This is a genomic window from Brassicibacter mesophilus, assembly GCF_050433385.1.
Lineage (GTDB): Bacteria > Bacillota > Clostridia > Tissierellales > Proteiniboraceae > Brassicibacter > Brassicibacter mesophilus.
Map to the genome: position 1 here is coordinate 1 of NZ_JBNPXI010000008.1, position 115,343 is coordinate 115,343.

Consider the following 115,343-nt stretch of genomic DNA (forward strand, 5'->3'; position numbering starts at 1 on the left):
ATCACCTTTCCTCTCGTTATTATAGTAGCTTGAACAACTCTATTATAACGAAAAGGTGATTTTTTTGTATAACTTCTGTCGCGCACCCGCATAGCAGGTGGTTTATTGTTTCGCACGCTTCGCGAGCTCAACAGGCTAAAGCCCATAAATAAAAAAACCCCAAAAGGGGTTTAAGTCTACTTAGGCGGTATGGTTGGATTTAAAGGCGTAACTATCTTTCCACTCAATGCATCAATATATATTAACCAATATCCCATGTCTTCTTTATTTTTTTCTTTGTCCCTAAGCCAAGTAGTAAAACCGGTTGCACCATTGTAAGGCTGATCTTCTCTAGTAAATCTACCTGGTACTCCATAAACATAATATTGAACTTCATTTTGTCCCTCTACTACACCAAAAATATAGTGATTATGTCTTTTGATTAAGCTCTGGCATGTAGTAACCTTTGTCATGAACGGATATGGATAGTACATATTTACAAGATAGTTGTAGAATGGTAAAAACCCTCTATAAATATTTTTACTATCATATTCTATCTCCCACCATTTATAGCCTTCTAAAGCTTCTCTAAATGGATTTACTCTATCAAAAAATTTTAATATGTTCATAGCGTAGTTAGCAATTTGCTTGCTATAATTTCTTGCGTTTTCAATATAAGTATTTGATCTATTAATCGAGTGACCATAGGTATTATCATTATACATATTATAGTTATATGTGTTTTTAAGTTCTTTGTTATCATAATATTTATCTTCTTCATACTCTTCATCTAGACCTTCTATTTTATCTGTTACCTCATCTACTACCTGATTTACGTCAAGTAATTGTTCAAGCTCGTAAACTTCATCCTCGACTGCTTCATCCTGTTGTTCTATTTCTTCTTCACCATTAACTTCCTCTGTCTGTTTCATTTCTTGTAGCTCTTCTATTGCCCCTGCTTCTATTATTTCTTCTGCTTCTTGAGTTTTCTGGAATTCTTCTGCCTCCTGAGTTTCTTCTATATCTTGGGCTTCTTCTATATCTTGAGTTTCTTCTATATCTTCTTGTGCTTCCTCAATGTTTATTTCTTCTATTTTATTTTCGTAAAAGTCATCTGATTCTTCAATAGTAGAAGATTCCTTGGTTTCCGAAACCTCAATATATATTGGTTCTTCACTATCCTCAATCCTTTTCTCTTCCTTTTGGTAATGCCTTGGTTCTACTTTATTTTCATTTTTTATATCTTTCTTAAGTTTGTCTAATATCATAGATACACTATCATCTGCATCTTGAATATATCCTGCCAATGGCACAACTAGTTTTTCATCCTGTTGTTTTTTTGAGCATAGCTTGACTAATATAACGTTGAATTTGTCGATAGAAACACCTGTACCTCCAACTGACAACGGATTAAATTGCCATTCAACACTTCCTCTGCCATTACTATTTACAATTATTGAGCCAACATCAACCTTTGTTAACTTTAAATTGTCGTTAAATAGTATAAATCCTTTATAAATATTTTCATCACTAATATTGGCATTTAATCCATCTACATTAAGTGCAAGTTTACCTTTACCGTCACGTACTTCAAGTTTAACATGCCCTTTAGGCCTTTGATTATTTGCTTTTGAATAGTTGATGTTCTGTTCATCAAGTATAACAAATTTTCTCATATATGCTTGTTTTAAAGACAATCCTATTCCCTCCTTTCTACTCCTTATTACTAATATATGTAATAGAAGCTAAATAGTGAACTAATAGTTTGAATTAGGAATAGAATTAGTCTTTAAACTATTTAACTAATCCCGATGAGCATTTGATATTGAATTAGCTAATGTGGCAAATTCATCAATGGATAAAGTTTCTCCTCTTCTTTGAGGATTTATATCACATGAATGCAAAATATCCTGTATTTCTTCTTTATTAATATTCAAAGTACCTGAGCTTAATGCATTTAGAAGTGTTTTTCTCCTCTTTCCGAATGCAGCCTTAACTACTTCAAAAAAAAGCTTTTTATCTATTACTTCCACCATGGGACTATCATATATATCAAGCATTATAACTGCTGAATCAACATTTGGCTTTGGCATAAACACATTTTTAGGTACATTAACAATTATCTCAGGTTGTGAATAGTATTGTACTGCAACTGATAAAGCACCATAATCTTTGTTTCCAGGATCAGCCTGCATCCTCTCAGCGACTTCTTTCTGTATCATTACAACTATTTTGTCAATGTCAAGCCTTTCTTCTAATAGCTTCATTATGATAGGTGTCGTTATGTAATATGGAAGGTTAGCAACTACTTTTATATTTCTGCCCTTCAACTTTTCTTTGATTAGTTGATCTAAGTTAATCTTTAATACATCTCCATAAACTATCTCAACATTGTCATAAGCACTTAATGTATCGTCTAATATAGGAAGTAGATTTTTATCTAATTCTATTGCTACTACCTTTCCAGCTCTTTCACATAGCTGTTGTGTTAATGTCCCTATTCCTGGACCTATTTCAATAATTCCATCATTTTCATTTATATCTGCTCCATCACATATTTTTTCAATGATATTTCCATCTATTAAAAAATTCTGTCCTAGGCTCTTTGAAAATCTAAAACCATGCCTTTCTATGACTTCCTTCGTTACATTTGGTGAATACAGTTTTCTATTGTCCATCTTCCTTATCTATCCTCCCTAGTGCTTCATTAAACTCCAGTCTTGTTATACCATAATTATTGAGTCTTTTTAAAAATTGTTTTGAATTACAATATCCTATACCAAGTATTCTTCCTAAGTAATCTCTTCTTTTTCTTGCATCCTCATTGCCTATCAGTCCATTCTCAAAAAGATCAGTATTAGAGAATTCTCTTCTCATTTCTACTGACTCTACTCTCGCTTTGCTAAGTGCTTCAATTATATCCTCTGGAATAGCATTCTCTATTCCAATATTCCCCTCTTTTGTGGCTTTATCTCTCGGAAGAAAAGCATGCTTACAGTTTTTTACTCCCTTCGATACTATCTTCCTAATCTTTTCACCAGCAAAGTCTGGATCAGTAAATATAATAACACCTCTTCTTTCCCCAGCTAATTTTATACGTTCTAAGGTTGTATCAGTAATGCCAAATCCACCTGTAGCAATAATTTCTGCATCAACTGCTCTTTTTACAGCAGTAATATCATCTTTACCTTCCACTACTATTATCTCTTTAATCATTTTTTCCTCTCCTTACTCTGATGTTTCCAACTTCATTTATTAATTATACCTTTAATTTTAATTATAATAAAGATAACAGCATCCAAAATGAAAATAGAGCAGTTCCCTGCTCTATTTCCCGCTTATAATATATACTCTAACTTTCCTCAGCCCAAAAGCTTTAACATCTTTAGGACTTTCAAAAAATAAATCTATTCTATTTCCTTTTATTGCTCCACCTGTATCTTCCGCTACTGCATATCCATAATCTTTGCTTCCATCTAGGGATTCTATATATAACTTAGTTCCTAATGGTATGACTTTAGGATCTACTGCTACTACTCCTGGTCTTGCTCTTGTTCCAGAAGCAGTCATTCCATAGTATTTATCTCCAGGTCTTTTTCCTGTACTCTCATAGGTTAAGTCATATGCAGTTGCCACCATAACTGCACTTCTTTTACCTGCAAAAGAACCCCTTGATGCGATTTCAAAATCCTTTGTACCTTTTTCAATTATCTCGTTAACAGGTTCCTTAGCTACGCTTTCTTCCATTATTTCACTAGATATAAGCTCTCCATTTTCATATATTTCTTTTATTTTAACTTCCTTTAATCCTCTTTCACCATTTTGTACTTTTACATTTTTTCCTTTTTCTAAATCTTTATTATTCTTTGTTATTGTCTTATATGGAATTTCTTCACTTTTTACTTCGATTTTCTCATCTACTCTTGTTACGTTTATCTCTAGCTTTGAGGTAACTTTCTCATTTAGTGAAGGTTCTATCTTGTCATTTTCATCATATGCTATTTCTAATGAGTCTAGTGCTTCCTTTACAGTATCTTTTGCTGTTTTAACCTCTAGCTTCTTATTTCCAAGGGTTACTGTAATAGGAACTGCTTTTTTTATATCTATTTTAAGTCCATCCTCTAGTTGTCTATCTAATGAAACATTTATATAATCCTCTTTATCTAGATTTATTTTCTTTTCCCCAAGCAGTTCTGAAACGGTGGCTTTACTTGTTTTAAGCATTATCTCATCACCATCGACTGAAATAGCAACATCATGAAATACCAAATCGTATGCTACGAATGATGCGGCTACTATTCCAATTAAAATGACTATAGAGACAAATAAATGCTTATTATTTTTTATTAGCTCTACCATCTTGTACCTCCTATTTTTTTTGCTCCACTGTATTTTATTTCATAACAAATTTTTTGTCAAATTTATACCTATTATATGTCATATATGTAATATATATTATCGATTACCATTCTTAAATAAATTGTATTCGAAGATAGATAGAATGGATAGTATGACATTTAAGACTCTATAATATTTTCAAAAGTTTCACAGTGGTAACGTTCTTCTACTATTTATATTAATCTTTAATCAAAAACAAAGACTAAATGAATTTTCACTTAGTCTTTGTTTTTTTACTATGTTTCTATATTATGTCCAGTTATTTAAATTACATACAATCCATATCCATGTCGTCATCCATCATTGGATACATTGGCATCATTGGATTTGGGTTTGGCATTGGCATAATCGGGTTCGGATTCGGCATTGGCATAATTGGATTCGGATTCGGTATTGGCATAATTGGGTTTGGATTCGGCATTGGCATAATTGGGTTCGGATTCGGCATTGGTGCAATATTTTCTTCTCCACTCATCATAGGATATCCACATTGGTGCATACACATCATCATACATCGTCTCATCATTGGATTCATCATTGGACACATTTCCATTGATGGATAGGTAGGGTATGTTGGATACATTGGATACTGAGGCATCATTGGGTATTCTGGGTTAGATGGACGCTCCTCAGGTTTTTTATTTGGCTCTTGATATCGATCTCTAGGTCTTCTCATTAAATCAACTCCTTTAATGGTATTTATTTACCTAGTATCATTATATGAAGAGGCTAGATAACCGTTACTTTTACTTTACATTTTCTTTTAATTTCATAGAAAACAACAATTTACTTTGATTTCCCGGGAAATACGACAAGTATTATCAATCTAGATTATATGCTTTTGCAAAATTAAAGGACCTAAGGAATTACCCCATAGGTCCTGATTTCAAATAATCATTTAAAGCAATAATTATATATTAAATAACTTTTTTACATTCTGACTTGTTTTTTGTGCTATTTCTTCAAAAGACACTCCTCTTAACTCTGCTATCATTGCAGCTACATATCTTACATTTAATGGCTCATTTCTTTTCCCTCTATTAGGTTCAGGTGTCAAATAAGGAGAGTCTGTTTCAACCAGCATACGCTCTAATGGAATGTTTTTAGCTACTTCCTTAGGAGTTTTTGCATTCTTAAATGTTACTGGCCCAGCAAATGATAAATAAAAGCCCATCTTTAAATATTCTCTAGCCATTTCTAAGCTACCTGAAAAGCAGTGCAATACTCCTTTAAACTTCCCATCTGCATGCTCTTTTAATATGTCATACATGTCCTGCTGTGCTTCTCTCTCATGGATAATTACAGGGAGATCTAATTCCTTTGCAAGCTTTATCTGTTCTATAAACCATTTTTTCTGTACTTCTCTAGGTGAATTGTCATAGTGATAATCTAAACCAATTTCTCCTATTGCAACTACTTTTTCTTTTTTTGATAATGAACGAAGTAGTTCTATAGTTGTTTCATCCATAGTTTTAACTTCATGAGGATGTACTCCTACTGCAGCATATATATTGTCATATTTTTGAGATAAAGATACTGATTTAACTGATGATGCAACATCTGCACCAGGATTTATAACTATCTCTATGCCATCTTTGGTCAAATCTTTTATTACCTTATCTCTGTCCTTATCAAACCTTTCGTCATCAAGATGAGCATGGCTGTCAATCAACATAGTTTCTTCCCCCTTACTTAACCTTTGCTCCACTTCCTATATCTTCTAATGTAGTCACTAATGTAAGCTTTTTTGCTTTATCTGCTGCAAGCACCATACCATGTGATTCAACTCCTCTAAGCTTAATTGGCTTTAAGTTGTAAACTAAGATGACATTTTTTCCTACTAGCTCTTCTGGCTTGTAATACTTAGCTATTCCTGATACTACCTGTCTTTTTTCATCTCCAACTTCAAGCTGAAGTACTAAGAGTTTATCTGCGTTAGGATGCTTTTTAGCATCTACTACCTTTGCTACTCTTAAATCTATCTTATCCACATCATCTATTGTAATATGGCTTTCTTCTTGTACTTTTTCTTGCTGAGAGTCTTCTTTCTTTTTGCCATTTCTCTTTTCTATAAACCTTTCATTAGCTTCATTTAATCTTTCTAGCTCTTGCTTTACATCAAGCCTTGGAAACATTGGATTTTCTTTTCTTACTTTAAGTCCTGTAGAAAGCTTACCCCATTGTGATAAATCATCCCATGATGTTCCTTGACCGTGATCCATTCCAAGCTGTCTCCATATGCTGTCTGAGGTTCTCTCCATGAATGGTCTTATCAATACTGAAACTATTCTAAGTGTCTCAGCAAGATTATAAAGTACAGTATCGAGTCTGTCTTTATTTTCCTCATCTTTGGCTAATATCCAAGGTGTAGTTTCGTCCACGTATTTATTTGCTCTACCTACAAGCTTCCAAATTTCTTCTAATGCATTGCTATAGCTTAATTTATCCATAAATTGTTCTACTTTACCTGCAGTAGAAGTCGCTAGTTCTTTTAGACTTTCGTCAAACTCTCCGTCCTTAGACGGTATTGGAATGATTCCACCATTGTATTTGTCAATCATAGCAACAGTTCTGCTTACTAAATTTCCTAAATCATTAGCTAGGTCTGAATTTATTCTATTTAAGAATTTTTCTTTTGCAAATGAGCCATCCTGTCCGAATGAAAACTCTCTCAGTAAGAAATATTTTAATGCATCTACTCCGTATAACTCAATTAATGGTTCTGGATATATTACATTGCCTTTTGATTTTGACATCTTATCATTCTCAAATAGTATCCATCCATGACCAAATACTTTTTTAGGAAGCTCAAGTCCTAAAGCCATCAGGATTGCTGGCCATATAATTGTATGAAATCTCACTATTTCTTTTCCTACAAGGTGAGTATCCGCTGGCCAATATTTCTTGTATTCTTCATCGTTGTCTGTAAGATAGCCCAATGCAGTTATATAGTTGCTAAGTGCATCTATCCAAACATATATTACATGCTTATCATCAAAAGGTACTTTTATTCCCCAATCAAACGATGATCTCGTTACGCACAAATCCTCAAGTCCCGGTCTTAAGAAGTTGTTTAACATTTCATTTCTTCTTGACTCTGGCTGTAAAAATTCTGTATTTTCTTCTAAAAGCTTAATCAGTCTGTCTTGATATTTAGACAACTTAAAGAAATATGCTTCTTCTTTTGCAAGCTTAACCTCTCTGCCACAGTCTGGGCACTTTCCATCTACTAGCTGACTTTCTGTCCAGAAGGATTCACATGGTGTACAATAATGTCCTTCATAATGACTTTTATATATATCACCTTGATCATACAGCTTTTGGAATATCTTTTGTACTATTTCTTTATGCTGTTCATCTGTAGTTCTAATGAACTTATCATAAGTTATGCCTAGCGTTTTCCAAAGTTCTTTTATATTACTTACTATTCCATCTAGATATTCTTTAGGTGTAACGCCCTTATCTTTAGCTACAGTTTGGATTTTTTGCCCGTGCTCATCTGTACCAGTTAAGAATTTTACGTCATATCCTAAAATTCTCTTAAACCTAGCCATGGTGTCTGCAGCCACAGTACAATAAGTGTGTCCTATATGAAGATTATCACTAGGATAGTATATAGGTGTTGTGATATAAAATGTTTTTTTCATATTAAAACCTCCTGTTATTATTGATAACCAATGATGCAATTTGAATATGAATAAAAAAACGTTCATGCGATGAAAATTTTGAGAAAACTATAGACTCATACAGCGAAGCTTAATTCAGATGGAATCTTTTCTCTATCTGAATTATATTTGAACCAATCTAAGAACTATGCAATTGATGAAGAAGCTAAGTAACTTACAACAAATCGAAGCTTTGTATAATCTACTTATCTTTACTTCCGACAGAAGGAGGAAGTATTAGAATTTTAAGCTATCAGATAAACGAAAAAATCTCATATGCATTCTCTTATCTTTTTTATCCATATTCAAACAATACCTTTTGTTTTAAGTTTAGCTATTCAAAAATTAAAGTAATTACTTAGATGCATATTTCATTTAGTCTCAACATTACTTTAATTTTTAAATAAAAATATAAAACGCCTCCATCTCTACAAGAGACGAAGGCGTATTCTTCGTGTTACCACTCTAATTCATCTAAACCTCACAGTCTAGATCTCACTAGGTTACAAATAATAACCTTGTAATAATAACGGATACAGCTCCGATACAGCCTACTTAGTTTCAGCTATATAGCTTAGGGTCCATGTTCAATTTAACTTCTATCACCAGCTTTCACCCACCCTGGCTCTCTAAAGATAGTTGCTAAACCTACTCTTCCCTTCATTGCTTTTAAATATGTTATGATATATGTTCTACTATTTTAATAAAAACTATACATAAATTGTTCATTTTTGTCAAGAGTTTTTTCAATATTATCCAAACACTAACCCACATATAAATACCGAAGCAACTACTGCAGCCAAATGTGATAAAAGTGCTGCTTTTAATGTATGTCTTGTATCCTTTATTCCAACTGCACCAAAATACACAGCCATTGTGTAAAATATAGTTTCTGCTGAGCCCATCATAGTAGATGCAACTCTACCAATAAATGAATCTGGTCCATATGTAGTAACAATGTCTTTAACAACTCCAAGTGAACCACTGCCTGATATTGGTCTCATAATAACTAGCGGCATTACTTCTTTAGGTATTCCCAGAACCTTGCCAAGTGGATTAAAAACTCTTACCAGTATTTCCATGGCACCTGAACGTTTAAATATTCCTATGGCGATAAATATGGCAATCAAATATGGCATTAATTTTATAGCAGTTTTAAAACCTTCCTTTGCACCTTCTACAAAACAATCATACATGCTTATTCCTTTAATATAGCCATGTATTAATATTATAGACATTATAGCTGGAATAATTGAAATTGAAACTATCCTTAAACCGTCTACCATATGATTCACCCTCTAACCTGCAGTATTTTAGCACTTATTATTCCTACAATAGTAGAAACTGCTGTAGCAATAAGAGAAGTTCCTATTATTTCTGTAGGAGCTGTAGAACCAGCATCTGCTCTTATTTTAAGTACCGTTAGTGGCACAAGCTGTATAGAGGACATATTTACTACAAGAAACATGCACATAGCATTTGTTGCTTTGCTTTTATTATTGTTAATTGCATTCATTTCTTCCATTGCTTTTATTCCTATTGCTGTTGCAGAATTGCCAGCTCCAAACATGTTTGTAACCATATTCATTATGATTGCACTCATAGCAGGATGGTCTTTTGGAACATCTGGAAATAACATCCTCGTAATTGGTCTTAAAAGTCTGCTAAATGACTTTATTAACCCAGATTTCTCTGCTACATTCATAAGTCCTAGCCAAACACCCATTATACCAGTAAGCCCTATTGCAAATTTTACAGCCTCTTCAGCATCTTCTATTATAGCTGTATTTATTACTTCTATATTTCCTGTAAATATAGCTACTATAATACCAATAAGAATTAAGAAAAACCATATATAGTTTATCATCTGAAGCTCACCCTTTTTTATAATCTTATTTTGAGTATATGCCTCATATAGCCCATAGATTACAAAAAGCCTCATCATAATGATGAGGCTAGTTATACTGCTTCCCTATATAGTTTTTTCTGATTCTTTAAATCTAGTAAGATAGTTGTTTGCCAAATATTCTATATGAATCTTGTACTTGCCCATGTCTTCATCTGGCTGAAGTACCTTTCTAGTGGCAATTATATCTGAAAGCGATATTAAAAGCACATCTAAAGTGTTATCTTTAAGATCTGAGAACATTGAATAAAGTGCTTTTCCACTAACATCATTATCCTTATATAGCACTAGAGGTATCATATGCTTCGCAGTGATATCATGAAGTATATCTTTTTCTTTAAGACTAAGTCCCAATCTTTCTGCTATACTTCGTATAGCTTCTGCTCCTATTATTTCATGTCCTTTAAACCTTGTTCTGCCAGCTTCATCAACTTTTTTCGCTTTAGGCTTACCAACGTCATGAAAAAATGCAGCTAGTTTTATTAGCTCTAATCTTGTGTGCTCATATGTTATAGATTCATTACCATGTCTTTCGTATGACTCTCTCACATGCTCTTCAAAGTAAGCATTATGATAAATTATTTCTTCTAGTGTTTTCAATGTAAGTAATGAATGTGTGAATGAATTGACAACATGATATTTACATTGTCCTACATCCTTCATTGGTATTATCTCAGGAAATATTTCTTCTAGTACATTCAAATGCTTATCCATGAAACTAAAGTAATAGTACGTTTTTTTATTCCTTAAGATTTGAAATAGCTCGTCAGTTAATTTTTCGTTCACAATAGTTTTTAAGAAGCATTTATCTGAAAGAATCTTTCTCTTTGTTCTATCATCCATATCAAACCCAAGCTCTGACATCAACCTTACAGCTTTCAATATCCTTACAGGGTCATCTTTAAAAACATCTTCATATACATAAACTATCTTTTCTCTATTTATATCCATTAGTCCACTAGTAGGGTCTATTATCTTTGTTTCATCTAGAACATTGCAGTCAAAGTCTAATACATCAATTGCTAGACTGTTTATAGTAAAATCTCTTTTCATCAGATCATCTTCTATCCTGTTACCGTTCATTTTGCTAAAATTTAGTGTTATATCCCTTGTAATATCTACTACTTTATAAGTTCTATTATTCTCATCTATAGTCACAGCCTTACTTGATATTTCATTAGCAAAAAGTGTAGCAATAATCTCTATTTTATCTTGAACTATGCAATCAATACAATTGCCACGCGTTCCTAGAACAAAGTCTCTAATAAAATTACCTATTATGTATATTTTTGTATTTTGGTTCTTGCTTATTTCCTTAAGTCTTGCTAATAAGAATTCCATTTAATCAGCTCCTTATAATAAGAAGAATATGCACTTTTTCTTAATATACCATAGTTTCACTCATGATAATCAATGTTTTTTATATTTGTAATAAAAATGTGAATAAAATAGCTTAATAATTCTATTTTTAAATATTGAAAATTACCTTATATCTCTGCTTAATTTACTACTATCTTCAATATCTATTGAAAACAGCTAAATTTCAAAGTTGTGCAACTAGCTTATTCTCTGATATATTGTATACATTAAAAAAAATTTGTGAATTTATTTTAAAGTTTTATGTTGACTTTTATTGGAATATATGGTACTATTTAATCTGTAAAAAATAGTCGATTCTTGACACATTACGAATAGGAGGATGAATGAGATGAAATCAACAGGTATTGTAAGAAAAGTAGACGAGCTTGGTAGAGTAGTTATTCCTATAGAGTTGAGAAGAACTCTTGATATAGCTGAAAGAGACTCTTTAGAAATCTATGTAGACGGAGAACAAATTATCCTTAAGAAATATGCTCCAGCTTGTATTTTCTGTGGACAAGCTAAAGATGTGGAAATATTTAAAGGAAAAAATATCTGCCCAGGTTGCCTTGAAGAACTAAAAAAATAAGGCTACATAGTCAGATAAAAAAAGATAAAAAAACAGCCATATGGCTGTTTTTTTATCTTGAAATATATTTTAATCAAATACCTGCCTTAAGTCATATATCAACTTTTCTAAATTAATATTGTTTGCTCTCGCTGCTGTTTCTAAGGTTTCGTTATATACTGCATTGCATGTTCTACACCCCATGCTATATTTTTCAAGTACGTCTAAAACTCTCATGTTTTTCTGGATTACCTCTGCAACTGTCATATCTTTATTGACCTCCATGCCCACTCCCCCTACCATCATATTCTATATATCTATGCTTTCCTTGTACACTTCCTTTTTAGGAATATTCCTTTCTTTTGACACTCTTTTTATTGCTTCTTTCTTGTCAAAGCCTCGTTCCATATATAATATAATATGCTCTTTAATGGTCATATCGTTCCATGATTCATTATCTGTATCCTCATAAAAATCAAGCGTAATACCCTTTACTACAACAACGAACTCTCCTTTAGGACTATTCTTCTTGAATTTATATAAAGCATCACTTATATCCCCTCTGAAGACTTCTTCGTATTTTTTTGTAAGCTCTCTTGCCACTGATATTTCTCTTTCACCTAAAACCTGCAGCATATCTTCAAGTAAATTAATCAATCTATGCGGAGATTCATAAAATATGATAGTTCTTTCTTCAATTTTTAGTTTCTCTAGCCTTTCTTTTCTTTCTTTTTTATTTGATGCCATAAATCCTTCAAACACAAACCTTGAGGTCGGCAATCCTGATGTTACTAAAGCAAGAATAGATGCTGTAGGTCCTGGAAGTGCTATTACATCTATGGCATTTTCTATGGCTAGCTTAATAATATCCTCACCTGGGTCTGATATCCCAGGCATCCCTGCATCTGAAACTATGGCTATATTTTCTCCATGCAAAAGCTTTTGGATTAGAAAGTTCCCTTTTTCCCTTTTATTATGCTCATGATAGCTTGTTAACGGCTTTTTTATTTCAAAATGATTTAATAATTTTATCGTATGCCTTGTATCTTCTGCTGCAATTAAATCAACCTCTGACAAAGTGTTAAGTACTCTTATAGTTATATCATCAAGATTTCCTATCGGGGTAGGACATATATAAAGCTTTCCTACATTATCCAAATTATTTCTCCTCTCTTTCTCCTTAAGTACATAGATACTTAATTAAATATGGATAAAATAGATAAGAGAATACTTATGAGATTTTGTTAAGAAAACTAGGCGAAAGAAACAGAAAAATCTGTTAAGAAATTTGTATGTCTGAGCAAAGCAAGTTTACAAATTTTAAGATTTTTTTGTTTATGAGCCAATAGTTTTCTCAAAATCTTCATCACATAAAAGCACTATTTTATTCATATTTAAATATATTTTATTTAGGTTTACTCATCCCATATATGTCATAGATTTCGTCAGTATATGTTCCATCATCCTTATAAACATAAAGTGGCTTTTCAAATTTCAGTTCAGGTCTTGAAGCTTTTACACTTTTTATTAAGACTAGATTTGGTTTATCATCTATTTTAGGATGAACAAATCTTAATTTTTTCGGTTCAAGCTTATATCGTCTCAATAGACAAAGTATATCTACTATTCTATTTGGTCTATGTACTAAGAAAAAGCTTCCATTATGTCTTAGAAGTCTGCTAGCAGTTTTAATAACATCTTCTAGAGATGTCATTATTTCATGTCTTGATATAGCCTTTTTATCGTTAGGATTTATCAACCCTCCACCAGAATTCATATATGGGGGGTTAGATATTACTGTATCAAATTTATTTACTCCAAGCATATCTGGAGCATCTTTAAGGTCAATATTTAGTATTTCTATGCTATCTTCTAACCTATTCATGTTAATTGATCTACTAGCCATTTCAGCTACTTCTTTTTGTATTTCTAGTCCATATATCTTCTTGATATCATTTTTTGCCCATATTAAAAGTGGTATAATTCCTGTTCCTGTGCCCATATCCAAGATAGTTGATCCTTTTTTGATATCACAAAAATTAGATAACAGAACTGCATCCATCCCAAAACAGAATCCTTCTGTACTCTGAATTATTTTTAAGCCTTTACACTGTAAATCGTCTATTCTCTCATTTTCTTTTAAAAATATTTGCTCCATTAAATGATCGCTCCTGTTAAATTGAGTTTCTTTATACAACTATTATTATACCATTTATCCATAAATATAGGCAGAAAAAAAAGACCCTTAAAGGGTCTTTTTCCATATTTTCCTATTATTATTCTTGTACTGGAGCATCTACTGGGCAAACATTAGCACATGCACCGCACTCGATGCATCCTTCTGGATTAATAACGTATTTATCATCTCCGGCACTGATAACATTTACTGGACATTCAGCTTCACAAGCTCCACAGCTGATGCAAGCATCTGTAATTTTATAAGCCATTATGTTCACCTCCTTAAGGTAATGGTAATAGCTCTACGTATGTAGTTCCTTTAATATTGTATCACTTATTATTAAGCAATAAAAGAGTTTTTATTAATTTTAATTTTTCTTTTTAACATAAATGATTTATTAATAATCAATATTGAATTTTAGGTATTTAATTTCATCTTTCTTACACTATTTTGTCACATAGCTGTCACAATAAGTATCTATAATTAACTTTATCAAAGAAAATAATAAAGGAGTGTTCTTATGAGTAATCTATCTAAAAAAAAGATCTCAGCTCGTCTAGCCGTGCAATTTATATTTTTCGGACTTATAGCATTAATAGCTGTGAATCATACTTTAGTTGAATCAGGAAAAGAGATACCTTTTCTATCCTCTGCATCTCTACATGGTCTATGTCCATTTGGAGGAGTTGTAAGCATTTATCAGCTTGCTACAGTAGGAACTTTTGTTCAAAAAATCCATGAGTCCTCATTCGTTTTAATGTCTATAGTTCTTTTTTTATCTATTCTATTCGGTCCTGTATTTTGCGGATGGATATGTCCTTTAGGTTCTATACAAGAATGGATTGGGAAAATAGGTAGAAAAATATTTAAAAAAAGATTTAATACCTTTATTCCATATAAGTTTGATAAATATTTAAGATATCTAAGATATGGAGTAATGGCTTGGGTAATATATGTAACTGCTCATTCAGGAAAACTATTCTTTTCAAATATAGATCCATATAACGCACTGTTCAATTTCTGGAGCAGTGAAGTTGCCATAGGTGGAGTTATTGTTTTAGTTGTTACTTTGACAGCATCTTTATTTGTTGAAAGACCATGGTGTAAGTATACTTGTCCTTTCGGAGCAATACTAGGTATAACTAATCTATTTAGAGTATTTAAAATTAGGCGCAATTCTTCTACTTGTGTATCCTGTAATGCTTGTAACAAAGCTTGTCCTATGAACATAAATGTCTCTAAGAAAAACGTAATATCAAATCATCAATGTATTAGCTGTATGAAGTGTACTTCTGAAGCAGCTTGTCCTGTAAGTGATACCGTTGAGCTTTCAGTAGGGGGTGTAAAATAGTATGAAAATAAAATCATCAGTTCTAGGAATTGCTATAGTAGTAATTATGTTTGCTGGCATAGGGCTATCTTCATCACTTGGGCTATGGCAAACCACATCATCAAAAGTTCCTGCAACATTTAAAGGGGGTGACTTTAAAGGCGAATATAATCCTGCGGATATTAGAGGCTCTTATTCATTCAATGATGTTAGTACTATTTTCGATATACCTCTAAGTGACTTGGCGAGTGCATTTGGTGTATCTGATGTTGAAAATGTTGGTGATTTTAAAAATAAGGATTTAGAAGTGTTATACAGTGACCTAAAAGAACAAGGATTAGAAATTGGAAATGATTCTGTAAGAGTTTTTGTTGCCATATATAAAGGATTGCCATATGAGTTTAACCCTGATACTTACCTTCTTAAGCAAGCGGCAGATATACTCAAGAATTCAGTTGAACTATCAGAAGAGCAAATTAAATATTTAGAAAATAACAGCATTGATATTTCTTCAGCAAAAGTTCAACAACCTATCGGTACACCAGAAAGTACTGAACATATCGAAGAAACAGAGACAATGATAAAAGGAAAAACAACTTTTAGAGAAGTATTGGACTGGGGAGTTTCAAGGGAAGATATTGAACAGGTTATAGGTACTCAGCTTCCTAATCCATTAGTAAATATTAAAGACTTCTGTGGTGAAAGCGGGTTGGAATTTTCGACTGTTAAGAGTGAATTACAGCAAAAAATAGATAATATACAGCAGTAAACCAGTACTATAATTTATTTAATTTTAATACAAAAAGAACGTTCATCACATAAACGTTCTTTTTATTTACCTTCAAGATATACACATTGAGTACTTTAATATTTTACCTATTATTAAGTTTCATTGTATTCACTAACATACTCATAGATTTGCTCAGATCTCTCAATCTTAATCCATTTTTTACTAAAAGGATAGGATAATGTGCCTGCAATAATGAAAAAACAGTTTATAAATCTCCAAATTAAGATGTCTATTAAAACAGTTGTGGCTATGGATAATTTCGTTTTAGTAGATTTTATTTCCCTAGTTACACTTGACATAGATAAAGCAATTAAGTTATGTGATAAATATATAAGAGTTGAGACAATAGTGTATATTAACAGAGCCATTTTAAATGTATCAGTGAAAAGAAATAAGAATAAAAAAGAGCCAATCGTAAAAAATGTTGCTATAGTTCCTACAAGAAATGCATCCATAAGCATAAAAATAGCTAGTTTACTTACAAATATGTTTTTTAATAGTGTATATCCATATCTTATAATACAGTCCATAAAAGCTTTTTGCCATCTTATTCTTTGTTGATATAAATCTTTGAAGCTTTCAGGACATTCTGTGTAACACTCTGCTTCAGGAATAAATACAACTTTTTTACTACTATCATTCATGATTTTTTGTTGTATCTTTATTGTTATATCTATGTCTTCACCAATAGTATTTCTATATCCATCCACATCCATAAGTATACTTTTTCTAAATATTCCAAACGCTCCTGAGATGACTTGCATTGCGTTTATTCTTGACAAAGATGCCTTTAAAATAAAAAAACCTTTAAGGTATTCTAATGTTTGTAGTTTTATTAGGTTAGTTATTCTTTTTGTTTCAATTCCATCTCCATTATATCCTTGCAAAACTTTTACTAATCCTCCCCCAGCAACAATGCTGCTATCATAAAAAACACTATTTAATATTTCTAAAGAATTAGGGGCCAAAATACTATCAGCATCTAGGGTGATAATTAATTCGTTACTTGAATATGATATACCTGCATTAAGGCTATCTGCCTTTCCTCCGTTATCTTTGTCAATAACATAGATATTATCAAAGAGTAACGATTGGTAAAAGCCCTTAATACTTTTGTACTCTAGCTTGTTAATAGGCTCTTTTTTAGCAGGTATTAAGTTTAAATTTTTCTTTAATAGTTGAAACGTCAGATCACTAGACCCATCATTGATATATATGACTTCATAATTGTTATAGTCTATATGATTAACACCCTTTATTGAGCGCTCTATTATTTTCATTTCATTAAAACAAGGTATTAATATGGTTACTCCAGATTTTAGATGTTTACTTTTGTATATCATATTAGCTTTTGATGACATTATAACATTTAGTAAATGAAATATGGGAAAAATTATGCTTAATACAAGTAAAAAAACAGCAAATATTTTCATCTTTCCACCCTTTTTAAAGATATTTATATATTGTATTAAGATAATATGCTTCCTATGAATATAATGTTAATAACTGATAATTTTGTTACATATGTATAAACAAAATACTTGTATGAAGCTTTGAAATATTATGAAACTAAGATTAAATTTATAAGAAGGTGATTTCATAAAAAAATTTTTGCTCATTACTGGTATAATAAGTATATTATTTGCATTATTAATTCTTTATAAGCTTAATAATATGGATAAACCCATATCAAAATCATTGGAAGCATTAAAAGCTAAAATAGCAGAAACAGAGATAGATAACATGCAAAATACTGAAGACTATATAATAAATTCAGCTGTTATACGCGATAAAATTGAAAATGAACTATATCCTGGGTGGAATTTAGTATGGCACGATGAATTTGACACAGATTTAATCGATAAAGAAAGATGGAATGTCGTCGAGGCACCTTCTTTTAAAAATAATGAACTTCAGTATTATATAAGTGAAAATGTTCTTGTCAAAGACGGACATTTAATACTTACAAGTCATAAACAAAATTATGAAAATAGCTTATATACTTCGGGAGCCGTAAACACTAAAGATAAGCTAGAGATTAAGTATGGTAAAGTAGAGGTAAAAGCTCGTACACCCAGAGGAAAAGGAATATTCCCTGCCATTTGGCTATTATCTTCAGAAAATGATTATCTTCCTGAAATAGATATAATGGAAATGTTAGGCGATGAACCTACTAAGATTTGGATGGTGTATCATTGGCAATCTGACAAGACTATGAGGGAATATTCATTTTTTGAAGGTCCTGATTTTACTCAAGAGTTTCATATATATTCTGTAGAATGGGATGAAACAGGTATCAGATGGATGATAGATAATGATTTAAAGTTTCAAATTGATATTTCTCCTAGCGAAAGCCTATATCTTTATATCAATACTGCAATAGGTGGTAATTGGCCAGGAAATCCTGATCAAAGTGCAGTTTTCCCACAGTATTTTGAAATTGATTATGTAAGGGTATTAGAAAAACAGTTATTTAATCCCCAAAAATAAAGTGAGTAAGTTCTGCCTTATCCATAGATCATACTCACTTTATTTAGGCCTATTTTTTAATAAAACACACAGAGATATGAGTTTCCGCCCGAGAAGGCACTAGTGTTGTTTCACTAGATTTAATTTCTTGCCCATCAATAATCCACTTATCAAAAACATATCCTGGCTTGGTAATAGCTTTTAATTCTATTGGTATACCTATAAAATATTCTCCTTGCCAGCTATTATTTATAAACTCTATGTTTTTTATAGAATTTATAGATATTAGTCCGTGTTCAATGTTATGTCCTATAGTAATAGCAGATGTTCCTTGTAGTTTAAAATAATTTTGAATGTGTTCTTTTACATATTTATTCCTCTCATAGCTAAAGCTATACAAAGTATCAATTTCATCTTTCCAGTCTTCATATCCACCAGCAATAGAATTCCATCTGTTTAAATGTTCTTTCATTTCTAAATCAATTGGATTAACCTTTTCATCTATTTCATTCTTTACACTTTCAGGATGATATCTGGTATTTAACCAGTCTGCCATGGTATTGATAAATTGATTTCTAAATTCTTCGTTATCAAGCAAATTCCTAAGTAGTATTGTTGAATATGGTGGATTTGGCCAATCTACTCCAGAATTTTTTTCTGTTGCCATCGCTAATGTATCATTTTTTATACCTCCAAGAAAATCAGGATACATATTAAATCCAACATCTGTATCGTATAAAAAAAACCTCCATCTGCCATCATGCCCATAAGGCGCGCTTCTATCGTAATGTTCAATTCTCTTTTTCCATAATTTTAGATTGTTTCCTGGCCAGTCGGTATTTCCATAGTAAATTTGACTTACTACATACTCAATGTAATTTGCTAAATCTATTTTAGTTGTAACATGGTCATAACACTCTTTTTGCTTCAAATCATTGTCTTCAACATATTCTAGCAAATTGATGAAATCCTTTTCATCCCCGCTCTTTCCATGTGATAACTTTGTAAAGTTTTCTAAAATTATAGATTCTTTAGGATCTATACCATAATGATTGAATAGATAATACTCATCTATTGATTCCCTTAGATTATAAATTCCCCAGTATTCACCATTAATAAAAAGTATTATTTGCTTAAAAGCTTGCGTATCAATACTTGTATCAGAAACCAATTCTTGCATTAATCCATCTCTAATTAAAGTATCGTTCCAGTCATTTCCGCCTGCTCTAAGTAAGAAAGTTTTAAATGAAGTAATAGGCTTGCCATAACGATCTTTAAGCCATATAAACATATTATACGTTATCGTGTCATTCTTGCTATAGATATCCCTAGAGATTACTTTAAATGATTTCTGAGCATTAGCTCTAGACCATCCTCCAAATATTCTTAACCCTACGTCGCTTCTATATGCTAATTGTCCCCCTGATTCAAAGAATTCTATTGATACTTTTCTTTCCCATCTTCTACCTTTTTGGTTATAATTAGCAGGTATTGAACCTGTTAGTTCAGCATTAGCATTGTCTTTCAAAAATTGCTCAAAAATTCTACCCGTCACATATATGCCAGTATTCATATCAAATAAATTCTTTCTCTCAGTCACTATTGAGATAATCGGTAAGGAAAATCGATTCATTATATTTTCATCTACAAAGTACGTATAAGTTACGATATCACTATACGGATATCCTTCTTTGTAAGCTCTAGCCCTTACGGTAGTAGCCTTAAAAACTTCTCCTTTCGGTTTATACAAAGGACTATTATCTGTAACTTGAAAAGAAGCTTGTTTAATTTCTGAAAGAACATTTGGTTGGCCATTGAGTGAGCTGATCTTAATAGGTTGTTTATACTTTAAAGATCTAATTGTAGGCTCTGAACCGTCTAGCGTATAATAAATATCTGTACTTTCATCTTTTGAAGATATCTCCAATTCAAAAGCCTGTGTATAAAAGCCCCCTTCAGCCGAAAAATCTGGTGTGTTCAGTTCAGACGTTTTATTCTCCTCATAAATGATTTCATTAACATTTTGTTGACTGGGAGTTGGTATAGCTAGAAGACTTAATTCTTTGTCTCTTCCCGATAGTCTGCCATAAGATAAATCTTTGGGACAAGCTTTTATGTAGACTTTATCGATTACAAATTTATCAGGTTGAGTAAGTAATAATGTTTCCCCAGTATTCTCTATCCTAAAATTTGTATGTATTTCATCATTTCTTACAACATTCTTACCACTTGCATACACTATAATATATTCATTGGGCTTTATAACCAGCTCAGGAAAAGTCCATTTTAATAAAGCATCTGATTGATCTGAAAGTCCGTATCCCCTCAAATTTATTTCTACATCTCCATAATTGTAGATTTCTATCCAATCCGTAGAATCTCCATCTTGATCAAAGAGTGTTGCAGCATTGCTTGACATTACTTCTGTTATAATTATTTTTGAGCCTTCATTTCCTGCTAATCCTTTAGTATATAATGATGTAAAAAAAATGATACCTACAATACAGCTTGATAGTAAAAAAATACTAAAAAAGGCAAGTAATTTTTTCATTAGAGCCTCCTCTCATACTTATTTTAATCACTAATTTCTCCATTGTAGGCCACAATGTTAACTGAGTGAATATGTTCTATATATGAAAGCATATTCGTTATAGTTTCTTCTTCATTATTCTTGAGAAAAACCTCAAAAACAAGTTCTTTTTGACCAATAGCCGTGTTTTTCATTTTTAATTTATTTCTTTTCGTACAATCTTTTATAACCTTATAAACATCATCTTCCTTAAAACTATCTCCCTTAATTACTAATAAATATGTTCTATCATTAAATACATTTATATTTAGCAAGATTAAAACAATAGCTATAATCGCTGAACCAATAATCGCTATTAAATGAATCCCTGTTCCAGTAGCTAATCCTACAGCAATACCCCAAAAAAGATATCCGCTGTCTTTTGGATCCTTAATAGCCGATCTAAAACGAATAATAGATAACGCTCCAACCATACCTAATGACAAAGCCAAATTACTTCCAATAACCATAATGACCATTGATGTGACTAAAGTAACTAGAACTAATGTTATATTAAAGCTCTTAGAATATGACACCCCAGAAAATGTTTTCTTATAAATAATAAATATAAATAGAGCAATTATAAGGGCTACTACAAAATTAACTATCACATCAGTCATAAGCACTGTTTCAATGTTTGTATCTAGTATTTGCTTGAATTTTGAAATATTCACATAATTACCCCCTAAAAAGAACTTTCAAAGTACCTTGCAATACAATATTTACTAATTGACGTTCTATTTAACTGGCATGATGATAAAACACCACTTATGAATCTTGGCAAAAATTGATTAAATTTTACTTCGAGAATATATTTGCCTGGATCGATAACTGGAGTAAATAATAAAGCATCATCAAATATGTTGTAATCATAATTATTTGCTCTGATATTTTTATCAAATGTGATCCGGATATTGTTAAATGGCAGTATGTATGCTTCTCTTTCATAATCAATTATCGTAACAGGCTTTATATATTGTTTCTTAAAATATATGTATAGTTTTGCAAGTATTTCATCATTAACTTTCTCTAGAAAATCATATTTTCCTAATAGAATGTTATCTGCTTCATTTCTTTTTAATAAGCCTGTTTCTTTATATATATAATCCTTGTACTTGTTTTTTATTTCTGCTTTTATTACGCTATCACTTGTATCATATAATCTAAGTCGAATTTTCTTCCTGCTAGTAATTCCACTTAATTTATCATTGAAATCATTATTATTTGCCGAATCAAAGTATAAGCTTCTCACTCTATACTCACCTGAGCTTGAGCAATGCAAGTCACGATTCATAAAACTCTGCAACATATTCTTTATATAGTAATACTGCTTTTGGTTTATATAGTATTTATATTCTTGTCTACTAACGGCAATCATTATTGCCCACCTTCTTTTCTTATTTTAATACTATAATTATTTTATTCATTAAGATTCGACTCAGATGAAGTCTACAAACAAAATAAACGCAATACTTTATTAACGGAAATTTCCCATTGCAGGATTAATTAATCTTATTCTAAAAGCTTTTTAATTATGTGCAATTATTACGGACAATTTTTCCGTAGAAGCACAAATAGAAAGTGAAGATTTAAAGCAAAAAAAGAAGACTAAATTTTTAGTCCTCTTTCAGCAATTCATCTAATCCTTCTATATTCTCTATTTCAAAGTTTTTATTCTCATTTCTAGCTTTCTTATTTTTTTCTACCTGTTCTATTTCATCTATAGCAAATGGTATTATTTCGTCAGTATCATCAGGCAGCTTCACTTTAACTTTTGCTATTTCTAGGAGTGTATTCGTTTCTATAACTATTCCTTTTCCCTGTGGAGTCATTACAATAGACCCAATCTCAGGAAGCCTTTCAAGTATCTTCTCATACATCTCATGTTCATATTTTAAACAGCACATCAATCTTCCACATATCCCTGAAATCTTTGTAGGATTTAAAGATAGATTCTGTTCCTTAGCCATCTTAATAGATACTGGCTCAAATTCTCCTAAAAATGTTGAACAGCAAAGAGATTTGCCACAAGGGCCTAATCCACCTATCATTTTGGATTCATCCCTTACTCCAATCTGTCTAAGTTCGATTCTTGTCTTAAAAATTGCAGCAAGATCTTTTACTAGCTCTCTAAAATCTACTCTTCCATCTGCAGTAAAGTAAAATATTACTTTGTTATTATCAAATGTATATTCTACGTCTATTAGCTTCATTTCAAGACCATGCTCTTCTATTTTCTGAAAACAAACTTCAAATGCCTGCTCTTCTTTTGCTTTGTTCTCTTCGTTAAAGGCTATGTCCTCATCAGTTGCTATTCTCAAAACTCTTTTTAATGGAGGAACTATTTCATCCTCTGAAACTTCTTTGGGGCCAACCACTACTTGCCCAAACTCTACACCTCTTGCGGTCTCAACTATGACATAATTCTCTTTTTCTATATATATATTATCAGGGTCAAAATAGTATATCTTCCCTGCTTTCTTAAATCTCACTCCCACAACAGTTACCATCCTACTATACCTCCTGCATTTTTAAAAGCATAACTTCAATAGATAATTGATAGTTCACTTTTGAATATATATTATCTTTGGTGCTTCTTACAACCTCTATTATATCATGTATTTTTTGTTTTGGTAATTTGCTACAGTGACTAGACACGATGTCAATTTTATCCATGTTTATCAGAAACCTGCTATCACCTGTTTCTTTATATATAAGCAGGTCCCTAAACCATATTAAAATAATATCTAATATATCTTCAATAATTTCTTTTTTGTCCTCAAAAAACTCACTTATTGAAAATACTTTAAAACTATCACTATTAATAGTAGAATCTATTATTGATATAACATCATCTCTTAATTTCTTAAACTCATCCGACTGTGAAAGACTTATGGCTCTTCCAATTATTCCATTTGAGAATGAAGCTATAAATCTTGCTTCATGGGATGATTTACCATACATATTTATAAGAGCTTCCTCTATTTTTCTATTTTGCATAGGTGTAAACTTTAGCATTTGACACCTTGATATTATAGTTGGCAGTAGACTATAACTGTTAATAACCGTCATAATAATAACTACATAAGCAGGAGGCTCTTCTAGAGTCTTTAAAAAGCTATTCTGTGCTTCTTGTGTCATTTTATTAACATCATTGAGAATGTATACTTTTCTCTTTCCTTCATAAGGAAGCATTCTCATCGACCTCTGAATTTCCTCTATCTGTTCCTTTTTAAACGAATCCCCCTGTGGCTCCTCTATAAAAAAATCTGGATGATTGTTTGAATCAAACTTTATACATGATGTGCAGGTATTACAAGGTTTGGCTCCACTGGCTTTACATAACAAAGTTTTAGCTAGCACTTTAGCTAGCTTTTCTTTTCCAATAGAGCGAGGACCTTCAAAAAGGTAACTGTGAGTTACACTACTATTTTTTATTGCACTTTGAAGATTTTCTTTAATCTTTTCATGTCCTATTATATCATTAAAATCCATATAATTCCTCCGCTACATGTATATATCTAGAATCAATCCTCTTATATCGTCTATTCTTTTCAATATTTTTATATTATCTTTCTCTTTGGATAGTACGTCCTTAGTAAGTCCTTCTAACTCTTCGTCTACTCTTTCTATTATAGCATAAACCCTATGTCTGCCTCTTCTATCAAGAAAATTATTTTTACTAAATTTCACCATAGAATTAACTGATTCTTTAAGAAATTCCGATATTAGTCTTTTATAGACTAATACTTCCTTTATATCCATGTTTTTCGAAAGTCTATCTGCCTGTTTGTCAAGTTTTTTAAGCAAACCCTCAAGTCTCTGCTTTACATTAAGCTCATCTAGGTTTTTAAGCTCATCATTAAAACTACTTTTAATATATTCTCTTTTTACAGAAGCATGTTTATTGCTCATATCTATCGTTTGAGCAGTATTATTTAGTATATCGTTTATTTTCATTTCAAATCTCTCCTATATTTTTTCAAACCGGTCAATATTTACAACAAAAATTGTCGCTCCTCCAACCTGTACTTCTACTGGATAAGGCATATATACTCCTGATGCCCAAGAGGCAGGTGTAGGTGCAGTAGTAAACTGCTTCCTGGATTTACAAACTTCTTCTATTAGTTTAATTACATCATCTAGTTTTTCTTTGTTTACTCCTGTGAAAAGAGTAGTATTACCGGACTTTAAAAAACCTCCTGTTGACGCTAGCTTTGTTACTCCATAACCTTCTTTCATCAATTTTTCAATTAGCTTAGGAGCATCTTCGTCTTGAACAATGGCTATCACAAGTTTCATAAATTTACCTCCCTTCATTATTTGGTGGCATAACAGTAATTTTAGATTTTAAAATTCTGATCATATTCTTTCATATCTTTCTACATCAAGTATAAATATAGTTGCTCCTCCAATTTTTATTTGATATGGATATGGTACATAAGTATCTTGCGTCATTGGCATTGAAGGCATCGCTGTTGTTATTTCTCTTGTTGTACATATGTCTTCAATAATCCCCATGACATTACTTAATTTACTTTCTTCTACACCAATAAGCAATGTTGTATTACCTGATTTAAGAAAACCTCCCGTGGATGCCAACTTAGTCACTCTAAACTCTTTTGTGGTAAGTTCATCTATAAGCTTTGATACATCTTCATCTTGAACAATGGCTATCACAAGCTTCATAACTATTCCTCCCTTTCTCCTTCTAATAATTTATCGACTATATTTCTAACTTGCTCAAATGTCTCATGTTTAGTCTTTCTCGCATCTATAGTCTTGATCTTGCCACCATATATCTCTTTAAGGCTTAGATAGCCTTCGTACACCTTTTGGTGAAACGTTAAATCTTCTCGTTCTAGTCTATCACCTTTGTTTCTTCTAGTTTTTCTACTCAGTGCTATTTCAGGATCGATGTCAAAAAATAGTATTAAGTCTGGCTCAACGCCCTGTATTGCAAAATCATTAATTTCTTTTACTTTTTCTACCCCTAACCCTCTGCCAATTCCTTGATATACAAGACTTGAAAGTACAAATCTATCACATATTATTATCTTTCCAGCATTTATTGCGGGAATAATTTTTTCGTGTACGTGCTGTGCTCTTGATGCTGCATATAATAATGCCTCTGTTACATATGACATGTCAGTATTTGTATTGTCTAAAATAATCTTTCGTATATCCTCACTTATTTTAGTTCCTCCTGGCTCTCTTGTTAATACTATACTATGGCCTTTATCTATTAGATAACTGGATAAAAGCTTAGTAATAGTACTTTTACCAGAACCATCTGGTCCTTCTATAGTTATAAAGCAGCCTTTCATTGTCAATCATCCTTTCAGTGAGCTTTATCAGATAGTATTTTTCTTCATTCTACTACTTTTATCTTTTCTTTATTATAGTCTAAAAAGCCTAATATTTGTATATTATTTTTCTTCAGGCTATTTATATATTTAACTATTTCTTCTGTTATCTGTTCCCCAGGGCAAACCACTGGTATTCCTGGAGGATAAGGTATAATAAAATCTGCTGAAATTTTTCCTACACTGTCATTTAAGGCTATATCTATCTTATTACTATAAAATGCGTCGTATAAGGACATCTTAATCTCAGGATAAATATATCTTATATCTATATTATTCAGTAACTCATTATCATTGCAATATTTTTTGGTAATTTCTTCTACAGCATTTGCAAGCTTCTGTAAATTCTCTTCATCATCCATTAAAGATGTAAGTGCCACTCCATAGTAACTATCACTCATTTCAAGCTGTATGCTATATTCTTCTCTTAATATTCTTTCAAGATAAAAACCGCTTATTCCTTTAATACTTATAAGGATTTTTGTCATATCAAAATCATAAAAGCTAGCCCCAGATATTTTGTCTTTATCAAAAATCTTTACTCCCTTTATACTTTTCATATACGCACACCATTTTTCTATGCTATAAATTAAAATATCCAATCTTATTTTGCCTTTACCTTCCATATATGCTCTAGCATAGTCTATAGAAGCCATTAGCAAATATGATGGGCTAGTTGTCTGAAAAAAGGATGTCATAATTCTTAATTTTTCTATATCTACCCGATCTGACCCTACGTGAATCATAGAACTCTGAGTAAAAGCAGGCAGAGTTTTATGGGTACTTTGTATTACTATATCTGCTCCTGCTTCCAATGATGATTTAGGAAGCTTGTCATTAAATTTAAGATGACTTCCATGAGCTTCATCAACTATCAATATTTTATTATATTTGTGTACTATCTGTGAAACTTTTTCTATATCACAGCATATCCCATAGTATGATGGATAGGTAATAACTACTGCTTCTATTTCGTCATCTTCCTTAAGTTGCACTTCTATATCTTCTGGTTTTACAGAAGTAATTATTTGGTCTTTATGACTATATTCTGGATATATGTATTTATGTTTTATACGCCCAAGTATTAGTGCATTATATACTGACCTATGGCAGTTTCTTTGTATAAGAATTTTTCCATTAGGAGAAATTGTTGACGTTATGGCAGCATAAATGCCTCCTGTAGTTCCATTTACTGAATAGAATGTCTTTTTTGCCCCAAATGTTTTTGCCGCTAAGTTCATGCTCTCTTGTATTATTGAGCTGGGATTATGAAGGTTATCTGTACCTTCTACCTCAGTTACATCTATTTGTGGTATCATATCAGATATATATCTCATTAGCTCCTTACCTTTATGTCCTGGCATATGGAACCTTACATTGTTTTCTTCTATATATTTTTTAAGCCCATTTATAATAGGTGTATTCATTCATATTTCCTCCCATGTATTATTTCTACTTATATCGCTAATTTTCCTTTATTTTTGATTAGTGCATGAAAAAAGATATAGGATTTTCTCGAGGCTGCTGAAAAATAAGCTAATTTAGTCAGCTATTTAGGTAAAATCTAAAAGGAGCAGTCGGGAAATAGATAGCTAACTTTAGTTCTGCAAAAATAAAATGATAATTGGTAGTGCTTCCAAAAAATAAATATGGCATAAATCCTTAACCTGTGTTAAATAAAAGTTACCACACAAATATATAACGTGGTTTGAGAATTATGCCTTATACAACTACTAATATTGTAAATCCAAACGAAGAACTTTACGACTATATTGAAGATGTAAATTATGGAATGTCTAAACCATAGTTAGACCATTTAAGTAATCTAATGTATGGTCTAATAACCGTAGATGGCAATAAATCAATATATTTAGTTTCTAAAGCTGTTCTATCGGCTAAAGATAGTAGTAGTATTTACAAATTCTTAAGTAATTCACAATGGGATGATAATCTAATTACCCTTTTTTGAATAAATAAATATCCACCAGCTTAGCTGGTGGTATTTCTATCGTCCTATAAGGGCATGTTACCAGCATTGCGCCTTAAGGCGCTTTTTTGTTTCGCCAACCGCATAAAATTCTTTACTTGCTACCCTTAAAAGGGTCCATATATTCTTTTATACTTATTTGATCTGATGCCATATCCTCATTCATCTAGCTTTTTATATACTCTTCTATTGCTTTTTTATTCCTTCCTACTGTATCTACATAATAGCCTCTGCACCAGAAATTTCTATTTCCATACCTATACTTTAAATCTGCAAATTTTTCAAATATCATTAAACTGCTTTTACCTTTTAAATATCCTACAAAGCTTGACACGCTCATCTTTGGTGGAATTGATACTAACATATGTATATGATCTGGACATGCGTTTGCTTCTATTATTTGAACTTCCTTCGACTCACACAACTGTCTTAATATCTTTCCTATCTCTGCTTTTTTCTTTCCATATATATCTTTTCTCCTAAACTTAGGTGCAAAAACTATATGATACTTACAATTCCATTTAGTATGTGATAAACTATTACTATCCATTTAGGATAACCTCCTTTGATTAATAGATTCGGTCGGCGAAACCTATTCTATTATACCAAATGGAGGTTTTTATTTTCTCCTCATCGCTTAAGCTCTTCAGAACTCACCAGCTTAGCTGGTGGTTTTCTTTATACAAAGAAAAAACCTCATCATTTTTCATGATAAGGTTCATTTCTTTTTCTTAGACTTTTTCAGCAGTCTCTTTAAAAGCGATCTTTTTTAGTCTTGTATATAGAAATTACTAATAATAAAAATGTCGGAACTAGAGTAATGGAAATGTTCTTTTCATCAAATAAATTAGACTTTAAATTTATGAGATAAATCATTTTCATATACGGTTGAAAGAAATAAATGTATACATAAACCAGAATTAAATTTATTGTAAAAATTATATAAGAAATAGTAGCGAAATTTTTCATAATTTTCCCCATTCCTTTCGCTTCGCTCAAGGCACAAACAAGTTATGAAAAAATTGTTGCGCCTCTCCTCTTTTTGTTTTAATATCTTCTTATGGAACAGTAATATACTACAGAGCACGGAAGGAGGAGTAGCGAATTTATTTCGACCCCGTATAATTATATGTGCCGTCATCCTTACAAGTACAAGCAAGTGGGACATTGAGCCCGAACACTTATAATTGGTTATTAAGCCATTTAATAAGACTCTGGATGACAGTCAATTTTACTGTTCCTTTTTATAATCTTCAAAGTTGGTGTTTATTATGATGAAGTTAGTTTACCCCATCTGTTGTGGAGTTGACGTCCACAAAAATCTTATTATTGCAACCATCGTATCTACTGATAATATTGGAATTCCCACTTATCAGCAAAAATCTTTCTCAACCATCAATTGCGATATTGAAAAATTTCACAACTGGCTTATAGAAAATAACTGCTATCATGTTTGTATGCAATTTACTGGTAAGTATTGGATTCCTATTTTTAATTACCTTGAAAATGACATTAATGTTTGCCTTACACACCCCAAATATGTCAAGGCTATTAAAGGTAAAAAAACGACAAAAAGGATTCCAAATGGATAGCAGCCCTCTATAAGTTTGATCTGGTCAGGAACTCCTTTATACCTCCTCGTATACTACTCCTGTAGGTTTGTAAACAGTTTTTCTTCTTGTTTTATTATATCTATAGTTCCCCGGAGCTGAAGGATCTAAAATATATTCCTTTTCTGTTATTATAATTTTCTGATATTCTACAAATAATTTCAATGATTTTCCACTTTTTAATTTAAGACTTACTTTTCTAGAAAAGGTATTTTCATAGTCATAGTCAAATCCAAATTCACTTTTGATTGTAGCCTTTCCTTCAGATTCGCAAGCTATGGAACCTGATAGTTTCACATAAGCTTTCTTAGAAAATGTATCGCTTATGTCCATTGTTTCACTAGTTTTATTTGTTATAGTTTCAAAAGGTTGACTAGGAAAATAATATTGTCCTTCATCTGAAGTAGTAATTTCATATTTAAAAGCACCTATAATAATAGGAAGCATCTGAATCTCTACAGAACTATCATCTTCAAGTATACTTCCTGGACTTACTTTCTCAAATAAATTGTTATCAGGTGTTCTTACAGCTTCCTTATCAACCTCATTGATCTCTTCAAAACTGCTAGCCATACCCATTTGTGGTAGCGATGTAAAGATTAACGATAATAAAAGAATAAAAACAAAGCTTTTCTTTCTAAATGTTTTTCTTTGCATACTAATTACCCCCTATTTTTTTAGTAATTGTACTTATCCTACAGTAATTAACTTTCTCCTTTGTAGAAAAATAAATTACAATCGTATTCCCCCCCGAACACTCCTTTTTATTTTTTTACATCTATTTAAAATGATTGTACCATAATTTTCTTTTTCTGTAAATTAAAAGAATAAATATTTGGAGATTTAGCATCAAAATTCCAGTAAAAATTATATTTTTGCTGAAATTATATTTTTTAATATTTATTCATAGATTTGTTAAATACTCAGACCATTAGGTACTCAAAATAGCCATAGCTTCCTCTACTTCAAGGACTCTTAATAAGATAATTCCAGTTTTTTCATAATATAATAGCACAAAAATGCTTCTATAATTTTACAATTGAATAAAATAAAAAACATCTATACAAAATCCTATTATAATTAAGCTCTGACACAAAGAGCAACTATGAGATATACATAAATGTTTCAGAATTTAATTATACCAAATAAACTATTAATATATAGATAAACAAGTTTAAGATTAAAAATTATTTATAATAACTTCTAGCATTAACAAGAGATTTAAATGTCCAATACGATTTCTATTTAAAAGCTTGTCATCCCATTTGGAGGCACTAAGGAACCTGTAAATGCTACTGCTATCTTTAGCAGTTAAGATAGCGTTAGAAACTGAAGATATTGATTTGTTGCCACGTACAGCAACTAGACCACACACTAGGTTGCTTAAATGATTTAATTGTGGTTTAGACATTCCATAATTTACATCTTCAATATAGTTGTAAATATGCTGATTTGGCTTTACAATATTGTAGTTGTATAAGGCATAATTCTTACCCCCTTGTTGAATATTTGTGTGGTAACTTTTATTTAACACAGGTTAAGGATTTATGCCATATTTATTTCTTTGGAAGCATCATCAATTATAATTTTATTTTGCAGAACAAAGTTATTATTCAAAAATTTATATAATATCATTTTCATGTAAATCTTTGACCTCATCTGTTGGATTTAAAACAACGATTTTAGAAGCTCCCCATTTTCGTATTCCTTTACTAAATCTTTGAGGATAAGCTTTCGTGCTGACTCATGTAGTTTCTTTCTTTTAAATATTAGCTGTTAAATTAAAAATACCATAATCTCATTTTCAGAACAAGCCGTTAGACATAAGTGGTACAAAAACTGGCACAACTTGCATAAAAAAAGATATATTGATCTGAGACTGCTAAAAAAATAAGCTAATTTAGTTAGCCATCTAGGTAAAATTTAAAAGCACATCAATATTTTCACGATTAATTTGAAAATATTGATGTGCTTTTTGCTATTATAGCTATTATTTATCTCCTAGGATTGTCAATATCCTCTTGATATTCACTGTAAATATTGATATGTCCCCTTGTAGCTGTATGCCAAAGGGGCCTGATGAGTTCGCAACACCATAACCATGCTAATAAATATTCACTTATTATATTCAACACAAGTCATCTTTTTCCTTTTTGAATAAAGAAAAGAACCTCATCATTTTTTCATAGTAAGGTTTTTTCTTTTTCTTAGACTTTTTCAGCAGTCTCAGTTTTCCCTATATCTTTTTTTATACTTTGTCTGCAATTATATAGTCAAGCCATATTTTTCTTATAACAGACTTGTAGTATTCGTATTTTATATCTTCTATTTCTGTTTCTGATATCGAGTCTATGCATTGTTGGCATATATGTATCCCTAGTATATTTATCCCATCATTTCTTTCTTCATTACATGCCCTACATATTTTGAGATTCAAAACATCAACCCCTTAATTTTAGTCGTAAATTAAGTTTCACTTTTTTGATTATTGCCTCTATAATATATTTTATTCGTATTGCATGACCATTGTTCTTGTTTTTCTAATATATTCCATAAAGAATTTTAACAAATATGAAGGATTTTTAATTATTGGAACAAATAATAATAATATACGTCTAAAATATGAATAAACTATTCAAGGAGTGTGAGTTCTATGAAAAATTTCAAAGCAATAGCATTAGTACTAGCTGTAATTATGGCTACATTTGTATTCTCAGCATGTTCACCCAATAAGAAAACTGAACCTCAAATGGGAAATCTAACTTTTGAAGCAGTAGATACAAATTCTATAGATGACAACAAAGTTAAACAATGGTATGAAAAAAATTGGCAGTCTAAAGGTGTCTTCTCATTTGACTCTGATGAGGATAAATATATACTAATCAGTGCTGGTCAAAAACCCACTGGAGGATATGATGTTGATATAGTATCAATTGAGGGAAAAGAAGATAAAATTGTAGTCAATGCTAAAGTTAATACTCCTAAAGAAGGGCAAATGGTTACTGAAATATTAACTTACCCAAACATACTAGTAAAAATACAAAAAGACGAAAGAGATGTAGCTTTAGGGGATTTTGAAAACCCTACAATAGAAGAAAATAAGAATTCTATCCAAGAGCAAACTGAGAAAACAGGCGTGTATGTAGGCTTGATGGATAGTAATTCTTGCGAAATTATGGTTGATGGCGTCGCTAACGCTTTCAGACTATCAGAGGACGTAAAAGCTGTTATTAATGACATCAAAGCAAATGATAAAGTACAGTTCTCTTATTATGAAAATGAATATGAACAATTAGTCCTTACTCAAATAGAAAAAGCAAATAATACTAATTAAAATAAACCAGCCCTAGGTTCAGCAACCTAGGGTTTTGTTCATTGAGTTTACATTTATAACTTTTGAAGTATATGATAAAATTAAAGTATATTATAAATAACCGATGTTTAAATTTAAATATAAACAAAAAAGAACGTTCATGAGATAAGGTTTTTGAGAGCGCTATAAGATTATCAACGAAAAAATCTTAAAATTTGCAAACTCGCTCCGAAAAACACCCTGTTCAGACATAATGGAGTTACAGAAATCTATGATTTCGTTGCAACTCCTTAGTCAGCATAAGCTGGGTTTGATAAATATAAAAACAGATTTTTTCGTTTCTTTCACCTAGTTTTCTTAACAAAATCTCATAAGCACTTTCTCATCTTTTTTGTTTATATTCAAATAGTAGCTCAGTTTTAAACCTGGTAATCTATAACATAATTATGAAAGGGAGTCTTGATATGAATATAGGTGAGATTAGAAAAATTGCTAGGGAAAAAATGAAAGGATACTGTAGAGTATGCCCTGAATGTAATGGGATCGCTTGTGCTGGTGAAGTTCCTGGAATGGGAGGAACAGGCACTGCATCTTCTTTTAAAATCAATGTTCAAGATTTAAAAAAAATTAAGCTAAGAATGAAAACCATTCATTCCTCAACAAATCCTGATACGTTAGTTGAGATTTTTGGAAATAAACTGCAAATGCCTATTATTACTGCTCCCATTACAGGAAATGCTTTTAATATGGGTGGTGCATTATCTGAGGAAGAGTATGCTGAAGCTGTGGTAAATGGTAGTATAGCTGCTGGAACTATTGCAATGACAGGAGATTCAGCTGATCTCTCTATGTATACCACAGGACTTGAAAAAATAAGCAAGGTAAATGGTAAAGGTATTCCAATAGTAAAACCTAGAGAAAACAATAAAATAATAGAAAACATAAGAATGGCTGAAAAAATTAACCCTATTGGTATTGGTATGGATATTGACGGTGCTGGTCTTGTAACAATGGCTCTTAAGGGACAACCTGTAGGACCAAAAACAAAGGAAGACTTAAAAGAAGTAGTTTCTTCAACAAATTTGCCTTTCATCCTAAAGGGAATAATGACGGTAGAAGAAGCTGAGATGGCTGTTGAAATAGGCGCTAAAGCCATAGTCGTATCAAATCATGGGGGAAGAGTGTTAGACCATACTCAGAGTACAGCTGCAGTTCTTAATGAGATAGCGGAAAAGGTTAAAGACAAAATCACTATTTTAGTAGATAGTGGTATCCGTACAGGAGTTGATGTGTTCAAAATGATTGCACTTGGCGCAGACGCTGTTTTAATCGGTAGACCTGTAATAATTGGAGCATATGGAGACTACGAGAATGGTGTGCGGGTAATACTTGAAAAAATGCAGAGCGAACTAATACAAGCAATGATACTAACTGGCTGTAAAGACCTTAAAGCTATAGATAAAACTAAAATAATAATTGAATAAGAATAATCAAGGGACAGTTATATACTGTCCCTTGATACATTCTCTATACTCTTTTCAATAAGTTCTAATAACCTATCACTAGGTTTAAATATAAATCTATATTTCTTACTATCTCTTTCAAAATCACATATATACATCTTGTCATATTCTCTATCACAAACAAACTTGTAGGTATAAGCAATATTATCATTATTATTAATTTCAGAATAAGTAGATACTTTAGTGATTTCTGCAAGATTTACCGATAAAATAATATTGCTCCTATTACCTAGTAGCCTCTCAAATACAATTTTATCACCATCAAGTATATATGCAAATGATGACAAAAGTCTAATTATAATCAATGTGCATAAGGTCAATGATATAAGCAATATTCCTAAGCTGGCTATACCAGCATATCTTTCCCCTAATAAGTTACATAGAGTTATAAGGTAGTTAATTAGTACAACAGAAGCTAGTATCATAACTATTATTTGCCAAAAAGGCCTTTCTTTTCTCTGTACAACTACTCTTAAAGCATTTTTCATATGGACCTTCCCTTCCTGCTATCTGTTGTTTTCCACGACTCTCTTAACAGCGTCAGCAACAGAGTTCATAACTCTTTTGTCAAAAACATCAGGTATTATATAATCTTCTTTAAGCTCATCTTCACTTATTACGTCTGCTATGGCATGTGCTGCTTCTATTTTCATTTCTTCAGTTATTTCTTTAGCTGCTACGTCTAGAACTCCTCTAAAAATACCAGGGAAAGCTAATACATTATTAACCTGATTACTAAAATCAGATCTTCCAGTCCCTACGACTCTAGCACCATGGTCCTTAGCTATATCAGGCATAATCTCTGGTGTAGGATTTGCTAGCGCAAATATTATAGAGTCTTTGTTCATACTCTGAACCATCTCACCTGTTAAGGCCCCAGCAGCAGACACGCCAATAAATACGTCTCTATCTAATAATACATCTTTTAAGGTTCCTTTTTCAAGGTTTATATTTGTTATTTCTGCTATCTCCTCTTTTATCCAGTTTAAATTTTCTCTTCCTTTGTATATTGCACCTTGTCTATCACAAACTATTATATCCTTTATGCCTACATTATAAAGAAGCTTACATACTGCAATGCCAGCAGCTCCAGATCCGTTTATCACTACCTTTAGCGACTCTAATTTTTTATTAATTAATTTACAGCTGTTTATAAGTCCTGCTAATACTACAACTGCAGTTCCATGCTGATCATCGTGAAATACAGGTATATCAATTTCTCTTTTCAATCTTTCTTCTATTTCAAAGCATCTAGGCGCAGATATATCCTCTAGATTAATACCTCCTAGTGAAGGTTTTATTAACTTTATAGTATTTACTATTGTATCTACATCTTGAGATTCAATACAGATAGGTATGCAGTCAACATCTCCAAACTCTTTAAATAATATGGATTTCCCTTCCATTACTGGTAATGCTGCATATGGTCCTATATCACCTAATCCAAGTACTGCACTTCCATCTGTTACTATGGCAATTGTATTAGCTTTAGATGTATATTTGTATACATCATTTTTATCATTATAAATACGTCTACATGGTTCTGCAACTCCTGGAGTATAAGCTATTGATAAATCCTCTCTATTTTCAACCCTGACCTTTGATCTAATACCTATCTTTCCTTTGTTTTCTTCATGTAATAACAATGATCTTTCGTTTGTATTCATTTTGCCGCCCCTCTTCACTTTTTATATTTTTGATTTTCTATATTATATAAATTATTGCCACTGGAATCAATAGTAACAATGACTGGTAAGTTTTCTACATATAGCCTTCTAATAGCTTCTGTACCTAAATCTGAATAAGCTATTATCTCAGTATCTTTCACACAATTAGCTATCAATGCACCTGCGCCACCTATAGCTGTAAAATACACTGCTTTATTCTTTACCATGCTTTCTATAACCTCTTTTGACCGCAATCCTTTCCCTATCATTCCCTTTAGTCCTTGGTTAAGAAGCTTAGGTGTATAACTATCCATTCTGTAGCTAGTTGTTGGTCCAGCTGAACCTATTATGTCTCCAGGTTTTGGCGGACAAGGTCCAACATAGTATATTATGGCATCCTTTATGTCAAATGGCATACCTTTTCCAGAATCCAGTTCTTCTATCATTCTCTTATGAGCAGCATCACGAGCAGTATAAACTGTACCTGTTATATAAACTCTATCCCCTGCATTAAGCTTTTTTACTGTAGCTTCATTTAGTGGAGTATTTATAAATACATCATTCATTTGCAAATATCTCCTTTACAATTCTATTTCCATATGTCTTGCAACATGACAATTCAGATTAACTGCTACCGGCAGACCAGCTATATGTGTTGGAAAAACTTCAACATTCACTGCTAAAGCAGTAGTTCGCCCTCCTAAACCTTGGGGACCTATACCTAATCTATTTATTCTTTCTAATAATTCAACCTCAAGAGTTTTTATATGATGATACTTACTAAAAGCATTCATTTCTCTAAACAATGCTTTCTTCGCTAATATGCACGCTTTTTCCATTGTACCTCCAATACCAACTCCTACAACAATAGGAGGACATGGATTAGGACCAGCTTTCTTTACAGTTTCTATAACAAACTCTTTGACACCATCTATTCCATCAGAAGGTTTAAGCATTTTTAATCCGCCCATATTCTCGCTTCCAAATCCTTTTGGAGCAAAGCTTATTTTTAGTCTGTCACCTTCAACTATATCATAGTGAATTATGGCTGGAGTATTATCCTTTGTATTTGTCCTCAAAATAGGATCACTCACTACAGACTTTCTTAGAAAGCCCTCACTATATCCTAATCTTACTCCTTCGTTAATAGCTTGCGTAATACTACCGCTCTCTATATAAACTTCTTGCCCTATTTCAACAAAAAACACTGCCATTCCTGTATCCTGACATATGGGCATTCGTTTATTTTTTGCTATCTCTGTATTCAAAATTATTTTATTTAATATATCCTTTCCTATAGGAGACTCTTCTGTCTTCTCTGCTTCAGCTAGTTTAGCTGTTACATCATCACTAAGCTGATAGTTGGCTTCAATACACATACTTTTCACTTTTTCTATAACAAGTTTAACATCTATATTTCTCATTCTACTAACCTCTTATATTTATTTTAATGTCTATATTTTAAACAAATGCTGTGTAAATATCAAATTTATTTGAAAAAAATTTGTATCGACAGCATTCATCAACATTAGTCCAATTTTACTATAGAAAAAAAAAGCTATTCTTGATATAATGTAAAAACAAGTAAGTAGACCGTGATAATTTGTAATTATTTATAAAAAATGGGGATGATGGAATGAAATTAATTATAATGTTGATACTGTTGGTTCCAGTTTTGATTTTTCAGGTATTCATACTTTCTGATTCCATAACCATATTCATGAAAACTAAAAAAGGTGCTACAAAAACTAATAACATTTATTTACGTAATGAGAATTTGTCCAGAAAAACTAATTTCAGAGTAGTAAAATAGCCAGCATTGGGAATGCTGGCTACACTTATTCTTGTAAATCTACGTCTGGAGTATAAAAGCTGTTATATGCATCAGAAGCTTCTTCCTCTTCTTCATCTACGTCTACGTTATTGACAGTTGAAAGTGAAACTATAACTTCTTCTGCATCATTTAACACTGTAAAGTCTTCTCCAAACTCTACATCTGAAACTCTTAACGTTCCTCCTATACCAAGGTCCGATACATCAATTGAAACAAATTTAGGTACATTAGCAGGATAACACTCGATTTCCACTTTCTTTAGCTGCTGCTGCAGTACTCCATCTCTATTAACTTTTTCTTTCCCTGCTAAAAGTACTGGTATTGCTGTATGTATTTTTTCTGTTGCATATACCTGTTGTAAATCAACATGTAGTATTTTTCCTGTCATTACATCTCTTTGTACTTCTTTTATCATTGCAGGATAAGTAATGCCATCAACTACTATCTGCACTACTGCGCTTTCCCCGTGATTCTTAATTATATTATTTAGTTCCTTGCTATCTAGCTGAATAGAATGATTTGTAAAGAAACGACCATACATAACTCCAGGAATACAGCCTGTATTTCTTAACCTGTTACAAGCATTGCTTCCAACATCATTTCTAATATTGCTATTCAATAAGCTCCCTTGCACAAATATCCCTCCTTGTTCTTTCTTATTCAGTATGTCCATTATCCAAGCCTTTTAAACATTAGGGATATATGCATTTAGTTTTTTCAAACTACAAAAAAATCAGTCGGAATAAGCAATTCCAACTGATCCATGCTATACTACTTTAATTGTCTAATATGCTTTTAGTACTCTCATATATAGGCACAGTTCTTTCTTCAACTGGTTCTTCCTCTTTACTTGCCGCAGTCATTGATACTATTACTTCACTAAGCTCAGTTAATACTTCATAGTTTTCATCCTTAGCAATATCTAGATCGTTTATTGTAACGATTTCACCAAACTTTAACTTAGATACATCTACTGTCACAGCTTGTGTTATGTACTTAGGTAAACACTGTATCTCCATCTCCATAAGCTGCTGTTCAACTATGCCAGTTGATCTTTCGACTTTTTCCCTTCCTTGAATAACTATAGGTACACGAAGCTTAACCTTCTTATCTTCCGAAAGCTGTTGCAAATCTAAATGAAGAACCGAGTCTTTAATTACATGTCTCTGAATTTCCTTTATAAGTACAGGTACTGTATTATCCTCAAGTTCTACATTTATTGTGCCTGTACTGCCATATTTGATTAAAACCTTCTGTAATTCATTCTTATTAACTTTTATTGGTTTTGTTTCTTTATTGTGACCGTAGAGCACTCCTGGTATAAATCCTTCATTTCTTAGCTTTATAGAGTTTCTACTGCCTGCACTGTTTCTTATTTCTGCTTTTAGTTTAGGTACTGCCATGTTATTTCCCCCTTTTGTTTTATCCTTATATATATTAAAGCAGAAAATTTAGAAAATTTCAAATTACCAATGGGTGGTTTTTATGTAAATATCCTTGGTTTTCTGTTAGGATATAGATTTTTTAGGACCATATGACAAAAACCACGGTTAAACCGTGGTTTACATAGACATTCCTATAGTTTCTTCTAGCATTCCCATAATTGGTGCAAGTGAAAAAATACCAAGTAAGATCATTATTCCTATTATAGCTATAATTGTTATAGTGGGCAAAAAATATATTAGAGTAGCTTTTCCTCCACTCATTGAGTAAGAATATTTTATTGCTAATATTTTAAGTACTATTACCCATACCATGATACCTAAGCTAAATATTATTGATATTGGTGTAAGATTTAATGCTAGGAGTATCAGATATATAATTGATGAAAGTATTGACGGAAAATTAGCAAATGCTAGACTTGAAAATAGCCCCTTCCCATCTGATTTGTACCCGAAAAATCCTGCTAACAGATGAAATATTGATGTTGACACAAAGTGGAATATTGGTCTAAGTATCATTACTCCAAAAACTGAAAATACCATTATTACTGGCATTAGCATCATCATCTGATTAATCGTATATGGGCTTGAAACCGCTCCTAGATTCTTAATAAACAAATCTTGATTAAAAAGAAAAAGTATGGGAAGAAGTCCTGTTACTACTAAAACTGATATCCCTTGCCAAATTGGTGCAGCTGCTGCAACCTCAGATAATGTGTCCTTTGGCTTGGATATAACTCCAAAAATACGTTTAAAAAAACTCATTATAAACCTCCTCTTTCTGTAAACAAGTACATAATAATTATATAATATCACATATTATCTATCATACAACAATGTAACAAAAGTTTCTAGAAAAAGTAGGAATAATGAGTGTTACATAATGCAATAATTATTTTTCTTTATAAAATGTACTGTAGCACTATAAGTAATATAACTCCAGGTACCCCTAAGAATCCTGCTATAAGCGCCGTTACTGGGTTTATTCCAACATATATGCCTATGAATCCACCTAGAAAATTTACTATCAATAGTAAGACTCCACCTATTATACCATTAACTATTAGCTTAAATAGATATTTTATTGGAATAATCAAAAGCCAGCCTAGAAGGTATAGCAAAATAAGTCCAAAAGCAAATGCAATTATTACGCTAAATTCGATTCCTAGCCCCATATTCATCACCTCTATATATTGATTATAGATATAGGTGCTCTTTTTATCAAGCCATATCTATAATTTAATATATAGCTTATATTCACAAAATATTACAAGCTATTGCTTAGGTTTTCTGCTTTTATTCCTTTTTCTTTTGCCTGTTTTAGTAAATATACATACTTTGTTCTTGCTGCTTCCATCTTGTATATTGCATAATCTATTAAGTCTGGTTCTGTAACACTTTGAAAGTACAGCTCTGCATCTTCCCAATCACTATGAGCTTTATTAAGTATTTTTAGAAAGTCATCCTCTTGGTTGTTATATTCAACAGTAAAATTGCTTTTTAGCTTATTAAAAAAACTTAAGAAGCTCTTATCAGCTTTTGTATTCTCATTAGCTTGTACATTTGCACCCATTACATTACCCCCATTTAATCATATTATTAATATGATTATTAACGGATTATGGGTTATCTATACATCATATACAATAATTATCTTTTTTCTTCTTCCAATGAATTGAATATCTCTTCGATATATTTAAGATCTATTTCTTTATCTACAACAGTAAAAGTTTCGCGAGTATTATTCTGAATTAAGCGTGTTATCTTTCGTTCTTTGTTCTCTTCCTTTATTATGTTACCAGGGCTGATAGTTATACATTTTTCATTCCATAGTGTTATGGCTACATCTTCATATGTACTCTTGCTCTTTAAATGTATACGATAAGCGTCCTGTTCTCCCATAGGAGGCAATTCATCCTGAACCTTTAACTCAAATTTATTTAAGTATTCTACTATCTCTTTTATCTTATCTGTATCATACCCTTTTCTATAAAGATTCTTTCTATCCATTTTTTTTATAATCCTCAATTCATGGAATTCTTGTTCTTTAAGCTTACTTATAGCAAAGCTATCTAATGTATATTTTTTAGAATCAAAGATATTATAATTATCATTATCGCCTAAGTAATTTACAATATTTAGTATACCTAGAGCTATAGCAATAAAAATAAGGATCTTGTGTTTTTTCAAATTATACCCTCCTTAATATCACAGCAAATGCTTCTCTCTCAGTTAATTATATATTAAAATTGACAGGACATATGTCCTTTTTTATTTTCTTGAAAAAACTTATACTTAAGTTAATAGAGGTGATAAGTATGAAACTAATAAATAATACGGACCTTTTAAATCACTATATAAACAAGTTTAGTCTAGATAAAATATTTGAACAAGATATGTCAGAGCATATGAAACTTTTTTTATGTGAAAAAGGTGATTTTGTTTGTCAGATTAACGATAATTTAGAGTGGTTCTATTTTATAGTCAAGGGAAAGTTAAAGGTGTACACTCTGCTTGAAAATGGGAAATCTTTTTTACTAAGATTCTATACTCCTCTATCAATAATAGGAGATCTAGAATTATTTAAACATTATAGAGTTAAGAGTAATGTAGAGGCTTTAAGTGAAGTAGTTGTAATTGGAATTAAAATACATGATATTAAAAAATATGCGTATAGGGACAGTACTTTTTTAAGATTTATATCTGAAAGCCTGAGTCATAAACTTTATACTATTTCAAATACGTCAGCATTAAACCTTTCATATCCTTTTATAAACAGATTTGCAAGCTATCTAGCATCAATTACATCTGACGAAAACAATAATCTGCTAGTGGACGAAATTAAAGCTACTAATTTAACTGAGCTGGCAACATTTTTAGGGGTAAGCTATAGGCATTTGAACAGAGTTATCAAGGACTTAAGTACAAAGGGTATTATAAAAAAAACAAGCGAAGGTATAACAATATTAGATTATAAAAAATTAAAAGCTTTGTCAGGAGAATATTATGAGTAGAAAAATCGCAGTTATATTAATTTCGCTTGGAATGCTCTTAATAATGTCATTGTGAGGTGAATAAAAGTGATGATATTTTTGATAACGATAAGTGTCATAGTAGTTATTTTTCTAATCATCAATAAAGATTTTAAAACAACAAAGCAAGCTATAGCCATTAAGGCTCAAACATGTGGTATATATAGAACAAGATTCTTGCATAACGGAGAGAACTTTCCCTTAACAATTAGAAGCTGTTGGAATTGTGCAAACAGTGTACTCGGAAAGTGTAAAGCAATACCAGATAAATATAATCAAAGTGGACAGTAGGTTGGTTCCCTCTGTCCACATGATTTACCATAGTCCCCATTTAAGTAATACTAGTTTAATATCCATATAGCTTATATTATCAGAAACCAACTTTTTAATAGGGTTCAGTTTTTTTACATCCACCTTTTTATGTGCTTCTAATATTTCATTTTCTTTTTCAGCATTATCAAAAAGTCTTGTCCAATCAATTGTGTTTCCATCGTTTTGACATTTTATGAGGTGGTTTAATATAGTATCTTGAGTTAGCTCCCTTTTCTGTGCGATTTCCTGTAAAGACATATTTTCCTCATACAACCTATATGTTATTTCATGAGTTGGCGATTTTTCTCTGTTCTCTTTTTCTTTTATCTCGCTTGTGTTTTTTGAAGAGTTAAGAATCTCTTTTCGTATTCTCTTAGCATCTATATTTTTTTCATTGCAATGATCTTTTATGGCTTTAAGAAAAGCTTCCCCGTAATTATCATATTTTTTAATACCTACACCACTTATCATCAATAGCTCATCTTTATTCTGTGGATAATAAGCGGCCATTTCTTTCAAAGTAGCGTCGGGAAAAATAACGAATGCAGGTAGACTCTTTTGCTGTGCTTTTTCAAACCTTAGAGCCTTTAGCTTATCAAATAATTCTTGATCTATATTAAGTGATGCTCCTTTAATTTTTTGTTTCTTGTCGTTGGAATTTACTTGAAGCAAGTGCTTCTTGTGATATATTTTAACTTCTCCCTTTAATACTTCCCTAGACTTACCTGTTAATTTTAAAATTGGAAATTTGTCCGGCTGTAAATATAGATATTCTCTTGATACTAAAGTCATTATCATCTCTCTGATAGCACCACTGCTATACTCTTTCATAATTCCATACGTCGACAGTTTATCTAGTCCAAAGTTAAGCACTCTTTTATCATTGGAACCTCTTAGGACTAGTATTATAGTATTCGCTCCATATTTTTCATTTGCTCTATATACACATGATAATATTTTCTGAGCTTCTATAGTTATATCTATCATCTCAGACTTATCTATGCAGTTCCCACAATTGTCACATTTATCATGTTTATCTTCTTCGCCAAAGTAAGCTAATATTTGATTTCTCAAACAATCATTTGTATGGCAATAATCTATGAGGTATTGCAAATTAGTGTACATCATTCTTTCTCTATCTATGGTCATGGTTTCGTTCTGAATAATCAACTTCTGCTTTACAATGTCTGATGGTGAATACAATAAGATACAGTCACTTTTCTCTCCATCTCTTCCTGCTCTTCCTGCTTCCTGATAGTATGCCTCCATATTTTTGGGCATATTGTAATGAAGCACAAACCTTACATCAGGTTTGTCTATACCCATTCCAAAGGCATTCGTAGCTATTATTATTTTAATGTTATCTCTAATAAAGTCATTTTGGTTTCGTTCTCTTTCTTCTGCTGTCATCCCACCATGATATCCAGTAACAGAGTATCCTTCCTTTTGAAGTCTAGTAACTAGTGCCTCAACAGTTTTTCTCGTGGAGCAATATATTATCCCAGAACTATCTTGATAATTATTGTCTAAGTACTCTTTTAAATAAGCAAATTTATCACTAGGCTTAACAACCTTATAAAACAGATTTGATCTATCAAAACCAGTTACTACTTCTAATGGAACTTTGAGCTTAATAAGCTCCTTTATTTCTTCTATAACTCCTTTAGTAGCCGTAGCTGTTAATGCCGCCACAACTGGCCGCTTGGTGAATCTATCAATGAATCTTGGTATCTCAAGATAGCTTGGCCTAAAATCATGTCCCCATTGGCTAATACAATGAGCCTCATCCACTGCAACTAAATCTACCTTTATATCATTTATTAATTTTAAAAATGTATCAGTATTTAATCTCTCGGGAGCAACATATAAAATTTTGTATTTATCATCTCTAATATTATGTAACCTGTACATGAACTCATCATTGTCTAATGTACTATTTATATATGTTGCAGGAATCCCAGTTTCATTTAATGCATCTACTTGGTCCTTCATAAGAGATATCAGAGGAGATATGACAATAGTAACACCTGATAATATTACTGAAGGTAATTGATAGCAAAGTGATTTACCTCCACCTGTTGGCATAATTCCCAGTATATCTGAGCCTTGAAGAATTCCACGTATTAATTTTTCTTGCCCTTTTTTAAAACTATCGTATCCAAAATATATGTTCAAAATATTTCTAATATCCATATTAATATTTCCTCTCATCTTAATTGCTTTTCAAAAACGTATAATCATTCTAGTGGCAATTATATATTGTAACATTACTATATGTTATCTTAAAGCATATTTTTGTTTCTACCATATAAAAAAGTGGCAGCATTAAATACAATGAAAATAACCAAAGGTAAAATTATTGTATAGGGATTATCTTTGACTTCTATTGCTTTTGAAGCAAAATATACTGTTACAAAAGTCCCTGGAATCATTCCTAAAAAACTTCCTATAGCAAAATCTTTGAAAGTTATATGACTCACCCCATAGAGAACATTAATTACAGAGCAAGGAAGGATAGGAATCATCCGCATGTTAGCTAATAATAAAATCTGTTTTCCTTCTGACTTATCAGATATATTAAACTTTAAGCTTTTCTTGTTTTTATTATATCGTCTTATAATGCTTATAATAAAATCTTTTCCTAAAAGTCTAGCAAGTAAAAAGTTAATATTACATGCCACGTTGGAAGACACCATGACAACTAGTATGCCTGGCCAAAAACCAAAGATTATTCCTCCTAGCATTTTGACCCATGATATGGGGATAAATATAAGGGAAGCAACAATAGTTACTAAAAGATATATAAGATAAGCACGGGGATTACTTCTGATATCTATCAGGTACTTAGTAAGTCTTCTTGCATCTGCTGCAGATACATGTGTATATATAATATATAAAGCTATTATGAAAACTAAGAAAATAGAACTTCTTAATATTATTGATTTTCGCTTCATTTTATCTCCTATTCTTTAAGAATTATATATGAAACACTAGTTTTAGTTTATACCATATTAACCCAGTAGTCAATTAAGCAAACTTTGCTCACTATAGATAAAATGCGCTTTTGGTATCTATTACTGGTAATACAATTTATATCTAATAATTTACAATTCCCTTATTAGGAGTTATAATATAACCAAATTTATAACTAGGAGTGGTTGAAAATGATTAATTTTAATTATTCAATACCTACTAAAATCTTCTTTGGAAAAGACCAAATAAATGTACTTGGAGAGCAGATAAAAAACTATGGCTCTAAAATACTTATTGTTTATGGTGGTGGAAGTATAAAGAGAAATGGTCTATACGACAAAGTTGTGAAGATATTAAACGACAATTCTATTAGTTTCTGGGAGCTTTCAGGTGTAGATCCTAATCCTAGAATAACAAGTGTAAGAAGAGGAATTGAACTATGCAGAGAAAATGAAATAGATATGGTACTTGCAGTAGGTGGGGGAAGTTCAATTGACTGTGCAAAAGTTATCGCTGCAGGATATTACTATAAGGGCGATGCATGGGATATAGTAGTTAATCCATCAAAAATCCAAGATGTACTTCCAATTGCATGCATACTAACACTAGCTGCAACAGGATCAGAAATGGACCCTATTGCTGTTATTTCAAATATGGAAACAAACGAGAAAATAGGCACCCGACATCCAAATATGGCACCTAAGTTTTCTATATTAGACCCTACATATACATTTACAGTCCCTGCAAATCAAACAGCTGCTGGTACGGCAGATATAATGAGTCATGTTTTTGAAGTTTATTTCAATAATACAAAGGGAGCATATTTACCAGATAGAATAGCTGAAGCAGTTCTTAAAACTTGCATAAAATATGGTAAAATAGCTTTAAACGATCCCGAAAATTATGAAGCTAGAGCGAACTTAATGTGGTCATCAAGCCTGGCAATAAATGGTCTCTTAAGCTATGGAAAGGCAACAAAATGGAGTGTTCATCCAATAGAACACGAGTTAAGTGCTTTCTATGACATCACTCATGGTATAGGACTTGCTATTTTGACACCACACTGGATGAAATACGTCCTTGATGATAATACAGTTGATAAATTTGTTGAATATGGGGTTAATGTTTGGGGAATTAATCAAGACAAAGATAAGTATGAAATAGCTGAGCTATCAATCGAAAAAACAAAGGATTACTTTATCTCACTAGGAATACCTTCTACACTAAAAGAAGTAGGAATAGGTGAAGAAAAGTTAGAAAAAATGGCTAGCCAAGCTACTAGAAACGGTAAGGTTGGTAACTTCAAGCCTTTAGATGCTCAAGATGTTTTAAATATACTTAAAGCTGCGCTATAGTACACTTTATGCAAATTAGGATTATAGAAATATTTCTATAATCCTAATTGTTTTTTGATCCTTGATTATGTAAATTCTTCACATATAAAACTAATGGTTCTATTGTCTTTATGTCAGGAAAATCAACCTTGTCTCCATATGTATCTAACATCATTTTATCCTGTTCAGATAGCTCCTCTGGCTTTTTCTTAGCCACCATTTTTTTAAGCATTGCCATCATTGACTTGTTCATAAAGTTTAATCGCTTGTAATCAATTCCTCCATGTAAGTGGAAAAACTTTATTTTTTCTCGCATCTCTTCTGTAAAGTCTTTCTCTAAAATTGGTTTAAGAATATCTTTGTCATCTGTGGAAGCAAGGCCTATGGTAAAAATAATCACATTTTTATTTTTTAAAATTTGAAAATATTTAGTAACAGTAGGTACACTATTGTTACTAAATATTAATAATTCCCTATCAAACTGATTATTCCAATTTCTTTTCCAGAGTCTACCTATAACTCATATGCAGTTTTTCTTGCTTGTATTTCAAAGTGTCTTGACAGTTACACCTACATCATGTAATATATAGTTACTTACATGATGTAGGTTAGATTGGAGGTGGTTATATGAAAAAAAATCAACAGGTGTCAGATTCAGAAATGGAAATTATGCAGATTATTTGGGCTAATGAAGGTTCAATAATGTTTGCTGAACTTTTGAGCAAACTCGATGAAAAAGAGAATAACTGGAAGCCAAACACTGTTTTAACTTTCCTTGCACGGCTTACAGAAAAAGGCATACTAACATCTGAAAAACGGGGACGTTTAAATGAGTATATCTCTTTGATTTCAGAAAATGAGTACATGGAGCAGCAGACCAAAGCTTTTTTACATAAGGTTTATGGTGGAGATGCAAAGAATCTTGTTTCCTCTCTATTGAAACAGGACTACCTTACTTCTAAAGACTTTGAGGAATTAAAAGAATTTTGGGATAAAGGTGGCGATGTAGGTGAATGAAATACTGAAATTGTTTTTTTCACTATCTGTTTCTGGTTCAATCGTTGCACTAATTATATTTGCTTTAAAACCTTTATTAAAGGACAGGCTAAGTAAAACATGGCAGTATTATATTTGGCTCATCGTAATAATGAGGATGATAGTACCCTATTCTGTACAAACAAATATTGTAGGACATTTATTTTACAGAATAGACAATTATTTAACAGCTCAAAATAAGGTATTAGAGCCGTTTAGCAGTACTTATGACATAGGAGATTCAAACCCAGAATTACCGCAGATTGTGTATACTGAAGATACTCAAAACAAAGAAACTACATATTATTGGGATGAAATAAAAAATAATTTATGGCTGTTTTGGCTTGGTATTGCAGTTATGCTACTGGTACGTAAGGTTACAAATTCCGCTATATCAAAGCAGGCAGATATGAAGTGATAGATAGTAACACGCTAGAAATTTATAACAAAGTTTGTGTCGCAGCAGGCATCAAAAAACCATTAGCATTGTTTACAAATAAACTTGCTACTTCTCCAATGCTGGTTGGTATCGTTCATCCATTTATCGTTTTGCCGAATACAGAAATTGACGACGAAGAATTATATAATATTTTCCTTCATGAATTAACTCATTATAAGCGATTAGATATTTTATATAAATGGCTCACACAAATTGCTATTTGTATACATTGGTTTAATCCTTTCGCTTATATGATAAGTCATGAAATTAACAAGAATTGCGAATTGTCCTGTGACGAGGCGATAATCAAAAATCTGGATTATAACGGAAAAAGAAAATATGGAGACACGTTGCTTGCTTCATTAAAATTTAGCGGGAACTACAGCGATACAATCGTTTCAATTACTTTATGCGAGGATGCAAAACTATTAAAAGAAAGGCTGGGTCAAATTATGAAATTTACTAAAAAATCAAAAATTATGGTTGCATTGTCAACAGTATTAACAGTACTTATATTCTCTAGTGCAACATTTATTGGAGCCTATGCTACTTCAACTAATATTGCTATTGATACATCAAAGGAGAATTCAAATAAGGCTGATACTTCGGGGGCAAACAACAAAGTATCTTCAAATAACTCAAATGCAGTTACATCAACAATTGCGTCAGAAAATGATATAGACGCACGAGCTTTAGAAACCATGCAAATGACTGGAAGATGGGATTTTGTAAAACCAATGTTTTCATATATGTCAAACAGTGGGATTGATAAAGTAGTTGAGCTATACAACACTGAAAAAAGAGGACAAGATCAACCTCAGAAAATTGCGTCGGACTATTACATTGCAAACGACAAATCAACATCTCAACCTACGGTTAAGGTTGACTACGACACTGTGGCAAAAGAAACTCTCAAAAAAACACAAGATTTAAACAGTCTTGTTGGAATTGCACCATATGTGAGTATAGAAGTTCTTGATGAAATTATAGCTTCACATGTTGGTTCTAATACTAACGAATTTAATAAAACCTATGTATTACAGCAATACATGAGTACAAATGGAATTGATACATTAGTAAAAAATTATGTTGACCAAACAAACGATTATGGTACTGTTGGGGCAATGCTTCAATCCATGAGTAAAGAAGCTAGTAACTCTTTAGCAAAAAAATATTTCGAGGAATCTAAAAATAATGAGTTTGATTGGATTTATAAACCATATTTGATAGATTAGGAGTAATGTAAAAACTTTGTGCTTAAGCGAAAATGGGATGAAAATTATCCATTTGCAATTAAAAATTAGGATGTACTTTCTCTATTTTTTAAAATTTCCTAAGGATAATAGAAGAATTATGTATACGACATCCAGTGGCGATTTCATTATAATTCCAAATAGATCAATTATCGTCATATTAGAATGGATCTTCCTTATTTATATAGTTATTTACAGAATCAAAATAGGATTATAGAAATATTTCTATAATCCTATTTGTTTTTTAATCCCTAACTGTGTAAATTCTTCACATATAAAACTAATGGTTCTATTGTCTTTATGTCAGTAAAATCAACCTTATCTCCATATGTATCTAGCATCATTTTGTCCTCTTCAGTTAATTCCTCTGGTTTTTTCTTAGTCACCATTTTTTTTAGCATTGCCATCATTGACTTATGTATAAAGTTCAATCGCTTGTAATCAATTCCACCACGCAGGTGGAAAAACTTCATTTTTTCTCGCATCTCTTCCGTAAAATTCTTTTCTAGAATTGGTTTAAAAATCTCTTTGTCATCTGTGGAAGAAAGCCCTACAGTAAAAATAATCACATTTTTATTTTTTAAAATTTGAAAATTTTTTGTAATAGTAGATATACCATTAATACCACTTGCATAAAGCCCACCACCAAAAACTATTGTGTCATATTTAGATAGATCCTCAGTTTTAATCTCTGAATATTTAAATAAATCCGCATTTACTTCATTGGCTATCCACTCTGCATATTTTTTTGTACTTCCATGTTCTGATTTAAAAATAACTGCAACTTTGTTCATAAGCATCCCCCTAAAATAGAATCTAAATTACTTAATTTTTTGTTTCACATTGTTGCTTATATCTCAATATTCTTTACCCTAATCTATCACCTTTCTTAACAGGTTGTTCTGGCTGAATCAATACAACCCCTTGTTCCCCATAAACCCCCAATACTAATACTTCTGACATAAAGTCAGCAATCTGCCTTGGTGGGAAGTTTACTACTCCTAATACCTGTTTCCCAATAAGCTCGTCAATTCCATAGCATTCAGTAATTTGAGCACTAGATTTCTTTATCCCAAGTTCTTCTCCAAAATCTACCCATAGCTTATATGCAGGCTTTCTTGCCTTTTCAAACTTTTCACCTTGTATGATTTCTCCGACTCTTATATCTAATTTTAAAAAATCATCAAAAGTTGCCATAATTGTACCTCCAAAATGTTTTTGTTTCCCAGCACCCATGTACAATTTAAACAAATCATGATATTGCTGTTGTAAACAATGTTACTAATACCCTAAATGCTCTCTAACAATGATTATTTTTATCCTTCCTTTATCAAATTGACCCTTAATCGCTACAAAATCATTGCATATCCTGTCTGGACTTTTACAATCCACACAGTAACCCAAAGTGGTGCAAGGAGTATCCTTGTTCAGTCTCTTTGCATCAATTGGAGCAGCATATTGTCTAACTCTTTTTTCTGCGTCCTCAATATCACGAACTATTTTGTTAATGCCTGCAACTATTATAACTTTCTTGGGTCCATATAGCATAGGTGCAACTCTACTGCCGTTTCCATCAATATTATAAAGCTCACCATCTTCGGTTAAGGCATTTGTACTGCACATAAAAATATCGGCAGAAAAATTTCTTATATAAATCTCCTTTTTTTCTTCACTTGTAATCCCATCTGTATATTTATCAAGAAAAGTAAAATCGCCTTCTCGAAGAAAATCAATTACTCCCGTTTCAAAAAGCGTCACGGAATCTCCTACACCTACTAAAGATTTTTGAGGAATAAGCTCTTTCAACAATTCTATTAGTTCTTCTTGATTATCAACAAAATAGCCTTCCATATTACGCTTTTTTAAGTTACCTATGGTTCTTTGTATCCTTTTATCTAAGTACCACGAAACATCTTTACCCATTAACATACTCCTTTATATTTATAGTAAAAAACTAAAGAATAAAAAACAATTATTACTCGCTCTTCACCTTTCAAACTATCTATCTAATCTTTTCATCTCATTTAAGTCATCATCTACATTATCAATATCTGTCTTACATTTTTTATATAATTTTTATAAATAGTTTATAACATCTCATCATACTAATCTAATTTCAGTCTCGCTCTTGAGGTCCGGTTCCAGTAAAATGAAGTTTCTATAAACCCTTTCATTCTCACCATTTTATTTCGATCTATCTAAATTCTCTTAAATTTATAATAGTACAAAAGGTACCTGCTAATCTTTATATCATTATCTACATCATAGTACAATTATATCAAAATTGCATACACTTGTATGTGTCTAAACAAAAAATTCACATTAGAAAATTTTATTGTTCCCATGCGTTATAAAAAAAGAACTAAGAGTTTGATTTCCTAGTTCATTAATCTATCATTTATCCAATTAACTTTTTTTAGAGATTATTAATACCTACAATTCTATTTTTTGTATTATTTCAATTGCTTTTCTATAAGTTCAATTTGTTTTTTTATTAAACTTAATTGCTCATAAACTTGATTATTATTGTCTCCTGTCTGAAGTGTAGACCCTTGAGCACTTATTGTTAAAATTACTTGACCTATTAGCTCAATAAAATTCCCTATAGAGTTTTGTTGATCAAAAGTCAGTCTACTTGCAATAAGAAAACCTATAATTGTAGCCAAACCCGTAAATTGCTGAGGTGGTAATGAAGTTAAGCAATCTCCCTTATTGGATTTGCACGTATATTTATGTAGTTCACAATTTTTACTATCTAATTGGTTTGCTAGCATTTCTAGGAGTCTATTATAATCATTCATACACCTGCTCCTCCATTCATTTCCTATATTTTATAATATGTTTCATTTTAATTTATGTGTTTTTTCTTTGATATTTATGTTACTCCGAAAGCACACTATTTTAGTGTTTTTTTTATGAATAAAAAAATCTCGTAAAAGATTACAGGATTTCTCCTAAAAATCTACCGAGATTTCACCATTGTTTATTATCATTGTGAAGTATTTGCAGTGTAACACAAAATATAGTTCTTCAAAACTACCTCCCTCAACCCCCTATTTTTCAACCTCTCATTTTCCACCCGAAAATAAAGTTCTTCAAAAAAGCAGGAGGTATCATGGAATTAATTCATGGTTTCTCCTGACTTTTGAAGAACTTTATTTTACTTAGACACAGTATAAAAAATGCGTATTAACACTTAATTAAAGCTGCTGTATCATTTTCTACTTTGAAAATTAAGAAATCACTGTCTTCCTCAACACATTCTCTTTCGTATCTAAACTCTTTATCAGTTAACATTTCAAAATAGTTTGTCTCTACATTTAGTTCAAAAACTGGACATTGGTCAAATCTAACATCACCAATATAGATTGCTCTAATTTTCTTCATTAAATATCATCTCCTTTTGCGACATATAATTCTACTGATAAATAATGCTCATAATCCATATTTAAAAGCAATTTCTTTTAACTCTTCCTGTGTAGGTGATTTTATGTCTGGACTCATTTTAGTAGATTCAACATAAAATTTTGCTTTCTCTATAGGTTTATTGGGAGCCGGTGAATTCTTCAAACAAACTTGATTAAAAAACCAAAATCTCTTCTCATACTCTAAATTTTCTTTCTGTGCAGTAATCAATTCTTGAAACCACTCTTCTTGCAACAACTTGGGATGAAAAGCAGATTCACGCCAAAGTATCATTCCTAAATCTTTGAAATAATAAGTACAACTAAGATATTCATCTTCACAATCATAGTCGTAATCACTGAGTTTCTTTAAAGAATCAAAAATATCCTCTGCTTTTGTATGAAATAAATCAATATTATTGAACACAACTTTATAGTTCTCAAAATTGTTGATACATATTTCAAAAACTATATTATCTTTATATGTAATATGGTAATCATCATATCTAACAAGAATATCTTCTCCCTCTGGTTCTTCTTTATAGTGAGTGAAAAAAAGAATTTGCTCAACTTCTTTTCTTGTCATTCCAAATAAAATATTTCCTATTCCTTTATGTGGATAAACAACAATTGTCCCCATGTTATTCTCCTTCTTTAAATATTCTTTATTTTACCTTTTATTGAAGAACTTCATTTTGTTGGGACAAAGTAAAGAATAATATAAATGGAATCATCATTCCTGTACCTAATAAAGAACCTCTTAATCCTGTAATCCCATTATACTTCCAAGGATTAAGAGCTGCCACAATTGATAATGCTAATACACCAATAAATCCTGCTACAAAAAATAGTGCTCCCAAAATCATTTTCTTCATTTCTATTTCCCACTCATAAATATCAATAATGATTCTATATCCCATTAATTATTCCTAAATATTACTTCATTCTACCCCATTTCATTTCCTCACCATGTATATCATATTTTTTCCTTTTAGCTTTAATTTCTTCTATTTCTATTCTATATACATTGGTTCTTTTTAATCCAGCCTTAATAGCCATATTGAAATAATCCATCTTTGTTGGAGTGTATTTTTCACATATAAGCTTCAAGGCTTTAACTTTTTCTTCTTCATCTTCTACTAATCTTATTCTGCCTTTTACAACTGCTGATTCATATTCAGTTGTAAAAACACTACTAATAAGTACTATTACCTTAGATTCATCCTTTATAATTTCATCTAACTCTTCTTTAGCGTAGTTTTCTGGAACCTTTATTTCTCCTACAAAAGCTACACTAACTTTAGGATTTTTCTCAAATATTTTTATTTTTCTTCCATCCATTGCAGAATGAAAATACAAGGTGTTTCCATCTCTTACAATGGAAAGAGGGATTCCATAAGGTTCATTATCTTCATCAATTATAGAAATAACTCCATATCTTGATTTATCTATAACCTCCATACCAAACTCTCTACTCATCTCTCTATCTTTTCGCCTCATAACCTTCACCTACCTTAGTTATATTCTAACTTTATTTTACTCTGTAAACTCATAGTACATATATGTCTCGGGTGTGCCAGCAGAATTCCCAAGTTCTCTTTCTTCAAACGTATATTTCATTTTGTCTATTTCTGATTTAGTGTATTCACCAGTTGGTATGTTTATATAGTAATTAGAAAATCCAAATAAATATGCAACTGGCTTATTGTCTTTCACGAATAAAATATTGACCGTTCCTTCACTTAATCAAGGAATTCAGAAGAAAAAGCAAGAAAAAATCATTAAAAAAGCAGGAGGTATCATGGAATTAGTTCATGGTTTCTCCTGACTTTTGAAGAACTTTATTTTACTTAGACATGCAGTACCAGAAAGTTATATCTCTCTCCTACCCTCAAGAGCTTTAGAAAGCGTCACTTCGTCAGCATACTCTAAATCTCCTCCAACAGGTATTCCATGTGCTAAACGCGTTGTCTTTATTCCCATAGGCTTTAGAAGCTTAGATATATACATCGCTGTAGCTTCTCCTTCAATAGTAGGGTTTGTTGCCAATATAACTTCTTTTACATCTGCACCTTGTATTCTTATTAGTAATTCTTTTATCTTAATATCCTCTGGTCCTATTCCCTCCATTGGAGATATGCTTCCATGAAGCACGTGATAAAGACCGTTAAATTCTTTAGTTCTTTCCATAGCCATTATGTCTCTAGGATCTTCAACTACACATATGGATGACTGATCTCTCTTTTTATTTTCACATATCATACAAGGATCTCTATCAGTAAGATTACTACATATACTACAATATTTAATATTCTTCTTAGCATCTATTATTGCATTTGCTAGTCCTGTAGCATCATTAGTATTCATGCCTAGAACATAAAAAGCCAATCTTTGTGCTGTTTTTTTCCCAATGCCGGGAAGCTTTGAAAACTCTTCTATTAAATTTGCTACCGGTGGTGCAAAATAATCCATTTTTTTCATCCTTTCACAAAAGAGGCCTCTACAGGCCTCTTTTGATCATTTATTATTAAAACAATCCTGGAATATTCATTCCTCCAGTGATTTTTTGCATTTCTTTTGCCATCATTTCTTCTGCACTTCTTAATGCCTCATTCGTTGCGGCTAATATCAGGTCTTGGAGCATTTCAACATCATCTGGATCTACAACATCCTTATCTATAGTTATTGCTAATATCTCTTTTTTCCCACTTACCTTAACTACTACTGCTCCACCACCAGCACTTGCTTCAACTTCTCTTTCTTCAATCTCTTTTTGGAGATCCGCCATTTGTTTTTGCATCTTTTGAACCTGTTTCATCATATTCCCCATGTTACCCATTCCTTGGAATCCACCTCTTGCCATAATATCATCCTCCTAAATATTTATTAATAAATTTACTGTTCAATCTCTACTAGGTCTTCACCAAATATGCTTATAGCTTTATCTACTAAAGCTTGCCCTTCTTTTTCATCTTCTTTTTCAGACACATCTATATCCATTATAAATTTAATCTCTATATTAGCATTTAAATAGCTACTGATTATATTCTGGATAAATCCTTTATTGTCTGGTTTTTCAATAGCATCCTTATGAAATCCAAAACCTTCTCCAAAAGCTATAGATAAAACATTATTTTTAAAACTAGTAGGTTTTCCTTCCATTATCAAAGCATGAAGGCTTATCTTCTCAGACTTTATTCTTTTAAGTATATTTTCCCAATCAGCTTTTATCTTATTTATACTTATGTCTGATAGCACAGATGCTTTATTACTATAATCTGGTACTTCTTTCTTTGGATTATCATTTACTTGAGTAACTATATCCTCTTTTTCTATCCGAATACTTTTATTTTCTGATTTTGTATTGGATATACTTTTTGTTTGCTTTGCAATAACAGCCCCATTTTCTAGTTTCTCCTCAAGCTCATTTATTTTTTGCCACAATACATCTATAGCAGCTACTGAAGGAGTATTCATCATTTTGATAATACTAACTTCCAAAATAATTCTTGGTTGAGATGACCATTTACTCTGATTTTCAGCATCTGAAAGTATACTTAAAAAAGTAATTATGCTATTTAACTCTATCTTTTGTGCTTGCTCTTTAAGCTGTGATATGAGTTCTTCAGAGCCATCTATTATATTTTCTACATAATTTGATGTTTTTACAATCATGAGATTTCTAAAATGAGAAATCAAATCCTTTATAAACTGGTGGATATCTTTGCCATTCTGAACTATTGTGTCAACAAGCTCTAGAGATTTATCTGCCTTATTTCCTATTATGCTGTCTGTTATTTCAAATATCAAGTCATTGTTGACTATCCCAAGAATAGAAAGGACATACTCGTATGTTATTTCATCCTCTGCAAATGATATACACTGGTCAAGAATGCTTAACGCATCTCTCATGGCGCCATCAGAATTTCTTCCTATTAGCTGTAATGCTTTTTCTTCAATATTTATGCCAATTTCATCACATATAGTATTCATATTTTTTACTATATCATTTACTGTTATTCTTTTAAAATCAAATCGTTGGCATCTAGATAATATTGTGGCGGGAAGCTTTTGAGGCTCAGTAGTAGCTAATACAAATATTAAATGCTTAGGTGGCTCTTCTAATGTTTTGAGGAGTGCATTAAATGCTCCTTTGGAAAGCATATGAACCTCGTCTATTATATATACCTTATACCTGCACTTAGACGGAGGATACTTAGCCTTCTCTCTCAGCTCCCTAACATCGTCTACACTGTTGTTTGATGCAGCATCCATTTCAACTACATCCATTATACTATCATCGAGTATCCCTTTGCAGACCTCACATTCATTGCAAGGATTACCATCCTCATTATTTAGACAGTTCACTGCTCTTGATAAAATCTTGGCAGTAGATGTTTTACCAGTGCCTCTTGTTCCAGAAAAAAGGTATGCATGAGCTATGTTATTACTTATGATTTGATTTTTTAGTGTTGTCGTAATATGCTCTTGACCTAATACATAGTCGAACGTTTTAGGCCTAAATCTTCTGTATAAAGCCTGATGTGCCATTTAATCACCTTCAAAATATATAATAAATATATTATATCAAATATGAAAACTATATACCACAATGCATTTGAAATAACACAATACAATCAAAAAGACCAGCTTAGCTGGTCCTAAGATACCATAGTTTCATATGACATTATTTCTTTCAATTTATTTGGATCAGTTTTATATATCTCAGCAATAATGTCAACTATATATGGATGGAACTGAGTTCCTCTATTTTTGATCAGTTCTTCTATTGCATTGTCGACAGTCATAGCCGCTCTATAGGATCTATTTGAAGTCATAGCGTCGAATGCATCTGAAACTCCAACAATACACGCTTCAAGGGGAAGTTCTTCTAACTCTATTTGTTTAGGGTACCCCTTCAAATCATATCTTCTATGATGATATTTTATAGCATTCATTATAGTTTCTGAAAATCCTACGTTTTCAAGTATCTTACTTCCTATCATAGGATGCTTAGTTATCATTGAATACTCATATTCAGTCAACCTACCTGGCTTGGAAAGAATGTCATCGCTTATACCTATTTTACCGATATCGTGCAATATTCCGGCTACTTCTATTTCTTCACAATACTTCTTAGAAAGTCCTAGAGATTCAGCTATCATAATACTATATCTAGAAACTCTGGATGAATGTCCTTGTGTATATTCATCTTTAGCCTCTATAGCTGCTGCTAATGTCTCTATTGTCTTAAAATAGTTATCTTTTAATCCCTCATATAGTTGTATATTTTCTATTTTCATCGCTATTTGATTTGTTATAGATGCTAATATGTTGAATTCACTTTTAGCAAGCTTATTTATTCCACCTACATTTATAACTCCTAAAACTTTCCCTCTTGACTTGATTGGAAGCATACTAGTGAAATATATCTTATTAGATTCTATAACTTTCCTATTGTGTTTATTTTTAGTCTTCGGATCTCTCACATCAGAAATCAATATCTTACCAGTTTTAACTACTTCTCCACTGATATCTTCATCAATAGGTATATCCTGAAATGAAACAAGGTCCGCAAGTTCTCCTGAATGAGCCATAAGCTTTAGAGCATTATGTTCGCTAACTAACCTTATAGTACATACTGATATATTAAGTAGTCTTGCGATATCATCAGCAGCAATTTGTAACAATCTCTCAGCGTTCATTGTAGAACTAATGCTTCTACTTATCTTATTAATAACCGAGAGCTCTTCGTTTCTTTTTAGTATATTCCTTTCCATGCTCTTACGTTCAGTAATGTCTCGCACAACTCCTTGAACTCCAATAAAATTATCATATTCCTGCATTCTCTTGGTTGTAATCTCTGCAACAACTTGTTTTCCATGCTTATCCAACACGGTAATTTCTTTGTTTTTATAGTCTTTTTTCTTCAAATCATCTTCTAGATTTCCATTATATCCTACATATAGATGAGCAAAGTCAATCAACTTCTTACCTAGCACCTCATTTTTTTGCAATTTAAAAATATTATATACTTGATCGTTTATAAAAGTAATATTTAGCTCGTTATCTACTACCCAAACTAAATCATACATGTTTTCGATAAGCAACCTATATTTCGTTTCAGAATCATTTAGTTGATCTGTAGTGGCTTTTAACTGCTCATATGAAGCTTCAAGCTCTAGATTTATTTCTTGAAGCTGCTCGTTATTTCTTGTTAATGCTTCATTTGAATCATTAAGGCTAGCGTATGATTGTTTAAGTCTCAATGCCATATCATTAAAAGCTTGAGCAACATCTCCAAACTCATCTTTATTTTCTACATCTATTCTATATTCATAATTTCCATTACGTATCTCGATTGCTCCATCCTTAAGTTTTTCCAATGGTCTAGAAAATGTTTTTGAGAATAAAATAGACATAATAATGACAATACTTATAGTAATAATAGATATAATTGCAATATATTTACCTATAATCATTAAGCTTAAATAAAAATCGATTTTAGGAACAAATGAAATTATCCTCCAGTTAATAGATGGGAGTGTTGAATAAAATACTAAATATTCTCGTCCAAGTTCAATATTTGTATTACCATTTCTGTTTTTACGGATTTGACTAGAAAGTTTGCCTATTCCTTTTTCAAACTTATCATTGTCTTTTTTTGAAATGGGTAGTTCTTTTCCAAAAACCTTTAGAGGATTGTTAAAGTTGTCTACTATATATGTAACAGAATTTTTATTAATATTAATATCTTTAATTCCATTTAAAATAACACTAAAATCAAAATCAGCCGCTAATACTCCCTCTATTTCTCCTATATCATCAAATAGTGGAACTGAAGCAGTAACTATTAGCTTATCTTCAGATGTGCCACTGTCTAGTACACTCCAGACTATATCTTTACTAAGATAAGCATTTAGGTACCAGTTGCTTAGCCTAGTATCTTCTTCTGAAAGTTTACCAGTAGATGTGTACTCAGTACCATTCTGCATAGTAATATGAATATTCTGAATTTCCTTTGATGAGGTCAGCTGAGAGGAAAGATAAGCAGTAACTTTTTCATTATTATCTGCATATGACACCAGATGAGTTATAAAAGAATAATTGCCTGATATATCCTTAATCTTTTCCTCATTTATTTTAAACCAAATGTCTAATTTTTCAGCTTCGTTTATTACAGAATCCGTTTTTACTGTTATATTATCACTTATTATATGCTTGTTTACTTTATTATTTATGCTTACACCAAATAATAAAATCGGTACCAATGCTATTAATAAAAATAAAACTCCGAGTTTCTTCCTATATGAGTTAAAAAACATCATTATGCACCTACTATCGGATATAATATAATCATAAATCTATCAATTATAATTACCATAAATATAGTTACCATAAAGTTATTTACGATATAATTCTACATTTTTCTTCAAAACCCTTTTTTATGTCAATAATAAATTACATAAAAATAAAGGCTATGGTATTAACCATAGCCTTTATTTTTAAGCCGTGCACCTAGCTTCGACATAATATTACAAGCGTTACCTAAGTAGTTAACTCGGATTAGGCGACCCTACGGCACACGAGAGTGTCCACTTACCGCTGCTTCCTTCCGGACCTGACGGGGTTCATGGATTCTCGTTGCGTAAGACCCAATCGTCAACATCACTTTCTTAGGGCAGACCTCACAATATTAGGCCTAAGCTAGGAATTCAATCCTGCTATAGCGGGTTGCAGGTTACAGGGCACCGCTACCTCCCCATCTAGCACGACAAACTCTATAACTGGCGGAGAGAGCGGGATTCGAACCCGCGAGACGGTTATAGCCGCCTACCCGCTTTCCAGGCGAGCGCCTTCAGCCAGACTCAGCCATCTCTCCACGTTAGTCGTCAATTTTATATACTAATTACAATAGCCCATTTAATTAAGATTTAATTGTATAAGCCAACAGATTTATATTATAACTCAAAAATAATCATATGTCAACCAACTATGAGTATAATAAATTATACCGATTTTTGCCTGTTTCTTGCCCATAGATTAAGACCGTATACTACTGTGAAACTAAAAATTATCACTATAGCCATTAAAATATTAGCAGTTCTTGAATCTCCTCTTTCAACAGCAAAATATATAGCTAGTGGTATGTTCTGAGTTTTGCCTGGAATATTTCCTGCAACCATTAATGTGGCTCCAAATTCACCTAGCGCTCTTGCAAATGTTAGAACTATACCACTTAATATTCCTGGCCATGCAAGGGGAAGAGTTACTTTCCAAAAAACCTTTCTTTTACTAGCTCCTAATGTCCTAGCTGCATTTTCAAGCATAACATCTACATTTAGAAAAGCTCCTTTACAGCTTTGATACATAAGTGGCAGTGAAACTATGGCTGCCGCAACACAAGCAGCCACCCAAGTAAATATCATAGTTACACCAAAAGAATCATATAGAATTTTTCCTATAAATCCCCTTCTTCCTATTAGTACAAGCAATCCATAGCCTGTAACTGATGGAGGTAAAATCATAGGAAGCAGTAAAATGACTTCCAGTATATCTTTTCCTCTAAAATTGTTTTTAGTAATAACTTTAGCTAAAAAAACACCTATTATAAGGACAAAAGCTGTAGATATTAGTGCTACTTTTAGTGATATTAGTATTGGACTTATTATCATAGTATCATCCTATTCTGTATATAGCTGAAACCCGTATTTATTAAATATTTCTTTAACTTCTTCTGTTCTTAAATATTCTAAAAACATTTTACCTGTTTCTTTTTGATTACTTGACTCAATAATTGCCGCTGGATATACTATAGGTCTATGAGTTTCATCTGCAAATTCCTGCTTTACTGTACTACTATCAATTCTTGCTGCATCAGAGCTATATACAATACCCGCTGCAACTTCACCTTTTTCAACGTAGGTCACAACTTGACTTACATCTTTTGCAAAAACAATATTAGAAGATAAGCCATCCCATAATTTTAAGTATTCAAGAGTTTCTTTGGCATATTGCCCAACTGGAACAGTCTCTGGAACTCCTATACTTAATTTAAGTTTCTTGTCAACTAAATCTGATACTTCATTTATTTTATCATTATATTCATTTGCTACAATCATTACAAGTTTATTTTTTAACAGATCTTCTTTACTATCTTTATCAATTAAATTATTTGCTTCTAATGCATCCATTTGCTTCTTTCCTGCAGAAACAAATACATCAACAGGGGCACCCTCCTCTATTTGCTTCTGCAGCTTTCCTGAAGAAGCAAAATTAAATGTTATAGTTATATTTTTTTCTTTCTCAAACTGATATGCTATTTCTGCCATTGCATCAGTTAGACTAGCAGCTGCACTTACTGTTATACTTTGAGTCTCAGAAATATTGTTTTCTTCTACCTTTTTACTACACCCTACAACCCCAAAAACTAAAACCAATGCCATTAAAACTGACAGTCCTCTTTTCATAATGTTCCTCCTAGTTCTTATTCGTTGTGTTATTGCGAATATAACGCAGGTAAAAAATTTTTTAAAATATATCCTCGTATATTTTTAAAATTGCTTCTTCGATTTCTTTTTCAAGTCTATCATATTTTGTAATCAAAGCCTTTCCCTCATCAGTAAGTGAAGAGCTTCCACCATTTGCTCCTCCAGCTTTTTTGTCCAGTATCTTAAAACCTAATGCATTCTCCAAATTAGCTACTAGATTCCAGGCCTTACTATATGACATATTCATGGAAGAAGCCGCCTTGCTTAAGGAACCCATCTGATCAGTTCTAAGTAAAAGCTCCTTTGGTCCCTTGCCAAATATTTTTCCTTCATCTTTTTTTAACCATATTTTCCATCCAATTTCCATATTATCACCTTTTAATAGCAAAAATATAATTTAATTTAGTATATACTTTAATTTCTGAGCTCAATTTGTAATTATACTATATTTTACATTTTGATGCAACATCCTTAAACTATAACAAAATGTTATATCATATCAAAAAACTGATAGAGTGCAATTTTGCTTTTTCTATCAGCTTTTATTCTATAAAACTTCACGTTTAAATTTTTACTTTGATAAAACATTTTTTACAGCTTTTATGACTTCAACCACTATTTTTATATATGTAGCTATATCTTCTGTATTTTCTCTTACAGTCGTAACTGCTTCACTTATTTCATCACCTACTATTTCAACTGTACTGCTAACCTTTTCTACACTATCATTTACATTTCCAGTTATAGAGTTTAAGTTATCCACAAGTTCAGGTACAGTTGGCCCTATTTTATCCACACTTTTCTGTACTTGTGTACTAATTTTGTTTATATTTTCGCTAATTTCAGGCAAATTAGAAATAGTATCAGTAATAGAGTCTTCATTTTTTTCCACTATTTTTTTAACACTATTTATAACATCATTTAAGTTCTTTAAAGCTATAATTAGGTATATTCCAAAGCTCATCCCTATAATAGATAGAACAATAAAGATTAAATCTTTCACAGTAATTGTAGCAGACATGAGTCGCCTCCTATGTTTATTTTATCTTTATCAGCTTTTCAATTAGTGCCTTATTTGTCCTCTTCTTTTTCTTCCTCACAACCACATTCACAGCACTCATTGTCTGTTTCTTCACAGCACTTTTCTGCTTTGTCTTCTCTTTTCTTTTTAGCTTCTTTGATAGCTTCTTTAACGCTTTCTTCTATTTTCTCTTTCTTTTCTTTTAAAGTATCAACTGAATCCTTTAGGGTATCTTTTACATTTTCAGTAGTTTCTTTAGCTTTGTTAGCTATGTCTTCTCTTGTTTCTTTTCCTGACTTAGGCGCAAAAAGTAATCCAGTAGCTGCTCCTATTGCAGTGCCTACAGCTGTACCTATAGCAACTTTTTTTGCAGTCTCTTTTCTAGCTTTTCTCTCTTTTTCTTTTTTTGATTTCTCTAAAAAACCTTTGATTGACATTTTATATTCCCCCTTACTTTGTTTTCTTGATAATATATCATATTTTAACATATTTTACGAGTTAAAAAGTGAACTTTATTCCTCTTCGAATTTCTATGGCTTTAAGCTCATCGTTCATGTACTCTCTGACTGCTATCTCATTTGTCTTGATAATCTCTGTAGATTTGTCTATTATACTTCTGACAAAATTAATTTTCCATAGAGTAAATGAAGGGGTATAGGTCAGTATAAAAGCACACATTCTACCTATATCTTCTTCTTTACAGCCTTCTTTACAATCTTCAAAGTCTATCCCATATATATTGTCTAGCATAATAAAGTTTCTTAGATTAACATCTCCAAATATTAAATCTTCACCTATAGCTGCTTTTGATGCATTATAAAAGTCCAACAGCCATAGGCACAAATTCTCTGCTAGTTTTTCATACCCAGAGCCTTCTTCTTCTAATCTACAAACCATATCTAATAGAGTTGGGCCATTTATGTAGTCAATTATGATATTATCTTTTCCTATACTCAATATATCAGGTACCCTTACTCCATATTCTTTAAGAATCGATAGCATTTGTACTTCTTTATCCTTTATTTTGATATCATTAAATATCTTTACTACCAAGTTTATCTTCTTTTCATTTATACACTTAAATTCAACTTTATAAACATTATTTTTCTTACTATAAAATTTTAGCTTAACTTCGTAGTCTATAACATTATATTTCTTTAGAAAATCACTTTCTACTTGCATTACTATTCCTCTATTTTAACTAATATGCTTTTTCCATTTTTATAACCTTCAAGTTCTTTAACGACTCCTGTTACAGCATTTTTTAAAAGCTTTTGAACAAATGGTACCATCATAATTTCGTTATCATCTATATATAGCTTTACTTTACTATCTGAAATAACACAGTCCTGACTACTCGCTTTCCCTTTTAATATTTTAGCTCCTAACTCTCTGCAGCTACCTCCACATTCTCCACAGCATTCTTCTGGAAAATCAGGTAATCTTTCATATACCTTTTCTTCTATTAAATCAACTAGCTTTTCCACGTTATCAATAGTATTTATTACTGGTATACCATTGAATTCGTCTATTTCGTTGGCAATCCTTCCAGATATAGCAAAAACTAAATCATCCATCCTATCTATTATCTCCTGCTTTGTATGAGCTGTTATAATCTTTGGTACATTTGCATCTGTTACTCCTTCAAGTACTACAATTTCGTGATCATAGAATCTTAGTATTTCATCGACTGACAGCTTCTCTGGGAAAAGTACATCTGTCTCATGATATCCTCTAGCTGTCACTAGCTCCGACCCTGCTTGTCTATGTCTGTATGAATTTGAACCTTCCTGATCAATAGCAAACTGGTCAAAGTGTATTTCCTTAACAGAACCTACAGAATATCTTCTTTTTTTTAATTCTTTAATAATATTCTCTATTGTTGTTGTCTTTCCTGACTGAGTTATCCCAATTACTGAAAAAACCTTCATTTGAATCCTCCTTGGCTAAATAATATTAAAATACTTAACTGCTATAGTTAAAGTAGTTAATATACTTAATGATATAACGATATAATCTACATGGGACATTTTTAGTGTCATATAGCTTGTCCTATCAGGGTATGCTCTAAATGCACGCATCTCCATTGCGACTGACAACTTTTGCGCCTTTATTATAGTACCTGCAACTACAGGCATAAAAATATATGAATAAATCTTTATTTTCTTACCTAATTGTATTTTATCCAAAGGTATGCCCCTTAATTGAATTGCTGTAACAGCATCTTTTATTTCCTCTGTAAGCATTGGCAAAAACCTTATCCCAATAGAAACCATAAATGCTATCTCATATGGTATTTTCCATTGAACAAGTCCTTGGATTATTTCTCTCGAATTAGATGTGGTAATGATAACGGCAGAAAAAACAACTGTGAGCATTCTCAATATAAACTCCAGCCCCTTTATCATACCCCCTGTCGAAAGTATTGTGATGCTTTTTAATGCTACTAAAATCTCTCCTGATGGTGAAAATATACTTTGTACTATAGCTATCATGACAACAACCCATATTATTTTTTTTAACTTTTTCGTAGCAGAAAATAAGTCTCCTCTAAATACCTCTGCAATTATTAGTGTGGCAATAAAAACAGCACTTAAGATATAGATATTTTGAATAACAACAGCTAAAGTTGATATGCAAAGTACTATAACCAACTTTGTTCTAGGATCCATCTTGTGTTGTATCTTCAACAATCTCACCTCTATGCATTCTAATAATTCGGGAGCTTATGCTTTTTACGAATTCTTCATCATGGCTTATTATTGTCATACCTATGTCCTTTTCTTTCAACACTTTTAATACATCCAGTAATATTCTTCTTCTTTCCATATCAAGCCCTGTAGTAGGCTCATCGAGTACTAAGTATACTGGCTCGTTTACAAGAATAGCTGCTAAAGCAAGTCGCTCTTTTTCTCCATGACTTAGTTTAAAAGGAAATGATTTCCTAACTTCATTTAATTGGAATAGCGAAAGCATATCCTCTACCTTTGCTTTTATTTGCTCTTTATCATATCCCTTTAATTCACGCACAAATCCTATTTCATCCTCAACTGTAGCTGCAAATATTTGACGCTCTGGATTCTGAAATAAGTATCCAATCCTTTGACCAATTTCACCTAAGGACATATCACGAGTATCATTATCAAGAACAATAACGCTGCCCTTATTGGGCTTTAATATACCAACTAAAAGTTTTCCTAAGGTAGTCTTTCCACTGCCATTTGAACCTAGTATAGCAGTAACTTCTCTGCTGTTTATTTTAATATTAAATCTGTTTAAAATTGGTTTTTCTTTTATGTACTCAAAGCTTACATCTCTGAATTCTATATACTCCAAGTATTTTCCCCCTCTAAAGATTGCCACAGAACCTTTCTAACTTTCCTTCTTTTAATAGAACTACCTTATCTGCAATATCTAGATTATTGATATCATGCTCAACCATTACAATAGTCTTACCTTCATCTCTTAAACTCTTTATCACCTGTTTTATCCTCTGCTTTCCATCTTTATCAACTTGAGCCATTACTTCATCTAGTATCAAAATATCCGGCTTCAGACAAAGCACAGAAGCAATGGATATAAGCTGCTTCTGTCCTCCTGAAAGCTGGTTTGGGTTATCATATCTGTGATCTTGCATACCTACCAGGTAGAGAGATTCTTCTATTCTTCTACCGATTTCATCTCTATTTAAACAAAGATTCTCCGGACCAAATGCAAGCTCATCCTCTACTGTTGGTGAGAAAAGCTGAGTATCTGGATCCTGAAACACTACCCCTAGCTTTGTAGCTATTTGCGCTACTGACATATCTGTTGTAGAAATACCGTTTATTCTTACCTTACCGAACAAGTTTCCGCTAAATATGTGAGGTATTATACCTGATATACAATAACAAAGTGTACTTTTGCCTTTTCCACTAAGTCCAACTACAGCAACTACCTCACCTTTATCTATACATATATTTATTCCAGATAATATCTCTCTTTCAGAGCCATTATATCTAAAATGCAAATCTTCTATCTCTATCGGGAATGTCATTTTACCTCTATCTCCGTAACAAATTTGCACCATCTTTGGCTGAATTGATCCTTTCTAATTATTACCTGATAAGGGCCTTTTCCTCCATCTTCTTTTTTACCAAAAGACTTTCCATCCATTTCATATGCAAGATAAACATTATCATCATCTAATACTTCGTCTACCATTAATGCTACTGTATAACCGTCTACAGCTTTTACAATAATTTGTTCCTTACCTTCCAAGCTAATATTAGCGTGCCCAAAAACATTTTTCAAAGGAACTCCAGTGTACTTATGTTGTTCTGCTTCTTTTCCACTTGATTTCAGATTAGCTGAAAATTCTTTTTCTCCAAGCTGCTTAATTTCAGTCATATTAAATGTTACTTCATTATCTGATGACTTTAATGCTACTATAGCTTCGTCCTGCATCTTTTTCTTATCACCTAAACTATCTTTATTTAAAAATGCCGTAACAGCAACAATTAAAACTAACGCTATTATAGCTATAAAAACTTTATTTTTCATTACTCAATGCCCCCTTTTGTTAAAATATATGGAACAATAATATCTTCATATCTAAACTCACCATGAGAGCCGCCTTCTGTTGTTGAGTGCATACCATGGTCTGAAGTTATTATCACTCTTCCATTCCACTCAGAGATAAGTTTGCTTATATATTTGTCAGTGTTCTCTATTCTCTCCATAGTTTTTTCAGACAAGTCACCATTAGCATGTCCTGCATCATCTATTCCATGAAAATGAACTAACACAAGATCATGGGCTTCATCAATTGCTTTTAATGCACTTTCAAATACTTCATCATCTGTGGTACCATTCGAATTTTTATCTATATTTAGTATAGGTTCTATTTCTGTGTTTAATATTTTAATATTTCCTTCGATTAATGCAGTACTTTTATTTAACTTAATACATGCACCAAAAACTGATTCAGTCTTTAAGTCTTTTTGCTTTCTTGAATATACTCCGTTTTCTGCTGGACTTTTTCCTGTTATCATTGCAGCAAATCCTGCATTTGTAACTGGCTTATACACAGATGATGCTTTAACTGCATTTCCAATGCCTTTTAGAATAGGAGTTTTATTGTTTTCTATGGCATATTGATACTGGTGGTATCCAAATCCATCAAGATAAATCAATAATACTTTCTCATCATTTTTTAAGAAGTGAAGTGCATCATGGTATGAGTCGGTTATACTTATTGAAGGTGGATTTAGCATTATTCCCTTTACCTTTTCAATTTCTTTTTTCCCGTCTCCGTATATGTAGTTTATGTAGTTGTCCTTTACTTCAAAATATCCATTCACGTCATAATATCCATAACCACTTTCTTCTCCCATTATTAAAGCATTCTGTACATCTTGAACATTAACTACTTCCTCAAGAGTAAATATCTTTTTATGAGTATATATAGAAGTACTATATTCTCCTTTATCTCTATCAACTGTTGATTTTCCTTCAAAATATGGTAGCGTAGTTCTTTTATCTGAATATAACTGACCTACAGTAAAATTGGCTATATTTTCACTGTCTTTTATTATATTGATTCCAATATCTAGTGAATTTTCATTGGAAACAACTACTATTTCCTTAATCCTCTTTATGTTACTGCTTATTGGATGATTAAAGTTTATTGCCTCCCATCCATTCTCATCCGAAAATGTAATATAGCTTTTCTCTAAGTTTTTGTTCTCTATTTTTGCCATAAGCCCATCTTCTCCTAATAATAGTAGCTCACTAGACTCTTTTAATGGAGATGATTTATTAATTATGTCTTGGAGTTTAAAAGCTTTTATCTTATTGTCCTTATTTTCTATAGTAACTTTTCTAAATATATCGTCAAAGCTTTTTAATGTTACAACGTTGTTAACATCACCAACTACTTTTAATGGAGGTATGTATCCTATGTCTTGATTCATTACAGTATCAGACAATTTGCCGATGATAAAACCTAATACTAAAAGAATGGGTATTATAATTATCAGTCGTTTATTCAAATGTTCGCCTCCTTAACTATATACTTTCAGATATATTAAAATCTTTAAATTTATTAATTATCATATATGCTATAACTCCACCTAAGCCTCCTGATAAAGCGGCACTACTAAGACTTAACAGTAAAGGCACTAAGGGAAGCCTAAAAAATACTATATTGACTAGAAATGTTCCACTTATATTTGCAACTATTCCTGAAATAAAAAGACAACCGAGACAACAGCCTCGGTGTCGAGAAATCAATAATACAATATCGACAGCTAGTCCTGGAAGAATATATGTAAAAAAGCTCATTATCCCATGTGTTCCGAATATTCCAAGACTAATTACCATAATCGCTTGAACTACAGCAATAAGCGTAGCTGTCCCTCTTTTTCCAACCAATCCCGCTCCTAGCACTATCCACATCATATAAAAACCTCCTGCTATAGCACCACCAGGTATGTACAGTGGACCTGTTATGATATGTGCAAGTGGAACAACAACCGGCTTAGTTGCTATTCCTAAGGCAGCCATCATAGCTATCACTACGAGATTGAATACGGAAAATCCATTAAAAAACTTTCGACCCCACATGATATTTCCTCCAGCCTATTTGTTTACTTTTATTTTAGCTACATTCTTTATCCACCAGTTAGCTCCTTTGCCATCAACTACAAGCTGTACTGGTCCATCTTCACTGCCAAGCTTTTGTCCATCAACAGTAGTCCCTAATATTGTTTTATCACTGTTTACTAAGTCAGGTGTATATTCCTTAGAGTATCCGTCTGCCGCTTCTACTATAATTGTAGTAAAGCTTTCTACTCCGGTAGTTTCAAGTACTTTAGATAATAGGGTACCTGTCCAGCTTTGCTCTGTCTCACTTCCATCTTTCTTTTTCATCGTTGCTTTAATATCTACTTGTCCAGCTTTATCTGTGTCTAGATTTGTGAATTCAACAGTTTTACCATCAGCAGTTTCTATTGATATCGTCCATTCTGGTTTTTGCTCTGTTTGGGCTGGTTCTCCATTGCTACAAGCAGTAAAAGCTAGAACTGTCATAATAAGCACTAATAAAATTGATAATTTTCTTTTCATTTATATTGCCCCCTTTTATAATATAGCTTAGCATGCAATTTTAAAATCTCTTCTTCTTAAGTGTAAGTTAAACTAAAATTCATCTAAAGTTTAAAACTTCTCTGAATTAAGTTTCACTTTATTTTACAGCTTCTATTGATAGAAGCTTTTTAACTGAAGTACTCTTATCTAATCCTTCAAAATATACTCTTACAACATTATCTTTCTTATATACTACACCTTTATCTATATCTGACGAAGATATTTCGACACTGTATCCATCGTCTGATTTAAACACATACTTATCAAAAGCAGCCATTCCCACTTCATCGAAGATGTCTTTTAAAGCTACTCCTATCTTATCTCCATAAGTTTTGGATTCAAGTGTTTTTAGAGCTTCATCTACACTTAAAAATCCTGTGTTATCACAACCAAACCATAGTATGTGTTTTACATGCATTCCTTTAGGCATATCTGGGGATAGAAATAGTGGAGCTTCTTCTCCAGTTACTTTGATATATCCGGTTTTAAATACTTCTGTTGTTTCATTTTTTTCTAGTCCATCACTTGATTTTATGTATATTCTGTCAAAGTTTTTACTATTAACAAATTGTTCCATAATTTCAGCACTCTTTACTGCTTTATCTACACTTTCATAGTATGTATAATCATACTGGTTAAGTATTTGTGTAGCTGTATCAAACACTATTAACTTCTGCGTCTCATCCTTTTCTATGTTCTTTATGATTTCAATTTCACTTAGATTTCTAACCCAATACATTGCTCTTTCATCTGGCACTACTATTCTTATAGGCTTGCTCTTTTCGTCTAACGGCTTTCCATCTATTTCGTATGCCAATATAACATCTCTGCTTTTTAAAACCTCACTAGGAACATCTATAGAGTATCCATCTCCTGCAACTAGTCTTATTCCAGCTAGGTCCTTCTGAGACTTATTGTATTTTTGAAGTATGGTTTCAAATAATGCTCCTGTAGCCTTATATTTCTTCTCTTCTCCACTTGAACTTATGGAAATGACATCCTTCGTCACTGGTTCTACGCTTTTTATTTCTTCTATGTTTAATACTATGACCTCATCCTGTAATCCTGATATAGCTATTATTTCAACATCTCCAACTACATCAATAGGTTCATTGCTCTTTGCACATGCCGCAATGGACAAAGCAAGTATTAAAGACATAATTAATATAACTAGCTTTTTCAAGCTTTTTACCCCCTTTTTATTTATTCATCTTCATATAGTTTGCTAATGAAAGGTTCACTCCGTTTACAACTGCTTCACTGCTTATTGTAGCTCCTGTAACGGCTACTATTTCATTTGGTCTTTCCGCTATTATTTTCACTGTCTTAAGCTGCCTATCTGCATTTTTGTTGTTAAATCTGTCCAGAAACCATTCCTCTGTTATATACCCTCCATATGCTTCTGTCTCATTATGACTTAGAATCTGTATATCTGTAACTTCATCTAAATCCATATCTATACTGGTTATCAGCTTAATGGTCCCTTTGTAACCCTTTACTCTAACAATCTGCACTATCTCTTCATTTTCATTTATAGTATTTAAAGCTTTATATACTCTTATAATATCTCTATTCTCATATTGCTTTAGCCTTGATACATTCTCATATTTGTCATCTAAATCATATGAAGAATATAACTGTATATAGCCAAAAAACAAAGATATACATAGTATGCCTGCTACAATTATAATTATCTGTCTCTTGCCTTTGAAAAAAATCACCCCCAAAAAACAAAAATAGCTTCCTCCATAGTAGAAGAAGCATATAATTTCATAAGCATAAAAATACAGAATGTTTATTATAACATCTGTTGAAAAATTTATGTCTTATTACTATCTCCTTTCCACAACGGGAGGCATGAAAGTTTCCAATCACACCCTGCCGGCTTGTTTACCATAGACTTAAGAATCAACAGGTACTTCAAGCTCGGAGACTTGTGTTTTCTTTTATATTATATTGTTTAAAATATTTTGTCAATATTGTAACAAGTTAACTACAAATCCACAATAACTAGTTAATACTACTTTTTACTTTTGACTCTTTTTAATCGAAAGAAATCCTCCCTTTCTTTTTCTTCAAGAACCTCTTGAATAAATTTTATTTGTGTTGTATACTTTGGAATCTGTATTTTTTCTAGTGCGTTAGCTCTCTTTTGCGTTTTTTCAATCTCCATTGCTAGTTTAAATACTGAATTCTCTATCTCTGCAAGTTCATATATAAGATATTTTACTTCAGTAAACTTAGCTATAGCTGTATCTAAAACTGGATTAGTCCTAAAAAAACCATATTGAGGATCAAGTTTTTCTTTCTCATATATCACCTTAGGAATTTCTACACCCATGACACTTTTTAACAAAATATCAAATTCTTCTTCTTTTGGTATTGAAAGTGAAATTTCTTCTACATTATTTACTCCAAGAGTTATATTTACAAATTCTAAAGCCCTATATGCCTCTTTAAATGTAATCGAAACTCTGTCTTGAACCTCTTTAGCTTTGTCTATAAGAGACATCATCTCTTTTATAAGAACAGTCCTTTTTTTATCTAGCAGCTCAAAGCCTTTTTTTGAGAACTCTAATGAGTTCTTAGCTTTTATAAGGTTCGATTTTGTTGGAGCAGCATTTATAGCCATATAAATACTTCCTTTCGCTATTTGTTTATATACTTCTCTATCAGCTTCGGATCAATTCTGTCTAGCTCTTCAACAGGAAGAATAGATAGTATCTCCCATGCTAAGTCTAACGTATCTTCTATATTTCTATTTTCATCGAAATCCTGATTAATGAACTTAGCTTCAAAAACTCTTCCGAACTCCATGTATTTTCTATCAGTTTCAGAAAGATCATCTTCTCCTATGATTTGAGATAGAGCTCTTACCTCCTGTACCTTCGAATATGACGAAAATAACTGATTTGCAACCTCAGGATGATCTTCACGTGTAAATCCTTCTCCTATTCCATCCTTCATCAGTCTAGAAAGAGACGGTAGAATATTTACTGGTGGATATACGTTTTTCTGATAAAGCTCTCTTCCTAAAACAATCTGACCCTCTGTTATATATCCAGTAAGGTCTGGAACTGGATGTGTGATATCATCATTAGGCATAGTTAAAATAGGTAACAGCGTTATAGAGCCATCTGTATCTTTTAACATTCCTGCTCGCTCATATAATGATGCTAGATCAGAGTAAAGATATCCTGGATACCCTTTTCTGCTAGGTACTTCCTCTCTTGCTGAAGAAACCTCTCTTAGTGCCTCACTATAGCTTGTTATGTCTGTCATTATGACTAATACATGCATGTTTTTTTCAAAAGCTAAATACTCAGCAGCAGTTAATGCACATCTAGGAGTTGTTATTCTCTCTGCTATAGGATCATTTGCATAGTTGACATACATTACTACCCTGTTTAGTGCTTCAGACTCATCAAAGCTTTTTTTAAAGAAATCGGCATCATCATGTTTAACTCCAATGGCTGCAAAAACTATGGCAAAGTCATTATCTGCATCAGAGCTTATTTTTGCTTGCCTTACAATCTGAGCTGCTAACTCATTATGAGGTAACCCGTTGCCTGAAAATATAGGTAGTTTTTGTCCTCTAATCAAAGTCATTAGTCCATCTATTGATGATATGCCAGTCTGGATATAGTTTCTAGGATATTTTCTAGCTACAGGATTCATCGGTCTTCCATTTATATTATAGGTCTTTTCGCTGTAAATCTCTCCACCATTATCTATTGGATGTCCAATACCATTGAAGACTCTACCTAAAATCTCCTTTGAAAGAGGTATTTTAAAAGGCTGTCCGGTAAAGCTCACTGTAGTATTTTTAGTTGACATTCCTGCTGTTGATTCAAAGACTTGAACGATTACCTTATCTTCTTCAATTTTAATTACTCTTCCCATTCTACTTTTATGACCTTCAACTTTTATCTCAATAATCTCTCCATAAACAGCATTTTGTATGTCTGATAGCTCTATTAAAGGCCCTTCTATCCTATCGAGTGCCATATATTCCTTCTTCATACCACCACATCCCTATTCGTTAGAGTATTTAGCCTCAAGTTTATCATAAAACTCATCTATCTTATTTCTTAAGTCATTTATTCCTTCTAGATTATCGTTAGGAATACTATATTTCATCTTGATTACATCATTAAATATTTCATCATCCTTTACTTGAGAAATTGGAGCTCCTTTTTTTACTAATGCATAGCTTCTATCATAAAGATAGCTTATCAGCTTTAACATCTCATATTGCTTTTTAAGTGGAACATATGTATCTTCCTTATGAAATGCGTTTTGCTGCAAAAAACCTATTCTCAAGACCTTAGATATCTCAAGAATAACTCTCTGATCATCCGGCAAGACATCTTCTCCTACAAGTAACACTATCTCTTGAAGCTTATTTTCTTCATGCAGTATTTCTAACATTTTGGCTCTTAACTTCATCATATCTTCAGCTACATTTTCCTCATACCATGCTTTCAAGGTCTTAACATAACCACTGTAGCTTGTTAACCAGTTTATAGCAGGAAAATGCCTTGCATGCGCAAGCTCTCTGTCTAGTCCTAGAAATACATTGACAAACCTTTTTGTATTTTCAGTTACAGGCTCTGAGAAGTCTCCACCTGCAGGTGACACTGCTCCTATGATAGTAACTGAACCGTCTTTGTTATTTAATGTATTTACATAACCCGCTCTTTCGTAGAATTCTGCAAGTCTAGATGGCAAATATGCTGGATACCCTTCCTCTGCAGGCATCTCTTCAAGTCTTCCAGAAATTTCTCGTAGAGCCTCGGCCCATCTTGATGTTGAATCTGCCATTATAGCCACATGATAACCCATATCTCTAAAATATTCGGCCATAGTTATTCCTGTATATATACTTGCTTCTCTGGCTGCAACAGGCATATTTGAAGTATTAGCTATTAAAATCGTTCTCTCCATTATTGGTTTCCCTGTTTTAGGGTCTATAAGTTCTGGAAAATCCTCTAGTACTTCAGTCATTTCATTTCCACGCTCACCACAGCCTACATAGACAATTATGTCTGCATCTGACCACTTAGCCAACTGATGTTGTGTCATAGTTTTTCCAGTTCCAAAGCCTCCTGGTATAGCTGCCGTACCACCTTTTGCTATCGGAAAAAACATGTCTAGTACCCTCTGACCAGTTATTAGAGGTCTATGAATAGTCATTCTTTCTTTTACAGGTCTTGCATCTCTTACAGGCCATTCTTGGTACATTTTTAAATTATGTTCATTATTTTTATCATCTTTTAATACTACAAGTACTTCTTCTATATTGTATTTACCACTTTTTTTAGCATTTACTACAGTCCCATTAATATTAGGAGGAACCATTATTTTGTGAATAATAAGTGAGGTTTCCTGTACCTCAGCAAATATCTGCCCTCCGCTTAGTTGTTCTCCTTCATTTACAAGCATATTAACTTCCCATTCTTTATCAATATCCAGAGATATAAGACCTATCCCTTCAGGAATGAATCCTTTAGACATATCGTTTATAGTTTTTAGTGGTCTTTCTATACCATCAAACATATTGCCCAGCATCCCTGGTCCGAGCTTCAGAGATAAAGGTCTTCCTGTGGATATAATCTTTTGATTTGTATTAAGCCCTTCAGTTTCCTCATATACTTGTACTGTTCCTATATCACCGTTAATAGTGATAACTTCTCCTATTAGTTTTTTATCTCCTACCATGACCATTTCTCTCATTTTAAAGCCTGCCATTTTCTTCCCCTGAATAACTGGACCATTAATCATTGTAACTATACCATTATTTTCATTCATCTTTGCCACCTGCTTTTTTCAACTCTTCATATAGTATCTGTCCAATTGTGCTTTTATTGTCCTCAATAACTGTTTTAATTGTAGCATCTATACGAATAGTCTTAGTCTTGTTTTCAGCAAATACTCCACCAATGATATCATATGTTGTAGGCATTATTTCAATATCTGATTGGTTAAAACCATTCTGTATAATAATATCTGTGAGTTTCTCGTTAAACCGCTCTGTATCTTTCTGTAAAAGGTACATACTAACTCCTTGTTCACCTTTTAGTGCTGACAAAACTTCTGAAACAGAGTTCATCAAATAAATTTCATATTCTGGCATATCAGTAAACTGTTTAGCTTTATTTTTAATTCCTTCAATAGTTCTATCCAATAATTCCTTTTTCTTAGCCAATATCTTGTTTTTAGCTTCACTTGTTACCTTTGATATTATTGTATTTTTTTCAACATTTGCTTTACTAACTCTGTTATTAATTAAATGTCTAGCCTTTTCTTCAATTTTTTCCTTATGATCCTGTATAATTTTTTCATTGTTTTTTTTCATTTCTTGAAGTTTTGTGTCTGATTCATTTTGCTCTTTTTCTAGTATCAGCTTTGAAAATATATTAAGCTTTTTTTCAACTGTTATCATCTAGAACTCACCTCATATTTTAAGACCTACTGATTCTCTAATATATTTAGTTATGAAATCACCTGCATATTCGAATCCATGTCTATCAGGTATTACAACTATTAGTGGAAAATCAAGCTTTGATTTAAATTCCATTATTTCGTCATTTGCTGTCTTTAGTATCTTTTCAGTTACTATGATGATTCCGATATCTTTATCATTTAATGCATTATTTAAACCATCCATTATCTCATTTTTTTCATGAACAACAACACCATGTATTCCCGCTAACCTCATTCCTAAAGCCGTATCTCTATTGTCACTTATTAAAAAAGATTTCATGGTATCACCTATAATCTACCTAATATCAATATAGAGACTATAAGTCCATATATAGCTATACCTTCTGCAAGTCCTACAAATATCAATGTTTTACCCAATATTTTGGGATCTTCGGAGACTGCTCCTAATGCAGAAGCACCAACTGCACCAACTGCATAACCAGCACCTATCGTTGCTAGTCCAGTGGATATAGCAGCAGCTATAAATCCTAATCCAGATGGATCAGCAGGCTGTGGACCCGATACAATTGCAGAAGCTATTTTAGGCATTAGAGTTATTATAGATGCAATTAATACAGGTATAAAAGTAAATAGGTTAAATCTCAATATTTTCTTAAGCTTACTCTTTGAAGTTTCATACTCTTTATAGAGCAAAAAAACGCCTGAACTAATAGTAAGTAAAACAATAATTATTGTTGAAGCCATAATAAATGTCATTTCAATTCCTCCTGTTTATCTTTATAGTTTTATCGGGTCAAACTCTATTCCTTCACCATTATAATATTTGCTAAAAAGCTCATAATATTCTAGTCTCAAGCCCTGTATAGATACAATAAGCCCCTCAAGGCATATAATTACTACATTTCCAATAATAAGTGTGATTATACTGCCTGTAAATGTGCCTATCAGCTTTGCAATAGTTTGAAAAGCTATAAACAGTCCAACATGCGTTAGAGCAAATGCTCCTACCCTAATGAATGACACTGTGTTACTAAGCATGCTTAGAAGTGTTTCAAGCATATCAAAGCTACTTTCAATATAATATGTCGATATGGATTCACTATAAAGAGGCCTCACCCCTAATATCAGGTTAGAAAGGGGCTCTTTGATTATCATCACTACTATCAGTCCTATTAACGTTAGTATTCCAGCAGTAGTTGGCATAATCTTATATTCTGTAAAGCTTCCTACAACCAAAGCTAATAGAATTATATAGAATAGAAGTCCTGCTATTCCATTTCTCCCAAACAATCCATCTTCAATATTTTTGACTTTTATAGCGTTCGCAATACTGTATATATAGCTTACAAGCAATAAGAATATTCCGATTATTATAGCCCCAATGAGAACTACATTAATATTTTCATAAGGCCGTATAAGAATTGCTGGTATTATTTCTTCAAAACCAAAGATTGATCCATATAATAGTCCAAAAATCATGGAACTTATGCCAAGACGGTTTAGTATAGCCCCAATTAATTTATAGCTTTCCTTTCTATTTAATAATATCCCTGCTAGAAATAATACAAATCCTTGCCCTAGATCTCCAAACATCGTCCCGAACAAAAGCATATATGTAGTACCTAGAAACACAGTAGGATCTAATTCCCTATATGACGGTATTCCATACATCTTTACTAGATATTCAAACGGAGCAAATATGATGTTGTTTTTAAGCTTTGTAGGCGGTTGGAACCCTTCTTTAAATTCATCAGTATCTTTAAATGCTATAATCAAATCATCATGCTTTTCTAAACTTTTCTTTATCTTTTTCTGATCTTTTTCAGGCACCCATCCTGAAAAATAAAAAAAGTTCTTAGTTGAAACCATTTGATTCTTTACTTCTCTTATTTTCTGTTCCATTTTAAGTCTGCTATAGGATGCTTCAATTTTATTGTAATATTTACGTCTTAGCTCCAAGAAGCTTTTATTTAATTTATTAAGTTTATCCTCTAGCTCTTTTCTCTCTAACTCAAGTTTATCAACTATTTCTGCCGGAGTTCCAAATAAGTCATCAGGTATTTCAATCCTATTAAAATTAAGAGATCTGAGTATTCTATTCGTTTCCTGCTCCAATTCCTTTGGAGATATTACTAGATATACTTCCCCTGTTTTACTGCTTCCAGTATGAAGCACGATTGCAGATATATTTTCATAATTTTTCTTAAGTTTTAGTCTATCTTCCTTTGATAGTACCCCAAATGTATAAGAAAAGTGTTCTAGGCTTGATAGCTTTTCAATATTAACATTTAAATCTTTGACGTATACAAAGCTTCTATGAAATTCACCTATTTTTTTTATTTTCTTTTTAACCATATTTATCTCGTTATATGGTTCAGTTAAAGCTGAATAAGCTTCATCAATATCTGTAACTGTATTGTTAAAATCATATGACTTTTGTATATATTGTGTTCTTGCTTTAAATTCACTACCATATATCTCAACTAGCATGTTCATCTTTTTCTCAGTATCAGTATAGCTTTTTTCCTGGTGTATTGGACTTATCATAGACATATCAAGCAGTTCATTAACATTTTCCTCCATAAAACTCAACGTAAAATGACTTTCTTTTATTTCGTTAAACGCATTAACCACATCTATGTTGCCCATTAGTACTATTTCCTTTGACACATGATTGATGTTTTCAACAAGTCCTACAACATTCATCATGGTCATCCTTTCTATAGCCATCTATTCATCACTTCCTTTGATCCGCCTTATAAGATATTTGCTAATTTCATTTTCATTTAATCCATACCTTATGGCCTCAGTTATAGAAATGATATCTCTCATTTCATATTCTAATAAGTGCATATATACTATAGCAGTAATAATGTCCATTTTCCCTTTATGATAATAATCTACAAATTGAAAATAAAGATATCTTTCTATCCTTCTCTCCATAAATAAATCTAAAGTATAAGCATTATCAAATAAAAATCCATATCTTGTATCTATCATTCTATTTATGAGTTCATTTTCATTTTTTGAATAGCATAGCTCCTTTATTGTATTATATTTGAGAGAATAGCCATTCATTATTGTATAGTTAATGAGTTCTTCAGGTGAAAGCTTAAAAAACTTAAGGCCTCTGTATATCCATTCAAGATTAAATAAATCAATATTTTTACCCAATAGGATTTTGAAAGCTTCCTCGTCCTTTCTATCAAGCTTTTCACTTTGGTTATAAAGCATCTTAAAATATAGTTTATCTAGGCTCATCTCAACATAAAATAAAAGCTTGGTTCCACTCTCATTAGTAAAAGGCTTAAGAACATCATAGTATATAGTTTCTTTAAGGTTATTTACAAAATCTTCAATAGTTTTTGAATGTACTAAAACCTCATGATTTACCGTACTATATATTCCCGAATAGACTACTAGCTTACGAACAGCGTCTAAACTCTCATTCCTAGCTACAGCTCTTAAGTAAAGCTTTATGTCTTCTATTTCATATCTAATAAACATAATCCTAAAAAGCTTTCTATATTCTTCGGTAAAATAGTGAATAAGCTTTTCGTATTGAATTATAACGTACTTCTTTAATAGCATCTCCAAATCTCTGCGGTGAATTTCAGCTACGTCTTTATCAGCTAATATCTTATTATAATGTGTGTGCTCTTTTAAGTAGGTTACTACTTCATCTACAGATTTTTTAGACAAAAGATTCTTAAAATCATCTTGTGTAAGCATTTGACCTTTCAAAACTCTTACCTTCGTGTTTATAGCTGCAAAACGTCTGATACTACTCATAACTTGCCACTCCTTATCGTCACCACTAAGTTTAATCAATTACTTGTTTATGTAGGCTTTGAAAAAAGCTTGTTGAATATTTTCCCTTCAAGCTCCTCTTCTATTCGAGAAAATGCATCATCTAATTTGCTATATTTGGCATTTCCCTTTACAGCTATTCTCTCTGCGCTTTCTTTTGCTTCCCTAATAATAGCATTGTACTCTTTTTCAGCCTGTTCACTTGCATCACTCATAATATCTTTTTCTAATTCATCTAAAGCTTTTTTCAGTTCTTTTTCATTGTTTCTAAGTGTTTCTTCAGTTTCTTTTTTAATACTTACGGCTTTTTCATCGATTTCCAGGATTTTATTAATAATATTTTCCAACACAATCACCCCATCTTATTATGCTGCTATTATTAAATAATTAGACATTTGTTTTATTTTTCCTGTATGTTATTTTTATTTATGGAATTATTTTATTTTTGTAGAAATAAATTGATAAGAAAAAAACTAGCTCACTAGTCCATATTATTTAACAGTTCCTTCATATCATATAATCTGACCTTACTTTTTCTCAATAAGCTGAAATATTCGATTATTACAACTATCACACCCTTTTGCTTTCAGCTCTTCAATATTTTTAACTTTTTCAGAAATTCCAACGTATATGTTTTGTCCACAGCTTTTACACTTATAGCATCGAACTGTTTTTTTTAATTCTCCAGTGTAAATTGCTCCCTTATAAAAAGTTTGCATTAAAGCCCTACTCCTACTAGTGGTCTTAAGGACAATCATCTGTCCCGTATTCCCGATTATCCCTGCCCCCTCATAAGTATTAAACGTAGCTAGTATTTTTGAAACTATGAGCCCCATATTCATAAAGCTTTTCTGCATAGTAAATTCAAAATCTGGTGATTTATGCGCATAAGAGAGAAAAATATGAAGACCACGTTCATTTTTTAAAGCTTCAATTCCCCTTGAAAGAAATAAGTTCATTCCATCAAGAGTATAAGGTGGATCAGTAAAAAAACAATCAAACTGATCTTTGAAATCTTTTGATAGTGGTTGCCTGAAGTCTATATATTCACACTTAATGGGAAGCTTTTCTTGTTCGGATATATTTCTTATATAAGTGAGGATTCTCTTGTCAATATCCATTACAAAAATTGTCGTATTACAGTACTTCATATTGATAAATAGCTTCTTCAATAAGAATCCTAAAGCTATACTTACTAAATCGTCATCTCCTATACATAAAATCTTCTTACCTATCAACGTATGATTTTTAAGACACAATATCGCTCTTTTTATTGCTGTATCCAAAGTACATTTTGATTGGTCTATAGAAACATCAGCTTGAGGCCGATTCAGGAATATTTCAATTAACGATTCTTTTATTTCACTAATCTCCTCACACTCATCCCATTGTTCATTAAATAATTTTAAGTATAAATCTTTGTTTAAACCACGAAAGCCTAGCTTATTTTCAATAAAGCGTCTCCCTTCTCCGGTGAGTCTAACACCTCTGTCTTGAACCAATAATTTATGTTTAATGCACTCTTTTTTTATTGCTGTAGCTATAGGAACAGGCAAAAGACTTTTTCTAGCCAACTCTTTAGTAGAAATACCTTCTTTAAAATATATATTGACCAATATATTTTCTATAGACTTTTTCCCATCTTCTATGTTTACATTTTCGTTTATTACCTTTAAATAATCCTCTGTTTCTGCTTTTTTTCTTGTTTTTATTTCATTCATGTTTTCTTGAATATATCTTTTATTCAATTTAGTATTCCTCCATATTATAATTAGTATATTTTTTATATAAACCTATCTGCAATACAATTATGAACTCACTAAGCTGTTTTTTTAATCTATCGCTATTAATTCTCTTAGTTCTAATTGCATTACACTTTATTTGCATCTAATACTAAAATAATCAATGTTGTTTATACTAACCAACTGAAGATCAGTTAAAATATGGATAAAAAAAAGCCATAGTAACACAAAGTCACTACAGCCTTTTATAGCTTACAGTATATTTAAACCTATTATTCTTCAAAAAATATATCTTTATATAATTCTAAATACTATGGATTACAGCTCTTAATAATACCATAATTAATTAAGAATAAATAACTTAATTTTTAAGAAAATGGAATTGAAAGATATTATGAAAAATAAAGAGAAGTCCATTCTGGACATAAAAATACCGTGACAGGCACGGTTTATTAATATACATGTTAACGCTGAATGCTATCCGTGTTCTAACTCATTTCCAAAAAACTTGTCAACAAACAAACCTAAAGCAATTTAGGTTTAAAAGTTTTTTAGAAGCAACTATTCAGTTGGCTAGTTAAGAACACTCTCTAACATACAACTCTCTCCAATATTTTTCTGATTTTATTGCATAAATATATCCAAGCTGTATTATAGCATATCTAAACATAATATGCAATACGTATAACTACTACTAGGATATTAGTAATTTTAATTCTGTATATAAGTAAACACAGCCCTTACATCTTTATTTTGATGTAAGAACTGTGTCCATTACTTTATTTTAATATTTCTATGGTATATCCCTTTTCCTCTAGGTTATGAAGTATAGTATTAGGCTGCGCCAAATGACCTGCTCCTACTACAATAAAGTATGTACCTTTTTCTTCTGATTCTAATAGCTGTGAAATTTTATCAGCCATTTTTTCATCTCTTATACCAAAAAGCATTTTAGTAAGCTCACTTTCATCACCTTCTGTTGCTTTTGTAAAGCTAGCAGAAAAGCCTTCAACGTCTCCTTTTCTCCAAAAATCCAACCATTCATCTAGTTGTTCTGATGAATTCTGAGCTTCCTCTACTGGAGGCGATAAAATATTATCTACAATCATAGTCAAGTACTCTTCTTGAAATTCTTGTGATAATCCATCAAACATGTCGGCTTGATATTGGATTCCCTCTAACTCATCAATTGGCTTTTGAGATAATAGAGCATTTATAATAAAATACATGTCAATTCCTAAGCCTGCAGACTGAGCACCTTGCTCCATATTTTCAGAATTACTCATGCTGATAACATTTAAGTTATTAGCTAAGCTCCAAGGCTTAAGTTTAGAGTATTCTTTTTCATCTATTCCATATTTCTCAAAAACTAGTAATACTTTTTCATAAAGTTCTTCACTTATGACATCTTTTAAAGTTGTATCATCTTGAAACATTGACTTTTGCATAAAATATGCAAGACCTTCTGCTTGATTTAATATATTAGCTTCTACCACCAAAGCATCTGCACTGTTAAAAAGCCCTTTCAGCTTTCTATCTATAGGATATATGTCGCTGCTACCAATATGAATAGATCCTAGAAGATAAACCACATTTCCATCATTTTCAACCTTCCAAACTAGACCCTTTGACCCTGCATTTGCTTGGTTATAAGTGTCCTCGATTAATCTAGTAGCAAATATAACGGCCTGTTCTGTAGTACAAGGTTGATCAAGATGCAAACCTGCTCCCATGCCTAGTACAACATGTTGTTTTTGGAGATAATCAATTGGTGTTCCCTCTAATTGTGGTAGCTTATATTGAGCTACTATATTATAAAAACGTTTTAATACATCTCCTCTAGTACCATCGCCAGTATATTCAGCTGGAGTAAAGTTATCATTCTTCTCCAAATTTAATACTGCAATTTTATTAGATGTAGTAGTCAACAAGCTCTCTAAACGTTCTTTTGAAATAGTATTTCTAAATTCTCCATCATACCACTCTATTGGATATATGCCATATTTCTCGCCTTCATTTAGTGCTTCGACTGCCCATCGGCTAATATTATCCGCAGGATTAGCCATTGCTGGCATAATGGTAGATAGCATCAACATCATTACCATGAAAGAAGTGATTAAAGTCTGCTTCCAGCCACGATTCCATATTCTCTTCATAATATACCCTCTCTTTCACCTTTTAATATTATACTAACGAAATATAGTATATTATGGCTATTACTTGTTGTCAATCAATGGTTGCAGGAATGGATTATTTTTTAGCGCTTACTTTAATGATAGTGCCATCTTTTTCAACATTAGTGTTGATTTCAATAAAATCTACTTTTTCCATATTCGTAATTACTACAGGTGTAACAATTGACTTTCCTTTTTCCTTGATAAATTGGCGATCAAACTTAATAAGCTCATCTCCTACCCTAACTTTATCTCCACTCTGAATAATCCGTTCAAACCCTTTGCCATTAAGTTCCACTGTATCCATACCTATATGAATCAATATTTCAAGACCATTATCTGCAAGTAGCCCTATAGCATGATTTGTTGGGAATATCTGCACTATTTTGCCGTTACAAGGAGATTTAATAATATCTTCTTCTGGAATTATTGCAAACCCATCACCTAGCATTTTTTCAGAAAAAACTTTGTCATCAACCTCTTCTATTGGTATTATTTTTCCTGTGACAGGTGCTTTTATTTCAATAGTTCTATTTTTCTTCATAAAGTTAAGCATTTTCTTCCTCCATCAATTTTTTAAACACTACATCTATTGTTTACAAATTATTTATTTATTTTAAATTCTTCTACACTTTCTCTTGTATTTTTAATGTAATCAGATATAATTTCAAAATCGTTTTTGGTAATACCAACAAATAAAACATCTATAGCAGTTAATTGAGCAATTCTTGAAGCTATAGCTCCAACCCTTATGTTTTGCTCATTACCAGCCACACCTATATTAATATCTGAAATTTCACTTAATGGGTTTTTCCCATATTTAGTTATAGATATAGTAGTAGCACCTTTATCCTTTGCTTTTTTCATAGCTTTATAAACTTCAAGAGTTTTTCCACTATAAGATATTCCTATGGCAACATCGCTATTTTCAATATTTGCTGAAGATGCTAGCTGTGTGTGACTATCAATATATGAAATAACAGTCTTTTTTATTCTCATAAGCTTATATTGAAAATCTTTTGCTACTAATCCTGATGCACCCACACCAAATATATATATTATTTTACCCTTATTAATTGCATTTATAGCTTTTTCTACTTCCTTTTCATCCATAAGGTCTATAGTATTTTGAATAACTTTAGTATTCTCATAGGACAACTTTTGCATCATTTCACCTATTGTATCATGAGTAGTGATGTCTTCATACACTTTTTCTGTATTATTTCTTTGGCTCATGTCCTTCACTAAGTCTAGCTTCAAGTCCTGAAATCCATTATAGCCCATTTTTTTACAAAATCTTATTACACTTGCTGGGCTAATTTTTGAAAGCTTAGCAAGTTTTTGAACAGAAATAGTGGAAATTTCATTAGTATTGCTTAGAATGTACTCAGAAAGCTTTACCTCCGATTGTGTAAAATCCTGCTTTCTTTCATTAATTTTTAATATAATACTCATGTTAGCCCCCCGTTACTTCAAGTTTAAACTTATCTCCTGGCTTCAAAATATCAATTAATACTGAAGCCTCACTAGCATCAGCAATAACATTAACTCTTGAGTCTTTACACAATTCTTTCTTAGCTATCTGTAAATCTCCTTCATACCTTAAATAGTTTTCATTGTCTATTGTAACACAATACTTAAATCTTTCAATTGTATTATTAGGTATGATTGTCCCCTTTTTATAATGCCTTGCTTCTTGAGACCTAATAATGAATTCACCAGGGTCTTTTCTGTTAGTATGAACTTGCTCTATTATTTGTTTTTCTTCACTACTCATATTTAAATATGGCTTAATAGGGATTATTAAGATATCTTTGTTAATATTTGATAATTTTATGAGTTCATCCTTAGAAGCGCGGCTATCTCCTATTAAGACGGTATCAACTCCTAGCCTTAAAAGGTGTTGAGCCGAGATAACTGGATCTATATTTCTGTGCTTTTCTAATGTTGGTAGTCCTTCATAGATAGGTCCTCTTTTTATGTTTCTTGAGCTTATAAACGCAATTATTTCAAGTCCATATTCTTTGAATAACTGGTTTCTTTGATTGAATAAGTCCTCGGATATTCCAGTATCTTTTTTAGGATAATAGTTATGACATGCAATAATTTTTTCTAAATTACCACCATATTTTAAGATATCTTCAATATCATCCCTATCTAAAGTACTTGCATTAAGTGTTATATTAAAATCCTTATTTCTTGTAAGTTCAGCAATATCCTTATTGGAAAAACCAAAATCAAGTCTTAAAGAATAAATATTATACTTATTAATATCTAATTTTTCGTAGTATTTTTTTGAAATATCAGCGATTATTCTCATATTAAGCCTATTTGCTTCTGTTAAAATCTCAATTGCCTCTTCTTCAAATTTGCTATGAGTCTCTGGTATATGCAAAGAAGTAAACATAGTGTTTAAACCCATTTTACGAGCTTCGTTAATATACTCAATGTTTTCATTAAGTGAATTTTCCATTCCTGCGTATACTGATATTCCTAACATTATAATCACTCCAATACATAATATATTGAGGACAGTTGCAATTGCTACATGCCCTGTAACAGACCAACTGTCCTCTAATTCTTAGAATTAATTTAAATCAGAAACTTCTCTTTCCTTTATAAATGCATAGGTAATAATAAAGCCACCTATATATGATATCACTAAGCCTATAAAGTAGTTAAGCATAGAATCTGGCTTCATTAATGGAATAGCTGATATTCCAGATGGTCCCCATGCACTTGCCATGACATTTTGAAGCATAATAAAGGCTCCACCAAATCCAGCACCTAGCCCAGCTGTAATAAATGGCTTTCCAAGAGGTAATGTAACTCCGTATATTAAAGGCTCTCCAATTCCCAAAATACCTGCTGGTAAAGCACCAGAAATAATTTGCTTTAATTTATGATTGTTAACCTTTTTAGCTTTAATATATATTGCTATGGCTGCACCTACTTGTCCGGCTCCAGCCATTGCTAATACCGGGAATAATGATACTCCACCCATAGCTTCTAACTGAACAGCATAGATTGGAATTAATCCATGATGCAATCCTAGCAGCACCATTGGCAAAAATATAGCTGACAAAACATATCCTGATATAATGCTTACAATAGGTATATTTGATGATACCAATACACCTAATGCTTTAACCAGCCAATCTGATATGAATCCAGAAACTGGCATGATAACAAATATCATTCCAAGTGCCATTATGAGTAAGGTAACAACTGGAGTAACTATTAGGTCTAGTACTTCTGGAACAGCTTTTCTAACTCTCTTTTCAACCTTAGATAAAATAAACACACCAATAATTACACCAATGACTCCACCTTTACCAGATCTAAGAATTGACTCTAATGGAGAATTAGCATTAAACATCCCTATAGATTGAGAAATACTATTGATTTGCTCCATTACAGTTAGGGCCCCGATCATACCACCAAGACCTTCTGTAGCACCAAATTGTTTCGCAGCATTTATGCCAGTAAAAATCGTAAAGTATCCAAGGAAGGATCCTCCTAGTAAGGATAGTATCAATTGAGTAATATTCCATAAATTACTTGTTGGGAGGCTTCCAGTACTTTGAAGGTTTGTTATAAGACCCGCAAATCCGTTAAATATACCTGCAGCTATGACTGCTGGAATTAAAGGAATAAATATCTCACCGATAGTTCTAAGACCTTGTTTAAATTTATTTTGCTTTTGCTTTCCCTTTATCATCTTCTTGTTTGTTTCCCAATTTTCACCAACCTTAAGATCAGGTGATAAGTTTACGTTTTCCTTTAGGATATTACAAAGCTTTGCTGCTTTTCCTGGGCCAACAACAATCTGCAAGGTTTCATCCTCAACAACACCCATAACTCCATCTAGAGCTTTAAGCTCTTTCATTTTAACTAAGCTTGGATCTTTTAATTTAACCCTCAAGCGAGTCATACAGTTTGTGGCATGTTCAATGTTCCCCTCACCACCAATTAGTTCAACAATCTTTAAAACTAATTCCTTATTATTCATCCGACACCCCTCCATTTTAGTATTTATTTGCTTATTCAACAATTAAGACTTATGAGCTTTTATTGCTCTGCTTAAATGCCCACCATGTTTATTAAGAATTTCCTCCGCTTCCTTTAACCCTAATCCAGTTTTTATCATGAAAATAGATGTCTTAACATTATAATTCGTTTTTTCAAGAAATTCAGTTGCTGTTTCTCTATTAGCCTCTGTAACTTGCATGACTATTTTCTTGCATCTTTCAATTAACTTTAGATTTTTTGCCTGAAGATCCACCATTAGGTTTTGGTAAACCTTTCCTAATTTAATCATTGCAGATGTTGTAAGCATATTTAGCACCATTTTTTGTGCAGTACCAGCTTTCATTCTAGTTGAACCTGCTATAACTTCTGGACCTACTACAGGAGATATGGAAATGTCAGCTAATTTTGAAATGTCAGAATTAGGATTACACGTAACTCCAATAGTATTCACACCGATTTCCTTGGAATATTCTAGTCCCCCTATAACATAAGGTGTTCTCCCACTTGCTGCTATTCCCACAAGTATATCTTTTGAATTAAAATCTATCTCTTTTAACTGTCTAAATGCTTCCTCTTTACTATCTTCTGCACCTTCAACCGCATCTCTTATTGCCCTGCTTCCACCTGCAATAAGCCCTTGAATCAAACTCTCACTAACTCCAAAAGTAGGTGGACACTCAGAAGCATCTAAAATTCCAAGTCTTCCACTGGTCCCAGCACCTATATATATTAACCTCCCACCGTTACTCAGCTTTTCTGAAATTAAATCTACAGCCTGTGCAATATTTGGAAGCTCTTTCTCAACTGCTAATGCTACCTTTTTATCTTCTTCATTAATCATTTTAACTATATCTATTGTATCTGCTTCATCAATATTAAGCGTATTTTGGTTCCTTGCTTCTGTAACTAATTTGTTTAATTCGTCATTCATTTCATCACCTCGTTGTAAATATTCAGTATATTTATATAATAACATTAATGAAATAATGTTTCAACATTTTAATTTATTTTTTGAACATTGTTTCAAAACGAAGAGGATGTTTCATTGTCATAAATTAAGCTTGAAACTTAATGATTATCAATTTCCTGGTCTCTTATGCCAGATAGTGTCTTCAATAATTGATTTTCATCATTACTAAATACTAAGGAAGATTGATTATTAAAGATATTTGCTGTAATATAGATATCTGAAAGACTTTTTACATTAACAGATAGTTTTATTCGACTTAAAAGGGGTAGAGAAAAATGGTATTTAGTAGTTTAGTTTTTTTATTTTTATTCTTGCCAATTGTTCTAATTTGCTATTATCTATCAAGTGATAGATTTAGAAATTATATACTGTTAATGGCAAGTTTATTTTTTTACGCATGGGGAGAGCCAAAATATATATATTTGATGATATTATCAATAATCGTTAATTACTCGATAGGCTTTAAAGTCGAGCCTGATTCAAAAGGAAATAGAAAGTTATGGCTATGTATATCGGTTATTTTTAATTTAGGTTTATTAATTATATTTAAATATTCAGACTTTTTATTTGGTATAGAAGGTATTAAATTACCTCTTGGAATATCTTTTTTTACATTTCAAACAATGAGTTACATAATAGATATTTACAGGAAAGATGGTAAGGTTCAAAAAAATATATTTGATTTAGCATTATATATAAGCTTGTTCCCACAACTTGTTGCAGGTCCCATAGTAAGATACCAAACGGTGGACAAGCAGATAAACAAAAGGAACCATTCATTAGAAAAATTTGCTGATGGAGTTAATAGATTTGTATTAGGATTATCTAAAAAGGTTATATTAGCAAATCAACTAGCATTAGTAGCAGATGGAGTGTTTAAGACAAATGTCGCTGACTTGTCAGTTATTGAAGCTTGGATTGGAATAATATGCTATACACTTCAAATATATTTTGATTTTAGCGGTTACAGTGATATGGCTATAGGACTTGGAAAGATGTTTGGTTTTGATTTCTTAGAAAATTTTAAGTACCCCTATATATCACAATCAGTGTCTGAATTTTGGAGAAGATGGCATATTTCTTTAGGAAGCTGGTTCAGAGATTATGTATATATCCCATTAGGAGGAAATAGAGTATCTAAAATAAAATTATTTAGAAATTTACTTGTAGTATGGATTTTAACTGGTTTATGGCATGGTGCTAATTGGACATTTATAATATGGGGACTGTATTATGGAGCTTTTATAGTTCTAGAAAAAGCATTATTAGAGAAACTAATTTATAGATTACCTAGAGTATTTAGACATATTTATCTATTATTTATTGTTATTATTGGATGGGTTTTCTTTAGATCAAACGATATAAATCAAGCTATGAAGTTTATAAAAGTTATGATGGGTTTTGACTCAAATCCACTTTTAAATAACAAGCTTACAATATATATAATTGACTATTGGTATATAATCATTGCATCCATAGTACTTTCAACACCAATAATAGAAAAAATAAAGGCTTTAGCAGTTAGAATAAATAAATATGCATTTCAAAATGATTTAGTTTATGCATTTCATAGTTTGATTCTTATAACGTGCATGCTTATAGTTATAGTTTTGTTAAATAGTTCTAGTTATAATCCATTTTTATACTTTAGATTTTAGAAAGAAGTGATATTGAAGATGAATAAGAAAAAAGCCAAATATATAGTAATTCCATTTTTAGTAATTATATTCGGGTTCTTTTTAATGAATATATTGTGTCCAGATAAAAAGTTCAGTATTACAGAGAATAGAAACTTAGCAAAAAAACCAACTGTTGAGGACATAGTTAATAGTACTTATGCTTCTAAGTTTGAAAAATATTATACAGATCAATTTGTTTTCAGAGAAAAAATGATATGTTTCAATAGAATGTCTGAAATGAAATTAAATAAAAGTATGGTTGGTAATTACTACCTAGGTGAGGATAACTGGATTTTAGGCATGTTTCCTAAGATTTTAACACCTGATAATATAGATAATTACTCTGATGCTATAAATTCATTATCGCAACTAAGTCAAGGTATGGGAAAGGATGTATACTTTACACTAACACCTCATAAAACAAATATGCTGAAACATTTGTACCCTAAATATGTAGATAATATGAATAATATTAATATTAATAAAGATAATTTCAAATCAAATTTAAACTCCAACTTTATAATATTTTTAGATATTGATGAATATATGTTAAGTAAGTTTAGTGAAAAAGAACGTGAGAGATTATATTTTAAAACTGACCATCACTGGAATGGTGTAGGTGCTTTTGAGGGATTTAAGCTGATGGCTCAAAAAATGGAGCTTGGAGTATCTTCTGAGAAACTAGAAGATCATTTTAGTAAATATAAAACTAAGGTCTGTAGTGATAAAAATTTTATTGGAAGCTATAATAGAAATATTGATATGTTGGTTAAAGAGAGAGAGTATCTAAGCTACATTTATTTGGAAGGTGGTAAATATGAGTATTTCTTAAATAATGGAAAAAAAGATGAGAAAGTTAAGGAAGAAGATGTTATTGCCACTTTAAGAAACAAAGATAAATGGGACTATGGTGGAGCTTATATTAGAGGTGCTCAATGTAATATGTTAAAGATAAGAAATAAAAATTCTCTAACTGATAAAAAAATTCTTGTTTTTAGAGATTCATATCAAGCACCTACAACTTTGTTATTAGCTGATTTATTTAATGAAGTCCAACTTGTTGACCCTAGAAATATAGGAAATATAGAAATGAGTTATGAACAGATTATACAAAGTACTGATGCTGATATTGTTATGTTTATGTATAATAGTTCTGGATTTGACTCAATGATTAAAAGTATGATTGACAAAGGAATTAAGTAAAAAAAATGTAGGCAAGTAAAAATGACTTTTACTTGCCTGCTTAACTTAGCAACTTAATTTTTTTCATTTTTAAATATCTCGCAAATTTTTATAATACCCTCTGAAGAAAATCTCTTCTTAAACTTTCTTTTTACTTTTCTATAATATGAAAACCTAAGCATAGAATGCTCTTCAAGTTGCCTAATATATTTTCTACTAAACATTTTTTTATTCTTAGATACAGCTTCGAATATCATTATTATACAACTTTCATATATGACTTTTTTTAGCTTTGCAGAATCACCTATTGAAAAAATATTTGCTTTATCCAATACATTTTCAATAAACCAAAGCAATTTATTCACCAATCTGTCTAAAGTCCATTTATTTGCCATTTGTGAGAATGTCGTCATATGCCCATTTTGGATATCCTCTTCAACATCCTGCAAATCATCTATCAGTTGCAAAAACACACCGTATCCGAACATAAAATCTGCTTCTTCCTCTGTGAGTTCTCCTCTTACAAGATAGGAATCTGTTAATACTGAAGTTCCTCCTTTTTCAAAGCTAATGCCTAATATATCCCTCTCATATGGTATACTTGCTCCTCTTTGCTGTACTAAGCTTTTTTCTTGTGCTGAGTGTATTGACAAAAGACTTTCAAATACTTGAGAGTAATTTGGCCTTGGAAATTCTCCTTCTATTTTTTGGACAAGATTATATACATTCTTCTCGTGCAAATTAGATAGTTCAGTTTGTTCACCTAGCAGCCATTTTCTAAATTTATCGTTAAAAACTCTTTTGTCATTAACAGAGATATTAGTATCATCTAAATAATTATCACTATATGGATATAACATACTGTATGCAAAAATAGAAGGTGTTAGTTCTGCTCTCATATCATAAAATATTTGTATGCTATTCATAATCCATACATTTCTAATAGCTTGAAAAATATCATACACTTCAATACTAGAATCAAATTTTTTGGCTTCATCAATAAAAGCTTCAGTTATTTCTGAATATCCCTTGTCTATAAAAAAGTCTATAAGACTTTCTTCATATCCAGAAATATTTGACTCAAATTCCTTTATTAATTCTAATATTTTATCCCTCCATATGCTCTTCTGTTCTTCATCTACAGTCACTTCATTTAATAGTTTAAAAAGTTTTTTTCTAAACACTTCAACTTTTCTCTCATTCTTAAGTTTGTCAAAAAAACTTATTTTTCTATTAATTTTGGGGCAGCTACACTCAGTCTCCCACCATAAAGATAAATATTTGAACTTTAGATTCTGAACTAGACTGTTTATATCTCCTGGATAGTTAGCATTATTAATCATCTTATTATCATAAACTAAATCTTTCATTATCTTTCATCACCCAATTAATTCAATAGTATTTATTATTTATTTCATTCCTTCCATAACAATATTTTACTTTATATAGTATTCTATGCTCCTCATATATTTCCTTTAAAATAGGATATGCTTCAAAAAGCAAGCAAGAACCGTCTCAACTTGCTTTGAGTAGTACAGATTGATATATAAGAAATGAAAATTTATTTACATTTTTGCAATAATCATATTTCTACATTTTTTACATTTAATGTATTCTATAATTAATTAAAAATACAAAAAGGAGAGATGAGTGTGAAAAAATTTACAAGCTTATTTTTAATAGGAGTAATTTTGTTAGTATTTGGTTCAGTAGGCTTTGCAGCTCCAGCAGCTCCATTCACAGATGTTATGGTCTATGCCGTAGGATCAGAACAATATGGGGATTATGAATATATAGATTATAATCAATTCACTACATTAGAAGATCATGGCGGAACCCCTTTTTACATTGTAACTGCTGACTTTGGGTATAGTAGACAAAGTAGTCGTATTGCAAAATTAAATGGAATTAAACTAAATCTTGTTTACACAGATTATGTAGATACAAATGGAGATTCAATAGTAGATGTCTTTTTATATTATTGGGATGCTAGTGGTCAAACAGGAGGAAATTTCACTTATCAAGCTACTTCTGAGAACTATCCATGGAATACTTATAGTGACTCAATCATAATAAAATAGTAAATAATAGAAGCATCTATTTTAAAATAGATGCTTCTATTATTTACTAATTTTTTTAAGATAACTAGCTGATTTCATGAAAGCATTATATCCTGACATATTACCATAAGATAATTGATTTTTAGCTCTTTCTTCAAATGCTTTTATCCAATCTTTTTTCCCTTTGTAAAATAGTGATATATCACTATTCTCTTTAACTCCAGGAAGCTTTGATATATCCAAAGTAATGTGCCCTAATTCTAAGAGTGAAATTTCTTTTGCTTTATAAAGTTCTCGACCTATCTCACATATGTCATCAAATGTGGCATTTCTGACATCAAATCTTTCACTAAGTTTCTTCCATATATCGTTATTAGCTTCTTCCTTACTTTGGAAATTTGTGTTTATTTTAGTGTCCTGACTATTAGGATAACTTTTTTTATCGCTTGTTTGATAATAATTGTTAACTTGATTGTATGAAGAAATTCTCAACTCTATCTCTCCTTAGATTGTTTTTTTGATTTCACTATAAATATCGACAGAGTTTTATTAAAGATTTACATTTTTTGAAATAATTTTTAAATCAGACTTTTTATATAGTCTGTTTTCTACAATTACTCAAAAAAGGTGAAGTAGCCCATATCAGATGGGCTATTTCTATTTAACTCATTGTCTTAAATGTTATAGCTACCTTGAACAAATCTCCATCTACACTAACGTCTATACTTCCATCTTGAAGTTCCACTAGACTCTTAGCAATAGCAAGACCAAGTCCAGAGCCTTCTGTACTACGAGATCTATCACCTCTTGTAAATCTCTCTGTAATCTCTTGTCCATCGAAGTTCATTTCATAATTAGATATATTCTTAAATATTAAACTAACTGATGTTTGATTTTCTATGACATCAATATATACCCTAGAGTTTGGCATACTATATTTGAAAATGTTACTCATAATATTTTCAAATACTCGATAGGTTCTTCTTCCGTCTAACTCACAAAATATTTCGCCTTCTGGAGCCTTAACTTTTATTTGAAGACCACTACCTTTGATTACCTCTTCTAGCTCCCCTAAGGTTTGTCTCAAAAGAGATATAACATCTACTTTCTCTATATGCAATTCAATATTACCACTACTTGCTTTACTTGCTTCAAATAAGTCTTCCAGCAACACTTTTAGTCTTTTTGATTTTTGATCTAATATATTAATATATTCTTGTCTGGCCTCTTCAGTAATATCCTCCTCTTTAAGAAGATCTACATAAGTGATAATAGAAGTAAGTGGAGTTCTTAAGTCATGAGAAACATTGCTAATCAGCTCTGTTTTCATATGCTGACTCTTAACTTCCTTCTCTATGGCTAGCTTAAAGCCTTCTTTAATCTTATTTAATTCTTTAAAAATAGGGCTAAGTATTCCATGCTCTTCATCAGCTGTTATCTCAAAATTACCTGTAGCTAGATTACTACTAGCCTCATGTAACTCTTTTAGCTGTTCACTCGTCTTTAGTAAATACTTAAATAAGAAAACTGTATAGGCTATAGCTAGTAATATACCTAATGGTCCTGTTATCGCAATCATCAACAGAAGTACAAAGTTAATTCCTAATAAGAGTACTAGCTTTTTGTAAACTTCCTCTCTAATATCAACCTTTATAGCTGCTAGAACTAATGCTTTGGTACGCTTTAAAACAAGCAATAATATTTTCCCAAAAATACTTCTTTTAAGCACACCCTCTTTAAAACCTTCATGATAAGCATACTTTAAATAGCTGACACTTAAATATGTCATTAAAAATAATATAAAGGTAATAGGTATACCAATGATATAAAATGTAGCATTACCATGATAAATTATATCAGATAAATTAAAGCCATTATTGCCATAGTAGCCATAGTCATCTAGTATGACTATACCCCAAATAGAAGCATAAAGAAAGGCTGCCCACAGTAATACTTTAAATTCTAAATACATCCTATTATAAAAACTGTTAGCACTTATTTTTCTTTGTAGTGAATAAGGAACCATTAAAGTAATAAGTAGTAATATCAGCATACTAACTGCACCTATAATTAATATTAGCATGCCATAATCATTTATTACACAGAATCGTCTCACATCATGTGCAAAAAAATCTTCATAAGTACTAAAGTTTGGAGGAACTAAGTAGGCAATTTTTATATTTGCATATTCTTTTTGGTTTTGATCGTTAATATTCATAGAATCTAAAAATCTTCTATTAAATACATCCCCTAAAGAGCTTGATAAAAACGGCTTACCATTTCCGTCAAAGGTTATATACAAATAAAATTGACTGTCCTTTCTAAGTTGTTCAACAGTTGCTTCTGTTGCATCTGGTATATTGCTGCCTATACGATTTCCTGCTGCATCTGTTATATAAAACTGAACACTCTTTACATCTGCATATCGTGAATTATACCAGGAGGTCTCACCTAGCCTTGATTGGTCTAATGCTCTAGTTAACCCAGATAAGCCCCTAATAAATTCATAGCTAGATATATATTCATTTATATTATTTTCATCAGGTAAAGAATAATTTCTAATAGGCATATAACTGCTTACAGAAATAATAGCATATAATAATATACCCAAGATTACAGCAGCAGTATAAGACCATCTTCCATTAGGAATTTTAGATTTATCTAAATACTCTTCAGTTCTCATATCTCCGTTAGTGGCTTCATCTCCACTACTTTCATATACCTCTATTTCATTGTTCAAACTTGTATCCAATCCCCCACACCACCTTTAAATATTTTGGTTCCTTTGGATTAATTTCTATTTTTTCTCTTATCCTCCGAATATGAACTGTAACTGTGTCAGGATTAAAGGCTGGCTCCTGCCATACCCTTTCATATATCTCTTGTATAGAAAAAACTCTATTAGGGTGTCTCATAAGTAATGATAGAATCTTATACTCTGTAGGGGTTACCTTAACAACCTCTCCTTCTACTAGTACTTCTTTACTTTCATCTCTTAACTCAATGCCACCTATTTTAATAGTGTTTTCATTAGAAGTAGTGATTCCATTAGAATAGCTAGTATATCGCCTTAAATTTGAATTAACCCTTGCTAATAACTCCAATGGATTAAATGGCTTAGTAACATAATCATCTGCTCCAATATTGAGACCCCATATTTTATCCATGTCTTCACTTTTGGCAGAAAGAATAATAATAGGCACTGTACTATTTTCCCTTATTTTAATAGTGGCCTTTGTCCCGTCTAACACAGGCATCATCATATCCATAATAATAAGATGGATTTCTTCTCTTTCAAATATCTGCAAAGCTGCTTGACCATCATAGGCTTTAAATACATTGTAATTTTGATTTTTTAGATAAACTTCAATCGCATCCGCTATTTCTTTTTCATCGTCTACCACAAGAATATTGTACATATACTCTTATTCACTCCTAACTCCTTTTGAGATATCTCTATAACTATAATAGCATAGACTTTTTACATTTATATTATCATAATCCTTACAAATTTCTTAAGGAAAAGTCTCATATTATTGAAAATGTTGCTTAAGTAGCGGTTTATTAAAACAAAAAAGACCATCCTTTGAACTGACCTCCCAATCGTTAGATTTTTAGGTCTAACTTTTGGGGGTCAGTTCATTTTAAAGGATGGTCTTTTTACTTATTAGTATTTATATCTTAATTGTTATCATGTAACTAGTTTTCATGCTTACTAAATAGCTATTTAATAGATTCTGCAATCTTTATTAATTCATCTTTTGAAATCTCTCCTCTTCCTGATAGAGCATAAATAGTGTTATTATTTTCCCAGTCAATATTTCTGTTATTATATATTACAGCATCTGCACCATTAATTTTTATTTGTTCAACTTCACTCGCTCCCGTTGCATATGCTGTTTCTTCGTCAGCATATCTTTGCTGCATATAAATATACTTTTCTGTTTCTTCATTGGTAAAATATAAGCTAACATATTTTGTATTGCTTACAACACCATTTTCATCTTTAAAAAACTCTGCTTTGTCAAATTTATATCCCTCTGGTAAATAGCTAGGAAGGATAACATTAAAGCAAGTGTATTTATTTATTTCACTAGAATCTCTAACTACTAGTGTTTGTACTTTTTTCATTTCTTCTCTTTCTGATACAGTTGTGATTTCATCATTGTTAAATCTAGCAATTTCTTCTCCGCCAGCTGTGTAATATTTCCCAGTATATTCACTTGAAAATACTTCTATTGGTTTTCCATCCTTATCAAATATTTTTCCTTTAAATTGCTCTGGAACAGGGGATGTTTTTATCTCAGGAGTACTACTTTCTTCGTAAACTGTGATATGACCTAATGATATAGTATTGACTATTTTTCCAACTAAATCCTGTGCAAATGATGTTTGCATGAAAGGAATGCCTATAACACATACTAATGCTGCTGCAACTACAGAACGTTTTAATTTACTTGATTTCTTCATACCAGTCTCTCCTTTATACCTATCAATATTTTTCAAAACTCTATCCATTACTGCTTTTCTGTCACTACCTGCGCTAAAATCTTTATCTCCTAAAAACTTACCTAATTCCAAAAGATCATCGCATTCTCTTGATTCTGTTTTACTGCTATCTTGTATACCTTTTAAATAAGCATCCATTTGTATAGAAAACTTTTCTTCAATGCTCTTTTTACTCATATCAATCCCTCTCTTTCAATTTGCTGCTTTAGCTTTTTCAATGAGCGATATAATATTACTCCAACATTACTTTCAGTAATGTCTAATATTTCTGCGATATCTTTGTTTCTTAGGTTAGCTCCAAACTTAAGTGCTATAATATTTCTTTCTCTTTTATTCAAAACATCCATCGTCTGTAAAAGATTATCATTCATCTCTTCTGATACTATCATTTCTTCTGGTGTTTTTTCCTTTGATACCAATTCCTTAATTGTATCGATAGAGAATACCCTTTGAATTTTTAAGCTTCTATAATAATCATTTACTACATTTCTAGCTATAGCAAACAGCCATACTTCAAATGGTGACTTTTTTTCAGAATATGTATTTATTTTTAATAATATTTTTTCAAAAACTTGACTTGTCAAATCTTCTGTCGTATAGTGGCTGTTTACTCTATAATAAATATAGTTGTAAACTCTTTTATAGTAAGCTTCAAAGATATAATCAGCTTCTCTTTCGCCATGTAAATTGTCTTTTGTCTCTTCCTTATTTAGACTATTTGTTAAAATAACCTGTTGCATACTCGAGTCCCCACCTCTTTCCTAGGTTTTGTTACTTAGCTAAGTATTTTTATATTTTCATATGTTAATACGTAAATTTTAGCATTTCATTACATGTTGCCTTAAAAATTTTCGGCTAAATGATAAAAATTTTTATAAAACCTTATTTTATAAGTAAAAAACGAGTCACAAGGACTCGTTTTTGTATCGTTAGGATATATCATCTATAGTGCAATTTTAAGCTTTTTCTAAAATAAATATAAATTAGTCATCTACTATTTTTGCAACAATTTTTTCTGCTAAAGGAATTGCTATATTAGCTAAAGGTATTGATATAGCTATTCCAACTAATGAAGAATTAATAAAAGCTTTTAAGAAGTCTTTTGTAAATCCAACATTTATTATTACCATAAAAAATGCAATTGGTACTGATATTAATATTGCAGCTAAACAAGAAAATATAATACCCTTATACTTTTTGTTTATTTTCAATTAATAATCCCCCTTTAGGTTATTGCAATTCATGCTATATTATTGGGCTTAGCCAATGCTTTTAAAGACATATCCTTTAATAATTCAGATACTTCTTTAATTTTATCATTACTAATATCAATTGATATAATTTTATCCCAGGATTTTAAAGCTTCATCTATCCGTTCTTTTATTAATAATGCCTTTTGTGTAACACAAACCTTATATGACCTTTTATCATCTTCATCTTTAAATCTTTCTATATATCCTTTCCCCTCAAGGCTTTTTAAACTTCTTGCAGTTAAGGCCTTGTCAATATAATACATAGACGATAATTCCTCTTGATTTAGTTCTTTATTTTCGTATAGCTTTATTAAAAAAATATACTCTGAAGATGTTATATTTAAATCCTTTAGTTGGTTATTAATATAGACTTGGAATTGTCTGTATAAAATAGAAATCCATTTCCCTAATTCTTCGTATATATTTTCCATAATTTATCACCTATTTTAAGTATACTTCAATATAGTTGACATGTCAACTATATTGAAGTGTTGTAAGAAGTATAAGTTCTCTTTAAAGTACTGATTCTCCTCGATAAATTTTGGATTTCTCATTAGTCAATTTTGAAGTCAATAAATATATCAGTACCACCATGATGTTGAGTTTAACAGCATCTATACCAATACTGCTAAATCCACTCTCTAAATGAAACATAAAAATGCCATAATATCGCTTAATTATCTCTATGTAGACAGCTATAGAAAAGGGATTAGCAGGTATCATAGAAGATGGTATGTATAATCTTGTTATTAGCTTATGTACTAGCATTAGTATAAATAAAATACCTGATAAATATCCTAAATTGCGTATAACTTCTTTTCTTTTTTCTTTGATGTAATTACGCCATTCTACCCTACGTTTTTTTGAGGTGTACTCTCTCCACAGTGTTGCTATGCTTAATCGACTTTTTTGTATTAAAAACATGACTAAAGAACACCCTAAATATGTTAAAATCAGTATTGAAAGATTGGTGTATAATTTTATTTTTCTTTTATATACTATGATATCCATAACCTGTACATCTCTATTTTTTAGAAAATTATCAAAGTTTCTAACTAAAATATCAGAGTCGTCATCATTATTTGCTACAAATTTAATAACTCTTTTATTCCAGTCTATGCCACTTATTTCTTCACCGAATGGAATATAAATATAACGACTATCTTTTATAACACCCTTTATCCTATAGCTATGGCCACTTATTATTATTGCCTTATCGATAACAGCAGTTGTAGAAAAGAATTCATCTGCAACCTGGTCTCCAATAACAGCATAATTACCATAGGGTTCAATTAGAAATTCGCCCAGCTCCATCTTGATATTCTCCATATACATATCTTTTCCTGTAGTTGCGGTAAGACTATGTCCCATATAATCTGTTTCTAAGTTAATATTATAACTGTTGTTACCAAAATCATCATCTAACTTTTTTAAAGTGAGCCAATCAAGCTCGCCATTATATCTATACTCTATTACTTTAGGATTATATTTACTTTCTAAATATAGACTACATCCAAAGGCTGTCACTACTAATAATAGTAAAGACACTATTCTCTTTATTCCCATAAACAAACTCTCACTCCATCCTTTATCTTATAGGATAAATTATTAATAAGTTGTGTTTTTTTATAGTTTTCTAACCCTTCGATAATTACTTTGTCATCTCCAACAGCCCTTATTTTCACTTCTATTTCCTTAGCTATTATTTCGTCCCCCAACACACCTTCCTTTTCTTCAATCATAAAAACGCTTCCTAGCTTACCTTCCTCTAGCTCCTCCTTTGGAATAATAGCAGCCTTAGGAATACTATGAAATTCTTTGCTTTCATATTTTTTTGCTGCAATGCCTTGTATCTTTTCATCAATTATAATATTTCTATTTACTTCATCTATAAACTGCCCTTCAAGCTGTAGCTTTGAACCGTTCAGAATCTTACTTATTTTAGTTATAGAAATTCTATTCTTAGAGTTATCCCTATTAGTAACTTCTATAAAGCCTACTTCCTCTAATATGCCTAAATCGTTTTCATCTATTTGTGCTACAAATTTTATAGACTTTATCCCATCTATTACTCCTATCTCAGTAATTACGGCATCTTTGCTAAGTACTATATCTGTCTCACTGACTGCTAGTATGACGCCTTCATTTTCAGCATAACATACTCCATCTTGATCTATATTAGCATAAAATTCTTCCTGCGCTTTTAAGTCACCTATATTCTGCTCTATCTTTTTAATTTGACTTTTAATTTTATCAGCTGAATAATTATTATCCTTTTTCTGCTTTTCAAAATTTAATAAACTGGTTTCAAAGCTAATAATCTGTTCTTCAAGCTGAAGCTTACTTTCTTCAAGCTCTGACTTTGATATAGCACCTGCTTCAAATAATATTTCTTGATTTTCAACTTCTTCTTGTGCATTTTCTATTTTATTCTTAATAACTTTTATATTTTTTTCTTCTATATCTGTAGCAGAATCCTCTAGCTTCGCTAGCTGTATCTGTAGTTCCTGCAGCTGTAGATTCAACTCCTCTATTCGCTCACTATTTCCATTACCACCATAGTTTTTGTTGATTCTAAATATCGGTGCTCCAATAACCACCTTATCTCCTACTTTAACGAAATGTTCTTGAACTATTACATTCCTATCTAACCTAATCTTATAAGTATTTACTGGCTTAATTATTCCATCTACCTTTACAGTTTTTTGTATTGATGTATTTTCCATAGGATATATAGTATGCACTTTTGGCAGCATTAAATTAATAGTTGATTTTGAAAAGAATCCCAAAACAAAAACTAAAGCAAAAAAACTCAGTATAACATTCTTGACTATATTTATTATTTTATTATTCTTCACCATCTCATCTATCATCATTTTGACCCTCCTAACCCTAGCCCTTCATTAAGATACTTTTCACCCTTTATAAATATGAACACTGCAGGTATTATATAAAGCACTGCTCCTGCAAAAAATACACTATGATCGTTATAATATATATTCTCTAAAAATACAGATAGAGGTACTTTAGATTCAGTATCTATAAAGATAAGTGCTTGCTCAATCAGATTCCAATTATCAATAAAGATTAGAATGACAAGCGTAAAAATAGCTGGCTTAATAACTGGCAGAATAATCTTAAAAAGAATATTTATATAACCCGCTCCGTCTATTCTAGCTGCTTCCACTAGCTCATTAGGAATATTTCTTATAAACTGTTTTAGAAGAAAAACCCCAAAGGATGAGAATATACCGGGTAGAATAATTGCAAAATGAGTGTCTAAAATTTTAAATCTAAAAAGCTGTTCTACTTTATCAAATACTAAGTAATTTGGTACTAAGGTCACCTGAAATGGCATCAAAACAGCTAGTATATATATAGCAAAAATCCAGTTACTACCTGGAAATTTCATCTTCGCAAAAGCAAATGCAGCAAATATACCTACTACTATTTGTCCCGCAATAATTAGTATTGTTATTTTTACTGAATTAGCAAAGAATTTAAAAAACTGAGCTTTTGTGGTAACTAAAGAAAAATACTGCTGTAAATTAAATTCCTCTGGTATCAATTTTATTTGATTACTATTAATTTGCCTTTCAGTCATATATGAATTTGAAAATGTAAATACAATAGGGAAAGAATAGGCTAGTGATATTATTATTAGAACTGTTAAGATAATTTTTTTCATTGACTATCACCTACTTTTTCTGAAAATCTTCTGTCAAATAGGTAAAGTATAGACGCAAATATTAATATGATTAGCGAAAATATATACGCAGCAGAAGTTAAACTCTCGTACTGAAGATCTGCGAATTTATTATTCATATAGTGCTGAAGCATATATATTTTAAGATTTGGATAACTGCCCTGTAATATGTATACATCCTTAAAAACCTTAAATGAGTTAACAATAGTCACGATCCCTACAAATACTGTGGTAGGAGTCAAAAGCGGTAATATTACATGCCATAACCTCTGTATATAATTAGCCCCATCCACCTCAGCTGCCTCCCCTATAGACTTTTCTATCTGAGTCAACCCAGCTAAGTAAATAATAAGATTATAGCCTGTGTTTTTCCATATGAATATAAGTATAACGCCTAGCATTGCATATTCTGAATCCATCAGGTTAAATGCTCCTGTTCCGAGAAGCTTTCTATAAAATCCAACCACAGATGCAGAAGGAACTGCAACAGGCAGAATGATTAGCAGCTTTATAAGCTTTGGAGCTTTTGTTTCGTATATGGCTATAGATAGAACTAAAGAAATAATTATAATTAAAGGTATAGCAAATCCCATAAAGCTCACTGTATTTTTAGCTGCTAAGACAAATGCCTTACTATCTAATACTTCTTTATAATTAGCCAACCCTACAAAGGTCTTATCAAAGCCACTTCTACTAACTGAGTATTTTATTCCCCATATATATGGAATCACATAAAGTATAGAAAAGCCTACAAGGCTAGGAAATATAAAAATGAATCCTTTGGTTTTTTTTAATCTTTTGATATTGTTCATCCTAGCCCTCCTTTTCACTTCTCATCTAATTATTCATTCATTAAGATATTATATTTATTCTCTAGGTCCTTTAATGCTTTTGTTAATTCTTCTTCTGTGTATTCTTCATCAGCAAATATAATGGCATCTAATTCCTTTCTAATCATACTGCTAAAATCAGTTTTTAACTTATATTCTAACCCACCCTTCTCATATGGCTTGTAAACTCCCTCTTCTATATTCTTTAGTACATAGTCTTTAAATCTAAGCACATCTTCATTAATAATCTTCTGTCCATTGTCATTCACTTTGCCTTCAATATCTTTTATCTGCCATTCTATCTCTTTATTTACTGGATAGGTAGAATATACTCTATTGTATAATTCCATCTGTATGTCATCGTTTAATAAACCATTGACAAACTGGAGTGCTAATTCTACATTTTTACCATTCTTATTAACAATCAACCCCCATGTTGATAAGGCATTGTCCCTATTGGAATAAAATGGTAGATAGGCAATATTTATTCCTTTAATATTTAATTTTTCATTCATTTCTTTTACTAATAACGGAGTAACTGCTGGCCATAGTCTTAGAGCATTTGTATTCTCATAACTACTACTAATTTCCATAAAATCGTTATATTCATCTGAACCAGATTCATATAGCATATTGTAGAAATTCTTGTAGGTATAGTTTTTATCAATAATATATCTGCCAGAAAATACTTCCTTTCTAACATTTCTTAAATAATCCTTCATCTCTGGGGTATTAAGAGTCACCTTTTTATTTTCAATATCAAACATCTTTACCTTATCTTTATCTGCAAAGTAATATATATCCTCTAACTGAAATTCTGTTAGATGAACAGGTCCTTGCTCTAACCATTTTTCTCTTATTTTATAATAGTCTTCTGCAGTCCAATCATAGTAAGGTACCTCAACTCCTAGTCCATCTAATACATCTTTATTAAGTGCATGCACCATATAAATCATGCCTATAGGTACTTTATAAACCTTCTCACCTATTATACCGTTATAAATCTTTTTAAGATTTGGTATTTTATCTGTGACATCCATAGCAACACCCTGCTCTATTAGATTATAATAAGGCTCGTATTCAACAAGTATTAGTTCAGGTGCTTTGTCTGTATATAGCTTTGAAGCTAATCCCTTGTAAAATTCCTTGTAATTTTGAGATTCAACAAAGTCAAACTCTACCTTTATTCCAAGCTCTTTTTCAAAGATTCGCTTATAATAGTCTATAATTTCATATCTGCTCTTCTTACTTGTATAGGTCTGTTTAGATACAGCAATAGTAATTGTTTTTTGTTCCCCCTGTGATTGTGGATTAACAACTTGTTCAGCATCTTCCTTATTAATATTTGTTGTTTCTGACTTGCCTGTACATGCTACCATAGATATAATAAGCGCTAATATTAGAAGTAATGACAGTATTCTCTTAAACACGTATTTTACCCCCATTCTATTATTATATTGAATTGACAATCATTAACTATTAATCCTATTATAGAAGAAACTTGTAAGGAAACTCTAAAAAAATGTAAAGAAAGTGTAAAGTATTTCTAAAAAAATGATTGAATAGAATAAAATAAGGACTAAGCTAGTTAATAACTTAGTCCTTTGCCACTATAATACCTGTTTATATCTCGATTATAAACTCTGTGCCTTCTCCAAATGTACTGCAAACTTTTATGTCCCATTTATGAAGTTTTATGATCTTATTAACAATAAAAAGACCTATGCCATTCCCACCTGTATCTCTATTTCTAGACTTATCTGCTCTGTAAAAATTATCAAATATAAATGGTAAATCTTTTTCAGAGATACCTACTCCATTATCCTTTATGATTAATAGTATTTTATTTTTGATAGCCTGTGTCTTTATTTCAATGTAGCCATTTTCTTTACCATACTTAATACTATTGTCTATAAGATTAATTAAAACTTCTTTGAATCTATCCTTATCAGCCTCGATTATCAATTCTCTTTCGCAATTATTTCTATATTCCATATTTTTATCACCTAACATAGATTTAAACAGCTTATATATATCATTAACCTCATCATATATATTTATTTCTATCTTATTTAACTCAACCTCTTCTAGTCTTGTAACTGTGAGAAGTGATTTTACAAGGGTGGACAATCTGTCTATCTCCGTATTGACGTCCTTTAAGTATTCATCATATACTTCTGCTTCATTATTTCCATCAATGAGAGATTCAATCAATGCCTTAATAGATGCTAAGGGCGTCTTTAACTCATGAGATACATCACTTATAAATCTGCGCCTATTAGTATCTATTTTGTAAAGCTCTTCGCTCATGCTATTAAAGGTGTCAGCAAGTCTTCCTATTTCATCTTTTCTTATGATATCTACTTTAGTATTTAAATCACCATTCAATATCATATTAGAAGCAGTAGTAAGTTTTTCAACTGGTCTTGATATCCTTTTCCCAAAGTATAACGATAATAATATAGCAAGTATACCTGCTGCACCAGATATAACTATTGTTTGTCTAGTTAAGTCATCTACGTCTTTATATATGTGGTTTATACTAGTAGATATCAATACTAATCCTTTTAGCTGGTCATTATCTATTATAGGAGCTGTAACCATCATAATATTTTCATTATCCTTACTGTAATATCCAAGTGTTTTAGCTTTTTTATCTATAGTCCTTAGGATTTCATTATTAGATATACGAGTTCCTATATAATTATTAAATACATCGCCTATGACCATTTTTTCTTTATTAAGTATCAGTACTCTTCCCTCTATGTTTTGGCTGTAATTCTTTATTGTCCTATTCAAATCCAAGATGTCGTCTATATCTTCAATTGCAAGGTTTGATATAATACTCCCATAAGATAAATACTTTGCTTCATTCTTTTGAAATTGGTTTTTTTCATATGTATAAATCAAGATGGAATCTAATGTAATGATTGTTATAACTATAATAATACCATATATGACAGCTAGATTAATACTCAGCTTCCTAAACATTATAACCTTTCCTTCCTGAAATAATATCCTACTCCCCATTTTGTGTTAATATATTTTGGGTTGGAGGGTTCATCTTCAATCTTTTCTCTCAATTTGCTGATATGTACATCTACGGTTCTAGTATCATAGCTTGTCTCACCCCAGACCAGTTCATATAAATAATCTCTTGAATATACTCTTCCTAGATTCGAGATAAGTATCTTAAGTATGTCATATTCCTTTGATGTTAAAGGTATCTCCGTCTCTTTTTTATATAGACTTCTGCTTAGAATGTCTAGCTTTAAATCGTCAATTTCTATGATGTTTTCTTCTATATTTCTCTTACTTAGTCTTCTATATACTGCTTTAATCCTTGCTATTAACTCTCTAGTATGAAAAGGCTTGGTCATGTAGTCATCTGCCCCCAGCTCAAGTCCTAGTATTTTATCTATATAATCATCCTTTGCTGTAAGCATGATGATTGGTATATCCATTTTTACTCTAATCATTTTACATAAAGACATACCATCTATTCCAGGAAGCATTAAATCAAGTATTATGAAGTCAACCTTTTCTGTGTTGACAATATTTAAAGCTTCGTTTCCATCATATGCAGTGAATACATTAAAGCCTTCCTGAACTAAGCTCTTTTTTAATCCTTTTACTAGCAACTTCTCATCATCTATTACTAAAATGTTCATGTCCATCCCCCTTTGTCAGCTGAAATTACTTTATGTGTTAGCTATTTAAATTTTACCATAAAGTATATACTTTTACTTTAGTAATGTTTGAAATGATCTCTTATGTCATAGCTTGTTATAATAATTATATATCTCAAATGGTATTAAAAAAGATGACTCCTGTATACATCACAGAACTCATCTTTTTATTATTGCATATTTTATTTCGTAATGCTCTTTGTATGGAATGTATTTCAATTTAAAGATCTTTTCAACCTTTCATCAATTATTTATTATAATATTCCCCGAATCTGTATGAACTATGATTTTACTGTCACTGTTACCAACATATCCTTCTAAAAAATCATCTTCGATTTCGCCTACTACAGATATTGGAAATTTATTCATGATATCTCCCGATGATGTTTTAGCTTTCAAATGAAACTGTGAAGCAACGGGAAGCTTTAAGGTAACATCTCCAGATGAAGATGTAATATCTATATTGTTGTTAAACTCTTCATACTCTATTTCTACATCTCCAGAGCTTGAGTCTACATTTAAATCACCATTAAATCCATTTGCCTCTACATCACCAGATGATGTTTTTATTACAGTTTTTTTTGAACTGAAGGATTCCATTAATAAATTACCTGAATCAGTTTTAAAATCAAGGCTGTTAATACTCATGTTACTTACATCCACATCAGCAGATGAACTCTTTATAGTAATATCATTTGTATAATTTTTAGGTATATAAACATCTAATTTTTCAATCCCAGAGTAAAATCCAACAATAAAATTATCTTTATGCTTCACTTGAATATTTAATTTATTATTGCTAATGTTTGCAGTTAAAGTTGCTCCTTTATTATTCTTATTTGCCTTAAATTTCCCATAAAGGCGCACTTTTATTTTGTTATCATCAACAGGAATTATACTAACATCTGTGCTAGTACTATCAATATAGATTTCTTCAGTACTTTCAACATCAAATGTTTTTTCTTCATCTATGATTCTTTCTACACCGACTTCAAAATTTACGAAATCTCCTGCAGTTGCCATAGTCAAATAGAAATATGTCCCTGATATTGTAAAAGAAACTATCACAACTACAACTAGTATTAATACTAAGTTTCTCATATTAATATTACCTTTCAACTTTAACCCTCCTATCACTAACTATATTCATATTCATCCTTAAATATTTGACTGTAATCTTGTAAAACCACTTAGTCAGATAAGTTACTCCTATAGTAAATAGCATTCCTAAAGCTATAATTCCTATAGAAAGAATTATGCTTATTATAGGATTTGGAGGGATTGATACAAACTCCGGCAAAATCGGTGATATAAGAGTTGCGATAAATAACGCTATGCCTGAAAAGACTAAAGCAATAGCACTTACAAATAATCCAAGCAATACTCCAACGATTCCTAAAAAAGGTCCTAAAACAAATATCAAATTGAAAAGTCCTAAGCTAATTACTGCAAAAACTGCTCTAAATACATTACCAGTTGAAGCTGTATTTTCTGCCTTGTTAATCTTATAGTCCGCTTCTATTTGTTTAGCAATTGTCCTGGGTTCGCCTAAAGATTCTGCAATTTCTTCTTCAGTTCTTCCAGCTTGAATACCGATAGAAAAATGCTCATTATAATCAAATAATATATCCATTTTATCGTCCTCATGAATATCACTTAATTCTTTAGATAGAATTTCTAAAAATTTATCTCTATTCACTTTCTTCACACTCCTTTATAAATTTATTTACACCTTCTACAAATGAAAACCATTCATTTTTTAGCTTTTCCGTTGTTTCTTTGCCTAAATCTGTGAGCTGATAATACTTTCTTGTAGGTCCTTCCTGAGACTCCTGGAGATATGTAGTTACATATCCTTCATCCTTTAACCTTCTCAGTAACGGATAAATTGTACCTTCTGAGATCAATATGTTTTTTGAGATTTCATTGACAAGCTCATACCCATAACAGTCTTGTTTATCTAGAAGTGTTAATACACAAAGCTCCAGAACTCCTTTTTTGAATTGAATATTCATTAAACCACATTCCTTTTTTATAATTTTTTATAGTTATAGTTTACTACACGGTATCTTTTTATGCAAGGTACCTTTTTTTAATTTTATGTAATATTTTTAAAAATTACAGGAGTTAATAAACTAGCCGAGTAATAAGTGATTTTTTAGGAGTGGAAAAACCTAGAACAACTTAAACAATGAAGGGATATTAATAAATACAAAAATAATTACTATCTCTTACTCTTAGATAAAAAACAAAGAGCTGAGCTCTTAATTGAACTCAACTCTCGACTACATTCTGAATTGCCCTTTCAGATAATTCATGTGTTACATTATATATTCTAATGGCTAGTTTACTTCTCACCTTGTACAGGACTCTTGCTTTAATCCAATTCAATGACGATATCATTCAAGAAAAACTCTCTATCTTCCTTTGTTTTTATCGGTTCTAATTTTGTCTCGTTTCCGTTCTCATCAAAAGAAACTCCACCTGCCATGGTAGAAAGAAATACTTTAGGTGTAACAATTAGTTTTGATGCTTTTTCGTCTAGCTTTCCAAAAGTCATACTCCAATTCATAATTCCTGTAGGGACATGTCCTTCTCCCCCATTTCCTTGACCTTCATAAACATTACCCAAATCATCCTTCACTACTAGTTCGGTAAATACACCGTCCCAATCATTTCGATATGCTTCAGGAACTTGTTGAGTATACTCAATAATAAAGGACATTGGTGTTTCGATTATATTATCAATGGTTACAGTAAATCCATCTTTTTCTGTTTCCTGATTGATTGCTTTGCTATTACGCTCCACAGCCTGTAATTGAAATGTAAAAACCCAATTTCCTCTAATTTTTTCCTCCCTATTCAGGTCAGTTACCAAGATGTCTTCAATCTTCAACTTACATTTTACTTGATCTAGTTCTCCTGAAACACTGTAGTTTGCTTGCCCGATATAGGTTCCGCCTGCTACTTTTTCTACTCGTTCGCTGCCTGTAAGTCCTCCTGTATAATTCACTATATCAAAAGAAGGTCCCATACCTACCATTGGGCGAGCTCCTAAATCCTTATCTGTATTAATCTCATAAGTATAAGTAATAGTTTTACCGTCAAAAATTGCATCCTTAATTGTTATCCGGATACCATTACTTTCTTTAGTGATGTTGATCTCATTAGAGTTTTCTTTATATAAATCATAAACATCAGTACGACCGTTATCTAAGAACCGAAATATATCTCCTATAATTGGAATCCCTGCTGCATATGTTGGATTGGTAATGCCTACATATGCAGTACTACCTATTACTAAACCAGCAAGAGCTACTGCAATTATACCTTTACTATTCCAGCCTTTTTTCTTTCTTATTGATTGTTTCAATCGTTTTTTTACAATTGCTCTTTCTAACTCTGTTACTTCTACCTCTTTTTCTATTTCTCTCATTTCCATCTCATCCGCCTCAATTTCTTGCAGTAATTGATAAATATTTTTCATCTATATCTCCCTCCATCTACTCATTGTTGCCTGTTGATTTAATTTTTTCTTTCCTCTAAAAACCCTATTATCTACGGCAGTTCTGGTCAATCCTAATTGACTGGCAATTTCGTCTGATTTATTTCCTAAAAAATATTTCATGATAAATATCTTTCGATCAATTGGCTGTAATGTATTTATAAGATTCATTAACTCTTTCTTATCTTCATTCAATACAACTTGGTCTTCTGTGGATTTAGCATGTATTAGAGAATTATCCTCTAAAGAAACTTCTTCTCGCTTAACTAACTTTCTATAGTAATCAATAGCTTGATACTTAGCTATTTTGTATACCCATTTCTTAAACTCCTCTTCATCCCCTTCAAATTGATCTCCATGGTTCCATATAGCAAGGAATACATCATTAATGCATTCTTCTGAAGCCCCTTCTATCTCTATTGGACCTAACACTTTATAAACTGTTCCTTTTACCAATCCTAAGTATTTATCTACTATAAATTCTAGGCTATCTTCTTTTTTCTTTTTTAACCGCTTAATATAATTTCGTTCATCACAACGCATTTATTCTTTTCCTCCTAGATATTCAATAAAGGCCTTTATACTATATAAAACGAAAACAAATCTATTTTCTCTCATTTTTCAAATAAATTTTTATCTTTTCTTATACTAAAGTGAAAGTCAATAAAAAATGCAGTTTATTATAACATAAAGAAGTACCTCTTATTAACAATTGTCGGATAAGAGGTACTTCTTTATGCTATAAATAGTAAATCCTTGAGTAAACCACCGTTATCTACGTTTCAGTTCACTATATCACTATAACTAAAACTGCTTTTCTAATATAAAAAGTTTATTTCATCAAAACAGTTAATTTTTCTAAATGATTTCTGATTTAAAACCCATATTAAAAACTAGTCATCTCGTATTTATATAAACATAACTTAAGGGAATCTTGTAACATAATTATAACTATTTTCTATTATTTTTGAATTTGATTGTAAAAATACTTCCCTCTTTCTCTGAAGAATGCACGCGAATACTCCCGCTCTGTCTTTTAACAAATTTACTAACTAAAGCTAAGCCTAGCCCGGTCCCACCCCTACCCGTAATATTCTCTCTATCCACTCTATAAAAAGGTTCAAATATCTTTTCTTGATGTTCCCTTGAAATGCCAATCCCAGTATCCCTTATTTCAATGAAAGCAGCATTTTCATCTTCCCAGTTTTTTATAAAAATTTTCCCTAGTGCATCATTATATTTGATCCCATTATCTATTAGATTGATAAAAATATGTCTCATCATATTTTCATCACCCTTTATTTGCATTGGAGAAAGCTGTTTATTGATAGATATGTTATATTTCCTAGCTTTAGGTTCCATCATGAAACATATTTCTTCTATAATAAGTTTGATATCCAAAATCTTAAACTCCATCTCAAAGTCATATTTTTCTTTATAAGATAAATTCAAGATTTTATCTACCATTTCTATGAGTCTATCTGACTGCTGTATAATATTCTCTCCTGCTTCCTTTGATAAATCCATATCTTCATATAAGGTGAGTAAGTCCCCATAAGCCCTTATAGAAGTCAATGGTGTCTTGAATTCATGGGTTACAGTACCCAAAAACTCTCTTTGCTCCTTTGTCATTTGCTCTAATTTTTCTACTGCTAACTTCAAGTTTGATTTTTCTTTATTAAGTGCATCCATACTACTCTGAATAGCCCTACTCATTTCAATGATCCCTTCACTTAGCTCCCCTATCTCATCTTGTCTCTTAAGAGAAATTAATGTTTCTTTCTTTCCAGCTGCTATTCCCTTAATCCATCTATTTAAGTCTGAGATATCCTTTACCAGTTTTGAGAAATATAAATAGGCTATACCAATCCCTAAAACAAGGAATATCAAGCCAAATCCTATAAACAATCCCTGAGTATTTCTCCTTAAAGCTCCCAAAGCTGTGTTTCTATATATAAACTCAACAAAACCTTTTACTTCTCCCTCTTTCCTCAATGGAAAAAAATAATATATTTTATCTTTCTTTATGGTATATAGGATCTTGTCTTCTTTAATCGTGTTGATAATCTTTTTGCTATTCCTCTTTACAACCTGCTCTTCTGTATAGTCTATATCCAATAAGGGATTACCTTTAAGATCATATACGACTGCTTTAGGATTTTTAAAATAATATTTGTGATAGATATAATCTCCAAAAGAATCCATAGTTACTTTCTTTTCACCATATGTGCTTATGCACTCTAAATAAAATTCTTTCTCTATATTGTTTTTTTCATATGCTAAAAAATTCTCTATTCTGGAAGCTTCGTATTCTGTTTCTCCTTTAATCACAAAGAATGCTAAAAAGAACATCGTAAAGAGTAGCAAGAATAAAATAAA

At 31.5% G+C, this 115,343-nt stretch carries 123 protein-coding genes, 1 tRNA gene, 1 other RNA gene, 1 pseudogene, 1 riboswitch and 1 other annotated feature (1 of these 128 running past the window's edge); of the genes and pseudogenes, 16 read left to right on the forward strand and 110 right to left on the reverse strand.

The annotated features are described in order from the left end of the window. Nucleotides 1-176: 176 nt before the first annotated feature. The 10 genes from HNR33_RS10170 to HNR33_RS10215 form a co-directional block, all read right to left on the reverse strand. The gene (locus HNR33_RS10170; RefSeq protein ID WP_429082990.1) at nt 177-1,676 is read right to left on the reverse strand and encodes a hypothetical protein; all 1,500 of its coding nucleotides are present in this window, start codon (nt 1,674-1,676) and stop codon (nt 177-179) included. Nucleotides 1,677-1,781: 105 nt separating this feature from the next. Beyond that, a complete protein-coding gene (rsmA, locus tag HNR33_RS10175; RefSeq protein WP_429082992.1) occupies nt 1,782-2,657 on the reverse strand; it encodes a 16S rRNA (adenine(1518)-N(6)/adenine(1519)-N(6))-dimethyltransferase RsmA in 876 nt (291 codons plus the stop codon). Further along, complete coding sequence (gene rnmV, locus HNR33_RS10180; RefSeq protein WP_429082994.1) at nt 2,647-3,195, reverse strand: ribonuclease M5; 549 nt, start codon at nt 3,193-3,195, stop codon at nt 2,647-2,649. Before rnmV ends, rsmA begins: the two co-directional genes overlap by 11 nt. A 111-nt stretch (nt 3,196-3,306) precedes the next feature. Beyond that, nucleotides 3,307-4,338, reverse strand: coding sequence for a resuscitation-promoting factor (locus HNR33_RS10185; RefSeq protein WP_429082996.1), 1,032 nt, complete (start codon nt 4,336-4,338; stop codon nt 3,307-3,309). A 307-nt stretch (nt 4,339-4,645) separates the two neighbouring features. After that, a complete protein-coding gene (locus tag HNR33_RS10190; RefSeq protein ID WP_429082998.1) occupies nt 4,646-5,053 on the reverse strand; it encodes a hypothetical protein in 408 nt (135 codons plus the stop codon). 234 nt (nt 5,054-5,287) lie between these two features. Continuing rightward, entirely contained in the window at nt 5,288-6,052 is a 765-nt protein-coding gene (locus HNR33_RS10195) for a TatD family hydrolase (protein WP_429083000.1), read from the reverse strand. 13 nt (nt 6,053-6,065) lie between these two features. Next, on the reverse strand, nt 6,066-8,024 hold the full coding sequence (gene metG / locus HNR33_RS10200; protein WP_429083002.1) for a methionine--tRNA ligase: 1,959 nt from the start codon (nt 8,022-8,024) through the stop codon (nt 6,066-6,068). A 448-nt stretch (nt 8,025-8,472) separates the two neighbouring features. Further along, nucleotides 8,473-8,715 (reverse strand) — a binding site (T-box leader). A 79-nt stretch (nt 8,716-8,794) separates the two neighbouring features. Next, nucleotides 8,795-9,328: a spore maturation protein gene (locus tag HNR33_RS10205; RefSeq protein ID WP_429083004.1), complete on the reverse strand. Its 534-nt coding sequence runs from the start codon at nt 9,326-9,328 to the stop codon at nt 8,795-8,797. A 5-nt stretch (nt 9,329-9,333) separates the two neighbouring features. Further along, nucleotides 9,334-9,984 carry a nucleoside recognition domain-containing protein gene (locus tag HNR33_RS10210; RefSeq protein WP_429083006.1) on the reverse strand — a complete coding sequence of 217 codons (651 nt, stop codon included), beginning with the start codon at nt 9,982-9,984 and terminating at the stop codon, nt 9,334-9,336. A gap of 30 nt (nt 9,985-10,014) precedes the next feature. Continuing rightward, nucleotides 10,015-11,289 (reverse strand): HD domain-containing protein, encoded by a 1,275-nt coding sequence (locus tag HNR33_RS10215; protein ID WP_429083008.1) that lies wholly within the window; start codon nt 11,287-11,289, stop codon nt 10,015-10,017. A 367-nt stretch (nt 11,290-11,656) separates the two neighbouring features. Between HNR33_RS10215 and HNR33_RS10220 the strand changes: the two genes are divergently transcribed. Further along, the gene (locus tag HNR33_RS10220) at nt 11,657-11,896 is read left to right on the forward strand and encodes an AbrB/MazE/SpoVT family DNA-binding domain-containing protein (protein WP_429083009.1); all 240 of its coding nucleotides are present in this window, start codon (nt 11,657-11,659) and stop codon (nt 11,894-11,896) included. Between the two features lie 69 nt (nt 11,897-11,965). Here HNR33_RS10220 and HNR33_RS10225 read toward each other — a convergent pair whose 3' ends face one another. From HNR33_RS10225 to HNR33_RS10240, 4 genes are all read right to left on the reverse strand, one after another. Beyond that, nucleotides 11,966-12,160, reverse strand: coding sequence for a DUF1858 domain-containing protein (locus HNR33_RS10225; RefSeq protein ID WP_429083011.1), 195 nt, complete (start codon nt 12,158-12,160; stop codon nt 11,966-11,968). 24 nt (nt 12,161-12,184) lie between these two features. Further along, entirely contained in the window at nt 12,185-13,033 is an 849-nt protein-coding gene (gene rsmI / locus HNR33_RS10230; protein ID WP_429083012.1) for a 16S rRNA (cytidine(1402)-2'-O)-methyltransferase, read from the reverse strand. A 247-nt stretch (nt 13,034-13,280) separates the two neighbouring features. Beyond that, a complete protein-coding gene (locus HNR33_RS10235; RefSeq protein ID WP_429083014.1) occupies nt 13,281-14,033 on the reverse strand; it encodes a tRNA1(Val) (adenine(37)-N6)-methyltransferase in 753 nt (250 codons plus the stop codon). A 118-nt stretch (nt 14,034-14,151) separates the two neighbouring features. Next, entirely contained in the window at nt 14,152-14,322 is a 171-nt protein-coding gene (locus HNR33_RS10240; protein WP_429083016.1) for a DUF362 domain-containing protein, read from the reverse strand. A 252-nt stretch (nt 14,323-14,574) separates the two neighbouring features. On the opposite strand from HNR33_RS10240, the gene HNR33_RS10245 reads away from it, so the two are divergent. Together HNR33_RS10245 and HNR33_RS10250 are read left to right on the forward strand one after the other, a co-directional pair. Continuing rightward, nucleotides 14,575-15,405, forward strand: coding sequence for a 4Fe-4S binding protein (locus tag HNR33_RS10245; RefSeq protein WP_429083017.1), 831 nt, complete (start codon nt 14,575-14,577; stop codon nt 15,403-15,405). A 1-nt stretch (nt 15,406) separates the two neighbouring features. Next, nucleotides 15,407-16,153, forward strand: coding sequence for a hypothetical protein (locus HNR33_RS10250; RefSeq protein WP_429083018.1), 747 nt, complete (start codon nt 15,407-15,409; stop codon nt 16,151-16,153). Between the two features lie 113 nt (nt 16,154-16,266). On the opposite strand, the gene HNR33_RS10255 is transcribed toward HNR33_RS10250, so the two are convergent. Further along, on the reverse strand, nt 16,267-17,607 hold the full coding sequence (locus HNR33_RS10255) for a glycosyltransferase family 2 protein (RefSeq protein ID WP_429083020.1): 1,341 nt from the start codon (nt 17,605-17,607) through the stop codon (nt 16,267-16,269). A gap of 178 nt (nt 17,608-17,785) precedes the next feature. Here HNR33_RS10255 and HNR33_RS10260 point away from each other — a divergent pair, with 178 nt between their 5' ends. After that, complete coding sequence (locus HNR33_RS10260; RefSeq protein ID WP_429083022.1) at nt 17,786-18,664, forward strand: glycoside hydrolase family 16 protein; 879 nt, start codon at nt 17,786-17,788, stop codon at nt 18,662-18,664. A 49-nt stretch (nt 18,665-18,713) separates the two neighbouring features. Here HNR33_RS10260 and HNR33_RS10265 read toward each other — a convergent pair whose 3' ends face one another. From HNR33_RS10265 to tnpA, 11 genes and pseudogenes are all read right to left on the reverse strand, one after another. Continuing rightward, a complete protein-coding gene (locus HNR33_RS10265) occupies nt 18,714-21,194 on the reverse strand; it encodes a CotH kinase family protein (RefSeq protein WP_429083024.1) in 2,481 nt (826 codons plus the stop codon). Between the two features lie 23 nt (nt 21,195-21,217). Continuing rightward, on the reverse strand, nt 21,218-21,886 hold the full coding sequence (locus HNR33_RS10270) for a DUF4956 domain-containing protein (protein ID WP_429083026.1): 669 nt from the start codon (nt 21,884-21,886) through the stop codon (nt 21,218-21,220). Between the two features lie 11 nt (nt 21,887-21,897). Further along, nucleotides 21,898-22,590: a polyphosphate polymerase domain-containing protein gene (locus tag HNR33_RS10275; protein ID WP_429083028.1), complete on the reverse strand. Its 693-nt coding sequence runs from the start codon at nt 22,588-22,590 to the stop codon at nt 21,898-21,900. A 238-nt stretch (nt 22,591-22,828) separates the two neighbouring features. Further along, complete coding sequence (locus HNR33_RS10280; RefSeq protein ID WP_429083030.1) at nt 22,829-23,722, reverse strand: PSP1 domain-containing protein; 894 nt, start codon at nt 23,720-23,722, stop codon at nt 22,829-22,831. Between the two features lie 4 nt (nt 23,723-23,726). Further along, entirely contained in the window at nt 23,727-24,707 is a 981-nt protein-coding gene (gene holB / locus HNR33_RS10285) for a DNA polymerase III subunit delta' (protein ID WP_429083032.1), read from the reverse strand. Between the two features lie 12 nt (nt 24,708-24,719). Next, nucleotides 24,720-25,172, reverse strand: a complete 453-nt coding sequence (locus HNR33_RS10290) for a YaaR family protein (protein ID WP_429083033.1) — start codon at nt 25,170-25,172, stop codon at nt 24,720-24,722. Nucleotides 25,173-25,184: 12 nt separating this feature from the next. Continuing rightward, nucleotides 25,185-25,514, reverse strand: a complete 330-nt coding sequence (locus HNR33_RS10295; protein ID WP_429083035.1) for a cyclic-di-AMP receptor — start codon at nt 25,512-25,514, stop codon at nt 25,185-25,187. A gap of 60 nt (nt 25,515-25,574) precedes the next feature. Then, nucleotides 25,575-25,901: a cyclic-di-AMP receptor gene (locus HNR33_RS10300; protein WP_429083037.1), complete on the reverse strand. Its 327-nt coding sequence runs from the start codon at nt 25,899-25,901 to the stop codon at nt 25,575-25,577. 2 nt (nt 25,902-25,903) lie between these two features. Further along, nucleotides 25,904-26,539, reverse strand: a complete 636-nt coding sequence (tmk, locus tag HNR33_RS10305; RefSeq protein WP_429083038.1) for a dTMP kinase — start codon at nt 26,537-26,539, stop codon at nt 25,904-25,906. Between the two features lie 44 nt (nt 26,540-26,583). Beyond that, nucleotides 26,584-28,005 (reverse strand): aminotransferase class I/II-fold pyridoxal phosphate-dependent enzyme, encoded by a 1,422-nt coding sequence (locus HNR33_RS10310; RefSeq protein ID WP_429083040.1) that lies wholly within the window; start codon nt 28,003-28,005, stop codon nt 26,584-26,586. Between the two features lie 654 nt (nt 28,006-28,659). Continuing rightward, nucleotides 28,660-29,115: pseudogene (tnpA, locus tag HNR33_RS10315) on the reverse strand (IS200/IS605 family transposase). Nucleotides 29,116-29,836: 721 nt separating this feature from the next. Between tnpA and HNR33_RS10320 the strand changes: the two are divergent. Next, nucleotides 29,837-30,157, forward strand: a complete 321-nt coding sequence (locus HNR33_RS10320; RefSeq protein ID WP_429083041.1) for a hypothetical protein — start codon at nt 29,837-29,839, stop codon at nt 30,155-30,157. Between the two features lie 36 nt (nt 30,158-30,193). Here HNR33_RS10320 and HNR33_RS10325 read toward each other — a convergent pair whose 3' ends face one another. From HNR33_RS10325 to HNR33_RS10335, 3 genes are all read right to left on the reverse strand, one after another. Beyond that, nucleotides 30,194-30,832, reverse strand: a complete 639-nt coding sequence (locus HNR33_RS10325) for a hypothetical protein (protein WP_429083042.1) — start codon at nt 30,830-30,832, stop codon at nt 30,194-30,196. Nucleotides 30,833-31,355: 523 nt separating this feature from the next. Further along, a complete protein-coding gene (locus tag HNR33_RS10330) occupies nt 31,356-31,586 on the reverse strand; it encodes a hypothetical protein (RefSeq protein WP_429083043.1) in 231 nt (76 codons plus the stop codon). Nucleotides 31,587-32,423: 837 nt separating this feature from the next. Continuing rightward, a complete protein-coding gene (locus HNR33_RS10335; RefSeq protein WP_429083044.1) occupies nt 32,424-32,612 on the reverse strand; it encodes a sigma factor G inhibitor Gin in 189 nt (62 codons plus the stop codon). Between the two features lie 216 nt (nt 32,613-32,828). Here HNR33_RS10335 and HNR33_RS10340 point away from each other — a divergent pair, with 216 nt between their 5' ends. Beyond that, a complete protein-coding gene (locus HNR33_RS10340; RefSeq protein WP_429083046.1) occupies nt 32,829-33,509 on the forward strand; it encodes a protease complex subunit PrcB family protein in 681 nt (226 codons plus the stop codon). A 443-nt stretch (nt 33,510-33,952) separates the two neighbouring features. Beyond that, nucleotides 33,953-34,972, forward strand: a complete 1,020-nt coding sequence (locus HNR33_RS10345) for an alpha-hydroxy-acid oxidizing protein (RefSeq protein WP_429083047.1) — start codon at nt 33,953-33,955, stop codon at nt 34,970-34,972. Between the two features lie 17 nt (nt 34,973-34,989). On the opposite strand, the gene HNR33_RS10350 is transcribed toward HNR33_RS10345, so the two are convergent. The 10 genes from HNR33_RS10350 to HNR33_RS10395 all read right to left on the reverse strand — a co-directional run bounded on the left by HNR33_RS10350 (nt 34,990) and on the right by HNR33_RS10395 (nt 42,144). Continuing rightward, the gene (locus HNR33_RS10350) at nt 34,990-35,499 is read right to left on the reverse strand and encodes a DUF6106 family protein (protein ID WP_429083048.1); all 510 of its coding nucleotides are present in this window, start codon (nt 35,497-35,499) and stop codon (nt 34,990-34,992) included. A gap of 18 nt (nt 35,500-35,517) precedes the next feature. Further along, entirely contained in the window at nt 35,518-36,678 is a 1,161-nt protein-coding gene (locus HNR33_RS10355) for an NAD(P)-dependent malic enzyme (RefSeq protein WP_429083050.1), read from the reverse strand. 14 nt (nt 36,679-36,692) lie between these two features. Continuing rightward, complete coding sequence (locus HNR33_RS10360; RefSeq protein ID WP_429083052.1) at nt 36,693-37,244, reverse strand: Fe-S-containing hydro-lyase; 552 nt, start codon at nt 37,242-37,244, stop codon at nt 36,693-36,695. A gap of 15 nt (nt 37,245-37,259) precedes the next feature. Then, nucleotides 37,260-38,102 carry a fumarate hydratase gene (locus HNR33_RS10365; protein WP_429083053.1) on the reverse strand — a complete coding sequence of 281 codons (843 nt, stop codon included), beginning with the start codon at nt 38,100-38,102 and terminating at the stop codon, nt 37,260-37,262. Between the two features lie 414 nt (nt 38,103-38,516). After that, the gene (locus HNR33_RS10370; protein ID WP_429083055.1) at nt 38,517-39,146 is read right to left on the reverse strand and encodes a 50S ribosomal protein L25; all 630 of its coding nucleotides are present in this window, start codon (nt 39,144-39,146) and stop codon (nt 38,517-38,519) included. Nucleotides 39,147-39,288: 142 nt separating this feature from the next. Further along, the gene (locus HNR33_RS10375; protein WP_429083057.1) at nt 39,289-39,915 is read right to left on the reverse strand and encodes a 50S ribosomal protein L25; all 627 of its coding nucleotides are present in this window, start codon (nt 39,913-39,915) and stop codon (nt 39,289-39,291) included. Nucleotides 39,916-40,074: 159 nt separating this feature from the next. Next, nucleotides 40,075-40,719, reverse strand: a complete 645-nt coding sequence (locus HNR33_RS10380; RefSeq protein WP_429083058.1) for a YIP1 family protein — start codon at nt 40,717-40,719, stop codon at nt 40,075-40,077. Between the two features lie 137 nt (nt 40,720-40,856). Next, the gene (locus tag HNR33_RS10385; protein ID WP_429083059.1) at nt 40,857-41,129 is read right to left on the reverse strand and encodes a pro-sigmaK processing inhibitor BofA family protein; all 273 of its coding nucleotides are present in this window, start codon (nt 41,127-41,129) and stop codon (nt 40,857-40,859) included. 92 nt (nt 41,130-41,221) lie between these two features. Further along, the gene (locus tag HNR33_RS10390; protein WP_429083061.1) at nt 41,222-41,527 is read right to left on the reverse strand and encodes a DUF2508 family protein; all 306 of its coding nucleotides are present in this window, start codon (nt 41,525-41,527) and stop codon (nt 41,222-41,224) included. 77 nt (nt 41,528-41,604) lie between these two features. Then, nucleotides 41,605-42,144, reverse strand: coding sequence for a hypothetical protein (locus HNR33_RS10395; RefSeq protein ID WP_429083063.1), 540 nt, complete (start codon nt 42,142-42,144; stop codon nt 41,605-41,607). 128 nt (nt 42,145-42,272) lie between these two features. Between HNR33_RS10395 and HNR33_RS10400 the strand changes: the two genes are divergently transcribed. Then, nucleotides 42,273-42,968: a cyclic nucleotide-binding domain-containing protein gene (locus HNR33_RS10400; protein ID WP_429083066.1), complete on the forward strand. Its 696-nt coding sequence runs from the start codon at nt 42,273-42,275 to the stop codon at nt 42,966-42,968. 69 nt (nt 42,969-43,037) lie between these two features. Beyond that, nucleotides 43,038-43,277 carry a hypothetical protein gene (locus tag HNR33_RS10405; protein ID WP_429083067.1) on the forward strand — a complete coding sequence of 80 codons (240 nt, stop codon included), beginning with the start codon at nt 43,038-43,040 and terminating at the stop codon, nt 43,275-43,277. Between the two features lie 24 nt (nt 43,278-43,301). Here HNR33_RS10405 and recQ read toward each other — a convergent pair whose 3' ends face one another. Together recQ and HNR33_RS10415 are read right to left on the reverse strand one after the other, a co-directional pair. After that, the gene (gene recQ / locus HNR33_RS10410; RefSeq protein WP_429083068.1) at nt 43,302-45,491 is read right to left on the reverse strand and encodes a DNA helicase RecQ; all 2,190 of its coding nucleotides are present in this window, start codon (nt 45,489-45,491) and stop codon (nt 43,302-43,304) included. A gap of 89 nt (nt 45,492-45,580) precedes the next feature. Then, nucleotides 45,581-46,252, reverse strand: a complete 672-nt coding sequence (locus HNR33_RS10415; protein WP_429083069.1) for a TVP38/TMEM64 family protein — start codon at nt 46,250-46,252, stop codon at nt 45,581-45,583. A 210-nt stretch (nt 46,253-46,462) separates the two neighbouring features. On the opposite strand from HNR33_RS10415, the gene HNR33_RS10420 reads away from it, so the two are divergent. After that, a complete protein-coding gene (locus HNR33_RS10420; RefSeq protein ID WP_429083071.1) occupies nt 46,463-47,626 on the forward strand; it encodes an iron-containing alcohol dehydrogenase in 1,164 nt (387 codons plus the stop codon). 43 nt (nt 47,627-47,669) lie between these two features. On the opposite strand, the gene HNR33_RS10425 is transcribed toward HNR33_RS10420, so the two are convergent. Then, a complete protein-coding gene (locus HNR33_RS10425) occupies nt 47,670-48,122 on the reverse strand; it encodes a flavodoxin domain-containing protein (RefSeq protein WP_429083260.1) in 453 nt (150 codons plus the stop codon). Between the two features lie 110 nt (nt 48,123-48,232). Between HNR33_RS10425 and HNR33_RS10430 the strand changes: the two genes are divergently transcribed. From HNR33_RS10430 to HNR33_RS10440, 3 genes are read left to right on the forward strand one after another with little or no spacing between them, the layout of a single operon-like run. Then, the gene (locus HNR33_RS10430) at nt 48,233-48,622 is read left to right on the forward strand and encodes a BlaI/MecI/CopY family transcriptional regulator (protein ID WP_429083073.1); all 390 of its coding nucleotides are present in this window, start codon (nt 48,233-48,235) and stop codon (nt 48,620-48,622) included. Beyond that, on the forward strand, nt 48,615-49,058 hold the full coding sequence (locus HNR33_RS10435) for a M56 family metallopeptidase (protein WP_429083074.1): 444 nt from the start codon (nt 48,615-48,617) through the stop codon (nt 49,056-49,058). The genes HNR33_RS10430 and HNR33_RS10435 overlap by 8 nt, the downstream gene beginning before the upstream one ends. Continuing rightward, nucleotides 49,055-50,314 carry a M56 family metallopeptidase gene (locus HNR33_RS10440; RefSeq protein WP_429083076.1) on the forward strand — a complete coding sequence of 420 codons (1,260 nt, stop codon included), beginning with the start codon at nt 49,055-49,057 and terminating at the stop codon, nt 50,312-50,314. Before HNR33_RS10435 ends, HNR33_RS10440 begins: the two co-directional genes overlap by 4 nt. 269 nt (nt 50,315-50,583) lie before the next feature. On the opposite strand, the gene HNR33_RS10445 is transcribed toward HNR33_RS10440, so the two are convergent. From HNR33_RS10445 to murQ, 47 genes are all read right to left on the reverse strand, one after another. Next, on the reverse strand, nt 50,584-51,126 hold the full coding sequence (locus HNR33_RS10445) for a flavodoxin domain-containing protein (protein WP_429083078.1): 543 nt from the start codon (nt 51,124-51,126) through the stop codon (nt 50,584-50,586). Between the two features lie 73 nt (nt 51,127-51,199). Continuing rightward, nucleotides 51,200-51,529: a tRNA-binding protein gene (locus HNR33_RS10450; protein ID WP_429083080.1), complete on the reverse strand. Its 330-nt coding sequence runs from the start codon at nt 51,527-51,529 to the stop codon at nt 51,200-51,202. A gap of 84 nt (nt 51,530-51,613) precedes the next feature. Beyond that, nucleotides 51,614-52,255 carry a lactate utilization protein gene (locus tag HNR33_RS10455; protein ID WP_429083082.1) on the reverse strand — a complete coding sequence of 214 codons (642 nt, stop codon included), beginning with the start codon at nt 52,253-52,255 and terminating at the stop codon, nt 51,614-51,616. A gap of 530 nt (nt 52,256-52,785) precedes the next feature. Then, nucleotides 52,786-53,133, reverse strand: a complete 348-nt coding sequence (locus HNR33_RS10460; protein ID WP_429083084.1) for a hypothetical protein — start codon at nt 53,131-53,133, stop codon at nt 52,786-52,788. A 388-nt stretch (nt 53,134-53,521) separates the two neighbouring features. Continuing rightward, nucleotides 53,522-53,719, reverse strand: a complete 198-nt coding sequence (locus HNR33_RS10465; protein ID WP_429083086.1) for a hypothetical protein — start codon at nt 53,717-53,719, stop codon at nt 53,522-53,524. Nucleotides 53,720-53,767: 48 nt separating this feature from the next. Continuing rightward, nucleotides 53,768-54,376 (reverse strand): hypothetical protein, encoded by a 609-nt coding sequence (locus HNR33_RS10470; RefSeq protein WP_429083088.1) that lies wholly within the window; start codon nt 54,374-54,376, stop codon nt 53,768-53,770. A gap of 37 nt (nt 54,377-54,413) precedes the next feature. After that, a complete protein-coding gene (locus tag HNR33_RS10475; protein WP_429083090.1) occupies nt 54,414-54,656 on the reverse strand; it encodes a hypothetical protein in 243 nt (80 codons plus the stop codon). Between the two features lie 16 nt (nt 54,657-54,672). Beyond that, complete coding sequence (locus HNR33_RS10480) at nt 54,673-55,236, reverse strand: pyridoxamine 5'-phosphate oxidase family protein (protein WP_429083091.1); 564 nt, start codon at nt 55,234-55,236, stop codon at nt 54,673-54,675. Nucleotides 55,237-55,272: 36 nt separating this feature from the next. Then, the gene (locus tag HNR33_RS10485) at nt 55,273-55,452 is read right to left on the reverse strand and encodes a hypothetical protein (RefSeq protein WP_429083092.1); all 180 of its coding nucleotides are present in this window, start codon (nt 55,450-55,452) and stop codon (nt 55,273-55,275) included. A 156-nt stretch (nt 55,453-55,608) separates the two neighbouring features. Continuing rightward, nucleotides 55,609-56,208, reverse strand: coding sequence for a recombination mediator RecR (gene recR, locus HNR33_RS10490; protein ID WP_429083093.1), 600 nt, complete (start codon nt 56,206-56,208; stop codon nt 55,609-55,611). A gap of 55 nt (nt 56,209-56,263) precedes the next feature. Next, complete coding sequence (locus tag HNR33_RS10495; protein WP_429083095.1) at nt 56,264-56,599, reverse strand: YbaB/EbfC family nucleoid-associated protein; 336 nt, start codon at nt 56,597-56,599, stop codon at nt 56,264-56,266. Nucleotides 56,600-56,631: 32 nt separating this feature from the next. After that, the gene (gene dnaX, locus HNR33_RS10500; RefSeq protein WP_429083096.1) at nt 56,632-58,287 is read right to left on the reverse strand and encodes a DNA polymerase III subunit gamma/tau; all 1,656 of its coding nucleotides are present in this window, start codon (nt 58,285-58,287) and stop codon (nt 56,632-56,634) included. A gap of 110 nt (nt 58,288-58,397) precedes the next feature. After that, nucleotides 58,398-61,064: an HD domain-containing phosphohydrolase gene (locus HNR33_RS10505; RefSeq protein ID WP_429083097.1), complete on the reverse strand. Its 2,667-nt coding sequence runs from the start codon at nt 61,062-61,064 to the stop codon at nt 58,398-58,400. 182 nt (nt 61,065-61,246) lie between these two features. Further along, nucleotides 61,247-61,511, reverse strand: an RNA gene (ffs, locus tag HNR33_RS10510) — signal recognition particle sRNA large type. 13 nt (nt 61,512-61,524) lie between these two features. After that, nucleotides 61,525-61,618, reverse strand: a tRNA-Ser gene (locus tag HNR33_RS10515). 127 nt (nt 61,619-61,745) lie between these two features. Beyond that, a complete protein-coding gene (modB, locus tag HNR33_RS10520; RefSeq protein ID WP_429083099.1) occupies nt 61,746-62,411 on the reverse strand; it encodes a molybdate ABC transporter permease subunit in 666 nt (221 codons plus the stop codon). A gap of 9 nt (nt 62,412-62,420) precedes the next feature. After that, the gene (gene modA, locus HNR33_RS10525) at nt 62,421-63,206 is read right to left on the reverse strand and encodes a molybdate ABC transporter substrate-binding protein (protein WP_429083100.1); all 786 of its coding nucleotides are present in this window, start codon (nt 63,204-63,206) and stop codon (nt 62,421-62,423) included. A 61-nt stretch (nt 63,207-63,267) separates the two neighbouring features. Then, the gene (locus tag HNR33_RS10530) at nt 63,268-63,594 is read right to left on the reverse strand and encodes a winged helix-turn-helix domain-containing protein (RefSeq protein WP_429083102.1); all 327 of its coding nucleotides are present in this window, start codon (nt 63,592-63,594) and stop codon (nt 63,268-63,270) included. A gap of 204 nt (nt 63,595-63,798) precedes the next feature. After that, nucleotides 63,799-64,248, reverse strand: coding sequence for a hypothetical protein (locus HNR33_RS10535; protein WP_429083104.1), 450 nt, complete (start codon nt 64,246-64,248; stop codon nt 63,799-63,801). A 50-nt stretch (nt 64,249-64,298) separates the two neighbouring features. Next, nucleotides 64,299-64,685: a YtxH domain-containing protein gene (locus HNR33_RS10540; protein ID WP_429083105.1), complete on the reverse strand. Its 387-nt coding sequence runs from the start codon at nt 64,683-64,685 to the stop codon at nt 64,299-64,301. Nucleotides 64,686-64,746: 61 nt separating this feature from the next. Next, nucleotides 64,747-65,430, reverse strand: a complete 684-nt coding sequence (locus HNR33_RS10545; protein WP_429083107.1) for a BUD32 family EKC/KEOPS complex subunit — start codon at nt 65,428-65,430, stop codon at nt 64,747-64,749. Nucleotides 65,431-65,432: 2 nt separating this feature from the next. After that, nucleotides 65,433-66,179, reverse strand: coding sequence for a molybdopterin-guanine dinucleotide biosynthesis protein B (gene mobB / locus HNR33_RS10550; RefSeq protein WP_429083109.1), 747 nt, complete (start codon nt 66,177-66,179; stop codon nt 65,433-65,435). A 15-nt stretch (nt 66,180-66,194) separates the two neighbouring features. Next, on the reverse strand, nt 66,195-66,947 hold the full coding sequence (locus tag HNR33_RS10555; RefSeq protein WP_429083111.1) for an energy-coupling factor transporter transmembrane component T family protein: 753 nt from the start codon (nt 66,945-66,947) through the stop codon (nt 66,195-66,197). Further along, nucleotides 66,910-67,584 carry an energy-coupling factor ABC transporter ATP-binding protein gene (locus HNR33_RS10560; protein WP_429083113.1) on the reverse strand — a complete coding sequence of 225 codons (675 nt, stop codon included), beginning with the start codon at nt 67,582-67,584 and terminating at the stop codon, nt 66,910-66,912. Before HNR33_RS10560 ends, HNR33_RS10555 begins: the two co-directional genes overlap by 38 nt. A gap of 13 nt (nt 67,585-67,597) precedes the next feature. After that, complete coding sequence (locus HNR33_RS10565) at nt 67,598-68,284, reverse strand: energy-coupling factor ABC transporter ATP-binding protein (RefSeq protein WP_429083114.1); 687 nt, start codon at nt 68,282-68,284, stop codon at nt 67,598-67,600. Further along, nucleotides 68,281-68,790, reverse strand: coding sequence for a molybdopterin-dependent oxidoreductase (locus tag HNR33_RS10570; protein WP_429083116.1), 510 nt, complete (start codon nt 68,788-68,790; stop codon nt 68,281-68,283). Before HNR33_RS10570 ends, HNR33_RS10565 begins: the two co-directional genes overlap by 4 nt. Then, nucleotides 68,790-70,280 carry an alkaline phosphatase family protein gene (locus HNR33_RS10575; protein ID WP_429083118.1) on the reverse strand — a complete coding sequence of 497 codons (1,491 nt, stop codon included), beginning with the start codon at nt 70,278-70,280 and terminating at the stop codon, nt 68,790-68,792. The genes HNR33_RS10570 and HNR33_RS10575 overlap by 1 nt, the downstream gene beginning before the upstream one ends. 16 nt (nt 70,281-70,296) lie before the next feature. Beyond that, nucleotides 70,297-70,854, reverse strand: coding sequence for an ECF transporter S component (locus HNR33_RS10580; protein ID WP_429083119.1), 558 nt, complete (start codon nt 70,852-70,854; stop codon nt 70,297-70,299). 15 nt (nt 70,855-70,869) lie between these two features. Then, the gene (locus HNR33_RS10585) at nt 70,870-71,355 is read right to left on the reverse strand and encodes a molybdopterin-dependent oxidoreductase (RefSeq protein WP_429083121.1); all 486 of its coding nucleotides are present in this window, start codon (nt 71,353-71,355) and stop codon (nt 70,870-70,872) included. A gap of 118 nt (nt 71,356-71,473) precedes the next feature. Continuing rightward, nucleotides 71,474-72,559, reverse strand: coding sequence for a molybdopterin-dependent oxidoreductase (locus tag HNR33_RS10590; protein WP_429083122.1), 1,086 nt, complete (start codon nt 72,557-72,559; stop codon nt 71,474-71,476). A gap of 16 nt (nt 72,560-72,575) precedes the next feature. Beyond that, nucleotides 72,576-73,097: an RnfABCDGE type electron transport complex subunit G gene (locus HNR33_RS10595; RefSeq protein ID WP_429083124.1), complete on the reverse strand. Its 522-nt coding sequence runs from the start codon at nt 73,095-73,097 to the stop codon at nt 72,576-72,578. 99 nt (nt 73,098-73,196) lie between these two features. Continuing rightward, nucleotides 73,197-73,320, reverse strand: a riboswitch (molybdenum cofactor riboswitch). A gap of 76 nt (nt 73,321-73,396) precedes the next feature. After that, nucleotides 73,397-74,008 carry a V-type ATP synthase subunit D gene (locus tag HNR33_RS10600; protein ID WP_429083125.1) on the reverse strand — a complete coding sequence of 204 codons (612 nt, stop codon included), beginning with the start codon at nt 74,006-74,008 and terminating at the stop codon, nt 73,397-73,399. Between the two features lie 17 nt (nt 74,009-74,025). Next, complete coding sequence (locus tag HNR33_RS10605) at nt 74,026-75,399, reverse strand: V-type ATP synthase subunit B (protein ID WP_429083126.1); 1,374 nt, start codon at nt 75,397-75,399, stop codon at nt 74,026-74,028. Between the two features lie 12 nt (nt 75,400-75,411). Next, entirely contained in the window at nt 75,412-77,187 is a 1,776-nt protein-coding gene (locus HNR33_RS10610) for a V-type ATP synthase subunit A (RefSeq protein WP_429083128.1), read from the reverse strand. After that, the gene (locus HNR33_RS10615; RefSeq protein WP_429083129.1) at nt 77,180-77,821 is read right to left on the reverse strand and encodes a V-type ATP synthase subunit E; all 642 of its coding nucleotides are present in this window, start codon (nt 77,819-77,821) and stop codon (nt 77,180-77,182) included. The genes HNR33_RS10610 and HNR33_RS10615 overlap by 8 nt, the downstream gene beginning before the upstream one ends. A 12-nt stretch (nt 77,822-77,833) precedes the next feature. After that, nucleotides 77,834-78,142 (reverse strand): V-type ATP synthase subunit F, encoded by a 309-nt coding sequence (locus tag HNR33_RS10620; protein ID WP_429083131.1) that lies wholly within the window; start codon nt 78,140-78,142, stop codon nt 77,834-77,836. Nucleotides 78,143-78,150: 8 nt separating this feature from the next. Further along, nucleotides 78,151-78,579 (reverse strand): ATP synthase subunit C, encoded by a 429-nt coding sequence (locus HNR33_RS10625; protein ID WP_429083133.1) that lies wholly within the window; start codon nt 78,577-78,579, stop codon nt 78,151-78,153. A 21-nt stretch (nt 78,580-78,600) separates the two neighbouring features. Next, nucleotides 78,601-80,553 carry a V-type ATP synthase subunit I gene (locus HNR33_RS10630; protein ID WP_429083135.1) on the reverse strand — a complete coding sequence of 651 codons (1,953 nt, stop codon included), beginning with the start codon at nt 80,551-80,553 and terminating at the stop codon, nt 78,601-78,603. Further along, entirely contained in the window at nt 80,554-81,615 is a 1,062-nt protein-coding gene (locus HNR33_RS10635; protein WP_429083137.1) for a V-type ATPase subunit, read from the reverse strand. A 47-nt stretch (nt 81,616-81,662) separates the two neighbouring features. After that, entirely contained in the window at nt 81,663-81,980 is a 318-nt protein-coding gene (locus tag HNR33_RS10640) for a hypothetical protein (protein WP_429083139.1), read from the reverse strand. A 180-nt stretch (nt 81,981-82,160) separates the two neighbouring features. Next, the gene (locus HNR33_RS10645; protein ID WP_429083141.1) at nt 82,161-83,381 is read right to left on the reverse strand and encodes a bis-aminopropyl spermidine synthase family protein; all 1,221 of its coding nucleotides are present in this window, start codon (nt 83,379-83,381) and stop codon (nt 82,161-82,163) included. A gap of 773 nt (nt 83,382-84,154) precedes the next feature. Continuing rightward, nucleotides 84,155-85,531 carry a TraB/GumN family protein gene (locus tag HNR33_RS10650; RefSeq protein ID WP_429083143.1) on the reverse strand — a complete coding sequence of 459 codons (1,377 nt, stop codon included), beginning with the start codon at nt 85,529-85,531 and terminating at the stop codon, nt 84,155-84,157. A gap of 94 nt (nt 85,532-85,625) precedes the next feature. Beyond that, the gene (locus tag HNR33_RS10655; protein ID WP_429083145.1) at nt 85,626-86,105 is read right to left on the reverse strand and encodes a PTS sugar transporter subunit IIA; all 480 of its coding nucleotides are present in this window, start codon (nt 86,103-86,105) and stop codon (nt 85,626-85,628) included. 47 nt (nt 86,106-86,152) lie between these two features. Next, nucleotides 86,153-87,004: a MurR/RpiR family transcriptional regulator gene (locus HNR33_RS10660; RefSeq protein WP_429083146.1), complete on the reverse strand. Its 852-nt coding sequence runs from the start codon at nt 87,002-87,004 to the stop codon at nt 86,153-86,155. Nucleotide 87,005: 1 nt separating this feature from the next. Continuing rightward, nucleotides 87,006-88,049, reverse strand: a complete 1,044-nt coding sequence (locus tag HNR33_RS10665; RefSeq protein WP_429083147.1) for a MupG family TIM beta-alpha barrel fold protein — start codon at nt 88,047-88,049, stop codon at nt 87,006-87,008. Nucleotides 88,050-88,136: 87 nt separating this feature from the next. Then, entirely contained in the window at nt 88,137-89,561 is a 1,425-nt protein-coding gene (locus HNR33_RS10670) for a PTS transporter subunit EIIC (RefSeq protein WP_429083149.1), read from the reverse strand. 42 nt (nt 89,562-89,603) lie between these two features. After that, a complete protein-coding gene (gene murQ / locus HNR33_RS10675) occupies nt 89,604-90,512 on the reverse strand; it encodes an N-acetylmuramic acid 6-phosphate etherase (RefSeq protein WP_429083151.1) in 909 nt (302 codons plus the stop codon). Nucleotides 90,513-90,826: 314 nt separating this feature from the next. Between murQ and HNR33_RS10680 the strand changes: the two genes are divergently transcribed. Next, complete coding sequence (locus HNR33_RS10680) at nt 90,827-92,209, forward strand: MBOAT family O-acyltransferase (protein ID WP_429083152.1); 1,383 nt, start codon at nt 90,827-90,829, stop codon at nt 92,207-92,209. Between the two features lie 18 nt (nt 92,210-92,227). After that, on the forward strand, nt 92,228-93,433 hold the full coding sequence (locus HNR33_RS10685) for an alginate O-acetyltransferase AlgX-related protein (RefSeq protein WP_429083154.1): 1,206 nt from the start codon (nt 92,228-92,230) through the stop codon (nt 93,431-93,433). Between the two features lie 53 nt (nt 93,434-93,486). Here HNR33_RS10685 and HNR33_RS10690 read toward each other — a convergent pair whose 3' ends face one another. Beyond that, nucleotides 93,487-94,782 (reverse strand): hypothetical protein, encoded by a 1,296-nt coding sequence (locus HNR33_RS10690; RefSeq protein ID WP_429083155.1) that lies wholly within the window; start codon nt 94,780-94,782, stop codon nt 93,487-93,489. Between the two features lie 282 nt (nt 94,783-95,064). Between HNR33_RS10690 and HNR33_RS10695 the strand changes: the two genes are divergently transcribed. Then, the gene (locus tag HNR33_RS10695; RefSeq protein WP_429083157.1) at nt 95,065-95,493 is read left to right on the forward strand and encodes a DUF4879 domain-containing protein; all 429 of its coding nucleotides are present in this window, start codon (nt 95,065-95,067) and stop codon (nt 95,491-95,493) included. 39 nt (nt 95,494-95,532) lie between these two features. Here HNR33_RS10695 and HNR33_RS10700 read toward each other — a convergent pair whose 3' ends face one another. The 20 genes from HNR33_RS10700 to HNR33_RS10795 all read right to left on the reverse strand — a co-directional run. After that, entirely contained in the window at nt 95,533-95,964 is a 432-nt protein-coding gene (locus HNR33_RS10700) for a hypothetical protein (RefSeq protein WP_429083158.1), read from the reverse strand. Between the two features lie 169 nt (nt 95,965-96,133). Continuing rightward, nucleotides 96,134-98,224: a sensor histidine kinase gene (locus HNR33_RS10705; protein WP_429083159.1), complete on the reverse strand. Its 2,091-nt coding sequence runs from the start codon at nt 98,222-98,224 to the stop codon at nt 96,134-96,136. After that, complete coding sequence (locus HNR33_RS10710; RefSeq protein WP_429083161.1) at nt 98,202-98,891, reverse strand: response regulator transcription factor; 690 nt, start codon at nt 98,889-98,891, stop codon at nt 98,202-98,204. The genes HNR33_RS10705 and HNR33_RS10710 overlap by 23 nt, the downstream gene beginning before the upstream one ends. A gap of 304 nt (nt 98,892-99,195) precedes the next feature. After that, nucleotides 99,196-100,158 carry a DUF4367 domain-containing protein gene (locus HNR33_RS10715; protein ID WP_429083162.1) on the reverse strand — a complete coding sequence of 321 codons (963 nt, stop codon included), beginning with the start codon at nt 100,156-100,158 and terminating at the stop codon, nt 99,196-99,198. Then, nucleotides 100,155-100,721: a sigma-70 family RNA polymerase sigma factor gene (locus HNR33_RS10720; RefSeq protein WP_429083164.1), complete on the reverse strand. Its 567-nt coding sequence runs from the start codon at nt 100,719-100,721 to the stop codon at nt 100,155-100,157. Before HNR33_RS10720 ends, HNR33_RS10715 begins: the two co-directional genes overlap by 4 nt. A 243-nt stretch (nt 100,722-100,964) precedes the next feature. Next, nucleotides 100,965-101,192: a DUF2798 domain-containing protein gene (locus HNR33_RS10725; protein ID WP_429083166.1), complete on the reverse strand. Its 228-nt coding sequence runs from the start codon at nt 101,190-101,192 to the stop codon at nt 100,965-100,967. A 29-nt stretch (nt 101,193-101,221) separates the two neighbouring features. Next, nucleotides 101,222-101,665: a MarR family winged helix-turn-helix transcriptional regulator gene (locus tag HNR33_RS10730; protein ID WP_429083167.1), complete on the reverse strand. Its 444-nt coding sequence runs from the start codon at nt 101,663-101,665 to the stop codon at nt 101,222-101,224. Between the two features lie 82 nt (nt 101,666-101,747). Next, the gene (locus tag HNR33_RS10735) at nt 101,748-102,800 is read right to left on the reverse strand and encodes an ABC transporter permease (RefSeq protein ID WP_429083169.1); all 1,053 of its coding nucleotides are present in this window, start codon (nt 102,798-102,800) and stop codon (nt 101,748-101,750) included. Next, nucleotides 102,791-104,110 (reverse strand): efflux RND transporter periplasmic adaptor subunit, encoded by a 1,320-nt coding sequence (locus HNR33_RS10740; RefSeq protein ID WP_429083170.1) that lies wholly within the window; start codon nt 104,108-104,110, stop codon nt 102,791-102,793. The genes HNR33_RS10735 and HNR33_RS10740 overlap by 10 nt, the downstream gene beginning before the upstream one ends. Further along, nucleotides 104,107-104,922, reverse strand: coding sequence for a carbohydrate ABC transporter permease (locus tag HNR33_RS10745; RefSeq protein WP_429083172.1), 816 nt, complete (start codon nt 104,920-104,922; stop codon nt 104,107-104,109). The genes HNR33_RS10740 and HNR33_RS10745 overlap by 4 nt, the downstream gene beginning before the upstream one ends. Continuing rightward, complete coding sequence (locus HNR33_RS10750; RefSeq protein ID WP_429083174.1) at nt 104,919-105,752, reverse strand: carbohydrate ABC transporter permease; 834 nt, start codon at nt 105,750-105,752, stop codon at nt 104,919-104,921. The genes HNR33_RS10745 and HNR33_RS10750 overlap by 4 nt, the downstream gene beginning before the upstream one ends. A gap of 29 nt (nt 105,753-105,781) precedes the next feature. Then, a complete protein-coding gene (locus tag HNR33_RS10755; protein ID WP_429083176.1) occupies nt 105,782-107,200 on the reverse strand; it encodes an ABC transporter substrate-binding protein in 1,419 nt (472 codons plus the stop codon). A gap of 193 nt (nt 107,201-107,393) precedes the next feature. Then, nucleotides 107,394-108,761, reverse strand: coding sequence for a sensor histidine kinase (locus HNR33_RS10760; RefSeq protein WP_429083178.1), 1,368 nt, complete (start codon nt 108,759-108,761; stop codon nt 107,394-107,396). Continuing rightward, nucleotides 108,761-109,441 (reverse strand): response regulator, encoded by a 681-nt coding sequence (locus tag HNR33_RS10765; protein ID WP_429083180.1) that lies wholly within the window; start codon nt 109,439-109,441, stop codon nt 108,761-108,763. The genes HNR33_RS10760 and HNR33_RS10765 overlap by 1 nt, the downstream gene beginning before the upstream one ends. 261 nt (nt 109,442-109,702) lie before the next feature. Beyond that, nucleotides 109,703-110,578, reverse strand: coding sequence for a DUF4097 family beta strand repeat-containing protein (locus HNR33_RS10770; RefSeq protein WP_429083181.1), 876 nt, complete (start codon nt 110,576-110,578; stop codon nt 109,703-109,705). Further along, nucleotides 110,568-111,158 (reverse strand): HAAS signaling domain-containing protein, encoded by a 591-nt coding sequence (locus tag HNR33_RS10775; RefSeq protein ID WP_429083183.1) that lies wholly within the window; start codon nt 111,156-111,158, stop codon nt 110,568-110,570. Before HNR33_RS10775 ends, HNR33_RS10770 begins: the two co-directional genes overlap by 11 nt. Beyond that, nucleotides 111,151-111,474, reverse strand: a complete 324-nt coding sequence (locus tag HNR33_RS10780) for a PadR family transcriptional regulator (protein ID WP_429083185.1) — start codon at nt 111,472-111,474, stop codon at nt 111,151-111,153. Before HNR33_RS10780 ends, HNR33_RS10775 begins: the two co-directional genes overlap by 8 nt. Nucleotides 111,475-111,836: 362 nt before the next feature. Beyond that, nucleotides 111,837-112,946: a DUF4179 domain-containing protein gene (locus HNR33_RS10785; protein ID WP_429083187.1), complete on the reverse strand. Its 1,110-nt coding sequence runs from the start codon at nt 112,944-112,946 to the stop codon at nt 111,837-111,839. Beyond that, the gene (locus tag HNR33_RS10790) at nt 112,947-113,507 is read right to left on the reverse strand and encodes a sigma-70 family RNA polymerase sigma factor (protein WP_429083188.1); all 561 of its coding nucleotides are present in this window, start codon (nt 113,505-113,507) and stop codon (nt 112,947-112,949) included. A 408-nt stretch (nt 113,508-113,915) separates the two neighbouring features. Beyond that, a protein-coding gene (locus HNR33_RS10795) for a sensor histidine kinase (protein ID WP_429083190.1) crosses the window boundary here: on the reverse strand, nt 113,916-115,343 show its 3' portion. 33 nt of this gene lie beyond the right edge of the window; the window shows 1,428 of its 1,461 coding nt (coding positions 34-1,461); its start codon lies off the right edge, out of view — the gene reads right to left on this strand; its stop codon occupies nt 113,916-113,918.

What these genes read in the sequence shown, in the direction of transcription:
- rsmA (WP_429082992.1), bottom strand. Translation starts at nt 2,657, where the DNA reads ATGGACAATAGAAAACTGTATTCACCAAATGTAACGAAGGAAGTCATA.
- rnmV (WP_429082994.1), bottom strand. Translation starts at nt 3,195, where the DNA reads ATGATTAAAGAGATAATAGTAGTGGAAGGTAAAGATGATATTACTGCT.
- HNR33_RS10185 (WP_429082996.1), bottom strand. Translation starts at nt 4,338, where the DNA reads ATGGTAGAGCTAATAAAAAATAATAAGCATTTATTTGTCTCTATAGTC.
- HNR33_RS10190 (WP_429082998.1), bottom strand. Translation starts at nt 5,053, where the DNA reads ATGAGAAGACCTAGAGATCGATATCAAGAGCCAAATAAAAAACCTGAG.
- HNR33_RS10195 (WP_429083000.1), bottom strand. Translation starts at nt 6,052, where the DNA reads ATGTTGATTGACAGCCATGCTCATCTTGATGACGAAAGGTTTGATAAG.
- metG (WP_429083002.1), bottom strand. Translation starts at nt 8,024, where the DNA reads ATGAAAAAAACATTTTATATCACAACACCTATATACTATCCTAGTGAT.
- HNR33_RS10205 (WP_429083004.1), bottom strand. Translation starts at nt 9,328, where the DNA reads ATGGTAGACGGTTTAAGGATAGTTTCAATTTCAATTATTCCAGCTATA.
- HNR33_RS10210 (WP_429083006.1), bottom strand. Translation starts at nt 9,984, where the DNA reads ATGAGGCTTTTTGTAATCTATGGGCTATATGAGGCATATACTCAAAAT.
- HNR33_RS10215 (WP_429083008.1), bottom strand. Translation starts at nt 11,289, where the DNA reads ATGGAATTCTTATTAGCAAGACTTAAGGAAATAAGCAAGAACCAAAAT.
- HNR33_RS10220 (WP_429083009.1), top strand. Translation starts at nt 11,657, where the DNA reads ATGAAATCAACAGGTATTGTAAGAAAAGTAGACGAGCTTGGTAGAGTA.
- HNR33_RS10225 (WP_429083011.1), bottom strand. Translation starts at nt 12,160, where the DNA reads ATGGAGGTCAATAAAGATATGACAGTTGCAGAGGTAATCCAGAAAAAC.
- HNR33_RS10235 (WP_429083014.1), bottom strand. Translation starts at nt 14,033, where the DNA reads ATGGAGCAAATATTTTTAAAAGAAAATGAGAGAATAGACGATTTACAG.
- HNR33_RS10240 (WP_429083016.1), bottom strand. Translation starts at nt 14,322, where the DNA reads ATGGCTTATAAAATTACAGATGCTTGCATCAGCTGTGGAGCTTGTGAA.
- HNR33_RS10245 (WP_429083017.1), top strand. Translation starts at nt 14,575, where the DNA reads ATGAGTAATCTATCTAAAAAAAAGATCTCAGCTCGTCTAGCCGTGCAA.
- HNR33_RS10250 (WP_429083018.1), top strand. Translation starts at nt 15,407, where the DNA reads ATGAAAATAAAATCATCAGTTCTAGGAATTGCTATAGTAGTAATTATG.
- HNR33_RS10255 (WP_429083020.1), bottom strand. Translation starts at nt 17,607, where the DNA reads ATGAAAATATTTGCTGTTTTTTTACTTGTATTAAGCATAATTTTTCCC.
- HNR33_RS10265 (WP_429083024.1), bottom strand. Translation starts at nt 21,194, where the DNA reads ATGAAAAAATTACTTGCCTTTTTTAGTATTTTTTTACTATCAAGCTGT.
- HNR33_RS10275 (WP_429083028.1), bottom strand. Translation starts at nt 22,590, where the DNA reads ATGATTGCCGTTAGTAGACAAGAATATAAATACTATATAAACCAAAAG.
- HNR33_RS10280 (WP_429083030.1), bottom strand. Translation starts at nt 23,722, where the DNA reads ATGGTAACTGTTGTGGGAGTGAGATTTAAGAAAGCAGGGAAGATATAC.
- holB (WP_429083032.1), bottom strand. Translation starts at nt 24,707, where the DNA reads ATGGATTTTAATGATATAATAGGACATGAAAAGATTAAAGAAAATCTT.
- HNR33_RS10290 (WP_429083033.1), bottom strand. Translation starts at nt 25,172, where the DNA reads ATGAAAATAAACGATATACTAAATAATACTGCTCAAACGATAGATATG.
- HNR33_RS10295 (WP_429083035.1), bottom strand. Translation starts at nt 25,514, where the DNA reads ATGAAACTTGTGATAGCCATTGTTCAAGACGAAGATGCTCCTAAGCTA.
- HNR33_RS10300 (WP_429083037.1), bottom strand. Translation starts at nt 25,901, where the DNA reads ATGAAGCTTGTGATAGCCATTGTTCAAGATGAAGATGTATCAAAGCTT.
- tmk (WP_429083038.1), bottom strand. Translation starts at nt 26,539, where the DNA reads ATGAAAGGCTGCTTTATAACTATAGAAGGACCAGATGGTTCTGGTAAA.
- HNR33_RS10310 (WP_429083040.1), bottom strand. Translation starts at nt 28,005, where the DNA reads ATGAATACACCTATTATAAATGGGCTTAAAAAATATATAGAAGAAAAC.
- HNR33_RS10320 (WP_429083041.1), top strand. Translation starts at nt 29,837, where the DNA reads ATGATGAAGTTAGTTTACCCCATCTGTTGTGGAGTTGACGTCCACAAA.
- HNR33_RS10325 (WP_429083042.1), bottom strand. Translation starts at nt 30,832, where the DNA reads ATGCAAAGAAAAACATTTAGAAAGAAAAGCTTTGTTTTTATTCTTTTA.
- HNR33_RS10330 (WP_429083043.1), bottom strand. Translation starts at nt 31,586, where the DNA reads ATGTCTAAACCACAATTAAATCATTTAAGCAACCTAGTGTGTGGTCTA.
- HNR33_RS10340 (WP_429083046.1), top strand. Translation starts at nt 32,829, where the DNA reads ATGAAAAATTTCAAAGCAATAGCATTAGTACTAGCTGTAATTATGGCT.
- HNR33_RS10345 (WP_429083047.1), top strand. Translation starts at nt 33,953, where the DNA reads ATGAATATAGGTGAGATTAGAAAAATTGCTAGGGAAAAAATGAAAGGA.
- HNR33_RS10350 (WP_429083048.1), bottom strand. Translation starts at nt 35,499, where the DNA reads ATGAAAAATGCTTTAAGAGTAGTTGTACAGAGAAAAGAAAGGCCTTTT.
- HNR33_RS10355 (WP_429083050.1), bottom strand. Translation starts at nt 36,678, where the DNA reads ATGAATACAAACGAAAGATCATTGTTATTACATGAAGAAAACAAAGGA.
- HNR33_RS10360 (WP_429083052.1), bottom strand. Translation starts at nt 37,244, where the DNA reads ATGAATGATGTATTTATAAATACTCCACTAAATGAAGCTACAGTAAAA.
- HNR33_RS10365 (WP_429083053.1), bottom strand. Translation starts at nt 38,102, where the DNA reads ATGAGAAATATAGATGTTAAACTTGTTATAGAAAAAGTGAAAAGTATG.
- HNR33_RS10375 (WP_429083057.1), bottom strand. Translation starts at nt 39,915, where the DNA reads ATGGCAGTACCTAAACTAAAAGCAGAAATAAGAAACAGTGCAGGCAGT.
- HNR33_RS10380 (WP_429083058.1), bottom strand. Translation starts at nt 40,719, where the DNA reads ATGAGTTTTTTTAAACGTATTTTTGGAGTTATATCCAAGCCAAAGGAC.
- HNR33_RS10385 (WP_429083059.1), bottom strand. Translation starts at nt 41,129, where the DNA reads ATGGGGCTAGGAATCGAATTTAGCGTAATAATTGCATTTGCTTTTGGA.
- HNR33_RS10390 (WP_429083061.1), bottom strand. Translation starts at nt 41,527, where the DNA reads ATGGGTGCAAATGTACAAGCTAATGAGAATACAAAAGCTGATAAGAGC.
- HNR33_RS10400 (WP_429083066.1), top strand. Translation starts at nt 42,273, where the DNA reads ATGAAACTAATAAATAATACGGACCTTTTAAATCACTATATAAACAAG.
- HNR33_RS10405 (WP_429083067.1), top strand. Translation starts at nt 43,038, where the DNA reads ATGATATTTTTGATAACGATAAGTGTCATAGTAGTTATTTTTCTAATC.
- recQ (WP_429083068.1), bottom strand. Translation starts at nt 45,491, where the DNA reads ATGGATATTAGAAATATTTTGAACATATATTTTGGATACGATAGTTTT.
- HNR33_RS10415 (WP_429083069.1), bottom strand. Translation starts at nt 46,252, where the DNA reads ATGAAGCGAAAATCAATAATATTAAGAAGTTCTATTTTCTTAGTTTTC.
- HNR33_RS10420 (WP_429083071.1), top strand. Translation starts at nt 46,463, where the DNA reads ATGATTAATTTTAATTATTCAATACCTACTAAAATCTTCTTTGGAAAA.
- HNR33_RS10430 (WP_429083073.1), top strand. Translation starts at nt 48,233, where the DNA reads ATGAAAAAAAATCAACAGGTGTCAGATTCAGAAATGGAAATTATGCAG.
- HNR33_RS10445 (WP_429083078.1), bottom strand. Translation starts at nt 51,126, where the DNA reads ATGAACAAAGTTGCAGTTATTTTTAAATCAGAACATGGAAGTACAAAA.
- HNR33_RS10450 (WP_429083080.1), bottom strand. Translation starts at nt 51,529, where the DNA reads ATGGCAACTTTTGATGATTTTTTAAAATTAGATATAAGAGTCGGAGAA.
- HNR33_RS10455 (WP_429083082.1), bottom strand. Translation starts at nt 52,255, where the DNA reads ATGGGTAAAGATGTTTCGTGGTACTTAGATAAAAGGATACAAAGAACC.
- HNR33_RS10460 (WP_429083084.1), bottom strand. Translation starts at nt 53,133, where the DNA reads ATGAATGATTATAATAGACTCCTAGAAATGCTAGCAAACCAATTAGAT.
- HNR33_RS10465 (WP_429083086.1), bottom strand. Translation starts at nt 53,719, where the DNA reads ATGAAGAAAATTAGAGCAATCTATATTGGTGATGTTAGATTTGACCAA.
- HNR33_RS10470 (WP_429083088.1), bottom strand. Translation starts at nt 54,376, where the DNA reads ATGGGGACAATTGTTGTTTATCCACATAAAGGAATAGGAAATATTTTA.
- HNR33_RS10475 (WP_429083090.1), bottom strand. Translation starts at nt 54,656, where the DNA reads ATGGGATATAGAATCATTATTGATATTTATGAGTGGGAAATAGAAATG.
- HNR33_RS10480 (WP_429083091.1), bottom strand. Translation starts at nt 55,236, where the DNA reads ATGAGGCGAAAAGATAGAGAGATGAGTAGAGAGTTTGGTATGGAGGTT.
- recR (WP_429083093.1), bottom strand. Translation starts at nt 56,208, where the DNA reads ATGGATTATTTTGCACCACCGGTAGCAAATTTAATAGAAGAGTTTTCA.
- HNR33_RS10495 (WP_429083095.1), bottom strand. Translation starts at nt 56,599, where the DNA reads ATGGCAAGAGGTGGATTCCAAGGAATGGGTAACATGGGGAATATGATG.
- dnaX (WP_429083096.1), bottom strand. Translation starts at nt 58,287, where the DNA reads ATGGCACATCAGGCTTTATACAGAAGATTTAGGCCTAAAACGTTCGAC.
- HNR33_RS10505 (WP_429083097.1), bottom strand. Translation starts at nt 61,064, where the DNA reads ATGATGTTTTTTAACTCATATAGGAAGAAACTCGGAGTTTTATTTTTA.
- modB (WP_429083099.1), bottom strand. Translation starts at nt 62,411, where the DNA reads ATGATAATAAGTCCAATACTAATATCACTAAAAGTAGCACTAATATCT.
- modA (WP_429083100.1), bottom strand. Translation starts at nt 63,206, where the DNA reads ATGAAAAGAGGACTGTCAGTTTTAATGGCATTGGTTTTAGTTTTTGGG.
- HNR33_RS10530 (WP_429083102.1), bottom strand. Translation starts at nt 63,594, where the DNA reads ATGGAAATTGGATGGAAAATATGGTTAAAAAAAGATGAAGGAAAAATA.
- HNR33_RS10535 (WP_429083104.1), bottom strand. Translation starts at nt 64,248, where the DNA reads ATGTCTGCTACAATTACTGTGAAAGATTTAATCTTTATTGTTCTATCT.
- HNR33_RS10540 (WP_429083105.1), bottom strand. Translation starts at nt 64,685, where the DNA reads ATGTCAATCAAAGGTTTTTTAGAGAAATCAAAAAAAGAAAAAGAGAGA.
- HNR33_RS10545 (WP_429083107.1), bottom strand. Translation starts at nt 65,430, where the DNA reads ATGCAAGTAGAAAGTGATTTTCTAAAGAAATATAATGTTATAGACTAC.
- mobB (WP_429083109.1), bottom strand. Translation starts at nt 66,179, where the DNA reads ATGAAGGTTTTTTCAGTAATTGGGATAACTCAGTCAGGAAAGACAACA.
- HNR33_RS10565 (WP_429083114.1), bottom strand. Translation starts at nt 68,284, where the DNA reads ATGACATTCCCGATAGAGATAGAAGATTTGCATTTTAGATATAATGGC.
- HNR33_RS10570 (WP_429083116.1), bottom strand. Translation starts at nt 68,790, where the DNA reads ATGAAAAATAAAGTTTTTATAGCTATAATAGCGTTAGTTTTAATTGTT.
- HNR33_RS10580 (WP_429083119.1), bottom strand. Translation starts at nt 70,854, where the DNA reads ATGTGGGGTCGAAAGTTTTTTAATGGATTTTCCGTATTCAATCTCGTA.
- HNR33_RS10585 (WP_429083121.1), bottom strand. Translation starts at nt 71,355, where the DNA reads ATGAAAAGAAAATTATCAATTTTATTAGTGCTTATTATGACAGTTCTA.
- HNR33_RS10600 (WP_429083125.1), bottom strand. Translation starts at nt 74,008, where the DNA reads ATGGCTATAAATGCTGCTCCAACAAAATCGAACCTTATAAAAGCTAAG.
- HNR33_RS10605 (WP_429083126.1), bottom strand. Translation starts at nt 75,399, where the DNA reads ATGAAGAAGGAATATATGGCACTCGATAGGATAGAAGGGCCTTTAATA.
- HNR33_RS10610 (WP_429083128.1), bottom strand. Translation starts at nt 77,187, where the DNA reads ATGAATGAAAATAATGGTATAGTTACAATGATTAATGGTCCAGTTATT.
- HNR33_RS10615 (WP_429083129.1), bottom strand. Translation starts at nt 77,821, where the DNA reads ATGATAACAGTTGAAAAAAAGCTTAATATATTTTCAAAGCTGATACTA.
- HNR33_RS10620 (WP_429083131.1), bottom strand. Translation starts at nt 78,142, where the DNA reads ATGAAATCTTTTTTAATAAGTGACAATAGAGATACGGCTTTAGGAATG.
- HNR33_RS10625 (WP_429083133.1), bottom strand. Translation starts at nt 78,579, where the DNA reads ATGACATTTATTATGGCTTCAACAATAATTATTGTTTTACTTACTATT.
- HNR33_RS10630 (WP_429083135.1), bottom strand. Translation starts at nt 80,553, where the DNA reads ATGGCTATAGAAAGGATGACCATGATGAATGTTGTAGGACTTGTTGAA.
- HNR33_RS10635 (WP_429083137.1), bottom strand. Translation starts at nt 81,615, where the DNA reads ATGAGTAGTATCAGACGTTTTGCAGCTATAAACACGAAGGTAAGAGTT.
- HNR33_RS10650 (WP_429083143.1), bottom strand. Translation starts at nt 85,531, where the DNA reads ATGAAGAGAATATGGAATCGTGGCTGGAAGCAGACTTTAATCACTTCT.
- HNR33_RS10655 (WP_429083145.1), bottom strand. Translation starts at nt 86,105, where the DNA reads ATGCTTAACTTTATGAAGAAAAATAGAACTATTGAAATAAAAGCACCT.
- HNR33_RS10660 (WP_429083146.1), bottom strand. Translation starts at nt 87,004, where the DNA reads ATGAGTATTATATTAAAAATTAATGAAAGAAAGCAGGATTTTACACAA.
- HNR33_RS10665 (WP_429083147.1), bottom strand. Translation starts at nt 88,049, where the DNA reads ATGTTAGGAATATCAGTATACGCAGGAATGGAAAATTCACTTAATGAA.
- HNR33_RS10670 (WP_429083149.1), bottom strand. Translation starts at nt 89,561, where the DNA reads ATGAATAATAAGGAATTAGTTTTAAAGATTGTTGAACTAATTGGTGGT.
- murQ (WP_429083151.1), bottom strand. Translation starts at nt 90,512, where the DNA reads ATGAATGACGAATTAAACAAATTAGTTACAGAAGCAAGGAACCAAAAT.
- HNR33_RS10680 (WP_429083152.1), top strand. Translation starts at nt 90,827, where the DNA reads ATGGTATTTAGTAGTTTAGTTTTTTTATTTTTATTCTTGCCAATTGTT.
- HNR33_RS10685 (WP_429083154.1), top strand. Translation starts at nt 92,228, where the DNA reads ATGAATAAGAAAAAAGCCAAATATATAGTAATTCCATTTTTAGTAATT.
- HNR33_RS10690 (WP_429083155.1), bottom strand. Translation starts at nt 94,782, where the DNA reads ATGAAAGATTTAGTTTATGATAATAAGATGATTAATAATGCTAACTAT.
- HNR33_RS10710 (WP_429083161.1), bottom strand. Translation starts at nt 98,891, where the DNA reads ATGTACAATATTCTTGTGGTAGACGATGAAAAAGAAATAGCGGATGCG.
- HNR33_RS10715 (WP_429083162.1), bottom strand. Translation starts at nt 100,158, where the DNA reads ATGAGTAAAAAGAGCATTGAAGAAAAGTTTTCTATACAAATGGATGCT.
- HNR33_RS10720 (WP_429083164.1), bottom strand. Translation starts at nt 100,721, where the DNA reads ATGCAACAGGTTATTTTAACAAATAGTCTAAATAAGGAAGAGACAAAA.
- HNR33_RS10730 (WP_429083167.1), bottom strand. Translation starts at nt 101,665, where the DNA reads ATGGAAAATATATACGAAGAATTAGGGAAATGGATTTCTATTTTATAC.
- HNR33_RS10735 (WP_429083169.1), bottom strand. Translation starts at nt 102,800, where the DNA reads ATGGGAATAAAGAGAATAGTGTCTTTACTATTATTAGTAGTGACAGCC.
- HNR33_RS10740 (WP_429083170.1), bottom strand. Translation starts at nt 104,110, where the DNA reads ATGATGATAGATGAGATGGTGAAGAATAATAAAATAATAAATATAGTC.
- HNR33_RS10745 (WP_429083172.1), bottom strand. Translation starts at nt 104,922, where the DNA reads ATGAAAAAAATTATCTTAACAGTTCTAATAATAATATCACTAGCCTAT.
- HNR33_RS10750 (WP_429083174.1), bottom strand. Translation starts at nt 105,752, where the DNA reads ATGAACAATATCAAAAGATTAAAAAAAACCAAAGGATTCATTTTTATA.
- HNR33_RS10760 (WP_429083178.1), bottom strand. Translation starts at nt 108,761, where the DNA reads ATGTTTAGGAAGCTGAGTATTAATCTAGCTGTCATATATGGTATTATT.
- HNR33_RS10765 (WP_429083180.1), bottom strand. Translation starts at nt 109,441, where the DNA reads ATGAACATTTTAGTAATAGATGATGAGAAGTTGCTAGTAAAAGGATTA.
- HNR33_RS10780 (WP_429083185.1), bottom strand. Translation starts at nt 111,474, where the DNA reads ATGAATATTCAATTCAAAAAAGGAGTTCTGGAGCTTTGTGTATTAACA.
- HNR33_RS10785 (WP_429083187.1), bottom strand. Translation starts at nt 112,946, where the DNA reads ATGAAAAATATTTATCAATTACTGCAAGAAATTGAGGCGGATGAGATG.
- HNR33_RS10790 (WP_429083188.1), bottom strand. Translation starts at nt 113,507, where the DNA reads ATGCGTTGTGATGAACGAAATTATATTAAGCGGTTAAAAAAGAAAAAA.